Origin of the sequence: Bradyrhizobium sp. SZCCHNRI1029 (assembly GCF_032487555.1) — a bacterium.
GTDB lineage: Bacteria > Pseudomonadota > Alphaproteobacteria > Rhizobiales > Xanthobacteraceae > Bradyrhizobium.
Genome location: NZ_JAUEUK010000014.1, coordinates 80,001 through 180,176 on the forward strand (window position 1 = coordinate 80,001; position 100,176 = coordinate 180,176).

92 protein-coding genes, 3 tRNA genes, 3 pseudogenes and 1 riboswitch (1 of these 99 cut by a window edge) are annotated in these 100,176 nt (G+C 62.1%); of the genes and pseudogenes, 54 read left to right on the forward strand and 44 right to left on the reverse strand.

Annotated features, from left to right (window positions below; all coding sequences use genetic code 11):
- A protein-coding gene (locus QW861_RS30295) for an NAD(P)H-dependent oxidoreductase (protein WP_316193867.1) crosses the window boundary here: on the reverse strand, positions 1–1,036 show its 5' portion. Its footprint begins 272 nt before the window's first position; 1,036 of the gene's 1,308 nt are visible here — the first part of the coding sequence; it begins with the start codon at positions 1,034–1,036; its stop codon lies beyond the left edge, outside the window.
- A 96-nt stretch (positions 1,037–1,132) separates the two neighbouring features.
- On the reverse strand, positions 1,133–1,933 hold the full coding sequence (locus QW861_RS30300) for a phytanoyl-CoA dioxygenase family protein (protein ID WP_315753795.1): 801 nt from the start codon (positions 1,931–1,933) through the stop codon (positions 1,133–1,135).
- Between the two features lie 209 nt (positions 1,934–2,142).
- On the opposite strand from QW861_RS30300, the gene QW861_RS30305 reads away from it, so the two are divergent.
- Positions 2,143–2,685 carry a methylated-DNA--[protein]-cysteine S-methyltransferase gene (locus QW861_RS30305; protein ID WP_315753793.1) on the forward strand — a complete coding sequence of 181 codons (543 nt, stop codon included), beginning with the start codon at positions 2,143–2,145 and terminating at the stop codon, positions 2,683–2,685.
- Positions 2,686–2,716: 31 nt separating this feature from the next.
- Here QW861_RS30305 and QW861_RS30310 read toward each other — a convergent pair whose 3' ends face one another.
- From QW861_RS30310 to QW861_RS30325, 4 genes are all read right to left on the reverse strand, one after another.
- Positions 2,717–3,583: an MBL fold metallo-hydrolase gene (locus QW861_RS30310; RefSeq protein ID WP_316193868.1), complete on the reverse strand. Its 867-nt coding sequence runs from the start codon at positions 3,581–3,583 to the stop codon at positions 2,717–2,719.
- A 19-nt stretch (positions 3,584–3,602) separates the two neighbouring features.
- Positions 3,603–4,217, reverse strand: a complete 615-nt coding sequence (locus QW861_RS30315) for a glutathione S-transferase family protein (protein ID WP_316193869.1) — start codon at positions 4,215–4,217, stop codon at positions 3,603–3,605.
- A 119-nt stretch (positions 4,218–4,336) separates the two neighbouring features.
- On the reverse strand, positions 4,337–5,179 hold the full coding sequence (locus QW861_RS30320; RefSeq protein ID WP_315718081.1) for a fumarylacetoacetate hydrolase family protein: 843 nt from the start codon (positions 5,177–5,179) through the stop codon (positions 4,337–4,339).
- Positions 5,180–5,256: 77 nt separating this feature from the next.
- Complete coding sequence (locus QW861_RS30325; RefSeq protein WP_316193870.1) at positions 5,257–6,120, reverse strand: MBL fold metallo-hydrolase; 864 nt, start codon at positions 6,118–6,120, stop codon at positions 5,257–5,259.
- Between the two features lie 116 nt (positions 6,121–6,236).
- Here QW861_RS30325 and QW861_RS30330 point away from each other — a divergent pair, with 116 nt between their 5' ends.
- The gene (locus tag QW861_RS30330; protein ID WP_316171774.1) at positions 6,237–6,692 is read left to right on the forward strand and encodes a DUF3775 domain-containing protein; all 456 of its coding nucleotides are present in this window, start codon (positions 6,237–6,239) and stop codon (positions 6,690–6,692) included.
- Positions 6,693–6,985: 293 nt separating this feature from the next.
- Here QW861_RS30330 and QW861_RS30335 read toward each other — a convergent pair whose 3' ends face one another.
- Together QW861_RS30335 and QW861_RS30340 are read right to left on the reverse strand one after the other, a co-directional pair.
- On the reverse strand, positions 6,986–7,768 hold the full coding sequence (locus tag QW861_RS30335; RefSeq protein ID WP_316166778.1) for an SDR family oxidoreductase: 783 nt from the start codon (positions 7,766–7,768) through the stop codon (positions 6,986–6,988).
- A gap of 141 nt (positions 7,769–7,909) precedes the next feature.
- Positions 7,910–8,425, reverse strand: a complete 516-nt coding sequence (locus QW861_RS30340) for a CvpA family protein (protein ID WP_315718075.1) — start codon at positions 8,423–8,425, stop codon at positions 7,910–7,912.
- Between the two features lie 110 nt (positions 8,426–8,535).
- Between QW861_RS30340 and QW861_RS30345 the strand changes: the two genes are divergently transcribed.
- Positions 8,536–9,297: an SDR family NAD(P)-dependent oxidoreductase gene (locus QW861_RS30345; protein WP_315718074.1), complete on the forward strand. Its 762-nt coding sequence runs from the start codon at positions 8,536–8,538 to the stop codon at positions 9,295–9,297.
- Positions 9,298–9,342: 45 nt separating this feature from the next.
- On the opposite strand, the gene QW861_RS30350 is transcribed toward QW861_RS30345, so the two are convergent.
- Both QW861_RS30350 and QW861_RS30355 read right to left on the reverse strand, forming a co-directional pair.
- The gene (locus tag QW861_RS30350; RefSeq protein WP_316193871.1) at positions 9,343–10,944 is read right to left on the reverse strand and encodes a GMC family oxidoreductase; all 1,602 of its coding nucleotides are present in this window, start codon (positions 10,942–10,944) and stop codon (positions 9,343–9,345) included.
- A gap of 173 nt (positions 10,945–11,117) precedes the next feature.
- Entirely contained in the window at positions 11,118–12,551 is a 1,434-nt protein-coding gene (locus QW861_RS30355; protein ID WP_316193872.1) for a coniferyl aldehyde dehydrogenase, read from the reverse strand.
- Between the two features lie 487 nt (positions 12,552–13,038).
- On the opposite strand from QW861_RS30355, the gene QW861_RS30360 reads away from it, so the two are divergent.
- Both QW861_RS30360 and QW861_RS30365 read left to right on the forward strand, forming a co-directional pair.
- Positions 13,039–13,115 (forward strand) — tRNA-Met (locus QW861_RS30360).
- Positions 13,116–13,795: 680 nt separating this feature from the next.
- Positions 13,796–14,152 carry a group II intron maturase-specific domain-containing protein gene (locus QW861_RS30365; RefSeq protein ID WP_315718070.1) on the forward strand — a complete coding sequence of 119 codons (357 nt, stop codon included), beginning with the start codon at positions 13,796–13,798 and terminating at the stop codon, positions 14,150–14,152.
- Here the strand turns inward: QW861_RS30365 and QW861_RS30370 are convergent.
- From QW861_RS30370 to QW861_RS30420, 12 genes and pseudogenes are all read right to left on the reverse strand, one after another.
- On the reverse strand, positions 14,133–14,396 hold the full coding sequence (locus QW861_RS30370; protein WP_315769830.1) for a phage integrase N-terminal SAM-like domain-containing protein: 264 nt from the start codon (positions 14,394–14,396) through the stop codon (positions 14,133–14,135). The genes QW861_RS30365 and QW861_RS30370 overlap by 20 nt on opposite strands.
- Before the next feature lie 482 nt (positions 14,397–14,878).
- On the reverse strand, positions 14,879–15,178 hold the full coding sequence (locus QW861_RS30375) for a helix-turn-helix domain-containing protein (RefSeq protein WP_315718612.1): 300 nt from the start codon (positions 15,176–15,178) through the stop codon (positions 14,879–14,881).
- Between the two features lie 97 nt (positions 15,179–15,275).
- Positions 15,276–16,478, reverse strand: coding sequence for a Bcr/CflA family efflux MFS transporter (locus QW861_RS30380; RefSeq protein WP_315718613.1), 1,203 nt, complete (start codon positions 16,476–16,478; stop codon positions 15,276–15,278).
- 29 nt (positions 16,479–16,507) lie between these two features.
- The gene (gene ectB, locus QW861_RS30385; RefSeq protein ID WP_315718614.1) at positions 16,508–17,785 is read right to left on the reverse strand and encodes a diaminobutyrate--2-oxoglutarate transaminase; all 1,278 of its coding nucleotides are present in this window, start codon (positions 17,783–17,785) and stop codon (positions 16,508–16,510) included.
- 37 nt (positions 17,786–17,822) lie between these two features.
- Positions 17,823–18,548 carry a hypothetical protein gene (locus tag QW861_RS30390; RefSeq protein WP_315718615.1) on the reverse strand — a complete coding sequence of 242 codons (726 nt, stop codon included), beginning with the start codon at positions 18,546–18,548 and terminating at the stop codon, positions 17,823–17,825.
- Positions 18,549–18,576: 28 nt separating this feature from the next.
- Complete coding sequence (locus tag QW861_RS30395; protein ID WP_315718624.1) at positions 18,577–19,764, reverse strand: class I adenylate-forming enzyme family protein; 1,188 nt, start codon at positions 19,762–19,764, stop codon at positions 18,577–18,579.
- 28 nt (positions 19,765–19,792) lie between these two features.
- Entirely contained in the window at positions 19,793–20,077 is a 285-nt protein-coding gene (locus QW861_RS30400) for an acyl carrier protein (RefSeq protein WP_315718616.1), read from the reverse strand.
- Positions 20,055–20,474, reverse strand: coding sequence for a hypothetical protein (locus tag QW861_RS30405; RefSeq protein ID WP_315718617.1), 420 nt, complete (start codon positions 20,472–20,474; stop codon positions 20,055–20,057). The genes QW861_RS30400 and QW861_RS30405 overlap by 23 nt, the downstream gene beginning before the upstream one ends.
- 3 nt (positions 20,475–20,477) lie before the next feature.
- A complete protein-coding gene (locus tag QW861_RS30410) occupies positions 20,478–21,938 on the reverse strand; it encodes a prenyltransferase/squalene oxidase repeat-containing protein (protein WP_315718618.1) in 1,461 nt (486 codons plus the stop codon).
- Positions 21,939–21,983: 45 nt separating this feature from the next.
- Positions 21,984–22,250 (reverse strand): annotated as a pseudogene (locus QW861_RS34080) (hypothetical protein); the annotation flags it as partial.
- Positions 22,234–23,526: a phenylacetate--CoA ligase family protein gene (locus QW861_RS30415; RefSeq protein ID WP_315718619.1), complete on the reverse strand. Its 1,293-nt coding sequence runs from the start codon at positions 23,524–23,526 to the stop codon at positions 22,234–22,236. The gene QW861_RS30415 and the pseudogene QW861_RS34080, both read right to left, overlap by 17 nt.
- Positions 23,527–23,578: 52 nt before the next feature.
- Positions 23,579–24,616 carry an AMP-binding protein gene (locus QW861_RS30420; protein WP_315718620.1) on the reverse strand — a complete coding sequence of 346 codons (1,038 nt, stop codon included), beginning with the start codon at positions 24,614–24,616 and terminating at the stop codon, positions 23,579–23,581.
- A 257-nt stretch (positions 24,617–24,873) separates the two neighbouring features.
- Here QW861_RS30420 and QW861_RS30425 point away from each other — a divergent pair, with 257 nt between their 5' ends.
- From QW861_RS30425 to QW861_RS30440, 4 genes and pseudogenes are all read left to right on the forward strand, one after another.
- On the forward strand, positions 24,874–25,851 hold the full coding sequence (locus QW861_RS30425; RefSeq protein WP_315718621.1) for a LysR family transcriptional regulator: 978 nt from the start codon (positions 24,874–24,876) through the stop codon (positions 25,849–25,851).
- Between the two features lie 380 nt (positions 25,852–26,231).
- Positions 26,232–27,362 (forward strand): amidase, encoded by a 1,131-nt coding sequence (locus QW861_RS30430; protein ID WP_316172821.1) that lies wholly within the window; start codon positions 26,232–26,234, stop codon positions 27,360–27,362.
- Positions 27,363–27,415: 53 nt separating this feature from the next.
- The gene (locus QW861_RS30435; protein WP_315718623.1) at positions 27,416–28,180 is read left to right on the forward strand and encodes an SDR family oxidoreductase; all 765 of its coding nucleotides are present in this window, start codon (positions 27,416–27,418) and stop codon (positions 28,178–28,180) included.
- Positions 28,181–28,813: 633 nt separating this feature from the next.
- A pseudogene (locus QW861_RS30440) lies at positions 28,814–29,881 on the forward strand (IS91 family transposase); the annotation flags it as partial.
- A 655-nt stretch (positions 29,882–30,536) separates the two neighbouring features.
- Here QW861_RS30440 and QW861_RS30445 read toward each other — a convergent pair.
- Positions 30,537–30,803 carry a conjugal transfer protein TraD gene (locus QW861_RS30445; protein ID WP_315718659.1) on the reverse strand — a complete coding sequence of 89 codons (267 nt, stop codon included), beginning with the start codon at positions 30,801–30,803 and terminating at the stop codon, positions 30,537–30,539.
- 1 nt (position 30,804) lies between these two features.
- Entirely contained in the window at positions 30,805–31,131 is a 327-nt protein-coding gene (locus QW861_RS30450; RefSeq protein ID WP_315718660.1) for a conjugal transfer protein TraD, read from the reverse strand.
- Positions 31,132–31,302: 171 nt separating this feature from the next.
- Between QW861_RS30450 and traA the strand changes: the two genes are divergently transcribed.
- Both traA and QW861_RS30460 read left to right on the forward strand, forming a co-directional pair.
- A complete protein-coding gene (traA, locus tag QW861_RS30455; RefSeq protein WP_316193873.1) occupies positions 31,303–34,314 on the forward strand; it encodes a Ti-type conjugative transfer relaxase TraA in 3,012 nt (1,003 codons plus the stop codon).
- Between the two features lie 117 nt (positions 34,315–34,431).
- The gene (locus QW861_RS30460) at positions 34,432–34,677 is read left to right on the forward strand and encodes a helix-turn-helix transcriptional regulator (protein WP_316193874.1); all 246 of its coding nucleotides are present in this window, start codon (positions 34,432–34,434) and stop codon (positions 34,675–34,677) included.
- A 312-nt stretch (positions 34,678–34,989) separates the two neighbouring features.
- On the opposite strand, the gene QW861_RS30465 is transcribed toward QW861_RS30460, so the two are convergent.
- Complete coding sequence (locus QW861_RS30465; protein WP_316173177.1) at positions 34,990–36,246, reverse strand: 3-phosphoshikimate 1-carboxyvinyltransferase; 1,257 nt, start codon at positions 36,244–36,246, stop codon at positions 34,990–34,992.
- Positions 36,247–36,873: 627 nt separating this feature from the next.
- Here QW861_RS30465 and QW861_RS30470 point away from each other — a divergent pair.
- The gene (locus QW861_RS30470) at positions 36,874–38,265 is read left to right on the forward strand and encodes a serine hydrolase (RefSeq protein ID WP_316167925.1); all 1,392 of its coding nucleotides are present in this window, start codon (positions 36,874–36,876) and stop codon (positions 38,263–38,265) included.
- Between the two features lie 261 nt (positions 38,266–38,526).
- Here the strand turns inward: QW861_RS30470 and QW861_RS30475 are convergent, their stop codons facing one another.
- The 7 genes from QW861_RS30475 to QW861_RS30505 all read right to left on the reverse strand — a co-directional run bounded on the left by QW861_RS30475 (position 38,527) and on the right by QW861_RS30505 (position 46,532).
- On the reverse strand, positions 38,527–39,327 hold the full coding sequence (locus QW861_RS30475; RefSeq protein ID WP_316173176.1) for a dienelactone hydrolase family protein: 801 nt from the start codon (positions 39,325–39,327) through the stop codon (positions 38,527–38,529).
- Positions 39,328–39,614: 287 nt separating this feature from the next.
- A complete protein-coding gene (locus tag QW861_RS30480; protein ID WP_316173175.1) occupies positions 39,615–40,379 on the reverse strand; it encodes an alpha/beta hydrolase in 765 nt (254 codons plus the stop codon).
- A gap of 202 nt (positions 40,380–40,581) precedes the next feature.
- A complete protein-coding gene (locus QW861_RS30485; protein ID WP_316173174.1) occupies positions 40,582–41,088 on the reverse strand; it encodes a GNAT family N-acetyltransferase in 507 nt (168 codons plus the stop codon).
- A 54-nt stretch (positions 41,089–41,142) separates the two neighbouring features.
- Entirely contained in the window at positions 41,143–41,544 is a 402-nt protein-coding gene (gene folB / locus QW861_RS30490) for a dihydroneopterin aldolase (protein ID WP_316173173.1), read from the reverse strand.
- A gap of 38 nt (positions 41,545–41,582) precedes the next feature.
- Positions 41,583–41,662: riboswitch (ZMP/ZTP riboswitch) on the reverse strand.
- A 994-nt stretch (positions 41,663–42,656) separates the two neighbouring features.
- Complete coding sequence (locus QW861_RS30495) at positions 42,657–43,436, reverse strand: class I SAM-dependent methyltransferase (protein ID WP_316173172.1); 780 nt, start codon at positions 43,434–43,436, stop codon at positions 42,657–42,659.
- A 365-nt stretch (positions 43,437–43,801) separates the two neighbouring features.
- Entirely contained in the window at positions 43,802–44,194 is a 393-nt protein-coding gene (locus QW861_RS30500; RefSeq protein WP_316173171.1) for a SecDF P1 head subdomain-containing protein, read from the reverse strand.
- Between the two features lie 256 nt (positions 44,195–44,450).
- Positions 44,451–46,532 (reverse strand): tripartite tricarboxylate transporter substrate-binding protein, encoded by a 2,082-nt coding sequence (locus QW861_RS30505; RefSeq protein WP_316173170.1) that lies wholly within the window; start codon positions 46,530–46,532, stop codon positions 44,451–44,453.
- A 691-nt stretch (positions 46,533–47,223) separates the two neighbouring features.
- Between QW861_RS30505 and QW861_RS30510 the strand changes: the two genes are divergently transcribed.
- The 3 genes from QW861_RS30510 to QW861_RS30520 all read left to right on the forward strand — a co-directional run bounded on the left by QW861_RS30510 (position 47,224) and on the right by QW861_RS30520 (position 50,150).
- Positions 47,224–47,769, forward strand: a complete 546-nt coding sequence (locus tag QW861_RS30510; protein WP_316193875.1) for a hypothetical protein — start codon at positions 47,224–47,226, stop codon at positions 47,767–47,769.
- A gap of 474 nt (positions 47,770–48,243) precedes the next feature.
- Positions 48,244–48,486, forward strand: a complete 243-nt coding sequence (locus tag QW861_RS30515; RefSeq protein ID WP_315770016.1) for a hypothetical protein — start codon at positions 48,244–48,246, stop codon at positions 48,484–48,486.
- Positions 48,487–48,503: 17 nt separating this feature from the next.
- Positions 48,504–50,150: a recombinase family protein gene (locus QW861_RS30520; protein WP_316193876.1), complete on the forward strand. Its 1,647-nt coding sequence runs from the start codon at positions 48,504–48,506 to the stop codon at positions 50,148–50,150.
- Between the two features lie 297 nt (positions 50,151–50,447).
- Here QW861_RS30520 and QW861_RS30525 read toward each other — a convergent pair whose 3' ends face one another.
- The 3 genes from QW861_RS30525 to QW861_RS30535 all read right to left on the reverse strand — a co-directional run bounded on the left by QW861_RS30525 (position 50,448) and on the right by QW861_RS30535 (position 52,419).
- Entirely contained in the window at positions 50,448–51,533 is a 1,086-nt protein-coding gene (locus tag QW861_RS30525; RefSeq protein ID WP_315718316.1) for a YeeE/YedE family protein, read from the reverse strand.
- A 121-nt stretch (positions 51,534–51,654) separates the two neighbouring features.
- Complete coding sequence (locus QW861_RS30530; RefSeq protein WP_315718315.1) at positions 51,655–52,005, reverse strand: metalloregulator ArsR/SmtB family transcription factor; 351 nt, start codon at positions 52,003–52,005, stop codon at positions 51,655–51,657.
- Between the two features lie 24 nt (positions 52,006–52,029).
- Positions 52,030–52,419, reverse strand: a complete 390-nt coding sequence (locus QW861_RS30535; RefSeq protein ID WP_315754880.1) for a thioredoxin — start codon at positions 52,417–52,419, stop codon at positions 52,030–52,032.
- Positions 52,420–52,540: 121 nt separating this feature from the next.
- Between QW861_RS30535 and QW861_RS30540 the strand changes: the two genes are divergently transcribed.
- Complete coding sequence (locus QW861_RS30540) at positions 52,541–53,275, forward strand: cytochrome c biogenesis CcdA family protein (RefSeq protein WP_315778323.1); 735 nt, start codon at positions 52,541–52,543, stop codon at positions 53,273–53,275.
- Here the strand turns inward: QW861_RS30540 and QW861_RS30545 are convergent, their stop codons facing one another.
- A complete protein-coding gene (locus QW861_RS30545; RefSeq protein WP_315718313.1) occupies positions 53,276–53,992 on the reverse strand; it encodes a hypothetical protein in 717 nt (238 codons plus the stop codon).
- Positions 53,993–54,086: 94 nt separating this feature from the next.
- On the opposite strand from QW861_RS30545, the gene QW861_RS30550 reads away from it, so the two are divergent.
- The 17 genes from QW861_RS30550 to QW861_RS30630 all read left to right on the forward strand — a co-directional run bounded on the left by QW861_RS30550 (position 54,087) and on the right by QW861_RS30630 (position 69,910).
- Complete coding sequence (locus QW861_RS30550) at positions 54,087–54,677, forward strand: thioredoxin family protein (RefSeq protein WP_315754846.1); 591 nt, start codon at positions 54,087–54,089, stop codon at positions 54,675–54,677.
- Between the two features lie 129 nt (positions 54,678–54,806).
- Positions 54,807–55,250, forward strand: coding sequence for a sulfur oxidation c-type cytochrome SoxX (gene soxX / locus QW861_RS30555; RefSeq protein ID WP_315754844.1), 444 nt, complete (start codon positions 54,807–54,809; stop codon positions 55,248–55,250).
- 20 nt (positions 55,251–55,270) lie between these two features.
- The gene (gene soxY / locus QW861_RS30560; RefSeq protein WP_315718310.1) at positions 55,271–55,723 is read left to right on the forward strand and encodes a thiosulfate oxidation carrier protein SoxY; all 453 of its coding nucleotides are present in this window, start codon (positions 55,271–55,273) and stop codon (positions 55,721–55,723) included.
- 18 nt (positions 55,724–55,741) lie between these two features.
- The gene (gene soxZ, locus QW861_RS30565; protein ID WP_315718309.1) at positions 55,742–56,068 is read left to right on the forward strand and encodes a thiosulfate oxidation carrier complex protein SoxZ; all 327 of its coding nucleotides are present in this window, start codon (positions 55,742–55,744) and stop codon (positions 56,066–56,068) included.
- Positions 56,069–56,101: 33 nt separating this feature from the next.
- Positions 56,102–56,926: a sulfur oxidation c-type cytochrome SoxA gene (gene soxA, locus QW861_RS30570; RefSeq protein WP_315718308.1), complete on the forward strand. Its 825-nt coding sequence runs from the start codon at positions 56,102–56,104 to the stop codon at positions 56,924–56,926.
- Between the two features lie 24 nt (positions 56,927–56,950).
- Positions 56,951–58,645 (forward strand): thiosulfohydrolase SoxB, encoded by a 1,695-nt coding sequence (gene soxB, locus QW861_RS30575; protein WP_316176139.1) that lies wholly within the window; start codon positions 56,951–56,953, stop codon positions 58,643–58,645.
- 5 nt (positions 58,646–58,650) lie between these two features.
- Positions 58,651–59,934 (forward strand): sulfite dehydrogenase, encoded by a 1,284-nt coding sequence (gene soxC, locus QW861_RS30580; RefSeq protein ID WP_315826663.1) that lies wholly within the window; start codon positions 58,651–58,653, stop codon positions 59,932–59,934.
- The gene (locus tag QW861_RS30585; RefSeq protein ID WP_316193877.1) at positions 59,873–60,631 is read left to right on the forward strand and encodes a cytochrome c; all 759 of its coding nucleotides are present in this window, start codon (positions 59,873–59,875) and stop codon (positions 60,629–60,631) included. Before soxC ends, QW861_RS30585 begins: the two co-directional genes overlap by 62 nt.
- Before the next feature lie 26 nt (positions 60,632–60,657).
- The gene (locus QW861_RS30590; RefSeq protein ID WP_316193896.1) at positions 60,658–61,092 is read left to right on the forward strand and encodes a hypothetical protein; all 435 of its coding nucleotides are present in this window, start codon (positions 60,658–60,660) and stop codon (positions 61,090–61,092) included.
- A gap of 10 nt (positions 61,093–61,102) precedes the next feature.
- A complete protein-coding gene (locus tag QW861_RS30595; RefSeq protein WP_315718304.1) occupies positions 61,103–62,005 on the forward strand; it encodes an alpha/beta hydrolase in 903 nt (300 codons plus the stop codon).
- Positions 62,006–62,013: 8 nt separating this feature from the next.
- A complete protein-coding gene (locus QW861_RS30600) occupies positions 62,014–62,454 on the forward strand; it encodes a DsrE family protein (RefSeq protein ID WP_409978004.1) in 441 nt (146 codons plus the stop codon).
- 68 nt (positions 62,455–62,522) lie between these two features.
- Positions 62,523–63,623 (forward strand): YeeE/YedE family protein, encoded by a 1,101-nt coding sequence (locus tag QW861_RS30605; RefSeq protein ID WP_316193878.1) that lies wholly within the window; start codon positions 62,523–62,525, stop codon positions 63,621–63,623.
- Between the two features lie 418 nt (positions 63,624–64,041).
- Positions 64,042–65,730 carry a methyl-accepting chemotaxis protein gene (locus QW861_RS30610; RefSeq protein ID WP_316193879.1) on the forward strand — a complete coding sequence of 563 codons (1,689 nt, stop codon included), beginning with the start codon at positions 64,042–64,044 and terminating at the stop codon, positions 65,728–65,730.
- A gap of 452 nt (positions 65,731–66,182) precedes the next feature.
- The gene (locus QW861_RS30615; RefSeq protein WP_316193897.1) at positions 66,183–66,725 is read left to right on the forward strand and encodes a YeeE/YedE thiosulfate transporter family protein; all 543 of its coding nucleotides are present in this window, start codon (positions 66,183–66,185) and stop codon (positions 66,723–66,725) included.
- A gap of 10 nt (positions 66,726–66,735) precedes the next feature.
- Positions 66,736–67,293, forward strand: a complete 558-nt coding sequence (locus QW861_RS30620; protein ID WP_315718301.1) for a YeeE/YedE thiosulfate transporter family protein — start codon at positions 66,736–66,738, stop codon at positions 67,291–67,293.
- A 48-nt stretch (positions 67,294–67,341) separates the two neighbouring features.
- On the forward strand, positions 67,342–67,683 hold the full coding sequence (locus tag QW861_RS30625; RefSeq protein WP_315718300.1) for a rhodanese-like domain-containing protein: 342 nt from the start codon (positions 67,342–67,344) through the stop codon (positions 67,681–67,683).
- Positions 67,684–67,942: 259 nt separating this feature from the next.
- Positions 67,943–69,910: a methyl-accepting chemotaxis protein gene (locus tag QW861_RS30630; RefSeq protein ID WP_316193880.1), complete on the forward strand. Its 1,968-nt coding sequence runs from the start codon at positions 67,943–67,945 to the stop codon at positions 69,908–69,910.
- Positions 69,911–70,010: 100 nt separating this feature from the next.
- Here the strand turns inward: QW861_RS30630 and QW861_RS30635 are convergent, their stop codons facing one another.
- Entirely contained in the window at positions 70,011–70,850 is an 840-nt protein-coding gene (locus QW861_RS30635; RefSeq protein ID WP_316193881.1) for an SDR family NAD(P)-dependent oxidoreductase, read from the reverse strand.
- Positions 70,851–71,001: 151 nt separating this feature from the next.
- On the opposite strand from QW861_RS30635, the gene QW861_RS30640 reads away from it, so the two are divergent.
- A complete protein-coding gene (locus tag QW861_RS30640; RefSeq protein ID WP_315718298.1) occupies positions 71,002–71,391 on the forward strand; it encodes a response regulator in 390 nt (129 codons plus the stop codon).
- Positions 71,392–71,496: 105 nt separating this feature from the next.
- On the opposite strand, the gene QW861_RS30645 is transcribed toward QW861_RS30640, so the two are convergent.
- Positions 71,497–71,724 (reverse strand): hypothetical protein, encoded by a 228-nt coding sequence (locus QW861_RS30645; protein WP_315718297.1) that lies wholly within the window; start codon positions 71,722–71,724, stop codon positions 71,497–71,499.
- A 228-nt stretch (positions 71,725–71,952) separates the two neighbouring features.
- Here QW861_RS30645 and QW861_RS30650 point away from each other — a divergent pair, with 228 nt between their 5' ends.
- Both QW861_RS30650 and QW861_RS30655 read left to right on the forward strand, forming a co-directional pair.
- Positions 71,953–73,188: a GGDEF domain-containing protein gene (locus QW861_RS30650; RefSeq protein WP_316193882.1), complete on the forward strand. Its 1,236-nt coding sequence runs from the start codon at positions 71,953–71,955 to the stop codon at positions 73,186–73,188.
- A gap of 21 nt (positions 73,189–73,209) precedes the next feature.
- Positions 73,210–73,839 (forward strand): peptidoglycan recognition family protein, encoded by a 630-nt coding sequence (locus tag QW861_RS30655; RefSeq protein WP_315754873.1) that lies wholly within the window; start codon positions 73,210–73,212, stop codon positions 73,837–73,839.
- A gap of 75 nt (positions 73,840–73,914) precedes the next feature.
- On the opposite strand, the gene rpoH is transcribed toward QW861_RS30655, so the two are convergent.
- Complete coding sequence (gene rpoH / locus QW861_RS30660; RefSeq protein ID WP_315754871.1) at positions 73,915–74,814, reverse strand: RNA polymerase sigma factor RpoH; 900 nt, start codon at positions 74,812–74,814, stop codon at positions 73,915–73,917.
- Between the two features lie 219 nt (positions 74,815–75,033).
- Complete coding sequence (locus QW861_RS30665) at positions 75,034–76,014, reverse strand: RluA family pseudouridine synthase (RefSeq protein ID WP_316193898.1); 981 nt, start codon at positions 76,012–76,014, stop codon at positions 75,034–75,036.
- Between the two features lie 31 nt (positions 76,015–76,045).
- On the opposite strand from QW861_RS30665, the gene QW861_RS30670 reads away from it, so the two are divergent.
- From QW861_RS30670 to QW861_RS30740, 16 genes and pseudogenes are all read left to right on the forward strand, one after another.
- Positions 76,046–76,384, forward strand: coding sequence for a hypothetical protein (locus QW861_RS30670; protein WP_315718294.1), 339 nt, complete (start codon positions 76,046–76,048; stop codon positions 76,382–76,384).
- Between the two features lie 354 nt (positions 76,385–76,738).
- Positions 76,739–77,260 (forward strand): DUF2846 domain-containing protein, encoded by a 522-nt coding sequence (locus tag QW861_RS30675; RefSeq protein WP_315754824.1) that lies wholly within the window; start codon positions 76,739–76,741, stop codon positions 77,258–77,260.
- A 95-nt stretch (positions 77,261–77,355) separates the two neighbouring features.
- Positions 77,356–77,430, forward strand: a tRNA-Glu gene (locus tag QW861_RS30680).
- 582 nt (positions 77,431–78,012) lie between these two features.
- Positions 78,013–78,086: transfer RNA gene (locus tag QW861_RS30685), tRNA-Met, on the forward strand.
- A 127-nt stretch (positions 78,087–78,213) separates the two neighbouring features.
- Entirely contained in the window at positions 78,214–79,050 is an 837-nt protein-coding gene (locus tag QW861_RS30690) for a type IV toxin-antitoxin system AbiEi family antitoxin domain-containing protein (protein WP_316193899.1), read from the forward strand.
- Complete coding sequence (locus QW861_RS30695) at positions 79,037–79,945, forward strand: nucleotidyl transferase AbiEii/AbiGii toxin family protein (RefSeq protein WP_316193883.1); 909 nt, start codon at positions 79,037–79,039, stop codon at positions 79,943–79,945. Before QW861_RS30690 ends, QW861_RS30695 begins: the two co-directional genes overlap by 14 nt.
- A 116-nt stretch (positions 79,946–80,061) precedes the next feature.
- Positions 80,062–82,419, forward strand: coding sequence for an EcoAI/FtnUII family type I restriction enzme subunit R (gene hsdR, locus QW861_RS30700; protein ID WP_316193884.1), 2,358 nt, complete (start codon positions 80,062–80,064; stop codon positions 82,417–82,419).
- Complete coding sequence (locus tag QW861_RS30705; protein WP_316193885.1) at positions 82,409–84,004, forward strand: class I SAM-dependent DNA methyltransferase; 1,596 nt, start codon at positions 82,409–82,411, stop codon at positions 84,002–84,004. The genes hsdR and QW861_RS30705 overlap by 11 nt, the downstream gene beginning before the upstream one ends.
- Positions 84,001–85,152, forward strand: a complete 1,152-nt coding sequence (locus QW861_RS30710; RefSeq protein ID WP_316193886.1) for a restriction endonuclease subunit S — start codon at positions 84,001–84,003, stop codon at positions 85,150–85,152. Before QW861_RS30705 ends, QW861_RS30710 begins: the two co-directional genes overlap by 4 nt.
- 243 nt (positions 85,153–85,395) lie before the next feature.
- The gene (locus tag QW861_RS30715; protein ID WP_316193887.1) at positions 85,396–86,484 is read left to right on the forward strand and encodes an IS110 family transposase; all 1,089 of its coding nucleotides are present in this window, start codon (positions 85,396–85,398) and stop codon (positions 86,482–86,484) included.
- 516 nt (positions 86,485–87,000) lie between these two features.
- Positions 87,001–88,086: an IS110 family transposase gene (locus tag QW861_RS30720; protein ID WP_316159468.1), complete on the forward strand. Its 1,086-nt coding sequence runs from the start codon at positions 87,001–87,003 to the stop codon at positions 88,084–88,086.
- A 617-nt stretch (positions 88,087–88,703) separates the two neighbouring features.
- On the forward strand, positions 88,704–88,937 hold the full coding sequence (locus tag QW861_RS30725) for a hypothetical protein (RefSeq protein WP_316193888.1): 234 nt from the start codon (positions 88,704–88,706) through the stop codon (positions 88,935–88,937).
- Between the two features lie 8 nt (positions 88,938–88,945).
- On the forward strand, positions 88,946–91,357 hold the full coding sequence (locus QW861_RS30730; protein WP_316193889.1) for a PD-(D/E)XK nuclease family protein: 2,412 nt from the start codon (positions 88,946–88,948) through the stop codon (positions 91,355–91,357).
- Positions 91,354–91,755: pseudogene (locus tag QW861_RS34085) on the forward strand (UvrD-helicase domain-containing protein); the annotation flags it as partial. The gene QW861_RS30730 and the pseudogene QW861_RS34085, both read left to right, overlap by 4 nt.
- Before the next feature lie 414 nt (positions 91,756–92,169).
- Positions 92,170–92,622 (forward strand): UvrD-helicase domain-containing protein, encoded by a 453-nt coding sequence (locus QW861_RS34090; protein WP_410052342.1) that lies wholly within the window; start codon positions 92,170–92,172, stop codon positions 92,620–92,622.
- On the forward strand, positions 92,616–94,655 hold the full coding sequence (locus QW861_RS30740; RefSeq protein WP_316193890.1) for a UvrD-helicase domain-containing protein: 2,040 nt from the start codon (positions 92,616–92,618) through the stop codon (positions 94,653–94,655). The genes QW861_RS34090 and QW861_RS30740 overlap by 7 nt, the downstream gene beginning before the upstream one ends.
- A gap of 83 nt (positions 94,656–94,738) precedes the next feature.
- Here QW861_RS30740 and QW861_RS30745 read toward each other — a convergent pair whose 3' ends face one another.
- The gene (locus tag QW861_RS30745; RefSeq protein WP_316193891.1) at positions 94,739–95,212 is read right to left on the reverse strand and encodes a hypothetical protein; all 474 of its coding nucleotides are present in this window, start codon (positions 95,210–95,212) and stop codon (positions 94,739–94,741) included.
- Between the two features lie 103 nt (positions 95,213–95,315).
- On the opposite strand from QW861_RS30745, the gene QW861_RS30750 reads away from it, so the two are divergent.
- Positions 95,316–95,654 carry a helix-turn-helix transcriptional regulator gene (locus QW861_RS30750; protein ID WP_316193892.1) on the forward strand — a complete coding sequence of 113 codons (339 nt, stop codon included), beginning with the start codon at positions 95,316–95,318 and terminating at the stop codon, positions 95,652–95,654.
- A gap of 862 nt (positions 95,655–96,516) precedes the next feature.
- Entirely contained in the window at positions 96,517–98,166 is a 1,650-nt protein-coding gene (locus QW861_RS30755; protein ID WP_316193893.1) for a DUF262 domain-containing protein, read from the forward strand.
- A 676-nt stretch (positions 98,167–98,842) separates the two neighbouring features.
- On the opposite strand, the gene QW861_RS30760 is transcribed toward QW861_RS30755, so the two are convergent.
- From QW861_RS30760 to QW861_RS30765, 3 genes are all read right to left on the reverse strand, one after another.
- Positions 98,843–99,097: a hypothetical protein gene (locus tag QW861_RS30760; RefSeq protein ID WP_316193894.1), complete on the reverse strand. Its 255-nt coding sequence runs from the start codon at positions 99,095–99,097 to the stop codon at positions 98,843–98,845.
- Entirely contained in the window at positions 99,094–99,351 is a 258-nt protein-coding gene (locus tag QW861_RS34095; RefSeq protein ID WP_410052341.1) for a colicin E3/pyocin S6 family cytotoxin, read from the reverse strand. Before QW861_RS34095 ends, QW861_RS30760 begins: the two co-directional genes overlap by 4 nt.
- 564 nt (positions 99,352–99,915) lie before the next feature.
- A partial coding sequence (locus tag QW861_RS30765; RefSeq protein WP_316193895.1) for a hypothetical protein occupies positions 99,916–100,176 on the reverse strand: 261 nt, incomplete at its 5' end.

The window sequence follows — 100,176 nt, forward strand, 5'->3', positions numbered from 1 at the left end:
AACCGAGCGGCTGTCCGGTCGGCTCGCGCCGCAGCGCCGCCGACAGCACCGAGACGTTCAGCTCCAACCCGATCAGGTGATAGGGCTTGTACATCGCCGCATAGCGGCCGCTGGCGTCCGTCTTCAGGCCATATTGGCGGAAGCAGTCCGCGGCGTAGTCGCTCGGCGCCTCCAGCACGACATAGACGCCCCAGCGCAGATCGCGAAACACCGGCCGTCCGTCGCGCTCCAGCGATGACACCACCTCGACCATGCCCGATCGTTCCAGCACGCCGCCGCGGTCGCGCGGGCGCAGGACATGGGGCAGATCATCGACACCGCAGGGGGGAAACAGCAGTCCGTCCGTGGGCACGTCGAGCCCCGTCGCGTTGGCGATCGCGGCCATCTCGATGGCCGACTTGGTGCCGTCGAGGAAGGAATTGAACATCTGCGGATTCATGCCGGCGGACTGTGCTTCGCCCGCCGTCAGCCCATAATGCTGCCAGACGCCATCGGGCGTCACGTCGTGATAGGCCGGCAGATATTTCGTGCCCTTGCCGGCCGCAACCACGTGGAAGCCGGTCGCGCGCGCCCAGTCGACGAGCTCGGCCGTCAGCGCCGGCTGGTCGCCATAGGCCAGTGAATAGACAACGCCCGCCTTGCGCGCCTCTTCCGCGAGAAGCGGCCCGGCCAGCACGTCGGCCTCGACATTGACCATCACGATGTGCTTGCCAGCCTTGATCGCGGCGCGCGCGTGGCGGATGCCGGCAGCAGGGTTGCCGGTCGCTTCGACAACGACGTCAATGCCGTCACCCGTCGCCTTCGAACCGTCGGGGCTGAAATTCGTGCGCGCGATCAGCTCGGCGCTCCAGCCGACCGTCCGGCAAGCGTCGCGGGCGCGGTCGGGATCGAGGTCGATGATGACGGGGACCTCGAGGCCCGCGACGTGCGGCACCTGCGCCAGGAACATCGAGCCGAACTTGCCGGCGCCGATCAGTGCGACGCGCACAGGCTTGCCGGCGGCGGCGCGGGCTTGGAGGAGGGCGTGGAGGTTCATTGAAAGATCCAGTGTTTCTTCGACGCAGGTCGATGCGGCCAATACTCACGCGTCAAGCCCGGGCATGACGACCTGTTAGATGATGGAGTGCGAGCCTCACTCCGCCGCCTCGCGATGGGCGCGAGCGAGCTGCAGCAGCGCGTCATCCGGAAGCATCGCGATCGGCGTGAAGTCGCGATGCGCGATGTACTCCGGCCGCGTCGGGGTGCGGATATGGTTGGAGACGGCGTTGAGCGTGAGGTACACGATCTTGCGCGGGTAAGGCGTGATGTTGCCGGCGGAGCCGTGCACAAGATTGCCGTGGAACATCAGCATGCCGCCGGGCTTTCCGGTCGGCGCGACGATGCCGCCTTCCGCGACCAACCGCGTCACCGTCGCCTCGTCCAAGGTCCACAACGGATAGGACGTTGTCGCGAGATCATGCGACGCCTCGAGGTCGCCGGCATGCTGGCTGCGCGGCACCAGCATCAAGGGGCCGTTGATCGGCATCACCTCGTCGAGAAAGATCGCGATGTTCATCGCGCGCGGCTCCGGCATGCCGTCGTCGCGCTTCCAGGTGCCGTAGTCCTGGTGCCATTGCCAGACATCACCGGTGAAGGCCGATTTGGCGTTGATCTTGAACTGATGCATGTAGACCTTCTCGCCGAAGATCTGCTCGATCGGTTCGATCATGCGCGGATGCGCCGCGAGCACGCGGAAGGCGTCGTTGTAGAGGTGGGCGGCAAACGCCGTGCGCGGCGCGCCGCTCTTCTCGCGCCAGACCTCGGGACGGTTAGCCGCATAGATCGCCTCGGCCTCGCGGGCGAGAAAGGCGGTCTCCTCGGGGCTGAACAGCTCGGGCAGGAACAGCCAGCCCTCGCGGTTGAAGAATGCGATCTGCTCCGGCGTCAGCTTCATGGCCGTCTCCCTCGCCTTGGTTTCCTCGGATGAGGCGCCCGCTCTTTGCGCCGGGCTGCCCCTGCGCCGTGCTCCCATCCTTTCGGCCTGCCGATGGGCATCACGGTGCTTCCGCTGTCGACATTGGCAGAATCCGGGTGGATCGCAACATTCTCCAAGCCTAATTTGACTGGCAGATGATACGGGGCAGAGCGGCGATGGAGTCCGTCATGTCAGAGCAAAGCTTTGCAATTTTCGAGACCGCGATCGGCCCTTGCGCGATCGCATGGGGAGCGCGCGGCATCAATGCGGTGCAACTGCCGATGGGCGGCGTCGCGCAGATCCGCATCCGGATGCAGCAGCGTTACGAAGGCATCGGCGAAGCCGAGCCGCCGCCGCATGTGCGGCGCACCATCACGCGGATCACGGCGCTGCTTGCCGGAGAGCCGGATGATCTCAGCGATGTCGACCTCGATCTCGACGGCGTCAGCGCGTTCCAGCGCGGCGTCTACGAGATCGCGCGCCGGATCCCGCCGGGCCGGACCCTGACCTATGGCGACATCGCCAAGCAGCTCGGCGGCGTCGAGTTGTCGCGCGAGGTCGGCCAGGCGCTCGGGCGCAACCCGTGCCCGATCGTGGTACCCTGCCATCGCGTGCTGGCGGCGGGCAACAAGCCCGGCGGCTTCTCCGCCAATGGCGGTGTCGAGACCAAGCTGAAGATGCTGGCGATCGAAGGCGCCGCGGTGAACCATACGCCGAGCCTGTTCGATTGACGGGCGCGGTGACCGGCGCCGCGCCCGTGTCTCAGACCGCCTCGCAGGCGAAGCCGTTGCCCTTGCGGGTAATGCGGCCGACCGAGGGCGACGGGAAGTGCGCCGTGCAGCACAGCGTCGACGTGTCGCAATAGCGCTCGAGAAAGGCGCGGCGCGTCACCCCGGCCTGAGCCGGGTCGACGTCGAATCTCGGTGACAGCTCGGGAAAGCTGAGCTGCAGCGGCGTGTGGATCAGGTCGCCGGCGAACACCGCATCGTCTCTGCCCCTGCCGACGGCGACTGCGACATGGCCGGGCGTGTGGCCCGGCGTCGGCAGCAGCCGGACATGATCACCGATCGCGAATGCGTCGCCGACGATGTCGGCGCGCTTGGCCTCGACCACCGGCAGCACGCTGTCGGCGAATGGAGGCACCTCGGCCTTGGCATTCTGCGCCACCCAGTAGTCATATTCGCGCTGCGCGAACACGTAGCGCGCATTCGGGAAGGTCGGCACCCAGCGGCCGTTGTCGAGCCGCGTATTCCAGCCGACATGATCGGTGTGCAGATGCGTGCACATCACGACGTCGATGTCGTCGACCGATACGCCCGCGGCCGCAAGCGCAAGCATGTAGCTGTCGTCGGTCTTCATGTTCCAGACCGGCCGCGCGCGCGGCTTGTCGTTGCCGATGCAGCTGTCGATCAGGATGGTGTGGTGAGGCGTCCTCACCACGTAGGACTGAAAGCACAGGATCAGCGTGTCCTGCGCATCGAGGGCACCGGCCGCCTGCAGCGCGCTGCGCTCTGCCGCCAGCATCTCCGATGTCAGCTCGGGAAACATCTCACGCGCCGGCAGGAACGTGGTTTCCTGCTCGATGATGCGATGAATGGTCGTGTCTGCAACCGAGAACGTCAGCGTCACGGCAGCTCCTGTTCAGGGATCAAGCTGCCGGCGGCACCGAGATCTTCACCGATTCGCGTTCGAGCATCTTGTCGTGGAACGCGTCGAGTGCCGGAAATGCCTTGCGCCAGCCGCAATCGGCGAAGCGGAAATCGGCATAGCCGAGTACGCAGACGAGTCCAATAGCGACGATGTCGAACGGGCGCGTCATCAAGTCGGGCTGCGCATTGAAGCGCGCCATGCCCATCCAGGCCCTGTTCCAATGATCGTCGGACCAGGCCTGCCAGCGTAGGCCCTCGGGCCGCACCATCGCCTCGTAGCGGCATAGCAGCATGGAATCGAGCATGCCTTGCAGCATGGAATGCTCGCTCTTGACCTTCCAGCGCGACGGGCCGGAAGCGGGGATCAGCTCGTTGCCGCCGGCGAGCTCGTCGAGATATTCGACGATCACGTAGGAATCCAGGATCACGTCGCCATTGTCGAGGATCAGCACCGGCAGCTTCTTCAGCGGCGTGATCTTCGAATACTCCTCATTGGCCTGGCCCGGCACCACGGCTGCAGGCACGAATTCGAGCCGGTCGATCAGCCCGAGTTCGATGGCAGCGATGCGCACCTTGCGGGCGAATGGCGAGGCGGGCGAGAAGGTGAGTTTCATCGGAAGTGTCCTCTGGCTGGTCATTCCGGGGCGATGCGAAGCATCGAACCCGGAATCTCGAGATTCCGGGTCTGGCGCTACGCGCCATCCCGGAATGACTCACAAGTCGATATCGCGCCTTACGCCTCGATGATCTCCTGGCGCTGCTCGCCGAGGCGCTCGATGCCGAGCGTGACGACGTCTCCGACATTGAGGAAGGTCGGCGGCTTCATGCCCATGCCGACGCCGGGAGGCGTGCCGGTGGTGACGATGTCGCCGGGCAGGAGCGTCATGAACTGCGAGACGTAGGAGATGCACTTCGCCATCGAGAAGATCATCGTCGCGGTGGTGCCGGTCTGGCGGCGCTGGCCGTTGACGTCGAGCCACATCGACAGGTTCTGCACGTCTGGAATCTCGTCCTTGGTGACGAGCCACGGACCTACGGGACCGAACGTGTCGTGCGACTTGCCCTTGGTCCACTGGCCCAGGCGCTCGATCTGGAAGTTGCGCTCGGAGACGTCGTTGCAGATCGTGTAGCCCGCGATGTGGTTCAACGCCTCGGCCTCTGAGACGTATTTGGCGCGAGTGCCGATGATGGCGGCGATCTCGACTTCCCAGTCGAGCTTGGTCGAGCCGCGCGGCTTCTCGACCTGATCATAGGGACCGCACAGCGCGGTGTTGGCTTTCAGGAAGAAGATCGGCTCGGCCGGGATCGGGTTGCCGGTCTCCTTGGCATGGTCGGAGTAGTTGAGGCCGATCGCCACGAATTTCGAGATGCCGGTGACAGGGGCGCCGAGCCGCGGCTTGCCGGCAACGGCGGGCAGGGAGGCCGGATCGAGCGCGGCGAGCTTCTTCAGCGACTCCGGCGCATAGGCCGCGCCATCGAGGTCCTTCACATGCGCCGACAGGTCGCGCAACTGGCCGGATGCGTCGATCAGGCCCGGCTTTTCCGCGCCCTTCTCGCCGTAGCGAACAAGCTTCATTGGTTTCTCTCCCTCAATTCCCTGGTATTCCAGAGCCCTGTCATGGAGCATGGCGGGAGGAAATTCAACCTTGCGGGCTATGCGTCGCCGCTGCCCTGTAATGCCTCGAAGCGGAAGGCGGCGCCGTCCCGCCGGATATGGCCGGCACGGAAATGGCCGCCGATCACCAGCGTCTCGGTGTCGGCAAAACGCGAGAACAGCGCCCGCCGGGTCGCGATCGCCTGCGCCGGATCGGAATCGACCGTCGAGCTCCAATCGAGACGCGCCATCTGGCAGGGATGGTGGGCGACGTCCCCGGTGAGCACGGCCTGCGCGCCATCCGAGCGGATGTGCAGGCTGACATGACCCGGGCTGTGCCCCGGCGTCGGGATCAGGGTGATCTCGTCGGTGATCACCGCTTCGCTTCCGACGAACTCCGCGCGTCCGGCGGCGACGATCGGCTGCACGGAATCGGCGAAGGTCGCCGTCTCGTCGGCGGCCTCGCTGTGATCGCGCCAATGCTCATATTCGGTGCGGCCGAAAACGTAGCGCGCATTGGAGAAAGTCGGGACCCAGCGGCCGTCGACCAGCCGCGTATTCCATCCGACATGGTCGACATGGAGGTGGGTGCAGATCACCATGTCGATGCTTTCAGGCGGGAGGCCGGCAGCGCTCATCGTCTCCAGGAACGGTGTCGCGCGGTTGTTCCACATTGGCACGCTGCGGCCCTGCTTGTCGTTGCCGAGCCCGGTGTCGACCACGATCCGCATCGTCGGTGTTTCCAGCACCAGGGTGTGGATCGACATCTTCAGCCGACCTTCATCGGTCGCAAAATCGGGCGTGAGCCAGGACAGCTCGCGGATCGTCTCGGGTGTTGCCTGCGGCAGGATGAAGCGGGTGCCGCCGACGGTCTCCAGCTCGACGAATTTGGTGACCCTGACCCGGCCGATCGTCCAAGACATGCGCGCTTCCTCGTCCTATTCTTGATGCCGGTCACGATGCCGCGCGGCTTGTTCCGGCGCAATGGATCAACTGCCCGGAACAGGCGTTGCTGCAGTCCGTCCATGAGGAGAACGCCATGCCAGAGCTGACGATATCGCCCGAGAAGGTCGCCTTCCTGATCGAAAAGGCGCGCGAGTTCGACGTCAAGGAGCAGGCGACCGATGAGGAATCCGGCTCGAATGCCGTCGATGACGACATGGTCGACGTGCTCCAGGATAGCGGCGATGATCCCGTGGTGCGCGAGATCACCGGCTTCATCAACGCGATGACCGAGGACGAGCAGACCGATCTCGTCGCCTTGATGCGGCTCGGCCGCGGCGACGGCGATATCGACGAGTGGGACGATCTGCGCCGCGACGCCGCCGGCCAGCGCGACCGCCACACCGCGCGTTATCTGCTGGGCGAGCCGATGCTCGGCGACCTGCTGGCGGAGGGCCTCGATGCGTTCGGCATCGATTGGACCGAAGGCCGCACCACGGCGGATTCGTCGAGCCCAAGCCAGCGCGACGAGGACGAGACCACGAAGCGGTAGGTCGTTCGGAAAGGCAGAGTCGCTGTATTCATAGCGCGGATGGCAAACAGAACTCACAGCTTTATTAGTTGGATTCGAATTCCTATTGCGCCGGCGCTGCGCTCCCTCGCCCCGCTTGCGGGGAGAGGGTTGGGGTGAGAGGGACTCTCCACAGGCACCGCGTTCGCGGAGAGCCCCCCTCACCCCGATTGCATCTCGCGATGCAATCCGACCTCTCCCCGCAAGCGGGGCGAGGTGAAAGCCCGGGATCGGCGTAGCAGGTTTCCGCGCCAGACCGCCCAAGGAAGTCTGTCTTACAGCGTGCCCGGGAAGGCGCCGCCGTCGAGCAGGATGTTCTGGCCGGTGATGTAGCCGGCCTTGGCGCCGCACAGGAAGGCGCAGGCGAGTCCAAATTCCTCGGGATCGCCGAAGCGACCTGCAGGGTTCGTCTTGGCGCGGTCGGCGAGGATCTGCTCCGGCGTGACACCGCGCTTCTCGGCCTCGCCCTTTGCCGTCGAGAGCAGGCGGTCGGTCTCGAACGGCCCCGGCAGCAGCGCATTGATCGTGACGTTGTTGATCACGGTCTTGCGCGACAGGCCGGCGACGAAGCCGGTGAGGCCGGCGCGGGCGCCGTTGGAGAGGCCGAGAATGTCGATCGGCGCCTTCACCGCGGCCGAGGTGATGTTGACGATGCGGCCGAACTTGCGCGCCATCATGCCGTCGACGGTCGCCTTGATCAGCTCGATCGGCGTCAGCATGTTGGCGTCGAGCGCCTTGATCCAGTCGTCGCGGGTCCAGTTGCGGAAATCGCCGGGCGGCGGGCCGCCGGCGTTGTTGATCAGGATGTCCGGATCCGGGCAGGCCTTCAGCACGGCGGCGCGGCCCTCGGGCGTGGTGATGTCGCCCGCCACTTCCGTGACGGTGACGCCAGGATTGGCCGCGCGAATCTCGGCCGCGGTCTTCGCCAGCACGTCGGCGCCGCGCGCCGTGATCGTGACATGTACGCCTTCATTGGCCAGCGCGATGGCGCAGGCGCGGCCCAGGCCCTTGCTGGAGGCGCAGACGATGGCGCGGCGGCCCTTGATCCCGAGATCCACGATTGATCACTCCGATATGTCAGTGAGGCTGGAAGAAAGATGGGCGCATTCTAGCCAACCGAATTGCCGCTGATAAGAGCAGCCGGCCTGTGCCGAATTGCATGGCTCGCTATGACGGGAGAGGCGGCGCCGCCGTGTCCGTCAGATGCGCCGTTCCTGCTTCAGCCGGTCGATCAGGCTTGCGAGCTCCGGAGGCAGCGAGCGGAAGCCTTTTGCGCCTGCGAGCGAGAGCATCGGCCGCAGGCGTGATCCCTCGAGGAAGCGCGGCTGACGCTCGGGGGGAACGATCCTGTCGAACACCAGCACCAGCGTGGTCGCGACCATGCCGGTGCGCACGGCGCCCAGCAGAGCGCCGCCGAGCCGGTCGCCAAAACCGGCCTCGGAACCGATCGCTTCGTCGAGCAGGATGCGGCCGATCTTGCCCAGCGCCATGCCGATGACGACGAAGGCGGCGAAGAACTGCAGCCAGTTCTGTGCCAGCGGAGTGCCGTGCACGTCGCGCAGTTGCGGGCTCATCGCCGCAACCGCGCCCATCGCCAGCGGCATCGCGAGCAGGTAGGCCAGAATCGTGATGGCGCTGCGCAACAGCCCGGTCGAGAAGCCGCTGTAGACGGCAACCATCAGTGCGGCACAAGCGGCGAGGTCGAAAGCGTTCATGGTTGCTCCGCCGCGGTTGTAGGCCGGGCCCGGTAAACGATTCCGGTTTGCGCTACTTCAAATCGTCTGTATCAATGCGCCGCAACAAATGAGCAATCGTGGGAGGAACCATGTCCGAGCTGTTCGACGTCAGCCGCGAGGTGATCCTGATCACCGGCGCGAGCCAGGGGCTCGGCCGGCAGTTCGCCCGGGTTCTATCGGCACGTGGCGCCGCCGTCGCGCTCGCGGCACGCCAGACCGGCAAGCTCAAGGCGTTGGAGGCAGAGCTCAAGGCAAGGGGTGGTCGCGCCGCCGCGGTCGAGATGGACGTGACGAGCATGGCATCGATCGTCAGGGGCATGGATGCGGCCGAGGCCGCGCTCGGACCCGTGACGGTGCTGATCAACAATGCCGGCATTGCGGTAGAGAAGCTCGCGGTCGAGCAGAGCGAGGCGGATTGGGACGCCGTGATCGGCGCCAATCTGAAGGGCGCCTATTTTGCCGCAACCGAAGCAGCTCGGCGCATGGCCGCGCGCAAGACCGGCGGCAACATCATCAACATCGCCTCGGTGCTCGGCTTCAGCGTCGTCAAGTTCATCTCGCCCTATGCGATCTCCAAGGCCGGCGTGGTGCAGGCGACCAAGGCGCTGGCGCTGGAGCTCGCGGCGAGCGGCATCCGCGTCAACGCACTGGCGCCCGGCTACATCGACACCGACATCAATCACGAGGTCTGGGAGACGCCGGCAGGCGAGAAGCTGGTCAAGCGGATCCCGCAGCGGCGCGTCGGCCACGAGAGCGACCTCGACGGCGCGATCCTGCTGTTGGCGTCCAACGCCTCGCGCTACATGACCGGCAGCGTCGTCACGGTGGACGGCGGCTTCCTGCTGACGTGAGGCCCTGCTGATCGGCAGGTTGATTTCCCTCGATGGCGAGCGGTCTCAGCCTTTCAGCTCGCGCTTGATCATGTCGGCGGCCTTCTCGCCGATCATGATGGTCGGCGCATTGGTGTTGCCGCCGATCAGGGTCGGCATGATCGAGGCGTCGACCACGCGCAGGCCGGACATTCCGCGCACCTTCAATTCGGGATCGACCACGGCGAGCGGATCGTCGACGCCCATCTTGCAGGTGCCGACAGGATGGTAGACCGTATCGACGCGGGCGCGCAGGATGGCGCGGATGTCGTCGTCGGTCCTGACATCCGACGTGAACAGGTCGCGCTTGCCGAGGCTGCGCATCGCCGGCGTCTGCATCAGCCGCAGCGTGGTCTTGTAGCCGGCCACCATGGTTTCGAGATCGTCGGCCTCGCCCAGGAAGTTGGGATCGATCAGCGGCGCGGCGAGCGGATCGGCATTCTTCAAGCCGACCATGCCGCGGCTCTTCGGCCTGAGCAGGCAGAAATGGCAGGAGAAGCCATTGCCGTGGCGCTTGCGGCCGTGATCGTCGGTGACGGCCATGCCGAAATGCAACTGGATGTCGGGCACGTCGAGATCAGGCCGCGTCTTCAGGAAGCCGCCGCATTCGGCGAAGTTCGAGGTCAGGACGCCGCGGCGCTCGCGGCGATATTGGCCGATGCCCGCCAGCAGCCGGCGCAGGCCCTTCGGCGACAGCGAAGAAAAGTTGGGGTTGTCGGAGGTGTAGGCGAAGATGAAATCCGGATGGTCCTGCAGGTTCTGTCCGACACCTGGCAAATGGTGGACGCCGGCGATGCCGAGCCGCGCCAGGGCGCTCGCGTCGCCGATGCCCGACAGCATCAGCAATTGTGGGGTCTGGAACGCGCCGGAGGCGAGGATCACTTCGCGCCGGCAGCGGATCTCCTTGACCTCCTTGCCCTGGCGATACTTGACGCCGACCGCGCGCTTGCCCTCGAACAGGATCATCGACGCATGCGCCGAGGTCTCGACCCGCAGGTTGCTGCGGCTGCCGAGATGCGGCTGGATGTAGGCCCGTGCCGCGCTCCAGCGCTCGCCATTCTTCTGCGTGACCTGATAGAGCCCGAGCCCTTCCTGCGTGTCGGCATTGAAATCGTCGCGGACCGGAAACTGCGCTTCGCGCGCCGCCTGGAGAAAGATGTCGTGCACGGGATTGTCGGTGCGCAGCCGGCTGACCGGCAGTGGTCCCGATTGGCCGTGATACGCGCCGTTGAACTCGGCGTTGTTCTCGGCGCGCTTGAAGTAGGGCAGCACGTCGTCATACGACCATCCGGTGTTGCCGAGGGAAGCCCAATGATCGTAGTCGGCGCGGTGGCCGCGGATGTAGACCATGGCGTTGATCGCGGAGGAGCCGCCGAGCCCGCGGCCGCGCGGCTGATAGCCGCTGCGCCCGTCCAGGCCCTCTTGCGGCACGGTGGTGAAGGACCAGTTGTTGACGGGCCCCGCGACCATCAGGAACAGCATGTAGGGCGTGGTCACGATCCAGTTGTCGTTGCGTCCCCCGGCGTCGAGCAGCGCGACGGATGTCGCCGGATCTTCCGACAGGCGGCCGGCAACCGTTGCGCCGCCGCTGCCGCCGCCCACGACGATGAAATCGACCTCGTCCGTCACGCATCTCTCCCTGATGTTTGTTTTGCTTGTTGTTCGAATGTCGTTCCGGCGGCGCGCGGCAGGTGGCGAAGTCATTTGCGCTGAGCGTCGAACTCGGAATCGAGAGTTTGATCTGCACCCGATCGTCTCGGGATTCCTGGGGGCGCGCTCTGCGCCCCGGGAACGACGATTGGCTAGGACAGGAATCGCAGAAGCTTTTCGATCCGCGCGATGCTGGCACCGTAGGGTGGATAGAGATCCTTCATGCGGTTGAAGGGAGAGCGGTAGAACACCGGCTTCAACTTGCTGAAGCTGTTGAAGCCCCATTCGCCGTGATAATGGCCGATGCCGGAGGCGCCGACGCCGCCCATCGGCTGGTTCATCTGCGCAAAATGCAGAAGGCAGTCGTTGATGGTGACGCCGCCGGAGACGGTGCGCGCCAGCACCGTGTCACGGGCCGCAGCGTCAGTGCCGAACCAGTACAGCGCGAGCGGCCGGTCGTGGGCGTTGATGTGGCGGATGACGTCGTCGGATTGCCGATAGGTCATGATCGGCAGCAGGGGACCGAAGATCTCCTCCTGCATGATCGCCATGTCCGCGCTCGCACCGACCACGATCGTCGGCGGAAACTTCCGCAGCTTCTTCCAGGCCGGATCTTCCGGGCTGGTCGTGCTCAGCGTCCTGGCGCCGCGCGCGATCGCATCGCGCAGCAATCCTTCCAGCCGGGCATAGTGCCGCTCGGAGATGATCGACGTGTAGTCGCCATTGGCCGGGTTGGTGCCGAACATCTGCAGCATGTGCCGGTGCAGCTTGCTCGCGAATGCGTCCCCATGCTGTTCGGGCACGAACACGTAGTCCGGCGCGATGCAGGTCTGGCCGGCGTTGAGCAGCTTGGCATAGGCGATGCGCTCCGCGGCTTCGTCGATGTCGGCGGAGACGTCGACGATGGTCGGTGACTTGCCGCCGAGCTCGAGCGTCACCGGGGTCAGGTTGCGCCCGGCGGCCTCAGCGACGATGCGGCCGACGCGGGTCGAGCCGGTGAAGACCAGATGATCGAACGGCAGCGCGGCAAAGGTCTCCGCGACGCCGTCCTCGATGCCGGTGACGACGAGCTCAGTCGGGTCGAAATTCGCCGCGATGAGCTCCTTGAGCAGCGCGGAGAAGTGCGGCGTCAGCTCGCTCGGCTTGATCATGACCCGGTTGCCGGCGGCGAGCGCGCCGATTGCTGGCGCCAGCGTCAGCTGCAACGGGTAATTCCACGGCGCGATGATGCCGACCACGCCGAGCGGCTGCGGAATCAGGCGGTTGCGCGCCGGCCAGAACTGCAGCGCGGTGGCGATGCGCCGCGGCGCCATCCAGCGCGGCAGCACCTTGAGCGTGTGCCTGATCTCGGCCTGCAGGAACAGCGTTTCGGCGATCGTCGTCTCGACGGCGCAGCGGTGGCCGAAATCGGCCGAGATCGCCTGCTCCAGGCGCTTCTCGTTGTCCGACAGCATCGCTCGCAGCCGCTTCAGGCCGTCCAGCCGTGCCGCGAGAGCGGGCGGGGGCGCATTGCGGGAGACCTCGACCTGGGCGTGGAACGCGTCGTCGAGCGCCGACAGGGCTGGGCTCTTCAGGGACTGGTCCATGGACGTCTCCTCGCGTGTACCGCGGCCGCGTGCAGGGCCGTCATTCTGGTTGGCTTAAAGCTGCCGCGTTGCGGGACCCTTGGCAAGCACGGCGTCGGTTTTGCGCCGCCTGGGCGCGAGCGTGGAGCCAATCCATTTGGAGGTGTGTGTCGTCGGTCCCTGCCGCCGCCTCCCGAAGAACTTGTCCTTGTCCCCAGGCCGGCCCGTGCCGTGGTCCCGGCCGGCAAATAGGTCGCTCTCATATGTATTTGTAATGTTGAGGTAATTTCTGATGTGAGTCGTGAGAGAGGCGGTGTCACAATCCGGCAAAAAAACTTCCCGAAAGGCCTTTCCAAACCGGCCTCGCATTGGTACATACCGCCCGCACCCGACGGCCGGCTAGGCCAACGGGCTCAAGCCTTCTCAGGAAGCCTTTGGGATGGATCGGCAGCGCCTCGGTGTCTGCCAGGACCGCCCGGCGCGTCTCTGAAGGTGACGCACAAGTTAACGCGGGGTGGAGCAGCCCGGTAGCTCGTCAGGCTCATAACCTGAAGGTCATAGGTTCAAATCCTATCCCCGCAACCACTTCTGTCATAACTCACTCACCGTCCCGGTCTAACCGCTGGGACGGACTCCGGGAATGAGGGATCCCGACGGCCCAGGTTCGGCTGCGCGCAGCCGCTATCTTTGGGGTTCATCGAGAGTGAAGGACAGACGTCCTCTCGACAGAACCTTGCCTTTACTACGAATCGGAGGGGCGGACGTTCGAATCGTTCCCGGCGCGCCATCGACTGCCCTAGGGGAGCGCCAACACCGCTCACCCCCTCTAGAGCGTTGGCCGTCCGAAGTGCCTCCAAGCGGAGGCACAAAACTTGAAAATACAAAGAATTACAGAAAGCCAGCGGCACGCTCGCGGTAGAATTCGGCCGTATCACCCGGACCGATGCCGCCCCGTGCCAGCCAAAGCGTGCAACAAAACGTCCAACAGGACGTCCAACATTTCGTCCAACAGGGGAGGGAATCATTCCTGACTTCCTCACCCGTCGGAATGGTACCTGGCATTCGCTCGGCGCGTGCCGGTCGAGTTTGCGGCACTGGACCCGCGTGGCATCGTCAAGCATTCGACCAGGGTTCGCTGTCTTCTGACCGCACGGGCCGGAGGGCCACGCGCGTTGCCGATCAACTGAACCAGGAACTTGAGAACCATTGGCAGGAGCTTCTTGCCTGCCAGATGGGCATTGCACCGCAGGGATATAACGAGGCCCGTGTCGGGCCCGCTCGCTGGGCTTTTGCGCAAGCTCGATGAGTGGATCAGGCGGCGGTTGCGCGCCATCGTCTGGACCCAATGGAAGCACGGTCGCACTCGCTTCGATGAGCTGCAACGCCGCGGCGTTGGCCGGGAGCTGGCACTCAAGACCGCCGGCAACCCACGTGGCCCTTGGCGGCTCTCGAACAGTGCCGCGCTGACCATGGCTCTGCCGAACGTCTTCTTCGTATCACGCGGCTTGCCTTACGGCACGCTCGTGCAATCAAGTGCCAAGCGTTACAATTTTCCACATAGCACTTTGGCACAAGAACCAGCTGGCCATCGGCAGCCGACGATCACGGAAAACCAATCCTGAAAAAACGTATGACAGCAAAGATGCGCTTCACGAAAACCTTCGGCGCGTGGGCGCCGCTCGACGCCAGATGCAGCCGGAAACCACGCACATCCTCTGGCTCGGCCTGATCGGGAGAGCGGCCGAGCAACGCGGCGAAGTCCTTGACCCTTTGTACGTAGTCATGTTGGGTCTTCGGAGCGAACTTGCGGATCGCCATGTCTTCGATCATGCGCTGGCGCAACGGGCTGATGGCCTGCTTGGTCATTGGGGATGCTCCTGTCTTGAGTGAGGTGTCGAACCCCTCATCTCAAGACAGGACGCCCCGTTGCGCTATCGTCTTGCCTCCGCCGCCAGCCGCGGAGTCCGCGCGAGCGGTTTAGTCCAATGGACCGGGGGCGACGTTCGATCGGGCAAATACGAGGTTCGCTTTCCCGGACGAGCGGGCGCGGCATCGCCGCGCTGGCGGAGTCGCCTGGTGGCCCCATCTTGGACCCTCGGTCATAGCCGGCGATGTCGCTCTCAGGGGGCAACCGAACGTGAGTCGTCGCACAGCCGGAAGGTTGCTATTGACCTAAACGGCCTTCCTACAGATAGTCTACGGCCTGTCCCGGCAACACGTATCCATACACTCGGAAGCCATCGTCCGTTTCATCCGCGGGCAGATGGATCTTTTCGAGTGCACTCCGAATCTTTTGACGGTGAGATCGGTCTGTCGCGAAAGAACAGTTCACAGGTCACGAGGTCAGCTCACAGCTTGGGCAAATCAATAAAACCCAACCGGATCGCTTTCACAATGGCTACGAGCCGGCTCCCCGTCTCCAGCTTTTCCATCGCGTTTCTAAGATGAAAATTAACCGTGTTCGTGCTGATTTGCAAAACGATACTAATATCCCACGAGGATTTGCCCTGGGCTGCCCAATGGAGGCAGTCAATTTCCCGTTTCGATAGCTTCAGCGATCGATCACCTGCCATTGTTTGGATAACCCTTCTTTTGACGCTTGGACGAGGAGCCGCGTGTGCGCTCGGCACCTCCGGAACATTGTCCATCGCTCTCCGACTTCGTCATCGCATGTAGAGCGGTTGGTCAATGGCAGACCCTCGGCAAAACCGGACCTCCCATGACCGGCTTCAATGTCAAGCCTCATTATGAGTTGAGTGCATCGCGCGGTTCGCGTTTCGCTCGGTAGCGATCCGCGATCAGAGTTCCGAAGGCTCCAAGGAAGGTGAGCATCCACGGTCCGAGCGGCTTCCCATCGGAAAAATATCCGACAAGCATGCTGCCTGCCGCAGCAGCCAAAAGTTGCAGCGCGCTGAGCAATGCTGCGGCACTACCGGCGCTCGACGCGTGCTGGGCCAAAGCGCCGACGCTCGCGTTCGGGAATATCACCCCAGTGCATAGCATAACAATTCCGACAGCTAATACGGTAAGCGCGCCAGACTGGGGCTGCAAAAAAGCGACCAAGGGAAGTCCGATCGAGACCAACAGCATTGTAGCCGAAGCGACCCCAAGCACGGCATCTCCGCCGAACCGATGGAATAGATGGGCGTTAATCTGGGCAGAAAGAATATAGCAGACGGACCATATCGCGTACGCGACCGAATACAACCAGGACGAATATCCATAGAACTCGATAAGAATAGCGGGTGAACTCGTGATGTACGCGTATAGTGTGAACATAGCAAAACAACTCATGACGACATTCGTCACGAAGCCGGGCTCGCCTAAGATCCGCAAGTTCAACGCAAGAACGTGCGCCGGCATAACCGTCATGCGCATTTGTTGTGGCAGCGTCTCGGGAACAAACGCAGAGGCAACTGCGCAAGATATTAGTCCATACCCTGTGCAAAACCAAAAAATCGCCCTCCATCCAAATTCATTAAGCAGGAGCGAACCGCCGATTGGCGCTACAATGGGGCCGACGCCCATTACCAGTATCAGTTTGGCGAGCAGATGTCTTGCGACTTGACCGGTCGCGATGTCACGGACCATCGCACGCGGTATGACCGTAGGTGCCGAGCATCCAAGCGCAGCGAAAAAACGCAGCGCGGCCAGCGATTCGATATCGGTGGCCAAAGCACAACCGGCAGAGGCCGCAGTGTAGACGAGAATGCCGCAGATTAAAGGGGTGCGGCGCCCAAACCCATCGGATAGCACGCCTTGGATAGCTTGACCGAGGGCCAAGCCAATAAACCACGCGGCAAGGGTAATTTGAGCGCTGCCCTTCGGGGCGGCGAACGTGGTTTCGATCGCCGGAAAGGCGGGCAGATACATGACGGTTGACACTGAGCTGATCGAAATCAGAACGCCCAGGATAGTCGGTAGGAGAGGAGACGTTTTCACCGTCATGTTCTCGAAAGTTGGATTGGACTTTGAGGCTAGGCTGCGTCGACTTGCGCCGGTCGCCCTAACGTGCTCGCGACGACCTCACGCAGCGTATCGATCGCAAACGACAGATCCGTAGAGGAAATCGTTAAAGGCGGCAGCAGTTTCACGACATGGTCGTGGACGCCACAGGTCTCGGCGATTACGCCATTCTCAAACAAACGTTTAGAGATCTGATCGGCAAGAGCAACGGACCGGAATGACAAACCCGTGATAAGTCCTCGGCCAACCACGCTTGCCTCGCCGTCCGTAGAGTCAGCAATCGCGGTCAGTTCCCTTGTCAACACATTTGCGTGCTCCTGAACCGATCTCGCGAAGTCACCGTTCGTCCAGTAACATCGGATAGCAGCCGTTGCGCCGACAAACGCAAGATTATTTCCGCGGAAGGTTCCATTGTGCTCACCCGGCGACCAAATGTCGAGGTCAGGGCGGATCAATACTACGGATAGCGGCGCTCCGAGGCCGCTCAGCGATTTGGAAAGTACGACCATATCTGGCTGAACCGCGCTACCCTCGAAGCTAAAGAACGATCCGGTCCGCCCACAACCAGCTTGAATGTCGTCGACGATAAGCAACGCTCCGATCTCCCGGCAGAGCCCAGCGATTCTCTCGATCCAAGACATGCGTGCGGCAGCGAGACCACCTTCGCCCTGTACCAGTTCAACGATCACCGCTGCCGGTCGATCAATTCCAGAGCCTGGCGATGTGAGCATCGCTTCGATGTAATCGCAAACGTCGACTGACGGACCGAAATAACCGTCGTACGGAAGGAACGTAACATTTGTAAGTGCGACGCCGGCACCCGCCCTCTTGACGGGATTCGATGTCAAAGCGAGCGCGCCAAGACTCATCCCATGATAGCCGTTTGTGAACGCCACGACATTGGTACGACCAGTGATCTTGCGCGCCAATTTCAATGCCGCTTCAACAGCATTAGTTCCGGTCGGACCTGTAAACTGAATTTTGTACGTAAGTCCGCGTGGAGCGAGGATGCTATCTGAAAAAGCCTGCAAGAATTCGGCCTTCGCTACCGTATGAAGATCTAGCGATTGAACGATGCCGCTTCCATTGAGATACTCGATCACCGGCGCGACGATAAGAGGGTTGTTGTGCCCATAGTTCAAACTTCCAGCACCTGCAAGAAGGTCGAGGTACTTTCGGCCATCTGTATCCACCATCCAGGCGCCGCTTGCGGACGAAAAGGTAACCGGGAAATGTCTGCAATAGGATCGCACGTTAGATTCCGCGCAGTCGAATATTGTCGTATACATTGCTTAGTCCCTCTCGTTTAAGACGCACTAGGGCAACCTAGGAAGCTGGATGATTGCGCTCCTGGAGCAGCGAGGCCGACCCGAAGCCGCTATGAGTGCGCAGTCGCTCTAGCATTTCGTCGCGGCTTGACCACATCAGATAAAACGGTTCACCCGGAAATGAGGCTGGTGCAGGCGCGACGATGCAAGGAGCGATATGCGAGAAGGCGTTGCTGCCGAGCGGGAGCGTTGATCGCGCAACCCTCTCAAAGCATGTCGCGCAAAGCCATTCGACCCCGAAGTGCTTGATTGAGAGCAAGCGAGTCATCCGTCCGACGCACGCATTGATTCCCTCCTGTCGGAGTTCGGGCGCGACGAAGGCGGCCCCACAATACGCGACTTTGCCGGCCATGAAGGGGAACTCCGGCGTGAGCAATTCTTCCGCAAACGGCGCCAATCGCGGAGCGAGATCCCAAAAGACCTTTCCCACAGCCAGGTCGTAGCGAAAATCGTGGCTATCGATCAACTTGATGGCTGCTGTCGCAACGCAATGGCCCGATCTGCGCGCGATCGCCCAAAAACTATTTGCTGGCGTAAGGTAGCTGTGTTCTGGATCGTACGTGCTGAGAACTACCTCGCCGGAGAGCTCATAGTAGGCAGCCGCAAAAACGGCGAAATCGCTACCGACTTCGAATGTAAGGCCCAGGCCGGCGAGATAGGCGTGCCCTCGACGAACATAATCATTAATGAAGAGCAGCCAATCGGGAACTGGGTAAGAGCGCATGTGTGTGTACCTTATCGTCTCGCGGTGTTCATTGTGCCTCAACTGAGTTTTCGCTGACCAGGCGCCGAATGCGAACTTTTCCGGTATTGGTCGATGGCAGCGTATCGGCATAAACGTAGCGGGCTGGGTACACGTGAGCTCCAAATAGTCGTGTGACCGTCCGACCAATCGTACGCTCATGCTCTGCTCGCATGGCAGGGGAAACGCTACGTGCGAGCGTGATCAAGTAGAAGGTATGCCCACGGACGACGTCCGGCTCGATCACAATTGTCATTGGCCTGTCTGGAAACACCATTTCAAGCTCGGTCGCGAGGAGTCCGAGACGAACGTTAACGCCGTTGACTTTCACCAGATCGTCTCGACGGCCATTGAGCCGGATCTGTCGCCCCGGATGAATTTCTACGTCATCTTCGATGGTGATGCCGTCGAGATTGGGGCCAAGCTCTCCGCTTGGTGAAGCTGTTGCGCAGCGTGGGCTCAATACACGGAGCCGTCCCTCAAGGTCTGGACCGAGCAGAGTGGTGTCGGAACACAGCTGCCAAAAGCTCGCGTCGTCGCGCGCCGATTGTCGATATGCAATTGCGCCAGTTTCCGTCGATCCGAAGATTTCGCGGAGGGCGTAAGAGGACGGGCGGCCAAAGTTCGGCATGTCCCGAGCAACTCGCGGGACCGGGCCAGCAGAATGGAGGATTGTCGTCGATGGATCGTCCAGAACCCCGGTGCGCATCAACATCTGCCAAGTCGAGGGGAGGCTAAGAATAATTCGTCTCCCGGACGATGGAACGCGGAGGATTTCACCTCCCTGAAGCTGGGGGCAATAGGTCAGGCGAGCGCGCTTGTTGCGCGCGAGTGCGATCCCGCACAAGAAGCCGAAGGCGTGGTTTACAGGAGCGAATGAAACCACTTCATCGACTTGCTCGAGTGCGAAAGCCTGCACAATGCAGTTCGCTTCAAGTTCGACCTGCAGCATCGATCGCCACGCTACCTTTGCCGTCCCAGTCGTCCCTGAGGAGCGTAGACCGATACTTGCACAGAGGGGGATAGTCTGGCGAAGCTGGCTAGCCCGCCAAAAATCGATCGACCAGGGGGCGCATGTGAGCGAGCGATCGAGTTCGCTGCGCACCATGCATCGCTCGTCTGATTTAGAATCGAATAGCAGAGCCTGCAGCTCCGGCCAGGACAATTCCTTGGCCGCTGGTCGGGTGGTCGTATCCATCGCGTCCACGTTCGCGCCTCCTCGGCATTCACTCCGCAGCACCTGACACGTGCTTAACGCTCAACTTTCGTTCGACCAATTGGGCTGCCCGTCGAACGGTCGAAAGATTAAAGGAGAGATCGTCAACACCAAAATCGATCTCGATTCCGAATAGTTCTTCAAGGAGTGAGACCATTTCCATAGCTTTCAGGCTGTCGAAGTTCAGTCCAGGAATGCTTGGAAGGGGCGTGTCGATCTGAGCGAGTTTCAGCTCGAACGGAAATAGTTCGCGCGAAGCGGCTAAGATCTTGTCAACAGTCGTCTCGCCCGGCATTGCGCCCCTCCTTTACTGCGCGATCGCGCATTTCGGCCAATATGACATTCCAATGATCGAACGGATCAACCGGGATCAGTCGTATGAAGAGGCGGTCGTGCGGGAATACGTCTTTCGACGCACTGAGCACACCCTCAACAATCTTGTCACGCCAGGAGCGCTCACGTGTTTGGTCTACCTCGATAGCAATAAACGCGACGGAGGCCAGCGATTTCACATTCGAGCGGGCGAGCGGGGCGGGTCCAGAGAATACGGCACTCGGATCAATGACCAGCCAGCGAGTAAGTACGTGCCTGACATCGACTCCCAGCCGTCCGAAGGTGACCGTGACGCGTCGACAGAAGCGGCCCCGCATAGTGGGGTCTTTGAGGTCGGAGTGGATCGTTAAGGTGGGCATGGCTCAAGCGGTCAACGCGAGAACAGGAAGCGAGAACGCGGGATCATCAGCCTTACGCTTCAAAAGCGTAAATAGCGCTACCGCTAATGGATCCTGGCCGCTTTGCTGTAGCGGCGTCCATCCGATCTCACCGGTCTTGGAAACGAGTTTCGCAAGAAAACGGTCCAGCGAAGATGATGACATAGGGAGGCGATCGTTCTGGCCATAGGCAAGCAACGCTTGGTAGGTCGCATAAAGGCTTGGCAGAGAGGCTCTTGTTTCTCGGAAACCGGACATGATAGACAGTTCGCCGAGACAATTGGCGGTCTTCTCGGCCAAATCTCGTTGGCCAAGGCTGTGCAGTATATAGCTAGCCTGGGCAGTCGCACTTCCGCTTGATAAGCCGCGGGGTGTAGCGGCGGCGCCGTCCGGGCGCAAGCATCGCATAACAAAGCCGGTAAGAGAGCGATGATCGATTTCGTTGTTGGCGTCCCTTCCAAGCGAGGTAAGGATGGCAACCGCGGACATCGATGACGTCATATCAGATCCTCGCCCCACCCAATACCCGAAGCCGCCATCTGGGTTTTGCAACTCTCTAATCCATTCGACCAGCCTTCCTTCCTCGCGGAGCCGCCGGCCCGCCAGGCGGAGGGCCGACACGGCCCATAGTGAACAGCGCACCTCTGCGCCGCGCCCCGGCATATACATTACGCCGCCTTCCCATGGGGTATGTGCCGTTTGGAGCCATTCGCACAGCGTCTCGATAGAGGGATGTCGGGGGGAATTGATGCAGGCGATCATCACTGCCGATGCGGTCGTCAGTGCGTCGCTGGCAAGCGCGATTGGGCGATAGTTGAGCCCTCCCGACGGGACGCTTGTCCGTATAACACTTCGGCGTACGACATCCGCTTGGGCCGCCTCCAGCTTCGAGTCGAGCGCCGCGAGTGCTCCGACAGCCGAAAAGTTTGCCCATACATCGGACTGAGCGCTGCCCTCCCAACGAGTAAACCCCTCCGGCGTCAGTTGGCCGAGTATCCACTCGCGGCACGCTTCCGGCTCGGCTGGAGACCATCCCAGAGCTCGAAGAGCGCTTGTGGCCCGAAACGTCGCCCACATGCATGGCGCTGCGTTCGCATGAAAGCAAAACGCGCCGGTTTCCGCCTGTCTGCTCTGCATCCACTTTAGAAGTTCGTGCCCTTGCCAGGGCAGATCCGGACGCTGTTGGAGAGCTTTAAGAGCGTTAACGGCGTAGTAGACCGCCCTTACATCCGATTGTCGGTGGCCTGGACACCAAGTAAGGCCACCGTCTGGCAATTGAAGCGAGCGCAGCCAAGTTAAGAGCTCGGCCTGGGCGGGAATCTTCGCCCGCACGATTTCGTGGAAAAGACGCGCGGCGTAGTAAGTCGCCCATACGTCCGGCTCCTGCCCGGCGATCATTGCAAAGCCGCCGTTGCCGTGTTGGAGGCGAGCCAGCCAGTCGGCCATTCTTGGAATTTCGGGCACGGGCGCGCCCAAGTCCGTCAATGCTTGGCTGCAGTAGTATGTGGCCCACACGTCTGATATCAGTCCCCGTTGCCACGCGAAGCCTCCATCGCGATTTCGTCGTGACAAGAGGTAATGTATCGTTCCGCTGCGCTCGGGCTCGGGCAGCGTGTACTCCAACCACCTCAGGGTTCTCACACCAGCGTAGGTGGCCCAAAGGTCTGCCCCGCCAGTGCCCGCCCCGCCGTCCCGCAACAGATGCAACGAGCCTGACAGGCGCTCGATGGACGGGTCGAGGCTAAGCTGCGACGGCATTGGAGCGCTTCCAGCTCTTTAGCGACGCCCCACTCTTTGTCGTGATGGGAAGCTGAGCTACAATCTCGAGTTCAAAATTCAGTCCATGATCGCGAAATGATCTGGCCGCATTTTTCGAGAGCTCGTCTAGTCTGTCGCTATAGTCCGGGTCGTGTTCCAGAATGATGCCGACAACTTCGTTATTCCGAACCTTTAGTAGGTATCCAGTGACTCCTTTGGTATTGTAGACCATGCTATCGACCTCGGCTGTGAGGTAATTGCGGCTACCAATTCCGAGCGTCTCTTCTTCGCGCCCTAGAATCTCGAGGTATTTTCTCGAGCTGCTCGTGTCACCTAGTATCTTGACTCTGTCGCCTGTGTCGAAGCGCAGCAGTGGCCTTGCGAATGCATTCAACGTAGTGATGACCAGTTGACCGCAATCCCCTGGCTCGGCAGGCTTGATTCCTTCTGGTGTCGATATCTCACAGATATATGCATATTCCAGAAGCCGGAGAGAGTTGTCGCTGCCTGTTGCGGCAATCGTTCCTGTCTCGGTCGACCCGTAGCTCGCAACGTAGACGTCGGCGTCCCACTCGGACGCCAGCATCTGCCGCAATTCCCGGCAGACGACCTCGCCGGAAAGCATGATGGTGTTTACCGAGGCGGCGCAAGAGCGAAAGGTTCCTCGGATCTTGAATACACGCATCATCTGGATCAGCGTGCCGGGTGATGCAAATACTACCGTGGGCTGAAAGCGACTGCAGAGCGCTTCAATCCGATCCCAGGAAACAATGCCTTGGGTGAAGGGAAAGCATCTCGCGACGCAAGCACTTGCCATTTCGCATACGCCGACGATTAGATCGCCGATAGGTGCGATATCGGACGGCAGCAAGGTCAAGCAGCGGTCATTCGGCCGAATGACCTCTCCCCATTGTAGAAACACACTTCCGTAATTCCAGGCGATATCTTCTGCCGTTCTGCGTGTCGGCGTTGCCGTTCCTGTTGTTCCAGTCGATTCATAGTACTTGACTGCTTGTTCGATAAGGCTGCTCTCGAAATCATCGGGACGCGCCTTCAAGGCAGCTTTAGAAGTAACATCGAGTTGTTGAAAGGCGCCGACGCTAAAGCGGCCCAGATGTGAGTATGCCCGCGACGACTTCGCGATATCCCAAACCCGCGCGAGCTTTCTTTCCTGATACGCGCGGAGCAGTGGAGGACATTCGCTTTGCCAAACGCTTCGCATCTCGGCAAGTGCATTGTTGGCCTCCGACGAGGCGCTCGTCGCTTCAATATTCATCGGAAACTCCGTGGATAGGCCGACAGTGTGACGTCGAGCGGCGATGGAGAGGCTAGAAGTCGAGGAACACGTAGTCGGCGCACTTGCCGCTGCGGTCGTTGATGACGAACGGCTCGCTCGAATCCACCGACAATATCTCGCGAAGGACGTCGTTCTGGACGTCGTCCTCGATGAGCGCCTTCAGGACATCATCATGCGATGGCTCCGCCGCACCGAACTGAGGCCTTATCCGGATCTCGATTCGCTTCACAACGCCGTCGCGCTGACGGAGTATGACCTGGGAATCTTCGATGTTGCGAATACGGCGTACCGCCTGCGCGATCGCTCTAGGCGAGACGTTGTTTCCGTCGAAGAATATTCTGTTGTCGGCGCGGCCCAATACTTTAAACTCAAGAATACGTCCGTCAGCGGTCTGATCGACCGCCTCAATGAGATCGGGAACCTTGTATCTCAGCATTGGGTTGATGACGGCCTCATTCAATGACGTTACGACCAGTGAGCCGTCCACCAACTCGACGTATTGATAGTCAAGGGCCCGGAATTGGTTGCGCGGCATCTCTGGCGTTTGGAAGCCGATCACCCATGGTTCAGTCCCACCGTAAACGCTCCAGAGCTCAGCGTTGGGGAATGCGCGCGTTATAGCCCGTTCGTGAAAACCCTTTAGAGGCTCTCCGGTCCAGAGGACTGCTTGGACCGTCGGCATGTCCCGGCCAAGCTTGACCACATAAGAAGCGATGATCTCCAGCAATGTAGGGTTTCCGGAGATTACGCAGGCCTCGGATTGGAGGAGCACGCGGCCCCAGATTGCATCGAGATCGAGGTCGTTTGCGACATTGCCGAGGTGCAGGTATATCATCCCCTTCGAGAGACAAAGCTCTCGGAAGAAGTGGTTTGCTGACCAGGCCTTGCCGCCAGAAGAGAAATCGACGAAGCGCCGACCAGACGTCCGGGACGTCGGATTCCATGATTGCAGTATCTCTGGGATGTGCTGATGCCGTGGTTGTAACCCGATTTTGGGTTGACCGGTTGTCCCAGACGACATGAATAGATAGGCGCCGCTCCCTCGCCAAGCGTCGGAGATCTCGCGCATGGCGTGCAGGTATCCCTGCTCGGTCAGGAGAGGTACGGCGCGTAGGTCGGCAGGACTCCTGATAGGGTCGGCAGATGTGTACGCCTCAGCCAAGTTCGGAAGAGTGCGGAGGTAGCTCAACAGACGATTGGGAACGGTCCAACACACATCCATCACGCAACATCCTTTTGCATCTAACGGTAGTATGGTAGTATCAGTTGAACTTCAACGCGTCCAATACGAATGAAATATAGGGCGTCTTCTAAAACAGGTATGACATGCCTCAGTTGCGACGTTTCCGGCAATTCATCGTAGTTGCGGAAGAATTGAGCTTCAGTCGGGCGGCTAAGCGCCTCAATATTGCGCAGCCGCCTTTGACGGCGGCAATCAAGGCTTTAGAGGCCGAGCTGGGGCAGACATTGATTGATCGTGGTACCCGCGTTTTTGGTCTGACCACGGCCGGGAAAGTATTTCTCCGTGAAGCAAAATTGACTGTTGCACAAGCTGATCGAGCCATGTCGCGCGTACGAAGCGCAGAGCAGCCCATCGAGGGGCCTCTACGGATTTCGTTCGTTGGGATGGGCGGAGCATACAACCTTGTTCCTCGGTCGTTGCGGCAATTGCGTGCCGAGCATCCGAAGATGGAGCTCGTCCTTGTCAAGGCAACAACCGCACAACAGATGAAGATGCTGCATACGCGGCAGGTGGACATCGCGATCGTTGCTGGCCCCGTGCTCACAGCCGACCGGCTTTCCACGGAATTGCTATTTTCCAGCCAAATGGTTGCAATAGTTCCCGACAACCATCGCTTCGCGAGCCCTTCTGTGACAACGGTGTCGCTTGTCGACCTCGCGCACGAGAACTGGATTTTATTCCCACCGACCGAGGGGCCAGGGCTTTATGGCAGCATTGTTGCAGCTTGCGCTCAGACGGGCTTCCACCCTTACGTGAGTCATTGCGTACCTGACTTCCAGACCGCGATAGGCTTGGTCGCTGGCGGGCTTGGGATTTCGGTCATTCCTATGTCACTTCGATCGGAGATCCGGCCGGGCGTGGCCGTGCGTCAACTGACCGGATGTGGAACACCTATCAACTATGATCTCCTAATGACCTGGCGGTCCGAACCGGACGCGTCGCCGGCCACTGCGAGCTATATTTCTATCTTGCGGCGGGTCGCGCAACAGGGACCTCAAGAGCCTGATCTGGACGTTCCGGACTTATCGTTGCTGCCAAGTGCACATCCCGAGTTGCCCTAGAACCATCGACGAGCCATTTTCGAATTTTGCACCGCCACTCCCGCGACCCACTAAATCTGGTAGGTCACCCGGGTGAGTTGGTGTGCTTGAGTGGCCGTCGCTCCACGAAGGAGGAGGCGAGAGCAATGATAGCGGTTACAGACAAGGTCACATCGTTCTTCCGCGCATGCAAATTGGAGGACCAATCGGCTACGTCGCCCCTTCCGGAAACGCTCCGCATGTCGCTGGAGGCACGCGTCGAAGCGAGGCAGGATGGAAGCCTTGATGCTGACCGTTGGAGGTCTGAGTGCGGCATCTGGAGCACATGGGCAGATACTCGCTATCGAGCCTGCGCACATCGGAAAGAGTTAGGATCGAACGCACGGGCTATACGCATTGGAGTGAAGGACACGATCAACGTCGTTGGCTTTCCCACGCGTCTTGGTCTGCGGCATCATCGGCACTATCCGGACAGCAGTGCCGCTGCCGTTCGAGCGATAGATACAGAGTTCGCAGAGATAGTCGCCAAGGTTGTCACGACTGAGCTTAACCTCGGTGTTGGCTCCGGCTGTGTCAATCCCTACGTGCCGGACGTTGCTCCCGCCGGCTCGAGTACCGGATCGGCCGTGTCTGTGACAGCCAACATTTGCGACATATCCCTCGGGACGGATGTGCTTGGATCCATCCGCTGGCCAGCGGGAAATTGTGGCGCTGTCGGTCTACGCACGACCTGCGACAGAGCCGACCTTCATGGTATCTTCCCTCTGTCTCCTCAGATGGACGCACTGGGCTGGGTCACACGCAGCGCTGAGGATCTTTTCTTCTTATGGCAACTGTTGCGCCTCGGCGGTCAAGAGAGATCAGCGATTGCGCCTTTAGGCCGCTGCCAAGTCTCGGTTGTTGAGAACGCTTTTGATGGAGGTTGTTGTCATCCTGAAATGCGGGACGCGTTGCATCTTGCATGCCGTCTACTCGAGGACGCCGGGCACCACATTCGATCGGTGCGATTGGACGATCTCTGGGCGCAGCGCGAAGCGGCATGGCAACTCTGTGCTCGCGAGGCTTGGGATGGTTACCGCCTGTGGCAGAAATGGATGAAAACTGAATTGTCGGAATCGACGCAGGCTGCGCTGGAAATCGGAGCTCGCATCGATGATCAATCCTATGGCCGAATACTCGACAGACTTGCAGCGTGCCGCAAAGATATCGAGTCGCGGTTCGACGCGGAGTCTGCCGAGATTTGGTTGCTACCTCTTCACCCGACACCGCCTCGCAGCCTGAGGGACGCTGTGATGCCCAAATCGACCATCCCAGCCTCAGACCAACCCGACTACGAACAACGATTGGGCTACACGCCAATCGCGAGTTTCGCTGGACTTCCTGCAATCACCATGCCGATAAAACGAAGCGAAGTAAGTGGTGCTCCCCTGGCCATTCAAATGCTTGGCCGCCCACACCGAGAAACGCAGCTTATTGCTATAGCCGCCGACTTGGAACGGGTAAGAGGCGATCTCAGATGGAATCCATCTTGAACCGATCAGATCGACGAGAAACTACTTGAGTCCCAGGAGCGAAAGGAAGATCGATGACGGATGCAGTTGTCGTAAGCGGTGGTGCAAGCGGGATTGGCCTTGCGGTCGCCAAGCACTTCCATCAACAGAGCGCTCACGTAGTCGTTCTTGGGCGTCGCGCAGATCGGTTGGAGAAAGCGGCTGAACACCTGAATCGGAGCGGAGGCGTTCCGGTTCTCCCGATTGCCGTTGATCTCACCCAGGCAGACCAAGTACAGCGCGTCTGCGACGAAATCACACACAGGCATAAGGAAATACGCGTTCTGGTGGCGGCGGCCGGCGGGAATGTTGTGCTGACGTCACCGCCCGGTTCATACGGCCCAGACCTCTCGGGTATTGCGAGGCGCTGGACCGAAAACTTCGCATCTAATGTGTTGAGTGCCGTCCTCCTCATCGAAGGCTTACGCAGGCACCTCAGTGCGCCGGGCGGACGGATCATTCTTATCAGCTCTATTGCGGCATATCGAGGGTCGGGCAACGGCTGTTACGGCGCCGCCAAGGCGGCCTTGCACCCGTATTGTTATGATCTCGGCGCGGAACTCGGACCAAAGGGCATCACGGTGAATGTGGTCGCACCCGGCTATATTGCGGAGACTGAGTTCTTCGGCGATCGCTTATCGCCTGAGCGCCGAGAAATGCTGATCGGTCAGACGATGAATAGGCGAGCGGGTCTGCCCTCTGATATCGCCAGCACGATCGGATGGTTGGCCTCGCGCGAAGCCGGACATATCACGGGCCAGATCGTTCAGGTCAACGGGGGGGCTGAGCGAGGAAGATAAGAACTGCTGCGTGCGGCGGAGCGAAACCGCCTTTGGAGGCGCGCCGCAGTTGGCCCGCGTATCCACAACTGACGCTGACGCCATGCCCAGGCTCTTCTCGCTGATCCTGAAGGCCGCGGGCTATGATCCGGGGCCTGAGCCTCGCTCACGGCAGCGCTCGGCGAACGACCCACAGGTGAGATCCTGGCTGCAAAATTGCAGGGCGAGACGATCAGCTTCGGTCCCAAGCTCACGGATGGTCCGTTCACAATGCGATTCGAGCTCAACGGCCGGATGACCTATCCGCACTGGAAAGAGTCCCTTGGACCTGCAGCCGGGACATGACGGTCGCGGAGGATAAGATCTGTATCCTGAACTCGGGTGCCCGTCGTCGCTGTTACATCCCAGCTTGGCCTCCCGTTCATCTTGCAAGCCGCGTTGCCACGACTTTTCGCGATGCCAAAGCTTCAACCAGAAGAGAGCTTCGGAGGGGCGCATGTCGTGCATCTTATCAAACAAAACGCTTGTGGCTATCTGGTGAGTGCAAACCGGCCCACCATTGATACACAAACAAGGCGCCGTCGATCCGCGGGCATGGACGAGCACAGAATTCCGGTGCAGCGCTTCATGCGCTAAGCCGCTCCGTCCAGAACAGCCCTCGGCGGCCATGTCGCGCGCTGCGAGGACTGCGCCTACACGTCCATCGCCTACAACTCCTGCCGCAACCGGCACCGTCCGAAGTGCCAGGGCGCCGCGGCGAAGCAGTGGCTCGCCGACCCCGAGGCTGAGCTGCTGCCGGTGCCGTATTATCACGTCGTGTTTACGCTGCCGGCCCGGATCGCCGACATCGCCTACCACAACCGGGCCGCCGTCTACGATCTGCTGTTCAAGGCCTCGGCCGAGACCATGCTGACGATCGCCTCGGACCCGAAGCATCTCGGCGCCAGGATCGGCATCATGTCTGTGCTGCACACCTGGGGCTCGGCCATGACCCATCACCCGCATGTGCACATGATCGTGCCGGGCGGCGGGATCGCGCCCGATGGCCGGAGCTGGGTTTCCTGCCGGCCGGGGTTCTTCCTGCCGGTGCGCGTGCTCTCACGCCTGTTCCGGCGGCTGTTCCTGGAGCGTCTTGCCGCCCTCCACCAGGCCGGGCGCCTGAGCTTCTTCGGCAACGACGCTCATCTCGCCGGAGCACAATCGTTCGCCGCATGGCTTGCAGCGTCGCGCAAGACGGAATGGGTCGTCCATGTCAAGCGTCCGTTTGGCGGGCCACAGGCCGTGCTGGCCTATCTGTCGCGCTATACCCACCGCGTCGCCATCTCCAACAGCCGCCTGATCGCCTTCGACCGGCACGGCGTCACCTTCCGGTGGAAGGATTACCGGGTCGACGGCCGCGACCGTCAAAAGCGGATGACGCTCGCGACAGACGAGTTCATCCGCCGCTTCCTCATCCACGTGCTGCCGAAGGGCCTCCACCGCATCCGCCACTACGGCCTGCTGGCGCGGGGCGCCTGCGCCGACAACGTCGCACGCGCGCGCGAACTGCTCGCCGTCAGGGATCGTGAGGATAAGCCGGCCGAGACCATCGTCGACATGGCCAAGTCGCCCTGTCCATGCTGCGGCGGCCGCATGATCGTCATCAAGGTCTTTGAGCGAGGCGCAACGCCGCGTCACCAACCGACCGCACCAACCGGCGCCATCAGGATCGATACCTCATGACCGCGCACCCGCCATTGTGCAAAGTTGCTCGCAGTGCCTGCCGCTCATCGACCGGTCACGGCGGCGTCCGCCCCAACGTTCCTCTGTCCTCGTCAATCCGCAGACGACACGTCGAGACCGGCGCCGTGCACCACCCGTTCAGCGACTGCACCGCCGCCGCGTCGCGCGCTGCACCGGCTCAAACTCAATCGGCCAGCTCACCTGCAGCGCTCAAATCCCCATAGAGCCTGCCGCGCCAGTCCTGCCCATCATGCGCGGTTTCCTCCCTTGGAGGCTTTCGGACGCCGGCCGCCCGAATGTGCCGCGCCGTCAATCATGCGGCCGGCATCCGAAACCCTTCACATTTACAGACATCAACCGTGGCAGCTCTGCCTTTAAATCATCGCCGTTGGCACGAGGTTACTTAGAGCGGCAAGGAGCCGTCACATGATCGTTGACCGCGGAACTTTCATTGCCTGCGCCGTGGTTGCGGTGGTAGCGCTCATCCGGGATTTGCTGGCTCGGCCGTCGGTTCCCCCGCTGCTGGGACGCGCCCCGTTATCTTCCTTGTCGAAGGGTGGAGCGTTCAAAGCGACGAGGAGACCGCCGACCAGATGTGGTTCAGGACCGACCGCGGATGGCGAGCCATCTGGCGGTAGTTTGCAATTGTTGTGCATCAACGACGAACTGCTGAGACAGTTCGATCTATCCCCTTGTGTGTTGCAGTGTCCGCCTCGAGCGCCTGCTTCCCCTTCGCGGCCCACAGCGCTCGTGCCCGTTCGCCTTGATCGCTCTTGAGCTTGGCAGCCATCCAAAGCAACGCGCCAAGGATAGTGGCGCGATCATCGCCAGTTAGGTCCGCGATACCGGCTTTGACGATGAGCCCACCGAGTTCGATGAGATGCCGCGTGCGCTTGCGGCGCTCGACCTGCCACGTGCGCATGTCATGCCGCGCCCTTGCGGACTGATGCCGGTTGAGAGCCACCCGGTTGCGCCGGAGGGCCGTCCACGTCGCGGTCAGTTGCTGGCGCATTTCGCCGCGCTCGTCCTTGAAAGAACGCGGTCCCGCGCCTGGCCCATGCCTCCTTCTTTCCGGCCTCTTCTGTCTCGGCCAGCACGATCAGTGCTCCCGCTAATTCATCGGCACTTAGCGCGTCGGCTCCGGTAGCGATCACCAGTTCGCCGAGCTGTTGCACTTTGCGGCTCTTAAGGCCACGCGCCTTGTCCCCAAGTGCCTTCAGTTCAGCATCAAAGTCCCTAGGCTTGCGCATCGTCGTTTCCATCCGCGTTGATAGAGAAATGATAGCCGAGCGCCCGGCACAATGCTGTAAGGTCGCCGGGACTGGCCGGGACGGGCTGGTCCCTCCCGAGATTTTTTCGAGGGAGGGCGCGCTTATACGTCGTTCCGACGTACTCTTCGCTGTGCCAGTGATCTGATCGCGATGGCGATCTATCATCTTCATGTCAAGGTCATTGGCCGCAAGGCCGGGAGCAGCGCGGTAGCATCGGCGGCCTACCGCTCGGCCTCGCGGCTGCGGGACGAGCGGCTCGGCCGTGATCAGGATTTTGCCGGGAAGCGTGGTGTCGTCCATTCCGAGGTGATGCTGCCAGAGAATGCGCCGGAAGCCTGGCGCGATCGGGAGCGGCTTTGGAATTCTGTCGAAGCGTTCGAAGTCCGGAAAGATGCCCAGCTGGCCCGCGAAGTCGAATTCGCCCTTCCGCGCGAGCTGAGCGAGGCGCAGGGCATCGAGCTGGCTCGGGACTTCGTTCGCGGCGAGTTCGTCGGTGTGGGTATGGTTGCTGATCTCAACGTGCATTGGGACAAGGGTGAGGACGGGATGCCCAAGCCTCACGCCCATGTCATGCTGACGATGCGCGCTGTCGACGAGAACGGATTTGGCCAGAAGGTGCGAGAGTGGAATCGCACGGAGATGGTCGAGCGCTGGCGCAAACGTTGGGCGGAGCTCGCCAACGAGCGGCTGGCCGAGCTCGACACCGACGCGCGGATTGATCACCGCAGCCTGGAAGCCCAGGGCATTGCGCTCGAGCCGCAAAGCCAGATCGGCGCACCGGCCAAGCGCATTGAGGGTCGGGGCGTCGGAGGTGAGGGCGTTGAGGCTGACCGGGCCGAGATGCACCGCGAGATCGCACGAAACAACGGCAGGAGGATCATCGCCGATCCCTCCCTTGGACTGGACGCGATCACCCAGCAGCAATCGACCTTCACACGCCGTGACCTCGCAAAGTTCGCGCATCGGCACAGTGACGGGCTCGACCAGTTCAACCTGGTGGTGGGCGCGATTCAGGGCGCGCCCGATCTGGTCGAGCTGGGCAAGGATGCCCGCGGCGAGGATCGGTTCACAACCCGCGGAATGGTCGAGGCAGAACAGCGCCTGCATCGCGCTGCTGAGCTGCTAGCGGACCGTGAGCGCCATAACGTCCGCGACGCGGCTCGCCATGGCGCTTTGGCGCGTGCAGAAGCACGCGGCCTGGCGCTGTCATCCGAGCAGGTAGACGCCTTGGCGCACGTCACGGATGGAAGCGGTCTCAGCCTCGTGGTCGGCCATGCCGGGACGGGAAAGAGCGCGATGCTGGGCGTGGCTCGGGAGGCCTGGGAAGCAGCCGGCTACGAGGTCCGGGGCGCGGCACTGTCCGGCATCGCAGCGGAAAGCCTCGAAAGCGGATCGGGCATATCTTCTCGTACGATCGCCAGCCTGGAGCATGGCTGGGAACAGGGCCGTGATCTGCTCAAATCGAGCGATGTACTGGTCATCGATGAGGCGGGGATGGTGGGCACCCGGCAGCTCGAGCGCTTGCTATCGCATGCGGCCGCGGCTGGCGCCAAGGTCGTGCTGGTCGGCGATCCGCAACAGCTGCAGGCGATCGAAGCGGGTGCGGCCTTCCGATCCATCCATGAGCGTCACGGCGGGGCAGAGATCGGAACCGTGCGCCGCCAGCGCGAGGACTGGCAGCGCGACGCCACGCGCGATCTGGGAACCGGCGAAGTGGGCCATGCGCTGGAGGCCTACCGCTCCCGCGGCATGGTGCATGAGGCGCCGACCCGCGAGCATGCGCGCGGCGATCTGATCGAGCGCTGGGATCGGGACCGGCAGGCATGGCCGGATCGGAGCCGGATCATCCTGACCCACACCAATGATGAGGTCCGAGTTCTCAACGAGGCAGCTCGCGAGCGGATGCGGGCTGCGGGCGACCTCGGCAACGAGGTGCGTGTGACGGTCGAGCGCGGCGCGAGAAGCTTCGCCAGCGGGGATCGCGTCATGTTCCTGCAGAACGAGCGCGGCCTTGGCGTCAAGAACGGCACGCTCGGGACCATTGAGCTGGTCGGCGCGCAATCGATGACCGTGCGGACGGACGATGGCCGATCCGTACGCTTCGACCTGAAGGATTACAACCGGATCGACCATGGCTATGCCGCGACGATCCACAAGGCGCAGGGCATGACGGTGGACCGCGTCCATGTGCTGGCGACACCCGGCATGGACGTCCACAGCAGCTATGTCGCCATGTCGCGGCATCGCGATGGTGTGGACCTGCACTATGGCCGTGACGATTTTGCCAACCAGGATCGGCTCACCCGCGTCCTGTCGCGCGACCGTGCCAAGGATATGGCGTCGGATTACGAGGCTGCCGATCCGGTCCAGAGCTACGCCGAGCGGCGTGGGATCACGTTCCGCGAGCGCGTGGTCGAGTTCGTGCGCAAGGTCGTACCGGAGAAGCTGCGCGACATGCTCGACGGCCTTAGCGTTCCTGGAGAGGTGCCCGACCGGGATGGCGGACGACGGCCCGAGCGGGGATCACCCGAAAGAGAAAACATCGGCACGGCAGCCGACCGGCGCGAAGCCGAAGTGTCGGCAAGGACCGTGGCGCAAGATCCCGAAGCGGAAGCCCGTCGCGTGCGGACCCGAGCGCTGGTGCGCCATGCTCGCGCCGTGGATGCGATCTTCGCGGCGCTGGAGACGAGCGGCAGATCGAGCCCCGAACAGGTCAAAGAGTTGCAGACCGCCCGCCAGGCCTTCGAAAAGGTGCGTCTCTATGGCTCCCACGACGCTGAGGCCGCCTACAAGAAGAACCCGGAGCTCGCCCGGGAGGCCGCCGGCGGACGCCTCAACCGCGCCATCCGCGCGCTCCAGCTCGAGACCGAACTGCGCATCGATCCGAGCCGCCGCGCCGACCGCTTCGTGGAGCGCTGGCAGAAACTCGACCACACCAGCCAGCGCCAGTACCAGGCCGGCGACAGGTCCGGCTATAGGGCGACGCGCGCGGCGATGGGTGACATGGCCAAAGGCCTCGAACGCGATCCACAACTGGAGTCCGTCCTCGCCAGCCGCAGGAAAGACCTCGGCATCGCCTTCGAATCAGGTGGCCGGCTCGGCCAGCAATTGGCCCTCGCTCACGGCATCGGCTTTGGAAGAGACAGGGGCCTCGAACGTTGACCCGGTCTATTTGCCGCCGTCTCTACGCCACAGCACGACGCTGTGAAAACGCTCTTTCGCGCGCGCAACTGCTTGCTCTGTGTAGATCAGGAGCAGTCAGCGGGAGGCAGCGCAGCCATGCGCGAACCAGATCGGATCGTCCGCCTAAAAACCGTTCTTGCCCGTACCGGCCTGTCCCGATCCACCATCTACCGCAAGATCGGCGAAGGCACATTCCCAGCCCAACTCAGGATCAGCGTCAACGGCGCAGGCTGGCGGGAATCCGACATCAACCGATGGATCGCCGATCCCGCGGCGTGGCGTCCGACATGCTGTCCGTCGCCTGCACGGGCGATGTCCGCTCCGGGGGGCAACCGGAAGTAGTGCATGGCAGGACCGAAAGGCGACATCTGACCCGAAGCTGAATCTTCGATCAAGTCAGCAGCGTCCCCTTCCAGCCCATTACGGACATCCCAGGCGTAGACCGGAAGGTCGGAGATTGGCCAACAACGGACTCGTGCATCGCACAAAGTTCCGAAGACTCAACGACGGACGCCGGGGAGGTCAAAGCGTCCGGACCAGACGCTCATCGGCAGGATCGAACGCATCGATCGCTGCCTCTACGCGGCCAAGCACGCCGGCCGCAACCGCGTGCTCTCCGAGAGCGAGTCTGAAGGACGAGACGATCGTCGCGGCTTAGGCCGCCCGCATCTCCACGCCGAGCGAGCGCAGCGCATCCCAATAGCCGGGATAGGTCTTGCCCACGCACTCGGGGTCGAGGATGACGATCCCGCCGATCCTGAGCGCCGCGAGCGCAAAGCTCATCGCGATGCGGTGGTCTTCGTAGGTCTCGATGCGCGTCGGCAGCGTCTGGTCGGCGAGCTTGGGATCGGAGGCGACGATCAGGTCGTCGCCCTCTTCGCGGCCGAGGCCGGGGCGGATGCGCGATAGCTCGGTCGCGAGCGCGCTGATGCGGTCGCACTCCTTTACCCGCAGATTGGCGATACCGGTGAAGCGCACCGGCCTGTGGTTGAAGGCGGCCAGTACTGCGAGCGTTGGAACGGCGTCCTGCATCTGCGAGCCGTCGATCACGCCGGGAAGACGCGGGAACATCCTGATGAATTTCGCTGCCTGCGCATCGGGTTGCGTGAAGGCCTCCATCGGCACGCCGAGGTCGATGCGGCCATCGGTCAGCGCCTCCGCGGCCCAGAGATAGGTCGAGGCGGAGGCATCGGGCTCGATGACGAAGTCGGTAGCGGTGTAGCCGGTGGGCTCGATGCGCCATGAGGTGCGATCGACCGGCGCGACCTTCGCCCCAAACGCCGACATCGCGGCGACCGTGAGGTCGACATAGCCGCGCGCATCGAGGTCCTTGCCGGTAAGGGCGACATCGATCGGACCTTCGCCATACGGCGAGGCCATCAACAGCGCCGAGACGTATTGGCTCGACAGCGATCCGTCGATCTCGACGCGGCCCGAGCCGAAATGCCCGCGCCCTTCGACCATCACCGGCGGACAGCCGGTGGGAGCGCTGGCGGCGATACCGAGAGAATGCATTGCCGTCACCAGCGGCCGGATCGGGCGCTTGCGCATCGCCTCGTCGCCGTCGATCGTCACTATCCCGTTGCAGAGCGCCACCGCCGCCGTGAGAAAGCGCGTGGCGGTTCCGGCGTTGCCCAGGATCAGCGGCTCGTCCGGCGCCCTCAGGCACCCCGCGCTGGTGACGACGAAACTGGTTTCGTCCGGCTCGTCGACCAACACCCCCATCTGCCGGAGCGCCGCCGCCATCAGGGTCGTGTCCCTGGACTTGAGCGCGCCGGTGAGCCGGCTTCTGCCGCGGGCGAGGGCCGCCAGCAGCAATGCCCGATTCGTGATCGACTTGCTGCCGGGCGGCGTGACTCGCCCAATGAGCGGGTGCGTAGGCGGAGTGATGGCGAGCGGGGGCGAAGACATGGTGACGCCAGTGGCATACGCTTGTCGCCAGCGCAAGCAGTCGGTGGGGAGGGATCAAGGAAGGGGCACCGGAGACTTCAACGCCGACGGCTACAGCGGCATCGTTTGACGCAACGTCGGCGGCACGACGGTCGCCTGGGAGATGAACGGCGGCACCAAGCTCGCCGACGTCAAACTCAATTCCATCCCGGCGGACTGAACACTGCAGTTTCATCACTCCAACATCGTGTAATTTTGGGAGCACGAGGCGCCGTCGAGGCTTATTAGCAGCGGGATGACTGCTCCGGGTCAATTCGCGACTTGATCGGACGCCTCATCGTGTCCGGAATTCGCCCTGAACGGACGCCACCGAGGCAGGCAAATCACGTACGCTGTCAGCCCATTACGGACGTGGAGGGCTGCTGGTATTCACGATCGAACCGGGCTGGATCACTATGTCCGGGTTACCTCTGGTCGCGACCGTCAGCGCGGACATCGAAGGTCGGCAGCCATGGGCCAACAAGAGACGTCGCTATGAGGATGGTTGGCGGGTATCCAAAGAAAACACTTCAACAGGCGTTCTGCTTAATTCTGTTAATGATTAGTGTTTAGCAATCTAGTCAAGCTCGCAACGGGTGGGATCATCCTATGCATATTCGCCAGATTGTTTTCGCCGTCGTGCTGCTCGGCGCTTTGGTTCGGTTCGAGCATGCCCAAGCTGAAGATGGCTTCCCAGCAGCGGAGTGGGAGCGCGTCACGCCTGCAGAATTGGGTTGGTCAGAAACCGGATTGGCCCAAGCGCGATCCTTTTCGGATCAGATTCATTCGAGCGCAGTTGTGATCGTTCAGCACGGCAAGGTCGTGGCCGAGTGGGGCAGTACGACGAAGCCGATGGAAGTCGCTTCAATCCGCAAGAGCATGCTCAGCGCCCTGATCGGCATCGCAGTGTCGGATCACCAGATCAACCTTGACAGCACGCTTGGCGAACTTGGCATCGACGATAACCCGCCTGGCTTGACCGGGGTCGAGAAGGGCGCGACGGTGCGCGAACTCCTCGAAGCGCGTTCCGGGGTCTACCACGCGGCGCTCTATGAGACGCCGGACAATGCCAAGATGAGACCGCCGCGCGGCAGTCACCCGCCCGGCACCTTCTGGTATTACAACAATTGGGACTTCAACGCGCTTGGCACGATCTACGAGCACGCAACTGGCACCGGCCTCTTCGAGGCGCTCGACCAAAAGATCGCAAAGCCAATCGGCATGCAGGACTACCGGCCACAGGATGGCAGCTACGTCCGCGGCGAAGCGTCTATCCACCCCGCCTATGAGATCCGCATGAGCGCACGGGACTTGGCGCGTTTTGCACTTCTCTATCTTCACAAAGGCAATTGGGCCGGACACCAGATCGTGCCGCGGGAGTGGGTGGAAGAGAGCACGCGCAGCTATTCGAAAGCAGCGTTCGGGATGGGCTATGGCTATCTCTGGTGGATCGGTTTTCTGGGCGGTGACGTTGCGCCTACGGTGACTTTGCCCGAGGGCAGCTTTATGGCCCAAGGTGCCGGCGGCCAATACGCCTTAGTCGTACCCGCACTCGACCTTGTCGTGGTGCATCGTGTCGACCGCGATGCGCCGTACGTCGAACCTTCATTTCGCAACATGGCCAGGCTCTTCTGGCTCATCCTGAAGGCCGATGGCTATGATCCGGGGCCCGATGCCTCGCTCACCGCAGCAACCGGCGAAAGACCGACAGGTGAGACCCTGGCCGCAAAATTCAAGGGCAAGACGATCAGCTTCGGTCCGAAGCTCAAGAATGGTCCGTTATCCATGCGATTCGAGCCCGACGGCCGGATGACTTATCCGCACTGGGACGAGTCCTTTGGGCCCGCAACGGGGACATGGGCGGTCGCGGAGGATAAGCTCTGTATCTTGATCTCGGCTGCTAGACGTCGTTGCTACATTCCAGTGCTGAACGGTGAGCAGATTGAGTTGTTCGACCAGCTTGGCGTCATGCAAATCGCCGGGGTGGCGCTGCCTCAGTGATCTGCATGCAGCAATCGGCTCGCGACGTCCCGTTCAGGGTCAAAGACTGAAATTCTCATGCCGAGCAAATCTCTTCTGCACAACCTCGAATAACCGACACGGCATGGCCTTGACGGCCTTTCTCTGCCGGGCCATGGGCTGTCCTCCGAAATGGAGTGGCGCTATGGCCGGTGTACCCCAGATAACAGGCGACTTGCCGCAGCGCCGCAAGTCGGCAGCCATGGGCCAAAGGCAGACCAACCAAGCGCGACGTAGAGAGACTTACCCGGTTTGTAGGTCGGATCGAAAGAACCGAACCACTCGATCTATCGCGTCGGTTGTCGCGGGATCGTTATCCGAAAAGTCGAAGCCATGATCTTTCCCTGGATAAACGACCTGTTCGGCTTGTGCTCCCACCGATTTTGCGAGTTTGACCAACGCCTCGCCTTGCGCAAGAGGAACGTTGTGATCAGCGTCGCCGTGAAGTTCGAGCAGAGGCGGCAGACGCTTCACGCGAGATACCATTTTGTTTGGCATCCCGCCGTAGAGCACGGCCAAAGCTGAGACTCTGTCGTCTCGCGCCGCAGCTGCCGCAGCCACGTAACCGCCGAGTGAAAACCCAAGCAGGCCGACCCGTCCAGAGCTATCAGGCCTTTCTAGGATGCCAGTCAGAGCGGAAGATACGCGGTCGGCCCATATATCGAACCGGTCCGTTCGATATGCTTCCCGCTCCTCCTGTGTGCTTAGCTTGTCCAGCACTTGTTCGTCTGCGTGGCTGTAGTAGCGGATCAGGTAGGCATCAATGCCTGCCGCAGTCAAAGCATTAGCATAGCGCTCATAAGCACGCGGCTTAAGTTCAATGCCCCTCGCGCCATGCAGGACTACGACTCCTGGCCGCTTTCCGGTTGACTCTGGACTGTAGCGTTTCAAGGCGATGGAGCCCTCCACACTCATCGCTGTAAGCTCCTCAGGAGGTGCTGCGAACAGAGGGTGCGAGGTCGCCACGAGCGTTAGCCCGCCCATGAAGTATCTTCGGTTGATCACTGCGTAACCCCCGGCTTGAAAATGGCCCTTGACCAGCATCGGGATACCATATTGCCATGTCGTGGCAATGGTCCGCTTCGGGTCCAAAACTCGCCTTACGGTTCTGCCCTGGTAACTTCCGGTTGAGTCCTGTGACCGGCCATCGCCCGCGCCGACCGGCGGGCCCGAGAAGGGCCAGAAGCAAACTTCGCGCGAACCGGCCGGCACGTCCGTAGCGGGCCAAAAGCGCCCTACCGGCCGTCAGACCGCTTAATTCCGGTAAGCACCGAGAGCGGACATGCTCTCCAAGGTGGCCGAAAAGGGCCGCAACGGGCAAATAGCCGCTTTCAGCCGAGCGCTCGAACCAAAGCAGCTGCCAGCCCAGCTGGGTTTTGCAACGCCATTGAGTGTCCTGCAGCCGGAACTATGTCAACGCTGACGCCGTGCCGCGGCAGCCGGTCGAACTCGGTATCTAGTAGGGAATGTTCTCCGAAGAGAATGGTTCTCGGTATCTTCAGTCCATAAAGCAGCTCGCGCCATGTCGGCTCGCGTCCGGCGGTTAGCGAACTAGCCCCACGGTGAATTGCGAAAGCTGCGCTGATGGCCATCGAAGCCGCCCACACGACGTTGCCCTCCGCCGCCGCCGCTTTGACAATTCTGTCATGGCCGTATGCCACGTATTCAGCTTCCGGTATCGCAGCAATTTTCCTACTGAAGGGACCGCCGCCTGGATCCAGATTGGGTTCACTCAGCACGAGCTTTTCGACCCGCGGTCCGAGAATGGTGGCCAGCGCGATGGCGACGGCGCCACCCATGCTATTGCCAAAAATGCATATCGAACTAGGGCAAACATATTGAACAAGCTCAGCAACAGAATGTGCATGGGCATCAACGGAGCAGCTAAATTCAACAGGACGCTCACTGAAGCCTGAGCCTAATAAGTCCACCAAGATGGCACGCCGACCGGTGAAAACAGTTCCGAAGACCATACCTAAATAGTCGCAGGAAGAAGCGCAGCCCAGCCCGTGGATAAACACCACGGGCGATCCGCTGCCCGGAAGATCGTGATAGAGAATGTTCGCAGCGGCTGTGCTCGCCCAGAAAGCTTTCATAACTGCTCCAGTCAAACCGCTCGTCGATCATCTAGCTGTTAGGATAACTCAGCAACCGCTCAAAAGCGGCCTTGTCCTTCCACGGTTACCAGCGTCCTGCTGCACCCAAATAGCAGGCGTTGCGAGCGCCAAACCGCAGGCCCGTTCTGCGCCAGGAGCGGGCTTAGTTTGAGCCAGCTTAGTAGCCTATTTCAGACGCGAGCTAGACGTCGCAATAGTTGTGGCCTGATAGCCAGAGAACAAAGTGGCGCGAGTGCGCCTCGCTGCCTGGCTCCCAGGGCAATACAGGCTGAAAACCAAGCGTTTCGTACAGACGATGCGAGGCCACCAATGCGTTATTGGTCGACAGCCTGATAAGATCGTAGCCCGTCCTCCGTGCAAACCCGATCAACTCGCCCGCGATCGCGCGTCCAACCCCTCGACCTCGATAGCTCGGCGCGACGAACATGCGCGTCATTTCGCATGATTGATCGTCAACCCGCTTTATCGCACCGGTGCCGACTACAGCATCTCGGGCAATCGCACACACGAAGATCGCGCGATCCCCGTAAAACTTTTCCGCATGGTCGACATCCGATAGGCGCGAGTAGATGAAGTTTCGGACAAAAGGATCATCATGCTGGTCAAAATGTTCATGCCACACAGCTTCGATGAGCCGCCTAGCTCCCGAGGCGTCCGCTGCTCGGAACGGCCGAATGATCCAATCCAAGACCTTTCCTCCTTTCATCTCCGTTTTTGGCGGGTGAGGCGGACTGGGAGAGTGTCAGGCGCCAGCGATGTCGTTCAGTCCCTGCAGAAGCTCAGCACGGCTCAGGGTCACCTGAACGCCGACCTGTTCTATCGAGTGCGGAATCGGTGGACTCGATTTTGCGACCGCAACTGTCACGCTTTCCATCGCCATAAAGCGCCGCAGTAGATTCGTGGCGATCGTCTCGCCGAGAGCTTCAAGCGTCTGAAACTTGCCTGATGCTGCACTCCGAACCACCTCGTCCACGACGGCGTCATATCTGATAGACGAACCGAGATCATCGCTGAGGTGGGAGCGCACCTCCTGCAGCATCGCGAAAATGTCGAAGTTGAACTTTTGTCCGAGTGCTCGCTCTTCCTCGAAGAGGCCGTGGTAGCCGTAGGTCTGAAGACCGGAGATCTTAATCGATGTCAGCATGGGCAGCTCCGAAAGAAGCGTTTCGATTGGGGATAATTCCCAATTGCCCAGGCGAGCGGCTGTTCTTCCGCGCTTCCCGATGGTGCTCCATCCGATGTCGCCAGTCGCGCGAATGAGCAGTCCGTAGCAGCCAAAAATGCTAAAATCAATACTCTAATGCCGATGGAAAGTATGATGCCGGCGGTGAGCATATCTTCCGGCGACTGTCGAATAGGAAGAACCCGCTTCACTCTAACTGCCAATGTCAGCAACGGGTCAAAGACTGAGATTCTCATGCCGAGCAAATCTCTTCTGTACAACCTCGAATAACCGACATGGCACGGCCTTGACAGCTTTCTATGCCGGGCCATGGGCTGTCCTTCCGAAATGGGTTCGCGCCATGGCCGGTGTATCCCAGATAACTGCCGACTTGTCGCAGTGCCGCAAGTCGGCAGCCAAGGGCCATAAGCCGACCTTCGCATCCGCGAAACAGCCGTGCTACCGCTCGACATTCTGGTTAGAACAGACGGAATAGAGTCATGGCCGCAGCATCGAACTCTGCGAGAGAATGCGGAGATTGCACCCTCTGTTGCAAGGTGATGGCAATCGAGGAGCTGGAGAAGCCCGCAGGGTCTTGGTGCCAGCAGTGCAAAATTGGAAGTGGCTGTAAGCGTTATATAGAACGACCAGCGGAGTGTCAGAACTTCAATTGCCTGTGGCTAGTCGACGATAGATTGGGGCCGCAGTGGAAACCGGTCAAATCGAAGATCGTCCTCACAACTTCAGAGGATGGCTTAGAGGTTAGGTGCGACCCTGGGTTCCCAAACGCTTGGCGCAAGGAGCCCTATCGCACTCAGATTGGCCAATGGGCAGAGGCTGGGGAAGTGAACGATGTGGCAGTCTTGGTCATCGTCGGAAGCAAAATGACGCTCGTTACTTCAAATCGCGAGTTCAATCTCGGTGTCGTTCATACGGATGAACGGATCGTGCGCGAACTAGATGGAACGCATGTCGTGAGCGCGACAGTGGTCAAGGCGTCGAACATTCAAGAATCCTAACCTCGTTGCTGTCAGATAGTCTGGCATGGGTCAGAGTCGGTAGTACAAGCGAAAGCGGTCGAAACCAAAGATCTCCTATTTGTCACGATTCGCACGGCGGGCAATGTAAAGGTGGGTTTCATAGTCGATGTCGAAGTTGCCTCCTTGATGTTCGATTACTTTTTCGACTTCACCAAGCAGGTCTTCGCGCGTCGCTGGCGCGAGCATCCGAATATCTGACCGGGTTGCTAGAAAATTCGTATAGCTCGATGCCGTGTGCTGCCACTTCCATGGATAGCAATTATGCTCGACGGGTCCAAACAATCGTGACTCGTCAAACCAGCCCTTGAATGGACCATTCGGCAGGTACCAAGCTTCGGCCGGCGGCCCCCACCGACCCGTGAGACGCAGCGATATCTGTTTAAACTGTTCGAGTAAATGCGTGGGCAGCCGTACAGGAACATGCCCGAAGACGGCTAGTGATCCGTGAGCCGAAAGCAATTGTGCGGCCTTTACGAACCGAACCTCCGGGGATACCCAGTGCCACGACTGTGCGGCTATGATCAGCTGGAACACTGAGTTGTTAGCTGGCCACGCTTCAAATGTAGCCACGCCCAATTTCACGTTAGCAAAATTCGCCAAAGTCTCGCGTGCAGCGCGCACCATTTCTGGTCCAGGATCAATGGCAACGATAGGAAAGCCACGTGGCGCGAAGCCCTTTGTCGCCTGACCCGTTCCGCAGCCGACTTCGAGAATGTTATCGGTTGGCCTTAGCTCTGCGTACGACAGAACATCGTCAATAAGCGCCTCTGGATAGTCCGGGCGTGAGGCCCTGTATACGCTCGCTACCTGATCGAACGTAAAGCGCTGTTCCATCATTCGCTCCCCTTCCGATATTTGGGTCATATGCCTCAGGCGCGATCCATCTGTCCAACCGCCGATTTCTGCTTCGGGTCACGAGCTGCTTTCCCGAACGAGCTAGCGTCACGGCCGGTGTACCTGCGATAGTTGCCGACTTGATGCAGCGCCGCAAGTCGGCAGGCTCCAGGCCATTCACGGCACGGTTGGGCGGCTCGGTCACGTCCGTAATTCGCCCATAGCCGACCTTCCGGGTGGGGTGCATCGACGGCTGCCTCTTCCCCATCAGCGAAGTGGCGAGCCGCCGCGTTGAGGTCCGCTCTGGGGTGGTCAACGGACCAGAATTGCTCAGGTCGGATTTTCGCATTCTGACCCGAAGCGGACTACTTCCGTGGCTGCATCGTCCGGACTTCAAGTTCCCCTTTCGGGGCATTGTTGAGTTGTTTAGCCAGATCGATCACTTCTTGATCCGTCCAATCGCGATCACTGATCTGCCAGGTCCCGCCTCCCATGGGCTCTCGAATAACCGGGGTCAGAAGCGTCCGTCCCGCAAGACGAAGCTCAAGCGGCTGACCAAGATTGCTGTTGCCAAGAATACGCAGCGTTTCCTTGGACGTCTCCGCGAAGATCAAGTTCAGGATCGGCCTTCCTGTTCGCTCATCGTGACCTGCTTTTGCACTGCTGAGCACAACCACGAGTTCATCCGCCGCGCATCCCGAAATCAACACAAACGTGGTGACCGCAATCAGTAGTGATCGGCATCTCAGCGACTTCATTGCCCAGCTCCAAGGTCCACCAGATCGGACGCCTGCGTCATTGTAGACGAGAGCACTCACGTCGCCTACTGGCCCATCTCTGAACTTCCGGTTACCGCCGGCGATGTCCGCTCTCGGAGGGCAAACGAAAGTAAGCCGTCGCATGGCTGGAAGGCCGCTTTTGACCCAAAGCGGGCTCCTTATTCCGTCCGGAAGGCTCGGTGGCCTGCGCGCAATCGCGCCAGTGTCAGCGTGCTGAGGCCGCTGCCGCGATCGTCTATCGCTTCAAGAGTTTCACGATGTTCTCCGGACCTACATCGAACAGGTCGACGCCAAGTTCCCTGAACTTGACCGAGGTGGCCGGATCATGATCGACCGTCTTCATCATGTCGGCCAAGGCAAGAAACTCGTCGGCACCGACATTTTTCTTCGCGCCGACGGCGTACCAATCCCCATCGGAATAGTCGGGGAAGAACTCCGCCACGGCAGGGACGTTCGGAAGACGCGCATTGCGGCCGGCTCCGGTCACCGCGAGCGTTCGAACGAGTCCCGTGTTCGTGACTGCCGCCGCATGGAGAATGGTCGACATCATCAGGTCCGCCCGACCGGTGATCACGGCCGCGTAGGCGTCGTCGCCCGACGCCGGGATCCGCTCGCCCCGGATGTCGAAATGGTTCAGGAAGTTCTCCATGACCCTGGTCGCCGTCCCTCCGCTATCGACGTACCTGATGAGCGTCTTGTTCGATCGTGCGTATCGAACCAGATCCGCCACCGTCCGCGGCGGAAGCCTGGGGGCGGCGAGCAGCACGTAGGGCACCCGAGCGAAGCCACGAAGCGGTACGACGTTATCGGGAGGCAACGCATCGCTTCCGAACATCACGAAATGGTAGTCGAGCGAATTGTCCGGAGGCGGCGGCCATTTCCGATCGGTCGGAGCGCCGGTGATCCTGTGGAAGGCGAACTCCAGTTCGTACTGCAGAAATCCGCGCATCGACCGCATGTCGCGGTCTGGTTTCAAATATTCGATCCTGACATAGGCTTCCGGCCTCAACGGGATTTCGGTCGGGCGCAGCTCAGGCATCGGTATCGATGCTGAACATATGAAGCTTGGTCGGCAGGGCGGGGCTTTCGACAGGACTGACGCCGTCGGATCCTTGCCGGTCTCGGTGAGAATGTTGCGCACGCTACAGCCCCAATGACCCAGCGACGCGTCGATCAGATACCCGGTTCGGCCGTCGAAGACGCAGTAGTCGGACGCATTGACCGGAGGATCCATGCCGGCCGGCAGGATATAGATCGTGTATTGGCTCAAGGCCGGCAAGCGATGGATCGGCTTCAGAATCCGGTAGACCTTGTTGCCGCGCAACGCCGGCCGGCGCGACGCGTCCACGTCCTCCTCGATGGCCCTGTCCCCGGCGAGCGCATCGAGCCCGGCCTTGCCCGGCAGGATGTCGTATCGGTCCAGCAGCCCGACAGATACGATGCTGGTCTCGTCGAGACGGACCGGCTTCTCCACATCGTCCGGAACGAAACGCTCGAAAGACGGCATCCTGATCCCGGTCAGATCGTCGCTGTGAACGATCCGATTGGCGCGCCCGATTTCCTGCAGCAACATCGTCCTCAGCGCATCGTCTTCGAGTCCTCCCGTCGCCATGGGAAGGCACGTCGTGAACGAGACCTTCTCCGGCGGGATGCCCGAAACAGCGGATGTGTACATCGCGCCAAGACTCTTGTCCGACGCGACGACCACACGATCGATCAGGCCCACATTGCCATCGAGGCTCCATATCGTCGGTGCCCGGCTTCCGAGAACGAGATAGAGTGGACGGTCTCCCTCGATCCTGACGTTCGAAACAATGGTCGTCCTGTCGAGGCCGACTGTGGAGATCGGCGAAATTCCGCGCGAGCGGCTTCCCCCGAGGGCAAGCACGTCAGAGTCCGCCTGCGGCGCCGGCATCGGACACGACGGCGTCTCTGAAGTTAACCTTGATCGGTTGGGATAATTCCACAACGCCGCGATCACGTTGCTGCCGTCGGATTGTCTGGAAACGCGGCCGACCACCACGCCTTTGGATCCCGCTGGCGGGTATCCTCCGCAAGACGAGACCTCGACGACGAGTGACAACGGCCCGGAAGCGAGCTGCCCTCGCACCACTCGTGATACGCGAACGGCAATTGGACCGGATACTGACGTGGTTTCTATGACTTCGATGTCGACCGCCACGGTGCCTTCGATGACCGGGAGATGTCCTTCTTCGAAGAAGATGGATTGATTCGTCGCGACACGGCAGGCGAGGGCCTGATCCGCGAAGGCGAACATCGCGACGAGGGCGACCGAAGCCGCGAGCGGCCATTTCATCGGTGGAGCTTTCCGTAACTTCGGGAAGACAGGAAATAACAGAAGGTACCCCTGCGAGAAAGGCCTCCGATGAGTCGCATTTATTTCAAATAATCCATTTTCAGAGATGTGTGTCTGCGAAATCGGAGGGTGGTCCGCATCGAGCCCTGGTACGCCAGCTCCGGCCCTTCGGATCGGTCATCGTAAATACCAACTAAGGATCATCTGAATCAGATGTGCATCGTCTCCGTACGCCGACTCCCCGAGGGAAAACTACCCGTCATCAGTTGCTGCCGACGGCGGTCTTGGTACGGCGGCGGGGTCTGTGCCGAACGTGCAATAGCGCACGTTGTCGGGATGGCCGCTTTTGGCCCATCGCGACGAAATCCGCCTACGGCCTGCATGGAGGCTCTGAGGGAGTAGACCGGACCTGCCAGAGATCGGGCAAAGCCGTCGCGATCGACCCATCGCGACATATTGCGCTTCTGCACGAAGTCGGTCGCTATAGGGACAAAGCAGACATTGCTTTAGTCGCATCACGCCGCAGGGTTTATGGGTACAAGGCCTGGCCGTGAGTGAAAACCGGATATCCATTGACGTAACGAATCGGCCGTGATTCGATTCGCGGCACTGGCCGCTACAGGCCAGGCAAGCGGCCCGCACAGGTGCTAGGAACACCTGCACGAGCCTAACCCTCAACATGGAGCTACCCATGTCTCAGGCTGATTCTGCCTATACCACGAGTCGTTTAATCTTTCCTGCCGGCCCTGCCGTTCGGCGCCGGCAGTTCGTCACTGGTAGCGCCGCCATCCTGGCCGGGGTCATCACGCCCTCGCGGGCTGAAAGCGTTGGCGTTTCGACCGCGCCCGACCCGGTCCTTGATGCCATCGAGGGCCACCGCCGAGCCTTTAAGGAACTAGGGCGCCTGCTCGCTGAGCAGGATGCTGCCGAGCGCGAGCTGCGCCGTGCGCCCTGCAGCAGGCGGGCCGAGCTGGAGGCCAAGTTAAGTGGCCTCTGCGAGGCTGAAGGCGCACTCGGCCGGGCTGAGATGAAGGCCTCGCGTCAGCTCGCCGGCATCGTGCCGGGAAGCCTCAAAGGCGCGGCCGCGGCGTTAAAGTATGTGCGCGAGTGTTACGAAGCTCGCCAGTACCCTCTTTACGAGGAGGATGGCTACCGGTTGCTGCTGCTCTCAACTGAACGCGCGATTTGCGCGGCCGTTGGTCTCGCTATTCCGAATCGTGGTGTTGATCCTCGATAGCGATTGCGCGCCTTCCCACGAGCGGGATGTGGAAACAAAGGCCTGGTCGAACCGCTATGGCGCCGCCAGACGAAAGCGGTGCGAACGGATATCTCCGACCTACGACCATCGTGCCACATCTCAGCTCCACAAAAGGCCGAAGAATCGACGTGAAGGCGATCCGAGTGCGCTTAGACGTGACTCAGGAAGAGTTTGCAGCTCGCTTCGGATTCAGCGCTCAATACGCTATGCCATTCGGAGCAAGGTCGCGACAGCCGGAGGGGCCGACACGCGTGTATCTTCTCGCGATCGAGCGCGCCCCGAAGGCAGTGCAGAAGGCTTTGCAGGCTGTGTGATGCGTTCGAAATCTACGCCAAAACGGCCGTTCGTAAGTATCTGCGCGCTCCCGTACGATGGCAGGATTTTTGGTCTTCTCTTCCTGAATTCGTCGCCGCTTGATGCTCGTTTGACTTCACCAATCGGGCGAGCGACGGCATGGCAGATGACACAGAACTGGAGCTGGACGACATCAGACCGGCCAACGACAATCAAGGTCCGGAGGATGGAACGAGCAAGGCGGATAACAAGACGCGGCGACAGTTGGAGCAGGTGACGTTGACCATTGCCCGGCTGATCGGACGCCGGATTGCACGGAAACAGTTCGCGGCGCTCAGCGCCGCCAATGATAACAGGCCTCAAGCCACGAACGATGCGGAGGACGAGGCCGGCAAGGATTAGACAGAACGGAGACCGTCATGCCCCGCGTTGCGCTTTACGCCCGCTACTCGTCCGACAATCAGAGCGAAAGCTCGATCGAGGATCAGTTCCGCCTCTGCCGAGAGCACGCCAAGCGCGAGCGATGGAAGGTCACGAGCACCTATCACGACGCCGCCATTTCGGGCGCGAGCATGATCCTGCGGCCCGGTATCCAGTTGTTGTTGCAGGATGCGCAACGCGGTCTGTTCGATGTCGTGTTGGGCGAGGCGCTGGACCGGATTTCTCGTGACCAGGCGGATGTCGCCACGCTGTTCAAGCATCTGCGCTTCGCGGGCGTCTCCATCGTCACCCTGGCCGAAGGCGAGATCAGCGAGCTTCACGTTGGCCTCAAGGGCACTATGAATGCCCTGTTCCTCAAGGACCTCGCCCTGAAGACTCATCGTGGTTTGCGCGGCCGAGTGGAGAAGGGCAAGGCCGGCGGTGGCCTCTGCTACGGCTACAACGTCATGAAGGGGCTCGACGCCAACGGTGAGCCGATCCGGGGCGATCGCGAGATCATCGTGGAGGAAGCGAGGATTGTCCGACGCATCTTCCGCGCCTTTGCCGCCGGCAAGAGCCCGAAGGCCATCGCCGTCGAACTGAACAAGGACGGCATTCCCGGCCCGCTCGGCCGGGCCTGGGGCGACACCAGCATCCGAGGCCACGTCTCGCGCGGCACCGGCATCCTCAACAACGAACTCTATGGCGGAGTCCTGGTCTGGAACAGGCAGCGTTTCGTCAAGGATCCAGCGACTGGCAAGCGCGTGTCACGGCCGAATCCGGAAAGCCAGTGGATCAGGATCGAGGTGCCGCATCTCAAGATCGTGGACGATGAACTGTGGCAGGCCGCGCGGGCGCGGCAGCAGCAAATCTCGGCACTCTTTGGCCCCAACCCGGCCAATACGCGGGAGGGCAGGGCCAAGCGGCTGCACCTCGCCAACCGGCCCGTCTCCCTCCTTTCCGGCCTTCTCACCTGTGGCTGCTGCCGCGGCAAGATCGGCATCCTGACGCCGAATCGTTATGGCTGCCTCAACCATCATCGTCGCGGAACTTGCGCCAACAACCGCACCATCATGCGCGAGAAGATCGAGGCGCGGGTGTTGGCGGGACTGAAGGATCGCCTCGTCTCCTCCGAGGCGGTCGCAGAAGCGGTGCGTGCCTATGCCGAGGAGATGAACCGCCTCAGCCACGACCGGCGGGCACGGGCGGAAACAGACCACCGTGCGCTTCAGAAGATCGAGCGGGCCGTTGCCGGCATCATCGCAGCGATCGAGGACGGCCTCTACCAGCCGTCGATGAAGGCGCGGATCGACGAGCTTGAACGGCAGAAGGCGGAGATCACACAGCGCCTGTCAGAGGCTCCCGCCGACATTCCCGACATGCATCCCAACATCGCCAACGTCTATCGCAAGAACGTCGGCCGGTTCACCGAGGCGCTCGCCGATCCGGATGGCGGACGCGAGGCCGCCGAGGCGCTCCGCTCGCTCATCGGCGAGATCGTACTCACTCCCGGCAAGAAACGTGGCGAGGTCCATGCCGAGCTACGCGGCGAGTTGATGGGTATCCTTGAATTCTCTAATACCCAGGAAAATCAAAGAAGTAGTCTTGTTATGCCAGCAGTGGCTGCACCTCCCCGCAACCACTGAGACCGACACTCCCGTAGCCGACGAGGCTGCGGGAGTTTTGGTTTGTGCCGCTGCCTCCCTGTGAGCTGCTGTGCAGCTGAGGACAGTGCCGTCTCCCCATGAAGCGCGGCGCCGGAAGATCCGGGAATTATCACCAGGACGGCGCGCACACGACCATGTGAGCCGGCAGACAATCTGCGAAGCGCGTTGAACTGAAGTATTGAGGCAACGGCGAAATCCACAATCCGTCTGCCTGCGGTACAACCCCATTGCCCTGGCGTGGGAGCGAGCTTGCCCATTGCGCGAGCGCAGCCGCCGTCACGATGTCAGACGCAGCAGGTTGCGCACGGCAGGGCGCCATTCGCCGGTCATGGTGTATTCGAGGCCGAGACGTGCGCCGCAGGTGATCGCCAGCATCGTCAGCGGCGCCGAGATCGCCAGCGTCGAGAATGCCGACAGGCCCTGTCCGATCGTGCAGCCCATCGACATGATGCCGCCGGTGCCCATCAGCAGCGCGCCGGTCATGTGACGCTTCAACTCACGCGCGTCATCGCAGGCTTCCCAGCGGAAGACGCGCGAAAACATTGCCGCGACGAACGAGCCCAGGATCACGCCGGCGACGGAGCCGATCGCAAAGTCGGCCCGGCTGCCCGAAAGCGTGGCGATGTAGAGCACGGTATTGCCGAGCGGGGCAACGAAGGTCAGGGATGCCACGCGCGCCGGATCGAAATCGTCATTGCCGAGCCAGCTGGTGGCGAACCAGCCGAACGCCACCGCGCAGCCGACGGCGAGGCCGGAGAGCAGCAGGCGCGGCGATCTCACGAGGCGCCCGTCGGCCAATGCCCAGGCCGCGAGCGCGACCGCTGCGACGGAAACGGTTGCCGGCCGCGCATATGAGCCAAGTGCGGGCGACAGCAGCATATCCATGCCCTGGGTCATCGTTTCGGGCAGGCGTATGGAGAGCGGCTCGATCAGCGAGATGCGCAGGAATCCCGTGAGCCCGCGCATCGCGGCCAGGGCTGACACGCCCAGCACCAGAAACACGACGATGGCGCGCAGATCACCGCCGCCGATACGGACCAGTGTCCCGAAGCCGCAGGTGCCGACCAGGGCCATCCCGATTCCGAACGACAAGCCGCCGAGGATGGCGCCGCCGAGCGGAATGGACGACGTCAAGTAGATCGAGCGCGACAGGTCGATCAGGCCGAAGCTGGCGAGCAGCTGGGTTGCGACCAGCGCGACCGCGGCCGCCAGAGCGAAGGATTTGAGTCGCCGGGTATCGGCGCCGAAGAACGCGTCCTCCAGCATCGCGAGCGTACAGAAGCGGCCGGCGCGACCGGCGACGCCGAGAACGGCGCCCGCGAGGAGCCCACACATGAACGTCAGTGCTGATGGGCTGAGCATTCCTCTCCGACATCCTCGTTGGTTTCCTGGCATTGTGCGCCAGGAGCGGCGGGGACGCCAGACCTCTTGCGCCGCTACGGGGCGCGCCGATGCGAAGCCCGAGACCGCGAGGGCCAACCGGTCAGCGGCGGCGCTTGCGGACCGGCTCGCAATAGACGTCGTAGATCGCCGTCAGGATCTTGCGGACATCTTCGCTCGCAAGGCTGTAGTAGATCGTCTTGCCCTCGCGCCGCGTCGTGACCAGCCGGTCGAGCCTGAGACGGGCGAGCTGCTGCGAGACGGTCGACTGCCGCTCGCCCAGGAACTGCTCGAGCTCGGTGACGGATTTTTCGCCTTCGGCGAGGATGCAGAGCAGCAAAAGCCGGGACTCGTGGGACAGTGCCTTCAGCATCTCGCTGGCTTCCCGCGCCTTCTCGATCATCTGCTCGAGCTCGGCAGAGGTTTCGATGTCCTTCAACTTCGGCAGCGGCATGAATTCTGAATCCCTCGGTTGGCGTCAGGAGCGGGCCGGAGCCCCGCTTGTAGCATTCATTATGCGGCCGAGCAGCCCAAAGAAGAACGCATCGCCGGGATAACCGCGGATGCGTCCGATCTCGCGGCCCTGATCGACCACCACGAAGGTCGGGGTGAACGCTCCCGGATCGATACCGGAAAGGTCCGTCGGCAGCGGCTTGGCAAGGTCGACCCGTCGCAGCGGCAGCGCGCGCCCCTCGTCGGTCTTGTCATAGATCGGACCGATTTCCGCGTTGAAGCGGGCGCACCAGCCGCAGCCCGGACGTTCGAACATCACGAGCTCGGAGGCGAACGCCGGGGACGAGAGGCAAATGCCGGTCACTACGGCTCCTGCGAGCGTTGCGAATCCGCGCGATGCACGTCTGCTGGTCATGCCGAGATCCTCTCTGGACTTGGCGGCCAATCTATCATTAAATTCGAATATGTACTAGTGCGCGATTTCCGAATCCTGCCCGGCAGGCCGGGCACGTAGCGCTGGCCGACCGGGGGGAAAGATGGATCTCGACGTTACGCTGGGCGCCGCGCTGGCCGCGGGTCTGTTGTCGTTTCTGTCACCGTGCATTCTGCCGCTGGTCCCGCCGTTCCTGTGCTACATGGCCGGCGTCTCGGCGGCCGACGCGATCGGCGAAACCAGCATGGCCCAGCGGCGGCGGACGGTGCTGACGGCGCTGTGCTTCGTCGGCGGTTTTTCGCTGGTGTTCGTCGGTCTCGGCGCCACCGCCTCGGTGTTCGGAAGGTTCATTGCCGGCCATCTCAGCCAGCTCGGCATCCTCGCTGGCCTCGTCATCATCACGATGGGGCTGCATTTCCTCGGGGTGCTCCGGATTCCGCTGCTGTACCGGAGCGCCACGATCGACGTCGGAAGCAAGCCGGCCGGCCTGCTCGGTGCGTTCGTGATGGGACTTGCCTTCGCCTTCGGCTGGACGCCGTGTGCGGGGCCGGTCCTTGCCGCCGTCCTGATGATGGCCGGCGCGGAGGCGACGGTGGGGAAGGGCGCGCTGCTGCTCGCCGCCTATTCGGTCGGGACCGGCATCCCGTTCCTGATCGCCGCTGCCTTCACGGGACAGTTCATGACCATGCTCAAGGGCATCAAGCCGCATCTCCCCCTGGTCGAGAAGACGATGGGCGGCTTTCTCGTCCTGACCGGCGCGGCCTTTCTCGCCGGCGTGATCCCGCGGATGTCGGAATGGATCTTCGAGCGCTTTCCGTCGCTCGCCACCATCGGCTGATCAGCCGAAGCGGAAGTCCAATAGATTGACGAAGGACTGCAGTTCGATCTCATAGCGATGCACCAGGCCGGCGTCGCTCTCGCGCGCCGCGCGGCCGATCTCGCCGGCACTCGTCGTGGCGCCGTCGATCAGGCGGCGGAACTCGGCCTGGCTCGCCACGTCGGGCGCGGCGAGGCCGTTGCAGCGTTGCAGCCGGTCGCGCAGCGCTGTGCCGGCCTGGACGACCTCGCCAGGCTCGGCCTTGCCCGCAGCGAACCGCGCAGCTGCGTTGCGCAACGCGTCCATGACGGGTGACAGGTCGAACACGCAATCGCTGAGTTCGACCACGCCGGCGTCCTGCCTCAGGGCGTGAAGCGACCGGCGCAACGCGGCAATGGCCGCCGCAGCGCGTGCCCCGTCACCTGCGGTCAGCGCTTCGTCCGCCTGCTTCAGGCGATCGTTTCCGGTGGCGATCAGCTCTGCAAAGGATTTGGCCGAATAGGGCGCATTGGAGCGTTCGGCGAGCCGGCTGAGCCTGCCCCAGGCGATCCGGGCGTCGTCGAGCTCGATCTGCGCCAGGCCCACATTGCCGGTGCGGCCATAGCTCGCGGCGGTGCGCAGGCTGGCCATCGCCGAGCGCATGAAGGCAGCAACGTCCGCGTTCTCTTCGGCGTGCCCACGGACGCCATGCGTGAGGCATGACAGCACGAGCGACAGCATGATGACGCGGCGCAGCATCGAATGTCCTTTTCACATTCTGTTATTCGAATATCATGTATCGAAATTCCGTGGACTTGGCAAAGTGGACTTGGCAAAGCGCGTGAGCGGGCTGATGACGACGAACCGGACGATGACACGGCGCGATCTGGTTGCGCTGCTGCCTGCCGCGGCGGCCGTCGGCCTGGCGTCAGCGCCGGCGCAGGCCGACGCGGCGCTCGGCGACGACGGGCTCTATCACCAGTCCTGGTTTCTCAACAGCTTCCTGGACCTGCGCGAGGATCTCGAAAGCGCGGCGTCGGAAGGCAAGCGGCTTGCGATCATGTGGGAGCTGCGCGGCTGCCCGTATTGCCGCGAGACGCATCTGGTGAACTTTGCCGATCAAGAGATCACGGACTACATCCGCGCCAATTTCGAAGTGCTGCAGCTCAACCTGCTCGGCGCGCGCAAGGTGATCGACTTCGATGGCAAGGAGCTTGCCGAGAAGGAGCTCGCCGAGCGCTACGCGATCCGCTTCACGCCGACGTTCCAGTTCTTTCCGCCATCGGCCGAGGGGGTCTCTGCGAAGGAGCCGCTCGCGCGCGAGGTGGCGCGCGCGCCGGGCTATCTCAAGCCGCCGCATTTCCTCGCAATGTTCCGCTTCGTGCGCGAGAGGGCCTATGAGCGCGGCACATTCCGCGACTATCTCGCTTCGACCAAGGGTTGAGTGCAGTGCGGCATCGAAATACGCTTGACACCAATCACATTATCAAATCATAATTATTGAATATGATGGATCGTAAGTCCGTCGTGTCATCGTAAGGCGAGGGGACGCCTCGCCGGTCAGGGTGGAAACATGCGCCGTTTGATTCCGGCCGCCTTGCTCTGCGTGTTGCTGTCGGCAGCCGCGCGGGGTGACGAGCCGATCAGGCTCGATGTCGTCGACTATGCCATTCCGAAATCGCTGACGGGCGCGCCCGGCAATGCCGATGCCGGCAAGAAGGTGTTCTTGACGCGGACGCTGGGCAATTGTCTCGCCTGCCATCAGGTGTCGTCGCTGAAGTCGGAAGAGTTTCACGGCGAGTTCGGTCCGTCGCTCGACGGCGTCGCGACCCGCTACAACGCGGCGCAATTGCGCCTGATCGTCGCCGATCCCAAGCGCATCTTCACCGATACGGTGATGCCCGCCTTCTACAAGAACGACGGACTCAATCGCGTCAGGCCGGAGTTCGTCGGCAAACCCGTCCTCACCGCCGCGCAGGTCGAGGACGTCGTCGCCTTTCTCGAAACATTGAAGTAACCGCCTCTGGAGGATGATGCATGGGCGCAATCAACAGACGACAGGCGTTCCTTCTCGGCGGCGGTTTCGTCGCCCTGACGGTGCTGCCGATGGCCGCCAACGCCGAGCCGAGCAACGACGCGGCCGAGATGATCAAGAAGTTCACCGGCGGCAAGGAAGCGGCCAAGGGCAAGATCACGCTCGATCTGCCTGAGATCGCCGAGAACGGCAACACCGTGCCGCTCGCGCTCTCGGTCGAAAGCCCGATGACCGCCGAGAACTACGTCAAGGAAGTGCTGTTCGTGGCCGACGGCAATCCGAATGCCGGCGTCGCCACGCTGATGTTCACGCCGATGTCCGGCAAGGCCGAGGCATCGATCCGCATCCGTCTGGCGCAGACCCAGAACGTGATCGCGGTCGCGAAGATGAGTGACGGCTCGCTCTTCACGGAGCGCAAGACCGTCAAGGTCACCATCGGCGGCTGCGGCGGCTGAGACAGGGGAGAGACGAACATGGCAGACAAGCCGCGCATCAAGCTTCCGAAGGAAGCCAAGAAAGGCGAGATCATCCAGATCAAGACGCTGGTCTCGCATCTGATGGAATCGGGTCAGCGCAAGGATGCGCAGGGCAAGCCGATCCCGCGCAAGATCATCAACAAGTTCACCTGCGAGTTCAACGGCAAGCCGGTGTTCTCCTGCGCGCTGGAGCCGGCGATCTCCGCCAACCCGTACATCCAGTTCGACGCAAGGATCGACGAGGAAGGCACGTTCAAGTTCGCATGGACGGATGATGATGGCTCCGTGGTGACGGCCGAAGAGAAGATCGCGTTGAAGGCCTGATCGGCAGCGTGTGATCGCTAGGAGGAGTGACGGATGTCCATTCGCTACGGTTCTCTCGCCGTCCTGGCTTCGGCCGCGCTGGCACTGTCCGCAGTCGCGACGTTCGGCCAGGAGGCCGAACGGAAGGGCATTCCGGCGCCTCCCGGTCACGTCTTCAAGACCATCATCTCGGGCTATCAGTTCCGCACCAAGGAAACGCGCGCGCTCCAGGATGACGACCTGGAGAATCCCGGCTTCCTCGCGGTGGAGCGGGCCGCCGACGTCTGGAAGACGGTCGACGGCAGCGAAGGCAAGTCGTGCATGAGCTGCCACGGCGAGGCGGAAAAGACCATGAAGGGCGTCGGCGCCGCCATGCCCAAATGGAGCGATAAGCTCAACAAGCCGGTCAATCTCGAGCAGCAGATCAACATCTGTCGCACCGAGCACATGAAGGCGCAGCCCTGGGCCTTCAAGTCGAAGGAACTGACGGACATGACGGCGTTCGTCCGCTACCAGTCGCGCGGCATGCCGGTGGCGGTGAAGACCGACGGTCCGATGTCGCCATGGTTCGAGAAGGGCAAGGAGATCTACTATACGCGGGTCGGGCAGCTCGATCTCGCCTGCGCGTCCTGCCACGAGAAGAACAACGGCAAGTTCATGCGCGCCGATTTTCTGAGCCAAGGCCAGATCAACGGCTTTCCGACCTACCGGCTGCGCGATCAGCGCCTGATCCCGCTGCACGAACGGTTCGAGGGCTGCATGTTCGACGTTCGCGGCGTGCCCTACAAGCCGCTGTCGGACGAGTTCCTCGCGCTCGAAGTCTACGTCGCCTGGCGCGGCATCGGGCTGCCCGTCGAGACACCGTCGGTCCGCAACTAGCCGCGGACACAAGGAAGATACATCATGATATCGCGTCGCGAATTCGTTCAGGTCGCATTGGCGGCGGCTGCCCTGGCGGGTGGCTCCGGTCTTGCGGGTGCGACCCGCGCCTTTGCTCAGCAGAAGCTGACCGAGAAGGAGTTGCTGGCGTTCGATCCGGTCGGCAACGTCACCTTGGTGCATGTCACCGACATCCACGGCCAGCTGATGCCGCTGTATTTCCGCGAGCCGTCGACCAATCTCGGCGTCGGTGACGCCAAGGGCCAGCCGCCGCATGTCACCGGCAAGGATTTCCTCACCCGCTTCGGCATCGCGCCGGGCTCGTCGTCGGCCTATGCGCTGACCTCGGAGGATTTCGAGGCGCTCGCCAAGACCTACGGGCGGATCGGCGGGCTCGACCGCGCCGCCACCGTCATCAAGGCCATCCGCGCCGAGCGCGGCGACAAGGTCGTGCTGCTCGATGGCGGTGACACCTGGCAGGGCTCATGGTCGTCGCTGAAGACCCGCGGCCAGGACATGATCGACTGCATGGCGCTGCTGAAGCCGGATGCGATGACGGGGCATTGGGAGTTCACCTACGGCACCGAGCGCGTCAAGCAGGCGGTCGATGGTCTGGGCTTCCCTTTCCTCGGCCTCAACATCCGCGACACCGAATGGAACGAGCCGGCGTTCGAAGCCTCGACGATGATCGAGCGCGGCGGCGTCAAGATCGCGGTGCTCGGCCAGGCCTTCCCGTATACGCCGGTCGCCAATCCCCGCTGGATGATTCCGAACTGGTCGTTCGGCGTGCGCGAGGAGGATGTTCAGACCCAGGTCGACAAGGCGCGCAAGGACGGCGCCGGCCTCGTGGTGCTGCTGTCACACAATGGCTTCGACGTCGACCGCAAGCTGGCCAGCCGCGTCAAGGGTCTCGACGTCATTCTCACGGGTCATACCCATGATGCATTGCCTGAAGCGGTCAAGGTCGGCAAGACGCTGCTGATCGCGTCGGGCTCCTCCGGCAAGTTCGTCTCGCGGCTCGATCTCGACGTCAAGGACGGCGAGGTGAAGGGCTATCGTTACAAGCTGATTCCGCTGTTCTCCGACGTGATCACGCCGGATCCGGCGATGGCGGCCAAGATCGCCGAGGTGCGCAAGCCGTTTGCCGCCGATCTCGCCCGCCCGCTGGGACGGACCGAGACGCTGCTGTATCGCCGCGGCAATTTCAACGGCACGTTCGATGACCTCATCTGCCAGGCGCTGCTGCAGGAGCGCGATGCGGAGATCGCGCTGTCGCCGGGCTTCCGCTGGGGCACCAGCGTGATGCCGGGCCAGGAAATCACCTTCGAGGACGTCACCAACGCCACCGCGATCACCTATCCGGCCGTCTATCGCATGGGCATGACCGGCATGCGGCTGAAGGAGATCATCGAGGACGTCGCCGACAACCTGTTCAACGTCGATCCTTACTACCAGCAGGGCGGCGACATGGTCCGCATCGGCGGCATGTCCTACGCCATCGACGTCAACAAGCCGCAGGGGCAGCGCATCTCCGACATGCGCCTGATCAAGACCGGGGCCGCGATCGATCCGACGCGGGAGTATCAGGTCGCGGGCTGGGCCAGCGTCAACGAAGGCACGCAGGGGCCGCCGATCTGGGAGGTCGTGTCGAGCTATCTGCAGCGCCAGAAAACCGTTCGTCTCGAGCCCAACCGGGCCGTCAAAGTCTCCGGAGTGTGACGACGATGTCCAAGGACAAACTACTTCCCTCAGCCCCACGCGCGTCGCGCCGTGGTTTCCTGACTGCAGCCGGCGGTCTTGCCGCCACGGCGCTGGCCTCGCAGGCGCGTGCCGGCGTCGGCAATCCCGCCAACCAGCCGCCGAACGTGCCGGAATGGACGCGGACCCTCGGCGAGGGCGTCGCTGTGCGCCCCTATGGCAAGCCGTCGAAGTTCGAGAAGGACGTCGTCCGCCGCGACGTCGAATGGCTGACGGCTTCGCGCGAATCCTCGGTCAGTTTTACGCCGCTGCATGAGCTCGAAGGCATCATCACGCCGAACGGGCTGTGCTTCGAGCGCCATCACGGCGGCGTAGCCGACGTCGATCCGGCCGATCACCGGCTGATGATCCATGGGCTGGTCGAGCGGCCGCTGCTGCTGACGCTCGACGAGCTCAAGCGCTACCCGCGCGTCAACCGCATCCACTTCATGGAATGCGCGGCCAACTCCGGCATGGAGTGGCGCGGCGCCCAGCTCAATGGCTGCCAGTTCACGCATGGCATGATCCACTGCGTGCAATATACCGGCGTCTCGCTGCGCACCCTGCTCGAAGAGGCCGGCGTCAAGACCAACGGCAAATGGCTGCTGGTCGAGGGCGCCGACTCCGCGTCGATGGATCGCAGCCTGCCGATCGAGAAGGCGCTCGACGACTGCATCATCGCCTACAAGATGAACGGCGAGGCGCTGTATCCCGAGCAGGGCTATCCGATGCGCCTGGTCGTGCCGGGCTGGCAGGGCAATCTCTGGGTCAAGTGGCTGCGCCGTATCAAGGTCGGCGACCAGCCTTGGCACACCCGCGAGGAAACCTCGAAATACACCGATCTCTTGCCGAACGGAAAGGCGCGGCGCTTCACCTGGGCGATGGATGCCAAGTCGGTGATCACGAGCCCGAGCCCGCAGGCGCCGATCAAGCACGGCAAGGGCTTCACGATCGTCTCAGGGCTGGCGTGGTCGGGCAACGGCAAGGTCAAGCGCGTCGACGTGTCGCTCGATGGTGGCCGGAACTGGTGGCCGGCGCGGATCGACGGCCCGGTGCTCGACAAGGCGCTGACCCGGTTCTACTACGAGTTCGACTGGAACGGCGAGCCGCTGCTGCTGCAGTCGCGCGTCCAGGACGAGACCGGCTACGTCCAGCCGTCCAAGGCCGAGCTGCGCAAGGTCCGCGGCTACAACTCCATCTATCACAACAATGGCATCCAGACCTGGCATGTGCAGGCAAACGGTGAGGTCGAGAATGTCGAGGTCGCCTAAGCTGATCATTGCAGTCGCAGCGCTGGCAACGCTCGCGGGCTCGGTGGCGTTCGCCGGCGGTCCGAGCGAGAAGACCGAGGCCAAGTCCGATGCCAAGCCGGCGCAGCGCTTCAACATCGGCCGCGCGCCGAGCGCCGAGGAGATCCGCGGCTGGGACATCGACGTCCGTCCGGACGGGCAGGGGCTGCCAGTCGGCAAGGGCACCGTCGCCCAGGGCGAGAAGCTGTTCATGGACAATTGCGCCAGTTGCCATGGCGAATTCGGCGAGGGTGCCGGCCGCTGGCCGGTGCTCGCCGGCGGCAAGGGATCGCTGACATCAGACAATCCGGTCAAGACGGTCGGTTCCTACTGGCCCTACGCCTCGACGCTGTTCGACTACGTCCGCCACGCGATGCCGTTCGGCAGCCCGCAGTCGCTGAAGGTCGACGAGTACTACGCGCTGGTCGCCTATGTGCTGTATCTGAACGACGTGATCACCGATCAGAACTTCGAGCTGAGCAACAGCAATCTCGCCACGATCAAGATGCCGAACGAGGGCGGGTTCATCATGGATGATCGGAGCACGAGCGAGAAGGCGTTCTGGCAGAAGGATCCTTGCATGAAGAACTGCATCGCGCCGGTCAAGATCACCGGACGCGCGACAGCGGTCGACGTCACGCCGGAAGACAAGGACGGCAAGCCGCGAGGCGTCGAGTGAGGATTGCCGGATGCAGCCGCCGCCAGATGCTGTTGGCGGCCGCATCCGTCGCCCTGGCCGGAAGCGGGGGTGCGTCCATCGCCACTGCAGCCGAGCCACATAGGCTCGCGTTGCAGATCAGCGACGAGGATCCGGCCAAGATGCGCGCGGTGCTCGACGTGGCCGCGAATGTCTCCCGCCACTATTCGGGCGAGGGCGCGGAGGTCGAGATCGTGATCGTCGCGTTCAATGGCGGCCTCGACATGCTGCTGGCCGACCGCTCGCCGGTGAAGGAGCGGGTGCTCGGCTTCGCCAAGTCGATGCCCAATGTGAGCTTCATCGCCTGCGGCAATACCTTGGAGACGCTCGCGAGCAAGGAGGGACGGCAGCCGCCTCTGCTCGACGGTGTCACGGTCGTCAAGACCGGGGTCGCGACCCTGCTGGAGCTGTCCGAGAAGAACTGGACGATCGTGCGTCCCTGAGGAATTTGCGATGCGGTGGTGGCTCGCTCTTGTCGTCTCGTTCATTGCGTCGATCGCCTTCGCGGCCGAGGAGCCGCGCGAGCTCACGATCGGCGGGCGTACGGCGCTCGGCACGCTCCGACTGCCGGCGCAGTCTGGACCGGATGTGCCGCTGGTGCTGATGACGCACGGCACGCTCGCGCACAAGGACATGGAGACCATCCAGGGCCTGTCCAAGGCGTTGGCCGAGCGGGGGATCGCCTCGCTCGCGCACAATCTCGTGCTCGGTCTCGATCGCCGCACTGGCATGTACGATTGTGCCAAACCCCATGACTATGTGACGGACGATGCCGTCGTGGAGATCGCCGCCTGGCTGAGTGAAGCGCGCAAGACGTCGTCGCACGTCTTCGTCCTCGGTCATTCGCGCGGCGCCAATCAGGTCGCGCGCTATCTGGCCGCCAATCCCAAAGCGGCGGTCGACGGTGCGATCCTGCTGGCGCCCGCGACGGCGAGCATCGAGGCCGGTTTGAGAGACGCCTATGCGGAGAGCTACGGCCAGCGATTGGCGCCGCTGCTCGACAAGGCTGAGGCAGCGATCGCCGCCGGGCGCGGCGGTGATTGGATGTCGGTGCCGGGCTTCATCTATTGCCGCGATGCCAAGGTGACGGCGCGCGCATTCGCAGCATTCTATCGCGCCGACCGGCGTCAGGATACGGCGGCGCTGGTCGCCGATGTGAGCCTGCCGGTTCTGGTGCTTGCGGCAGCGCAAGACAAGACGGTACCGGACGTGGCAGCGTCGTTCGCGCCGCTGGCGTCACGCGCCGGCAGCCGTGTCCGACTGGAGACGATTGACGACGCAGATCACTTCTTTCGCGATCTCGCCGCCGAGGATGCCGCTGATCGCATCGCAGGATTCATTGCAGCCGCGCGTTAGGAGCCACCATGGAACGTCGATCTTTGATGCAAGCCGGTCTTGCCGGCCTGTTTGGAATCTTCGGTGTCAGCAGCGCACGCGCGGCGACGGAATCTCCGCGCCAGCGCGTCGCCTATCATCTCGCCGATCAGGACCGCGCCCTGTTCGTTCTCGGCAACCTCCAGAACCACGTCGATGGCACCGGAGGACCTGGACGCGCAGACATTCGCCTGGTGATCCACGGTCCGGGCTTGCGGGCCTTTCATGCGATTTCGGCCGACCAGACCATCTCGGCTCTGGCCGAGCGCCTCATGAAAGCCGGCGTCGGCTTCGAGGCCTGTGCGAACACCATGAAGGCGCAAGGCGTGAAACTCGACGATCTCTTGCCAGGGTTCGCGGTGGCGGAGAAGGGCGGCGTCGTGCGCCTCACGGAGCTGCAGCAGAGTGGATACGCCTACCTGCGCCCGTGACGGGCGCATGCGTCCTTGCCGATGCCGCCCGGCATGTTGAGCGGCAGGCCTGAACGACGGGAGCGCCTGTGCTCACCGCATTGATCGACCTTCTGGGTGAGGAGCTGGTGTCGCTGCTGTGCGGGCTCGCGGCCGGCGGCGCGTTCGGCTTCTTCGCCCAGCGCAGCCGCTTCTGCCTCCGGGCGGCCACGGTCGAGTTCGCGCGCGGGCAGGGCGGTCCGCGGCTGGCGGTGTGGCTCCTCACCTTCGCGTCGGCGCTGCTGGGCACCCAGACGCTGGTGGCGATGGGCCTGCTCGACGTCTCCGAAGCGCGCCAGCTGGCGCAGCAGGGCAGCATTTCCGGCGCGATGATCGGCGGCACGCTGTTCGGCTGCGGCATGATCCTGGCGAGAGGCTGTGCCAGCCGTCTGCTGGTGCTCTCGGCCAACGGCAATCTGCGGGCGCTGCTGTCCGGCCTCGTCTTCGCGGTGACGGCGCAGTCGGCCTATCGCGGCCTGCTCGCGCCGGCACGCGAGTGGCTCACCAATCTTTGGCTCGTCGACGGCGGACCGTCGCGCGACATCATGAGCCTGTTCGGCGGGGGTACGCCCGAGAAGCTCGGCTTCGGCATGCTGTGGTTCCTGGCCGGGCTCGCCGCCGTGTCGAAGTTTCAGGTTGGCCCGAAGATCCTGCGCTCGGCGGTGGCCGCGGGCGCGGCGGTCGCCGGGGGCTGGCTCCTCACTTATCAGCTCGGCCAGGCCTCGTTCTCGCCGGTGCCGCTGAAGAGCCTGACATTCAGCGGTCCTTCGGCGGAGCTGCTGATGCAGGTGCTCGCCAGCCCGCAACTGAAGCCGGGCTTCGATCTCGGCATCATTCCGGGTGTGTTCATCGGCTCGTTCGTTGCGGCCGCGCTGGCGCGTGAACTCAATCTCGAAGGCTTCTCGGATGGGCGCGGCATGCGCCGTTACATGATCGGCGCCGTCCTGATGGGATTCGGTGCGATGCTGGCGGGCGGCTGCGCCGTTGGCGCCGGCGTAACCGGGGCATCGGTGTTTGCGCTCACAGCGTGGATCGTGCTCGGTGGCATGTGGTTGGGTGCGGCCGTCACCGATTTTGTCGTCGACCGCTGGCTGTTCGCCACCAAGCCGGCGCAGAGCCCGGTTCAGTCCCCCTCCGTCATGCCTTCTTGAGGCATCCTGCGGAAGCGAGCCTGCTTCTGCTGAGCGGCATTGGACATGCAGCGTCAAGGCGCAGCATCCATGAATCTCCGGGACCTGTCTGTCACAGGCTCGTCGACGCGTGGCGTGTCGGCGCACTTCAAGCCTCCGACGAAGAACATTGTCCGATCAGATCGGATCGAGCCCGAAGACACGCGTCTTTGCGTCGTCACGCCGGAGCGCAGATCGCGTAGTCCGCGGATCGGCCACAGGAGATGCGTGCCGACCACGGCATTCGGACCATCGTGCCCGATCATGACGTTGGTAGATTCCAGTCCGGAGATCCCGCCCGTTAACCAATTTGCGAAGGTCGGGTGATACCGTCGCGAGGGGACGACGCAATCATGCGGCGGACCGATACGAATCGCCGGGACTACGAAAGGCACGCGTGATGTCGCAACTCTCCATTCGAGCAAAAATGGCGGCCGTCATTGCGCTGCTGCTGGTGGCGATGACCATCGTCGGGTTGCTGGCCGTCCGCGGCATGCAGACAATCAATACGCATACCGAACAGATCGCCAAGAACTGGCTGCCGAGCGTGCGCGTGCTCGGCGAGTTGCGTTCGGCGATCAATCTCAATCGGGCGCAGCTGCGAGCCTACATGACGGCTGATACGACTGAGGAGAAGGACAATCTCGACCGCAATATGAAGGCAACGCTCGCCGTCATCGCGACGGCGCGCCGCTCCTATGAGGCGATGATCTCGTCGGCCGAGGAGCGCAGCCTGTTCGAGAGCTGGTCGCGGGGCTGGGAGCAATATGTCAGGGCTGCCGATGGTGTGCTCGAGGTGCTGCGCGCAGGGAACGGCAACGCGACCAAGCAGGCGAGCGATCTGTTCAACAAGACGGTCCGGAGCGTCGCCAATCAGTCGGACGAATTTCTTCGAAAGCTGATTGACCTCAACAATCGTGGCGCCGACGCCGAAACCAAGATCGCCGCGGATGGCTATGCCGAGGCATTTGCATTGATGTCGACGGTCATCGTCCTTGCCGTTCTCACCGGCATCGGCGTCGGAAGCTGGTTCGTTCGCGACATTTCCCGGTGCATCGCTTCCATCATCAGGCCGATGCAGGCGCTCGGTGAGGGTAACCTGGCGATTGAGATCCCCTATCGCGGTCAGAAGACCGAAGTAGGCATGATGGCCGACGCCCTGGAGGTCTTCAAGACCGCCTTGATTGCGAAGAAGCAGGCCGACGATATCGCTTCGAGAGAGGCAGAGGTGAAACTGGAACGCGGCCGGCGCCTCGACGAGATCACTGGCCGCTTCGAGGCCGTGGTCGGCGAGATCGTCGATACCGTGTCCACGGCATCGAGCACTTTGGAAGGTCACGCCGGCGGGCTCAGCAACACGGCGAGCCGCGCACAGAACCTGGCCACATCCGTCACCGCGGCTTCCGAGGAAGCCTGCACCAATGTGCAGTCGGTGGCATCTGCGACCGAGGAGCTCTCCGCGTCCGTCAACGAGATCAGCAGGCAAGTCCAGGATTCGGCCCGGATGGCCAATGAGGCGGTGGCACAGGCACGCAGGACCAATGAACAGGTCGGCGAGCTCTCGAAGTCCGCTGCCCGCATCGGCGACGTCGTCGAGCTGATCAATACGATTGCCGGACAGACCAATCTGCTCGCGCTGAATGCAACGATCGAGGCCGCACGCGCCGGCGAGGCCGGCCGTGGATTTGCGGTGGTCGCATCCGAGGTCAAGGCGCTGGCCGAGCAGACGGCGAAGGCCACGGGCGAGATCGGCCAGCAGATCTCCGGCATCCAGTCCGCCACCCAGCAATCGGTCGGTGCCATCCGCGACATCAGCATCACCATCGAGAAATTGCAGGAGATTTCGTCGACGATCGCATCGGCCGTGGAGCAGCAGGGCGCTGCCACGCAGGAGATCTCGCGCAACGTCCAGCATGCGGCGGCGGGAACGCAGCAGGTCTCAGCCAACGTTGCGGATGTGCAGCGCGGTGCCGTCGATACCGGAACCGCCGCATCCCAGGTGCTGTCCGCCGCGAAATCGCTGGCCGACGACAGTGCCAGACTGAGCATGGAAGTGAAGAAGTTCATCGCCGGCGTGAGAGCCGCCTAGGAACTCGCGGCGACTGAGAGCCGCGCAGATCCGATCTCGCCGCCATTCGCCGGCCCGCGTCGGAGTGCTGGACAGGTGCGCAGGCCCGGCCACCACGCGCCGGGCATCGCTTCTGCGTTGGCCTGCGAGCCTCATCTCGAGGACTTCTCCCGCGGCCGCGGCAAGCGGCGCGACCGAGTCGCGTGGTGACGATGGACCTGCGAGAGGCCGCGCCGACATGAACAGAGCGTGGGGCTGCGGCGGATCATGCGCCGCTGCGGTTTGCTCGGGGCTGCCATCCCCGAGGTCGTCCGTGCCGCTGATTCCTCGCCGTCACGCTGCCGCAGGATCTCGCCTTTCACCTATCGGCACCGGCCGATTTATAATTGCATAAATTCGAATATATGCATATAGTAGCGCGCGTCGGTCGCGGCGCTGGGCCGCGTCAGCGGGGAGGGCCCGTCGTGGCAATGATGAACGACGTCATGGTCAAGGATCTGGGCGAGTCCGGGCACATCGACTGGTCGCCTTATCTGGTCGGCGCCGGCATCGGCATCCTCAGCTGGGTGGCCTTTGCCGGGTTCGGCGACCCACTCGGCGTGACGACGGCGTTCTCGCGCATCGCGTCGCTGTTCGCCGTGCCGGTGATCGGATCCGACGCCGTCGCCGCCAACAGTTATTGGAAGTCGATGCCGCTGAAATGGGATTATGGCGTCTGGTTTCTGGTCGGCATTCCGCTCGGCGCATTCTTGTCGGCGGTCATCTCCGGCACGTGGCGGCTCGAACTGGTGCCGGAGGTCTGGCGGGAGCGCTTTGGTCCGTCGGTGTTCAAGCGCTTCGTCGCTGCGTTTCTCGGCGGCATCGTCATCATGTATGGCGCGCGTCTGGCCGGCGGCTGCACCAGCGGCCACGGCATTTCAGGCGGTCTGCAACTGGCGCTGTCGAGCTGGCTGTTCCTCGCCGTGATGTTCGCGACCGGCCTGGTTGTGTCGCGCGTCATGTTCCGCAAAGCATAGGAGGAGGGCCATGACGTCATTGATGAGCATCGCCGGTCCGCTGTTGATGGGCGCCGTGTTCGGCTATCTCCTGCAGCAGGGCAAGGTCACGAGCTGCAACGTGATCGAGAACCAGTTCCGGCTGCGCGACTTCACCGTGCTGAAGGTGATGGGCACGGCGATCGTGGTCGGCGGCATCGGCGTTCTGCTGCTGGTCGATACCGGCAACACCAAGTATTACGTCAAGGACGCCAACATGCTTGCGGTCGCGCTCGGCGCGGCGCTGTTCGGCGTCGGCATGGTGGTTTACGGCTACTGCCCGGGCACTGCGCTCGGCGCCATTGCCAGCGGCAGCGTTCATGCTGCAGTGGGCGCTTTCGGCATGATCGTCGGGGCGATCCTCTATGCGCTGAGCTTCGACTGGGTGAAGGCCCATGTCCTGAATGTTTGGGCGCTCGGCAAGGTGCGGCTGCCCGACATCACCGGCGTGCCGGATGGCGTCTGGTTCGCCGCGCTCGCGATCGGTGCAGGTGCGTTCTTCTTCTGGGTCGAAGCGTCCGCGGCCAAGGCGAAGCGGACACAGGGCTAGGCTGAGTCGCCCGAGTGCCCCTATGTCAAACAGTGAGAGGTTCCTCCCATGCTATCAGGACTGTTCAGCAGGTTGACCGGGTCGACCAGCGTGCCGGCGATCGAGCATGATGAGCTGGTGCGGGCGCATCAGCAGCGGAGCTGCGTCATCGTCGACGTGCGCGAGCCGCATGAGTTCAAGGGCGGCCACATCCCCGGCGCCGTCAATCACCCGCTGTCGCGTTTCGACCCGGGCAGCCTCGTGCACGACAAGCCGGTGGTTCTGATCTGCCAGGCCGGCGGCCGCTCGGCCACCGCCCTGCGGCGGGCGCTGTCGGCCGGGCGGCAGGATATCCGCCACTATGCCGGCGGCATGAGCGGCTGGCGGGCGCGCGGCGGTCCTGTCGCCTGAACGCGCCCTGCCGGACAGGTCGGACGCTCTGCTCTGTCAGCATGTTCCGACGGGACTTGTGAAGGGTTGAGGTGAAGTGATCTGCAACCAGCATGGATTGCGGCAGGTTAAGAGCAGAGTGTGCGGCGGAAGGCTCCGATAGCCGTTCCCGCCCCGCAGCAGCTAATTTGTTGTTGGTCCAGTCCATTGGTTGACTCGTTCAGGAATAATTAGTTGCAACGCTGCAATACTCGAACACCGGTCGACGTTCGAGGATCGCATGTTGAAGTTTGTTGGCTTGAGAACCCGGCTCACCCTTTCTCTGGTGATCGGTGCGGCAGCGACGGCCCTCTTCGTGCTGCTGGTCGCCATGTGGATCATCGGCGGCATCATCGACCGCGCCAATGAGCGCGAGCTCCACGCCCAATATGACGCCTTCAATTCGCGCCTGCAGCTGGAGGCGACCCGCGCGGAAGCGATGAGTGCGGTGGTCGCCAAGATCCCCGCTGTCCAGGACGCCGTGGCGCAGAACGACCGCGACGCCTTGATGCGGCTGTTCGGCGCGGGCATGGCCAGCCTGAAATCCGATTACGGCGTCGACCAGTTTCAGTTTCACACGCCGCCGGCGATGTCCTTCCTGCGGGTGCACCAGCCGGCCAAGTTCGGCGACGATCTGTCGGGATTCCGCAAGACGGTGGTGGCCGCCAACACCGACCGCAAGCCGATCGTCGGGCTGGAGGGCGGCGTTGCCGGCCTCGGCCTCCGCGGCGTCGTACCGATCGTTTCCGCCGGCAAACATCTGGGCTCGGTCGAGTTCGGCCTGACCTTTGGCCAAAACTTCTTCGACGAGTTCAAGCGCAGCCGGAATGTCGAGGTTGCGTTCCGCCTGGCTGGCGACACCGGCTTCAAGCTGTTCGCGACGACGATCGGGGAGACCTCCTTCTTCGCAAGCGGCGACTATCGGGAGGCATCGGCCGGCAGCTTCCTGTCGCGCCAAGGACAGCTCGAGGGTGTTCCGGTCGTCGCGCTGCTGGGCCCGATCAAGGATTTCTCCGGCAAGCCGATCGGGGCCGTCGAGATCATCATGGACAACAGCGAGTTCATCCAGGCTCGCAATCGCGCCGGGGCGTTGGCGATCGGGATGACGCTGGCCGGCCTCGTGCTGATCGCGCTCGCCGGGCTGCTGATCGCGCGCAGCATCTCCCGCCCGATCGTCCAGATGACGAGCGCCATGCGCGAGCTCGCCGACGGCAACCTGGACGTTCGCGTCCCGGCCGACTGGCGCAAGGACGAGGTCGGACAGATGGCACGCGCCGTTTCGATCTTCAGGGACAACGCCGTCCGGATGAGGGATCTGCAGGCGGAGCAGGAGAAGGCCCAGGCTCGTGCCGAGGAGGACCGGCGCCGCATGCTGATGGAGGTGGCCGATGGCTTCGAGGCCAGCGTCCGCGGCGTCGTCGACGCCGTGTCGGCTGCGGCCATCGAAATGGAGGCGACCGCCCGTTCGATGTCGGTGACGATCGATCAGTCGAAGCAGCAGGCCCTGACGGTATCGCAGGCGTGCGGCTCCGCGTCGGACAATGTCAACACCGTTGCCTCGGCGGCCGAAGAGCTGTCATCCTCGATGAACGAGATCAGCAAGACGCTCGAGCGTGCGTCGTCCGTGGTTCGCAAGGCCGCGGACGAAGGGCAGCAATCCAACGACAAGGTGCAGCGGCTCAACATTGCGGCCAGCAAGATCGGCGAGGTCGTCGCACTCATCACCCAGATCGCCAGCCAGACCAATCTGCTGGCGCTGAATGCGACGATCGAGGCCGCGCGCGCCGGCGAGTCGGGCAGGGGATTCGCCGTCGTCGCCAGCGAGGTGAAGACGCTGGCGACCCAAACGGCCAAGGCGACCGAAGAGATTGGTGCTCAGATCGCCGCGGTTCAGGCCGAAACCGCCGCCGCGGTCCAGAGCATCGGTATGATCTGCACCACGATCCAGGAGGTCGACGAGATCTCGACCATCATCGCCTCATCGATCGCGCAACAGGACGCCGCGACCCGCGAGATCGCCGGCAATGTGAACGTCGTCGCCGGCAAGACCCAGGACGTCACGCGCAACATCGCGGGCGTCACGTCCGGGGTCGTGCAGACCGGCCACGCCGCCAACGAGGTGCTGTCGGCGGCCGGCGAGCTCGCGCAGCAGTCGACCCGGCTGCGTAGCGAGGTCAACCAGTTCCTAGCCCATATCAGGGCGGCCTGACCGGTCGTTGGGTGGCTGAAGTACAAGCTCGCCGACACGCCGATCGCTCCGGCGTATCCGCCACGGGCGCGAGCCGGGGCGGGGGCTCCTGTCCCGTGGCTCATCCCTGCTTCGCGGCCGCCTTCTCGAGCCGCTTCGCCATCACGCGCCAATAGGTGGCCGGCATGAAGCGCTGCAGGAGATCCATGAAGCGCGCATCGCCGCCGATCAGGATGCGGGGCTCATTGCGCTCGATGCCCTCGATGATCCGCGACGCGGCGTCGCGCGGGCTGGTCCTGGCAAGCCGCTCGAACCGCTCGATGGCCTGCACGCGGCGCGCATTGTCGGTCATGCCCTGGCCGGCGCGGGCATTGCGCGCAATCGCCGTGGCGATGCCGCCGGGATGCACGACGGACAGCCGCACGGGACTGCCGGCGGCTGTGAGTTCGTGACGCAGGCTCTCGGAAAATCCCCTTACTGCGAACTTTGCCGCGGCGTAGGCCGATTGGCCGGGCGGAGCGATGATGCCGAAGATCGAGGACAGGTTGACGACGTGCGCTTCGCGCTGGCGCGAAAGATGCGGCAGGAACGCGCGCGTGCCGTGCACGACGCCCCAGAAATTGATGTTGAACAGCCACTCCATCTCCGCCTGATCGATCTCGGCGAAGCTGCCGAACAGTGCCACGCCAGCATTGTTGACGACGATGTTGAGGCCGGGATGCGCGCGGGTTGCGTCTACTGCGAACTGGGTGACTGCAGCCACATCGCTGACGTCCAGCCGGTGCGTGGTCACCTTGCGGCCGCTTGCGGTGAGCTCGGCGGCGAGGCTTGCGAGGCCCGCCTCGTCGCGGTCGGCGAGCGCGAGATCGCAACCGCGGGCCGCCAGCTCCTGCGCCAGCGCACGGCCAATGCCGCTGGCTGCGCCTGTCACGGCGGCAGATGCGCCTCGAATGATCGTCATTGTCGCTTCACTCCCCTGATCGACCGGTTCTGCGTGCCTGTTCCAATTGCAGCTGGGTTTTCTGCCACTTTTTCTGATTGGAACCGAACCATCCGGCCGTTCAGCTTTTAACTCACATTACTTTGCGAGCACACATTCGTGGAGGACCTGCATGGGACAGTCGCAACCTTTTCGCGCCACCGCACTGATCGTGGAAGACGATCTGGCGCAGCGCGAGATGATCACGCTGCTGCTCGAAGAGAGCGAGTACGACGTGATCGCGTGTGAGAGCGCGGAGGCCGCCGAACTCGTCCTGAACAAGCCGGGTCATCGCATCGTGCTGCTGATGACCGACGTCAATCTGGCGGGCCGCATGAACGGGGTCGAGCTTGCCCATCTCGCCAAGGCGCGTCACCCCCACATCAATGTGGTCGTCACTTCTGGCCGGCCGTTGTCGCAGCCGCTGCCGGGCGGCACGAAGTTCTGGAGCAAGCCGTGGGCGCCGCTGGACGTGCTGCGCGAAGCCGAGGTGACGCTCGAGCGCACGCCCGATATCAGGTGAGGCGTGTTGCGTGGCAACCGCCGACCGGTGGAGACGTAGGATCGGCTAGCGGGTCGAGCTGACTGAGAGCCGGGTGGAAGCCGCGCTCCCACCCGGGAAGTGCAACTACTTCTTCTTGGCAGCCTTCTTGGTCTTCTTCGCAGCTTTCTTGGTGGCCTTTGCGGCCTTCTTCGCCTTCTTCGCCATGGAATCCTCGTCAGGAGTTGATGGATTGCAACGCGACTTTGAGGCTTCGCTGGCGCACGCCAGCCATGCATCAGCCTCGGGTGTCGATCCCAGCAGATTCGCGAAGCTCTGCCTCACGCTGTCACCAGCGCGGTTGCGCTTATCCACAGCTCGATGCATTCGCCGGCCAGTTGCGCCGCTGGCGCTCGGGGGCGTGACAAGGTTAGCGGATCGTAAAAGGTGTCTTCATTGATTCAAAACCAAGGCGCAACCTTGGTTGGGCCCTTGAGGAACCGTTAACTGCGCCGCGCCCATGTTGCCTCGAGCAACAGGGTAGCTCATGAGCGCGGCGTTATTGAACATCGAGGACAGGACCTGCGGCGTCCTGCTGTCGGGATGCTGAACGTTCCGACGCTGTGGACCGCCTTCGTGGTCAATTTCCTCGCGTTGGGCCTGATCTGGGCCTACGTGATGCGCAGCTATCCCAATCTGGATTCGGCGCGGTACTGGACGGCATCTGCGTTCATGTGCGCGCCGGCGGCGGCGTTCGCGCTGACGCGGTTCTATTTCGGCTCGTTCGTTCCGCTGCTGGTCGGCGGCTCGCTGATGACCTTCGCGATCTGCCTCGCGGCGATGGGCGTCGAGCGCTTCTATGGCTCCAGGGCGTCGTGGCGGCTGAGCTTGACCGTCGTCGCGATGACCTGCTCGTCGATCGCATTTTTCCAATACGGATACGACCACGGCCCGCTGAGGATCCTGTGCTACTCGATCGGGCAGGCGGTCCCCATGGCGATCATCGCGCGGCTGGTGCTGGATGCGAGGCGCGGGCCCGTCAATCCGGGAGCGCGGCTGGCCGGCCTGCTGTCCGTTCTGATCATCGCGGTGTTTGCCGCGCGCTCGATCGGGGCGTTCATCGGCGCCGATTTCAATTTCAGCCGCTCCACCAGCGGTCAGGCCGCCGCGGTGCTGCTGCTGATCTTCCTGTCGATGTCGCTCAATTTCGGCTTCCTGCTGATGGCGGTGGACCGGCTGCGCAACGAGGTCGCCGACCTCGCGCTGCTCGACGATCTCACCGGCGTCGCCAACCGCCGTCACCTGATGCAGCGCCTGAGCGAGGAATGCGCGCGCGCCGAGCGCTCGCGGCGGCCGTTCGCGCTATTGGTGATCGATCTCGACGGCTTCAAGATCATCAACGACACCCATGGCCATGCTGCCGGCGATGCCTGCCTGCAGCACTTCACGCTGATGGCCCAGACCCGGCTGCGCCCCGGCGACATGCTGGCGCGCACCGGTGGCGACGAATTCTGCATCGTGCTGCCGGCGTCCGCCTTGCGCGAAGGCGCGATGATCGCGCGGCGCATCCTGCAGGTCTGCCGCGACGATGCGGAGGCCTGTGCCGGCGCCGAGGTGCCGATCGAGGTCTCGATCGGCATCGCCGAATGGACCGAGGATGTCGGCGCCTTCCCCGACCGGCTGATGGCGCGGGCGGACCAGGCGCTCTATGCCGCCAAGAAGGAGGGCAAGAACCGCTATGCCGTCTTCGCCGCCGACCACGAGACGCCGACACTGGCGCCGGACCAGATCGAGCCGATGATGGCGCCGCCGCGCCGGCAGGATGCCGCCGCCGGGTAGCCGGTGCTATCGTTGCCGACCATGAGGCCGGTCCTGTTCTCCCACCGCGCAGCGCTCGCGCTGCTTCTCGTCGCGCTGCCTCTGCCTGTTGCGGCTGAGGATCTCACGTCGCTCGCCCGTTCGTCCGGCACGCCGGACATCCCGGGACTGAAGATGGTCTGGCTGGCGCCGTGGGGCGATCCGCACCTCGCCCATCCTTGGACCAACATCATCGTCCACCAGACCGAGGGCCCGGCGGGGTCGGCGCGGGCGGGGGCGCTGGCGCAAGCCAAGAACCCGAAACGGCGCGGCGTCACCATCTGGGTGGAAACCGACGGCACGGTGTATTGGGCGGTGCCGGAAACCCTGGTGACCTTGCATGGCGACGGCGCCAACCGCAACGACAACCGCTATATCGACAACGGCCCCACCTATCGCAAGGTCGTGCGCGACAATTCCATTGGTGTGGAGTTCGCCGGCAACTATCCCGACGTCACCACGCCTCCGACGGACGCCCAGGTCGCCGCCTGGCGCGTGCTCTCGAAGCTGCTTCGGCTGCGCTATGGAATAGTCCGGGAGCGGATCTATGCGCACAACTGGATCGACTACAAGGACGCGCGCTATTGCGAGGGCTGTGCGCTCGCCGAGCTCGCCCGCGCCGCGCCCGACTAACTGCACCTAACAAGAAGCCGGCGTCTCCGCCGGCTCCGATCGCATCCAAAAACCACCTTCAAGCAAGCCGCGCGTCTAGTGCGCGGCCTCCAGGGCCGCCGCCTCCTGCCTGGCGATGGCGCCCTTGACGGCGGACTGCACCTTCTCGAACGCGCGCACCTCGATCTGGCGCACCCGCTCGCGCGACACGCCGAACTCGGCCGCCAGGTCCTCGAGCGTCATCGGCTCGTCGGCCAGGCGCCGCGCCTCGAAGATGCGGCGCTCGCGCGCGTTGAGCACGCCGATCGCGCCGTTCAGCGCCTGCCGCCGGTGGTCGTATTCCTCGTGCTCGGCCATGATGGCTTCCTGGTTGGGCGTATTGTCGACCAGCCAGTCCTGCCATTCGCCCGCTTCGCCGTCGTCGCGGATCGGCGCGTTCAGCGAGGCGTCGCCGCCGAGGCGGCGGTTCATGTCGACCACGTCCTGATCGGTCACGCCGAGGCGCTTCGCGATCAGCTTGACCTGATCCGGATGCAGATCGCCTTCATCCAGCGCGTTGATGCGGCTCTTGGCCTTGCGCAGGTTGAAGAACAGCTTCTTCTGGTTCGCGGTGGTGCCCATCTTCACGAGCGACCACGATCTCAGAATGTACTCTTGTATCGACGCCTTGATCCACCACATGGCGTAGGTGGCGAGGCGAAAGCCCTTCTCGGGCTCAAACCTTTTCACCGCCTGCATCAGGCCGACATTGCCTTCCGAAACGACTTCGGATATCGGCAGGCCGTAGCCGCGATAGCCCATGGCGATCTTGGCCACGAGCCTGAGGTGGCTGGTCACGAGTTTATGCGCTGCGTCGCTGTCGTCATGCTCGCGCCAACGCTTGGCGAGCATGTACTCCTCCTGCGGTTCCAGCATCGGGAACTTGCGGATCTCGGCGAGGTAGCGTGAAAGTCCCGATTCTCCGTTGAGAACCGGCAGTGTAGCTGTACGGGCCATTGAGCGCCCTCCAGTTGGTTCAGGCCCCCGATAGCGGCGGGCCAGGCAAAGCGGTCGCTTGGTTAAAGCCAACCGGTTTGCGACGTTCCATGCGTCGACCATTCGACGCAGGCGCAACATACACCATTTTCGCCCCCCGGTGGAAGGATTCCGGGGGTCACGACCCCGTGTGGCTCCATTAAGTTTTTGACATGCTTGCGTTTTTCTGAAGGTCCTGCGTCATAGCGCCGCTCGCAAGGCGCGCCCCAAAAGAGAAAGATCCTCCGGAAGCTCCGATTCCCAGCGCATTATTTCTCCCGTCCGGGGGTGCTCGATCACCAGCAGATAGGCGTGCAGCGCCTGCCGCCCGAGCGCCTCGAGCGCCGCCCGCGCGCCCGGCGCGAGCTGGTTGGCCTTGGTCTTGAAATGCGGGCCATAGACGGAATCACCGAGCAGCGGGTGCCCGAGATGGGCGAGATGCACCCGGATCTGGTGGGTGCGCCCGGTCTCGAGATGGCAGGCGATCAGCGACGCCACCGGCTTGCCGTCGCGGCCGGTAAAACTCGCCTGCACCTCGTAATGGGTGATGGCCTCGCGGCCTTTTGCGCGCACCGCCATCTTGTCGCGGGCATGCGGATGGCGGTCGATGGCCGCATTGATGGTGCCGTGCGGCCGGTGCGGCACGCCCCAGGCAAAGGCGAGATAGCCGCGCTCCATCGCGCCGGTGCGGCCGTGATCGGCGAACTGCGCGCTCAGCGAGGCGTGGGCGTGGTCGTTCTTCGCCACGACCATCAGCCCGGTGGTGTCCTTGTCCAGCCGGTGCACGATGCCCGGCCGCTTGACCCCGCCGATCCCGGAAAGACTGGCGCCGCAATGCGCGATCAGCGCGTTCACCAGCGTGCCGGTCTCGTGCCCGGCCGCGGGGTGCACGACGAGGCCGGCCGGCTTGTCGATGACGATGATGTCGTCGTCCTCGTAGATGATTTTCAGCGGGATCGCCTCGGCGGCGGGCTCGGCCGGGACGGCCTCCGGCACGTCGATTGTGATCGTGTCGCCGGCCGTGACGTGATAAGCGGGGTCCCGCACCGCCACCGCGCGGAGCGACACCTGTCCGGCCAGGATCAGCGCCTTCAGCCGGGACCGCGACAGCTCCGGCAGCCTGGCCGCCAGCACGCGATCGAGCCGCGGCGAGCCTTCGTCGCCGGCGACCGTGACCGTCATCAGACCGTGGGATTGTGAAGTCGAGATGTCCATGAATTCTACCGTTGCGCCCGAGCCGTCCTCGCCCGAGCAGGCCCAGCTGATGGCGCGGCTGCGGCGCATGATGATGATCGCGGGCGTGACCACCTCGATCGCGATCGCCGTGCTTCTGGTCGCCATCGGCTACCGCCTTTTCCGCGGCGATGGAAGCACGGCTTCGGGCCCGGACCTCACCGCCATGCTCCCGAAGGGCGCCCGCATCGTCGCCACCGGCACCGCCGGCGACCGCCTGGCGGTGACGCTGGATGTCGGCGGCACCACCGAGATCCGCACCTTCGACGCCAAGACCCTCAAACCCACCGGCCGCCTCCGCTTCGCGGTGGAGCCGTAAGGGCAGGGCGGTTTCGCCTGATCATTCTGGCCCATCTTTCTTTTAGCCCCGGCTTTCACACCGCGGGCGGTCAGCGCCTCCCCCGCCTGCGGGGGAGGTCGCATCGCATCGAAAGATGCGATGCGGGTGGGGGAACTCTCTCGACTGGCACCGGTGCCCGCGGCCGCCCCCACCCCCACCCCTCCCCCGCAAGCGGGAGAGGGGGCGCACCGTCGGTGCGGCTGACAGCTCGGCTTCGTCCCGGGAACCATCGCCAAACCCGCGAAAGCCGGCCCATCTGCCACTCCCGGTATCGTTGTCCGCCGGTTCCATGTCTGCTCTAAAGACCCCCGGGGAACTTTGGAGTGGGGAGTCATGACCGGACATCTTTCGCGCGCGCTGAGCCTGCTGGCGGCGGCGCTGCTGCTGACCGCCTGTGCCGCCACGACGGCGCTGGAATCGCAAACCAAGCAGCGCGACGGCCGGATGGCGCGGATTTATTTCCTGCGCGAGAAGGGCCTCGTCGGCGCCATGGGCACCACGGCGGGCACCGCCGACGTCAAGGTCGCCGGCAAGACCGTCGGCGCGCTGCGCAACGGCTATTATCTGTTCGTTGATCGTCCGGCTGGCACCTACGAGCTGTCGGTCAATTCCGGCATTTCGCTGCCCTATGAGACCGAGATCCAGGTCGAGGCCGGGCAGGTCTACTATCTGTGCCTCGGCGCGACGCCCTATGGCCCGCCCGGCCAGGTGCTGCTGAACCAGTCCTATGCCGGCGGCAGCGGCACCTTGATGCCCCCGAGGTCGGGCCTGTCCGGCGCGATGTCCGGCACCGTGCTGTATCGCATGGACCCCGGCCCGGGCGCCGCGCTGATGGCCCAGCTCCAGGCGCCGTGAGGCCGGCGGCGAAAACCCGTCCGCAACATCATCCGCGAAATTTGCCTCTTCCGTCTTGCGGCGCGGCGATTTCGAGGCTATGCGGTTCACCTCACGCTCCCTTCGTCTAGCGGTTAGGACGCGGCCCTCTCAAGGCTGAAACAGGGGTTCGATTCCCCTAGGGAGCGCCAATAAGATCAACAGCTTGCCTCGATCGCGCGAAAGTCGTCGAATATTCGTCGAATAAGCTTCCGCGGACGGCGGCGAAAATTTGCAGAATGTCTGTCATCTCAGATAGGCGCGCGCTGGATGTCGACAGTTGCTGCCGAGCGGCGGATCGCCTTCATTCGGCACAGGGGTCTGATGGCGTGCAAAGCACATGGCGTGCTTAGGTGGTCGTCAGGCTCATAACCTGAAGGTCATAGGTTCAAATCCTATCCCCGCAACCAACTTTTCCTTTGTTGGATCAATGAATTAGCCCGTCATTGGCTGGCTTTTTCATGGCTTACAAGCCGTTCCCGGGCAGTACCAAGGGAAACCATTATTTTCCAACTAGTTACGTCAATTCCGGCCGCGATTACCAATCGCTCCCAAAAACTCCACGGCACAAAACTGGCACAAAGCGGCACAAAACCGAGAGCCTTGTTCGTGGAAAATCCACGGTCGGAGCCAAGGCCGTGAGGACTTGGGTAAGTCAATCTTATCCCTTTAAGTTGTAATATAATTGTCATACAACTTTAGAAGGATGCGAGCATATCAATCCTCCCTTCGGCCGCGGGATGGAGCAGTCTGGTAGCTCGCAAGGCTCATAACCTTGAGGTCGCTGGTTCAAATCCGGCTCCCGCAACCCACTCCGAAGATCCAAATACCCAAAGCAGCCGGTTTAGAAAGTGGGCATCTTGTCCAGTTATGTTTAACTTTTCTGGCACTTTTCAAACTAGAACTTAGTTTGGAAATATGCTATAATGTCAAACATGGTTGGACAAAGTCAGAGACTTTTGAACCGCCTCGAACGAGAACTTCCCGAAGGAGTTCTGGTCGATACCGCATGGCTGAAAACCCGCGGCTACTCGCGACAATTGCTCAGCCACTACGTAAGTGCGGGCTGGCTTAAGCAGCCGACGCGCGGGGTCTACTGTCGGCCACGTGGGGCTCTTTCCTGGCAGCAGGTCGTCATCTCACTCCAGGCTCTACTTTCTTATCCCCTGCTCGTCGGCGGACGTACGGCGCTCGAAGGACAAGGATACGCGCATTATCTGGTTCAGAACCTCAAAGAAGTCCATCTGTACGGCCCCAAGAGACCGCCGCACTGGCTGAACAAGCTCGGCCTCGACGCCCAATTTCGCTACCACAATGACCGCGCACTCTTTCGTCGCGGTTTGCCGCTCGAGCGTCTTACGAATCTCGACCAGGCCAAAAACCAACCCGCGAGCAGCCCGAACGAAAACTGGATAGTCCAACAATGGGGGCAGTGGGATTGGCCCCTCGCGGTCTCCACGCCGGAGCGGGCCATCCTGGAATTACTCGACGAACTCCCCAAGCATGAGAGCTTCCATCAAGCCGATATGCTGATGGAGAGCCTCGCCAATCTCAGCCCGCGACGTTTGCAGAAGCTGCTTACCGAATGCCGCAGCGTGAAGGTCAAGCGGCTATTCTTCTTCTTTGCCGACCGCCATCAACATGCCTGGCTCAAGCGGCTCGACCGCAAGGCCTTTGATCTCGGCAATGGCAAACGCATGCTGGTTAAGGGCGGCAAACTCGATAAGACTTATCGCATCACCGTGCCTGAGGATCTCGATGGCATTCGCTGAAAGCTACCGCCGGCAGGTCGCTCTGCTCCTCCGCGTCTTGCCAATTGTCGCAGAAGAAAAATGCTTTGCCCTCAAGGGCGGCACGGCGATAAACCTTTTCGTGCGCAATATGCCGCGCCTGTCGGTTGATGTCGACCTCACCTATCTTCCGATACAACCTTACCCGGAATCCCTTGCCGCAATCGATGCTGCGATGGGCCGCATCGCGGAACGCGTTAAGAGCACGATCGCAGGCTCGACCATTGCGGAAGGCCAAAAGGGCTCACGAACGCATCTCCTGGTTCGCGCCGACGGCGCGACAACCAAAATCGACGTGACGCCCGTCTTGCGCGGCAGCATCCACAATCCCGAGACCAAGGGCGTGACCGAAAAAGTGGAGGAAACGTTCGGCTTTGCGGAAATCCCAGTCCTTTCTTTCGCTGATCTCTACGCGGGCAAGATAGTTGCAGCACTCGACCGCCAGCATCCCCGTGACTTCTTTGACACACGGGACCTTTACGAAAATGAAGGGGTGGATGACACCTTGCGGCGTGCGTTCATTGTTTACCTCGAATGCCATACGCGACCGGTGCATGAAGTTCTCACAGCGCGGCGCAAAGATATGACCATGGACTATAACCGTGGTTTTGTTGGCATGACGGATGAAGCGGTGACGCTCAAGGAGCTCATTCAGGAGCGGGAAATCCTGATCACCGATATCGTTGGCAGCATGCCCGACCCGCACAAGCAGTTTCTCCTGTCTTTCGAACGTGGCGAGCCCGACTGGAAACTGATCGATGTCCCGGGTGCTGCCGACCTGCCCGCAATCAAATGGCGGCTTGAGAATCTCGACAAGCTTACAAAGGAGCGGCGCGCCGAGCTCGTGGCCGCTCTGGAAAAGGTGCTGTCAGGCTGAAGGGTTAAGATTAAACTGCTACCATTAGGGGATTGATTTCGTTGCGCTTCATTTGGATAAGATAGCCTTAAGTTGCTCTTCTTTCCTTCCTCAACCCAATTTGGTCTTGTGAATTGATGGCGACAGAAGCGGATACCTGCCGAAAATTCGTTGTACCCAAACTTCAAAGTGTGGGCTGGGATACCGATCCTCATTCGATCGCCGAGCAGCGCACCATCACCGACGGGCGGATTGTCCCGGTCGGCAAGGGCTTCATTCGCAAGCCGCCGAAGCGCGTCGATTACCTTCTGCGGTACATGCGGGATTTCCCGCTTGCGGTGGTTGAGGCCAAGGCGGGGTACAAGACCGCCGCCGACGCTGTACAGCAGGCCCGCACTTACGCGGAAATGCTCAGCCTCAAATTCGCCTATGCCACCAACGGGCATGACATCATCGAGATTGACTATTTCACCGGCAAGGAAGTCCACATCTCGGACTATCCAACGCCGCAGGATCTCTGGGCACGATATCAGGCGGGACAAGGCCTTGCGAAGCCCGATCTCGGCGAGCGATTGCTAACGCCCTTCAATCATACCGGGGGCAAGGACGAACGCTACTATCAGCAGATTGCCGTTAACCGGACCGTTGAGGACATCCTCAAGGGCCGTGAGCGCCTTCTGCTCACCATGGCCACCGGCACCGGCAAAACTTTTGTCGCTTTTCAGATTTGCTGGAAGCTATGGTCCTCACGCTGGAATCGGACCGGCGAACATCGCCGACCGCGCATTCTCTACCTGGCGGACCGCAACATCTTGGTCGATCAACCGAAAGACGGGCTCTTCGCTGCGTTCGGTGATGCGCGCTACAAAATCGAATCCGGTGAAGTCGTGCAGAGCCGGGAAATGTATTTCGCGATCTACCAAGCGCTCGCCGAGGACGAGCGGCGCCTGGGTCTCTTTAAGTCCTTTGCACCGGATTTCTTCGATCTGATCATCATCGACGAATGCCATCGTGGCAGCGCCCGCGATGATAGCTCGTGGCGCGTCATACTTGACTACTTCAAACCGGCTTACAAGCTGGGTATGACGGCCACGCCGCTTCGCGAAGATAACCGCGACACCTACCTCTACTTCGGTGCGCCAATTTACGAGTACAGCCTCCGTCAAGGGATCGACGATGGCTTCCTTGCGCCGTATCGCGTTCATCGTGTGGTCACTCAATGGGATGCTGCCGGATGGCGGCCCAGCAAGGACGAGGTCGATCGCTTTGGCCGAGCCATACCCGATGATGAATACCAGACCAAGGACTTCGAGCGGGTCATCGCACTGCGGGCGCGTACGAACGCGATCGCTCATCACTTGACGGAGTTTCTCAAGAAAACCGACCGGTTCGCCAAAACTATTGTGTTTTGTGTCGATCAGGAGCACGCCAGTGAGATGCGTGAGGCGCTCGTCAATCTAAATGCTGACATCAACAGTCAAAGCCCTGACTACATCTGCCGTGTTACGGCCGATGAAGGACAAATCGGACGCGGCCACCTTAGCCGCTTTCAAGATGTCGAAACGCGGACGCCTGCCATTCTAACCACCTCGCAATTACTCACGACGGGCGTTGACGCGCCTACATGCAAGAATGTGGTGCTAGCGCGCGTTGTCGGTTCGATGAGCGAATTCAAACAGATCATCGGCCGTGGAACGCGGTTGCGAGACGATTATGGGAAGCTCTGGTTCAACATCATCGACTACACAGGATCAGCAACTCGAATGTTCGCCGATCCCGCCTTCGACGATGATCCAACGCAAATAACCGAAGAACAGGTGGACGACAAGGGCGACATCGTCGTTACGACCGAAACCACGCCGGATGGAGAAAGAGTATCTCCAGAAGCAGATCCTTCCATTGTCGAGCCGCCCGAAGCTGAGCATCGCAAGTTCTATTTTGACGGTGGCCAGGTTTCGATCGTTGCGCATCTCGTCCACGAGCTCGATCCCAATGGGAACCAACTACGTGTCGTTCGGTATACCGACTACGCTGCTGAAACCATCCGGACGCTCTGTCCGACGACGCAGGAGTTGCGCAAGCGGTGGGCGGACGCTACCCAGCGGGACGAGATCATTCAGGCTTTGGCCGAACGAGGCGTCGGCTTTGAGGAACTAGCCGAGCAGACTGAGCAGCCGGATGCCGACCCTTTCGATCTTCTCTGTCATTTGGCCTTTAACGCGCCCCTGCGCACCCGGCGGGAAAGAGCGCAGCGCCTGAAACAGGAACGCAAAGACTTTTTCGAGAAGTACGGTCCCGAAGCACGGCAGGTTCTCGACGAACTGCTCGAAAAATACGCGGAACACGGGGACGCACAATTCATGCTGCCGGATGTTCTGCATGTACCGCCCATCTCGAATCATGGCAATCCGGGAGAGATCATCAAGTTGTTCGGAGGTCCCGAGCAGCTCCGCGCCGCGGTAACCGATCTGCAAGGTATCCTCTATGGTTCGTAGTCCTAAGGTCAAGAAAACGAAGGCCAAGAAAACAAAGGCCGAGAAGGCAAACGGCGCTGAGAAACCGATGACGACCGCGCAAGCTCTGGGCGGTTTGCTCAAAACCGCTCGCGCGATTATGCGCAAGGACAAGGGCCTCAATGGGGATCTTGACCGGCTGCCCCTGCTCACCTGGATCATGTTTCTCAAGTTCCTGGACGACCTGGAGCAACAGCGTGAGGAGGAGGCCAAGCTCGGTGGTAAGAAATTCCGGGCCGCCATCGATGCTCCGTACCGGTGGCGCGACTGGGCGGCCGATCCCAAGGGCATTACTGGCGATGAGCTGTTGTCCTTTATCAATCAGGACGAAACGCGACTTCCGACTGGCAAGAAAGGACCAGGCCTTTTTGCTTATTTGCGCGCTCTATCCAGCTCTAACGGAGATGACCGGCGCGATGTGATCAGCACGGTATTTCGGGGCGTTGATAACCGCATGAAGAGCGGCTACCTGCTCCGCGATGTGATTAACAAGGTCGCCGACATTCATTTCACCTCGTCGGAGGAGCTTCACACGCTCGGCGCGCTCTACGAATCAATGCTGCGTGAGATGCGTGATGCCGCAGGTGATTCCGGCGAATTCTATACACCGCGTCCCGTTGTCCGCTTCATGGTCGAAGTAGCGGACCCGCGATTGGGTGAAACCGTGCTCGATCCTGCAAGTGGCACAGGGGGATTTCTCGTTGAAGCCTTTAATCATCTGTCCAAACAGGTGAAGACCGTAGCCGATCGAAAACAGCTGCAAACCGAAAGTATTTTTGGTTATGAGCCCAAGTCGCTTCCCTATCTACTTGGCCAAATGAACCTATTGTTGCATGGGCTCGATGCCCCACAAATCGATCCGGGCAACGCACTGCGGTTCAAGCTCTCCGAAGTTGGAGAGAAGGAGCGGGTTGATGTCATCCTAACCAACCCTCCTTTCGGAGGCGAGGAAGAGAAAGGAATTCAGGGGAACTTCCCCGAGGATCGGCAGACTTCCGAAACGGCTCTCTTGTTCCTTCAACTCATTATGCGCAAGCTGCATCGTCGGCCGAGCAATGTTGGCCGGCCCGCCCGGGCTGCTGTCGTTGTGCCGAATGGCACATTATTCGGCGACGGTGTTTGCGCACGCATCAAGGAAGAGCTCTTAAAGGAGTTCAATCTACATACAATCGTGCGCCTACCTAACGGGGTATTTTCGCCGTATACAATCATTCCAACCAATATTCTCTTCTTCGATCGCTCTGGGCGAACGGAAGACGTGTGGTACTATGAACTGCCATTGCCGGAGGGGCGTAAGAACTACACCAAGACGCAGCCCTTGCAGTTTGATGAGTTTAAGAACTGCATTGCTTGGTGGACAAAGCGTGAGGAGAACGACGAAGCCTGGAAAGTGCCCGTACAGGAGCTGCTAGGCACAAACTGCAATCTGGATCGAAAGAATCCAAAGGGAGCCGTCGACCTTGAGCACCTGCCACCACAGCAGCTAGTCGACGACGTTCTTGAAAAGGAGCTCCGGATTGCCGACCTTCTTCGGGAGATCAAAGGTGCGCTTGAGGACCGCGCATGAGCGCCGCGTGGCCGCAGGTCAGCCTTGGTGAACTTCTCCGGCTCGAACGCCGTCCCGTTGATGTCATCGCCGACCACGAATATCAAGAAATTGGTATTTTTAGCTACGGTCGCGGCATCTTTCATAAGCGTCCACGTTCTGGACTTGAGGTTGGAGATAAAGCTCTCTTTCTGATGAAGGAGGGGGATGTGATCCTGCAGATCACTTTTGCTTGGGAAGGTGCGATCGCGCTCTGCTCGAAAGCAGAGGACGGCCTGTATGGTTCGGTTCGTTATCCAACATTTCGCGTGGACGAGACGCAATGCTTTCCGCCATTTCTCGTCCGATACCTCTGCACCAAAGAGGGGTTGGAACAGATCGGCCGGATCTGCCCTGGCTCGGCGGGCCGTAATCGGGTCCTTGCCTTAAAGCGGCTTCCAGAAGTCATGATCCCTCTTCCGGCACTAGAAGAGCAACGCCGAATTGTGGCTAAGATAGAAGAATTGGTCGCTCGATTGCGACTTGTTCAGGCACTTCGACGCGAAACGGCGCATGGTGTGCTGGCTATTCCTCGGTCAATCCTGAGTTCCGACAGTTCGGGGCATTTCGTTCGCCTTCGCGATCTGGTTAGGCTGCGCGCTCCGGATGTCGTGGTTCAACCAGATCAACAGTACCAATTTGCTGGCGTCTATTCGTTCGGCCGAGGGATATTCCGCAGCGTCAACAAGATGGGGAATGAATTTTCCTATCGGAAGCTCACTCGGGTTCACCAAGGAAATTTTGTATATCCTAAGCTCATGGCGTGGGAGGGGGCTCTTGGTGTCGTGCCGCCGGATTGTGATGGAATGGTTGTATCTACTGAGTTTCCTGTCTTCGAGATCGATGAGACAGCCATAGCGCCCGAGGTTCTTGATATTCATTTCCGTTCACCCGAGGTGTGGCCTTCACTCTCGGGTCAAAGTGGCGGGACGAACGTCCGCCGTCGGCGTCTGAATCCTCAGGATTTTTTGAACCTGCAAATGAAGCTACCCAGTAAAGCGACGCAAAGCCACCTAGTCGGTGTTGTTCGGGGGCTTACAAAGGTAAGCAAGTTACAAGTTAAGACCACGGCGGAGGTCGAAGCTTTGGGCCGCGCCATTCTCGATAGGGCCTTCAAAGGAGAGCTCTGATGGACGCAGCCTGTTTCATGGCTCTCCTCAGGGCATCGAATCCTGTCTGGCATCAAAGCGACGGGGATGTGCCACGGTGGATTTTCTGCGGCCACAGAAACGCGGCCTGGCGTTTGAAGCCTTAGGCGTGGCGATCTGCTTTGGAAGGAAGCTGCCGTCCGTAATCGGCCTGACCGTCCGTCAGCTGACGCGGCAGCGGCGGCCATGCAGAATGCGCGCTCTCACCAACACAGGAGGCGCGCCATGGAGTTCTTCTGCGGACTGGATGTCGGCATGGATCAGACCGCGATTTGTGTGGTCGACGACAAGGGCGAAGTGCTGCTGGAGGTCGCGGTGATGACCGACCCGGACGCGATCAAGGGAGCACTGTCGCCGTATCTCGGCCGGCTGCGGCGGGTCGGCCATGAGGCCGGCGCGCTGTCGCCGTGGCTGCATGGCGAATTGCTCCGTCTCGGCCTGCCGGCGATCTGTCTGGAGACCCAGCACGTGCGCGCCGCGCTGCATGCGCAGCGCAACAAGACCGACCGTGCGGACGCGCTCGGTATCGCGCACATCATGCGCACTGGCTGGTTCCGGCGCGCGCACATCAAGACCGCGCCGTGCTATCGGCTGCGACTGCTGCTGACGCATCGCCGCAATCTCAAACGCAAATTCCTCGATCTCGAGAACGCGATCCGGCACTCCTTGAAGGCGTTCGGCATCCGGCTCAACCGCATCGGCCGCGGCGCCTTTGCGCAGGCCGTGCGCGACGCGGTGGCCGGCGACGCGCTGATCAGCGAGCTGATCGATGCCATGCTGAACGCACGCGCGGCGCTGTGGAAGGAGTACTGTCGGCTGCACGGCCTGGTCGTCAAGCTGGTCGCCGGACACGAGCTGTGCCGGCGCTTCATGCAGATTCCAGGCGTCGGGCCGATCGCCGCGCTGAGCTTCATGACGGCGATCGACGATCCGTCGCGCTTTCGGCGGTCACGCGATGTCGCGGCGTATTTTGGCCTGACGTCGCGGCGCTGGCAGTCGGGCACCTCGATCGATGTGCAGGGGCCGATCAGCAAGGCGGGCGACGCCGATGTGCGGCGCGCGCTCTACGAGGCGGCGAGCGCGCTGCTGACGCGCTTCAAGCGTCGCGACAAGGTGAAGACCTGGGGACTGGCGGTTGCCAAGCGGTCTGGACACCGCAAGGCGGTGGTCGCGGTGGCGCGCAAACTGGCGGTGATCATGCACGCGATGTGGTGCGACGGCACGGCGTATTGCGGCGATCAGGCCGTCAGCACCGCCGACGCGGCCGCCCATGCCAAGCGCAAGGACCGCAGGCTGCTGGGACCGCTGGCATGAACCATAGCAACAGCCCGGCAGCAACGAATAAGCGTCGCGGACGACGCGCGAATTGATGGAGCTCCGCTGTCAGCGGATGAGGACCGGTGCAGATCAGAGATGACGGAACGCACGCTATCTTGCCTGCGACGCGGTACCCGAAAGGGCGGCGCGATCGCGCGAAATTGCCTGTGACGTGGCTCCGTCAGACCGATGGAAAATTGCGCCGCAACGGCTATGCTGCTGCCATCGTGCAGCCGCGCCACGCCGTCGCTGAGCGCGGAAAGCTGCACGGCGCACTGGGACTCCTCGCTGTCGAAGAGCTGCAGATCAGACCGCGCTGCAGGCGTGTTTTTGACGATGAAGATGGAGAGCACCGATGGCGAAAACGACGAAGACGATCGCGGCTGAGAGGCAGAACATCCGGCCGATTAAAGTGTCGGCGTAATCGGGCGCGCGCAAGACGAGACAGTGTTGGCGGCAAAGGCGCAGCATTGCGGTGAATCAACATTGATTCGCCGAAGAGGACGTCCGCCGATGAAACTCTCAGCAGCACTCGACACCTCGAGCACCAAGACCGCGATCTGCGTGATGAACAGCCGCGACGGCACCATCGTGTTCGAATCCAGCGTTTTGACAGATCCGGCGATCATCTTTGAAGCGCTTGCGCCGTATGTGCCGCGGCTCGACAAGGTCGGCCATGAAGCAGGCAGTGTAGCACCTTGGCTGCACCGTGAGCTCGTGTCCCTGGGCCTTCCCATGGTGCTGTTGGAAGCACGGCAGGCAGCGGCTGCGCTGCAGGCCCAGCGCAACAAGACCGACAAGAATGACGCGCGCGGTCTGGCGCATCTGGTGAGGGCGGGATGGTATCGGCCGGTCCACGTCAAGAGCCCGGAGAGCCATAAACTACGGCTGCTCCTCGCTCACCGCCGGACGCTCAAGCGCAAGCTGCTCGACATCGAAAACGAGATCAGACAGTCGCTGAAGGTGTTCGGTCTGTTGGTTGGACCGCGGGTTCAGCGGGCCTCGTTTACGGCGCGGGTGCGAGACCTGGTGGCTCATGACAGTCTGATTGGGGGCATAACGGAATGCATGTTACGGGCCTGGGAAGCACTATGGGCCGAGTACAAGAGGCTGCACGACTTGCTGGTTCAAATGGTCGGCCGGGACGAGCTCTGCCGGCGCTTCTGCGCCATTCCAGGCGTTGGTCCCGTGACCGCTTTGACCTTCAAGGCAGCGATCGACGATCCGCACCGGTTCAGCAAGTCCAAGACCGTGGGGGCGCATTTTGGGCTGACCTCCCGCCGCATACAGACGGGCACATCGATCGACATCGAAGGGCACATCTCGAAGTGCGGCGATGGGGAGGTTCGTACCGTGCTCTACGAGGCTGCGAGCGCGATGCTGGTGCGCTCCAAGAAATGGTGCGGCATCAAGGCCTGGGGTGTTCGGATCGCAGCCAAACGTGGCCACAAACGCGCGGTGGTGGCCGTTGCGCGTAAGCTGGCGGTGGTCATGCATCGCATGTGGATCGATGGATCTGTGTTCCGGTTCGCAGCCGAAGATGAAAGTGCAGCCGAACCGAGTTTTAGCAACCCGACGGCGCTCGCCGCCGCTATGTGAGAGCTCTGGCGAGCGCCGTCTGACAGACAGTGCGACGACAGAAGATTGGCTGAGCTTCCGCCGGTCGGCGGAGAGGCGTTTGGTGGATCGAAGCGGATGCGGAGAGCACGTTATCTTGCCGGCGACGACAGCTCGATTGAGACGTCGAGCGCGCTACTGTGTCTGTGTTGCCCCGCGATCCTGACGACGACATGTGCGCCCGCATGGCTGGCGGGGCTGAGCACGAACTCCTGGATGGACCACCAGATGTCATCACCCCCAGATCATGACGAAAGCCGGACCAATGCCACGTTGTCGACCGCTCGTGTGCAGCCGTATAATATCAAGCAGAGGAGACGATCATGTCGGAGCAGAACGCGGAGAAGCGCCCGATTACTCCCGGCAAGATAAAAGCGCCTCTCCGCGGCGTAGAATCGGCGGTCGTATCTAATTGTTATTTTTAGAACCAGCTTGGCACCGCCTTCAGCTCTACAGTGCCGATCGATTTCAAAACTGATTAGAGTTCAATAGTCGGAGTGGCACCAATCGTATCCTAGCGGGCTTCTGCGCAAACTTGCGATCAATTCTGCAAGGTTTGCATTATTGGCCAGGAGCTGAAGACGTGATTGAGGGGGACTGTGAAACGTCGAACCATCATTGTTGAGGGGCCGCTCGCCTTCCGCATGAGGCGGATCGCCGCCGCGCGAGAGGCGGAAGCCGGCGTGCAGATTATGACCTTGCCGCAGCTTGCCGCGCGGCTCGCCGGCGGCTTTACGCGCCCGACCCGAACCCAGGACCTTGACCCGGCGATCCGGTCGGCGGTTGGGGCAGGCGGTTTCGCCGAACTCGAATGCATCCTCTGCCCGGGATGACGCGGTCGGTGGCTTGGACGCTGACTCGGCTGTGGAACGACGACTTCGCATTGGCTGACCAGGTCCATGCGAGCGCGCGGCTCCAGGATCTCATGACGATCGAGGCGCGCGTGCGCGCGAGTCTGCCCGCGGGCGTCCTGTCGCCGCCAGATCTACGCGATGCCGCCTTGAAGCGCGTGACGCACGCGCCAGCGGTCCTGGGCGCGGTCGAGCTTGATCGGCTCGTGCGCGTCGCCCCGGTTTGGCGCCCGCTGCTCTTTGCGCTCGCGCAGCAAGTGCGGCTCGCCTGGCGCAATCCCGGCGATCCCGATGCCGCGTGGTTCAGCGGCGAGCTTGGCTCCGATGCGCGATCCACACCGGCCTCGCCCGAGATCGTCTCCTGCGCCTCGCCGCGGGCCGAGGTCGTCGAGGCCCTGCGGTGGGTGCGTGAGCTCATCTCGTCGGGGCGCGCCCGGCCGCACGAGATTGCCGTCTGCGCCACGGCGACCGAGGATTGGGACGACCACATGTTGGTGCTGGCGGCCGACGCCGGTCTGCCGTTGCATTTCTCGCATGGCGTGCCGGCGCTGGCGTCGCGTGAGGGCCAAGTCTGCGCCGCCTTGGCCGACGTCCTGCTCAATGGCCTGAGCCAGGATCGCGTCCGCCGGCTCTTCGGCTACGCCGCCGGACGCAGCCGCGGCCTCGATGCTCTGCCTGCAAGCTGGGCGCAGGGCCTGCAGCCTGGCGCTGCGCTCTTCGAGCTCGAACAGTGGCGCCTTGCGCTCGACGAAGCCCATGCTTGCCGCGCCGATGGTGTCGACGTGCGGCCGCTGGTCAACCCAGTCCTGGAGGTGCTTGCCAGACGAGCCGGCGCCGCAGATGAGGCCGGCGGCTCGCTGCTTGGGCGGGCCGCACGGGCGCTCTGGGTCGAGGCGCTGCGCCGCGCGCCGCCGGAAGCGCTCGAATTCTCCCTCCAGGAGCTTCGCCTTCCCGATGGCCACGATCCGGGCGCCTGTGCGGTCTGGTGTCCGGCGAGTCACCTCGCAGCAGCCCCGCGTCGCTTCGTCCGCCTGCTCGGCCTCACGACGCGATCGTGGCCGCGGCGATCCGGCGAAGATCCGTTGATTCCGAGCCACATCCTGTCGCGCGAGGCCCTCGATTCCGAGTCGCTCACCAAACAGGACCGGCGGGCCTATGCGATCATCACTGCGGAGGCCGGCGGCGCTTTGGTGCTCTCGCGGAGTCGTCGCAACGCTCAAGGCGGCCTGCAGACGCCCAGTCCGCTCGTGCCGCACGACCCGCGCGCCACAGCGTTGAAACGCTCACGCATCCCGAGCCATGCCTTCAGCGAAGCTGATCGCCTGCTTGCGCGGCCCGAAGAGGCGGCGAGCTCGCCCATGCTGCGAGCGGCTGGCGCCTGCTGGCGCAATCACCGAAGCCCTGCGGTCACCGCTCATGACGGCCGCGTGCGCGAGGATCATCCTGTCATCGCGCGCGCCATCGCTCAGGTGCAGTCCGCAACATCGCTTCGCCTCATGCTGCGCGACCCGCTCGCCTTCGTCTGGCGCTATGCCTTGGGCTGGCGCCAGCTGGTCGAAGACGAACAGCCCTTGTCGCTCGACGCACGCGTCTTTGGCGAGCTCGTGCACGAGATGCTGAAACGTACGGTCGACGCGCTCGAACCCGATCCGGGCTACGTGCGAGCCGCTCGGCATGAGATCGAGAACGCCCTCGATGCGGCGTCCGCCGCCATCGAGGCACAGTGGCCGCTCGAGCGTTCGACTCCCCCAGTCCTCTTGTGGCGCCACACGCTCACGGCCGCACGCGATCTCGCGCTGAAGGCGCTGACGCTCGACGAGGCGTTTCAGCCGGTCACGCGCAGCTGGACCGAACTGGCCTTCGGCCGCGAGGATGATGGGACGACCCCTGCCGGGGGTCTGCTTTGGCCGCCAACAGGCCAGGTAATCATCCCCGGCGCCGGGTTGCGCATTCGCGGAAGCATCGATCGGGTGGATTTCAATAGTGCGCACAACGGCGTCCGCGTCTCCGACTACAAGACCGGGGCCGAACCCGCGAAAGCGAACGAGATCGTTCTCGGGCGCGGCACCGAGCTGCAGCGCGTTCTTTATGCCCTGGCCGCGCGCCAGCTTGTGGCGGACAATCCGCGGGTCATTGCGCGCCTGGTCTTCCTCGGGACCGATCGGCCAAGGCCCTACAATCTTCCCGATATCGATCAGGCGATCGCTGATATCGGCGCGCATCTCAGCGCGGCCGTCGATCTCTTGCGCCGCGGCGTGGCTTTGCCCGGCCCAGACGCACGCGAGGACTGGAATGATTTCGCCTTGGCGCTGCCGGCCGCGCCGGCGGTCTATTTCCAGATCAAACAAGCAGCCTTGGGCCGCGCCTTCGGCGACCTCGCCAGAATATGGAGCGTGCGATGACGAAGCTCGCCGATGAAGCCGCGCGCCTGCGGGCGCTCACAGAACTCCATCGGACGCTGCTGGTGGAGGCGGCGGCGGGCACCGGCAAGACCGCGCTCATGGCCGGTCGCCTGACGATGCTGTTGATGAGCGGCGCCTAACCGAGCTCCATCGCCGCCATCACCTTCACGGAGCTTGCGGCAAGTGCGCTCAGCGCGCGCGTCCACCGCTATGTCGACGATCTGCTCGCCGGCCGTATCCCAAAACCGCTGCGGGAGGCTCTGCCGGACGGGCCGACCGAAGGGCAGCGGGGCGCCCTTTCCAAGGCGGCTGGCAAGCTGGATGAATTGACCGCCACGACGATCCACGCGTTCTGCCAGACCATCATCTGCAGCTATGCGGTCGAAGCCGATATCGATCCCGGAGCGCGCATCCTCGATGCGACGCAGGCCGAAGCCGCGTTCGAGGCCGTGTTCGAGCAATGGTTCAGAAGGCGGCTGAACGGACCGGCGCGGGCCGACGATCCGATCGCCTCCCTTTCCCAGTACGATCCACATCACGTTGCCGCCACCTTGCGAAACCTTGCGCGGTTTCGCTTGGAACATCGCGGCGCGCGGGCGCCCGGGGTGGATCTCACCGGCCGGCCGGACATCGACCTCGTCGAGGCCGTCGCTGATTTCCGCCGCTGGCTTTCGGCGCAGCCTGTCGAACCCAAGACGCTCGACGTGGTTGGACAGCTTGAGACGCTGGCCAATCACTTCGCCGGCAGCTTCGCGACGGCGCTTGTCTTCGACACGCTCTGGCGGCTCGCTCACCCGGCGCGCCTGCCTTGCATGCGGCGCTACACGTTCGATCTGCTGACCCCAAGGGCCAAAACAGCATGGGACAAGGCCGCCGGCAAGGATCGCGGCGCCGAGCTCAACGCCGAGGCTGGCCGCCACTTTGCGCGGGTGGATCACTGCTACCGCGTCATCCTCGGCCGTGTCGCGACCGCGCTGGTCGCCAAATTGTCCGATGAGCTCGATGAGGTGCTTGCCGGCTATGCCGCCTTCAAACGCGCAGCCGCCGTTCTCGACTTCGAAGATCTCCTGGAGCGGGCGCGCGCGCTCGTGCGCAGACACGATGCGGTCCGTCGCGCGCTGGGGCAGCGCTATCGCCACGTCTTCGTCGACGAATTCCAGGATACCGACCCGGTCCAGGCGGAGATCCTGTTTCGCATCGCCGCTGACGACAGCCCGCCGCGGTGGCAGGACAGCCTCCTGCGCGCTGGCGCTCTTTCATGGTAGGCGATCCCAAACAGGCGATCTACCGCTTCCGGGGCGCCGACGTCGGCTCCTACGCGGAGGCGCGGGGTGCGATCGCCCGGCGCTGGCCGAACAACATCGTCCAGATCACGGCGAACTTCCGCTCACGGCCGGGAATCCTGAGCCACATCAACCGCTGTTTCGCTACACCGCTCTCCGCCCAAAATCAGCCGGGCTACGTGGAGCTCGCGCCAACGCTTGATCCGCCCGATCGCGATCTGCCATGCGCCGCCAAAATAACGATCGATCTGCCGCCGGATTCGCGGGCGGCGTGGATCCGCGACGCCGAAGCCGAAGCAGTCGCCGATCTCTGTGTGCGGCTGATCGGCAACGTGACGGTCCAAGACGAAGATGGCGCGCTTGCGCCGCTCACGCCGGGCGGCATCGCGCTGCTCGCCCCGACGGGCTCGGAGCTGTGGCGGTACGAGCGCGCGTTTGAAGCCCGGGGACTCCCGATCGCCTCCCAAGCCGGAAAAGGCCTGTTCCGCCGCCAGGAGGTGCAGGACCTGGTCGCGCTCCTACGCGTGCTGGCCGATGGCGGCGACACTTTGGGGTTCGGCGCCTTGATGCGCGGTCCGCTCGTGGGCCTCAGCGAAGAGGAGTTGCTCGACATCACCGCAGGATTGCCGCCGCTTGCAGATCGGCCCGACGCCATCCCACGGTTCTCGCTCGCGACGGATCCCGATCACGTCGCTCATCCCGTGGCGCGGCGGGTCCTCACGATCCTCCAGGACCTGCGCCGTCGGGCGCGGGCCACGACCCCCGCGCTTCTCCTCGCCGAAGCCGTCGAGCGGCTGGCTGTGCGGTCGATCCTGAGCGCGCGCGAAGGCGACCGCAGCGCGCGAGCCGCCGCCAACGTCGAGGCGCTGCTCGAACGGGCGCGGCCCTACGGCATCAAAGGCATGAAGCGCTTCGCCCGCGACGTGAGCCGCGATTGGCGCGATGGGGCCGCCTACAGCGAAGGCCGCGTCGATGCCGACGGAGACGCCATCGAGATCATCACCATCCACAGCGCCAAGGGCCTCGAATGGCCGGTAGTGATCCCGATCAACACCGCGACCTTGCTGCGCTCCCGCGAGCCGTTTGTGCACCGGGCTGATGACGACACGCTGCATTGGGTGATCGGCGACGTGGTACCGCCTGAGCTGCGCGCGGCGCTCGAGACCGATGACGAAAGCCAGATGCGCGAACGCGAACGGCTTTGGTACGTGGCCTGTACGCGAGCCCGTGAACTGCTGATCGTTCCGGAATTGGCGCAGGCCGAGCAGAAGTCCTGGGCTCGCGTCGTCAATTTAGGCCATCACGCATTGCCCGAGCTGGACGTCTCCCGCCTGACGCCGGCGCCGATGCCGACGATCGCCGACCCGCCGAATATGCAGACCGCTGAGCTGTTCGCCACCGAGCGCGCGATCGTCGAAGAAGCGGCCATTCCGCTGATCTGGGTCCGGCCGAGCGATCTTGATCCGGATCGCCTAGAAGCGGTCGAGGCCATCACGCTCGATGCCGGCGATGCGCCCGAGGTCGATCTGCCTGTCGGCGCGGGACGTGTGCGCGGTCTTCTCCTGCACAAGATGATGGAAGAAGTGCTGACCCATGAAGTCGTCGAAGATGTTGAGCGCTTGGCCGGGCGAGCCCGCGAGCTGATTGCGGAACTGGTCATGGATCCAGAGGGCGGCGACGGACTGCCGGACGCGGACGAGATCGCGGTCACCGTTTGGCGGACCTTGCAGCTTCCGGAAGTCGTGGCGCTTCGGGACCGATTGATTCCGGAATGGCCGGTATATGCATTGTTCAAGAGTGGCTCGCAGTGCAACGCGCTCGCCGGCCGCATCGACGCCATCGCATTCGACGGTGATCGCGCTGAGGTCGTTCTCGATTGGAAGAGCGACGTCAATCCGTCCGAGGAGATTGTGCGGATTCATTGCGGCCAACTCAAAGACTACCTTCGCGCAACGAAGGCACGACGCGGGGCGTTGGTCTACATGACACCAGGATTGGTTCACTGGGTTAAGTAAAGGGAAGCCGATTCCGTAGTCGTCTGAGCTGGACGAGCGTCCCTCGGTAGAAAAACCGACGATCGACGCTTTATCTCGTGACCTCAGCGGCCTGAATTGCCAGGGAAAGGCAAGCCTATTCCGGCGACTTTGCAAACCGCTTCAATCAAGAGCCTAACGGCCTGAGCGTCGCGGTCAATTTGCTCGATCGGCGCATCCCAATGCTCTGACACCACGTAGGCTGCGTGGCGAGCCTTAATGCCAAGACCTACGATCGTCCGCGCTGGTATGGCCATAATTGCCCGCTCGACGGGGTCCAGGCGAGCAAGGACCTTTTCGATTCTGCGGGTTTGGCGGACCTCCTCCAAAGCGCTCCGCCGGTTTGGCCGCGCCTGAAGGTCAATTCTCCCATCTTGCCGGGGCTCAAAGCCGGAAATCTGCGAAATCAGCGTAATAAACGTAGTGTCAAGCTGGATGAGCTCGAAATCATCGCTCTGATTCTCGGACAGTTCTCTTTGAAGTGCTGAATGTTTAATTTCAACCTTCAGTGCTCGGGCTTCAGGTGAGATGGCGCTCATGGCTACTCCTAATGAAGGTATCGTTCGCTTCGGTACATAATGTACGTTACACCGTACATTAGTTACATGGACCGTGCAAGGCGCGTCAGAACAGATTGTTCTGATGCAGGTACTCGGGCAGAAGCTGCGATCGCGCGCTAAGGAACTCGGACTTTCAAACGCCGAGGTCGCACGTCGCGCGGGGTTGAGTGAACGAAGGTACGGATTTTATGTTACTGGCGACCGTGAGCCGGACCTGTCGACGCTTCTACGCATCAGCAAGGTATTGGCCACTACGCCGAACGTCCTATTGGGTGTTCCCGAAGATGGCAAAGAGGGTTCGAATCGGGCTGCGCTTCTCGAAAGACTTCGTACGGCGAGCCGCGGCCTCTCCGAACATGATTTACAAAGTCTAGCGATACAGGCTGAGGCGCTTGCCGCGCACCGCGGCCGCTCAAAATAGCACTCCGGTCAATTGTTGCACTAGCACTCGCAAACCGCAACGTATTTGTTGCGCGCGGAAGAGGTTCCTAATCCATGGGCGATCGTTGTTCACCTCGCGTCCACGGTCGGCAGCGGAATAGAGCGCATTGCTACTCGTCCATCTTATCGCGTAGGTTCAGAACGTATGAGGGGCCGCAACGCAAGCTTGCGGCCGAACAACTCCTCGATGTTCTATTCCGGTACGCCAGCAGGCTCAGGGTTCTATGTCAGTTGGCTGAGCCGTAGCCGCGATCGATAGCCTCTCGTGTGATAACGCCGATCCTCGGACCTTGACGGCCGGCAGAGCGGCACGGCTCCGCTCGGATATCGCCTGAGCCTAGTTCTCTGCCAGGGCGGCTAAAATATGGATCGATAAGCGCTTAGTTCGGGGAAATCGACTGCTTCGAACTCGGTCCCGGGCTCCCATTAGGTTCGAGACGAAGGCAACGTTTCGAGCCAACGGATCAAGCTCGGCGATGATAAGGATGGCTCGGTGCAGCCGGCATGCTGCAAGTTCCTCCGCGAGTCTTGGCCGGTCTATACGTCGCCGCTTTCGATCTGGGTGTATTCGGAGACCTGTTTGTCCCCCCCCCCGGCCGCATAGGCGCTCAATTACGACGTGCCGTTGGGCCTCTAGTCCGAGGCCGCTCCGCCCCTGCCGCTGCGTGGGGACGCGAGAGTAGGCGATGTAGCGATTGAATTTCGCGAGCTGGCCCTTTGAACATATCGAGCAACGGTCGTTGTCGATATGTTTCAGAAGGCCACTTCCAAGTTAAATCAAGAAATGTAACAACTTCCGATATTTTCGAATCGCCTTAGGGGGCAGGGCTATGGATCTTTTCGTGAGTGATTTGGTTCAGCGGTTTGACAGCGGCGAGATTCAGCTGCCGATAATGCAGCGAGACTATGTTTGGAGATCAAAAAAGGTGGTGGAATTGCTGGATTCGCTGTACCGCGGCTGGCCGATCGGTTCGTTCTATGTTTGGCAAACAACCAGCGATCATCCAGTGAAGGCAAAGGGCGGCACTTCCCTACCAGCTCGTAAGATGGACGGTTTCTACGGCTTTCTCTTGGACGGGCAGCAGCGCTTGACTTCGCTGTCCTTAGCAATTCGAAGTTCGGCAAATGGATCGCTTTCGGAGCGGGCGTTCTTCGACCTCGAAAACGAGCGCTTTTATTTAGGTGCGATGAAGAAGACCTTGGCGAAGCGCATTGAGGCTGATGATCCATTGATCATTCCTCTTTCGGAGATAATCCCGACCTCCCGCGAAGAGCACGCTGCCACTTTAAAGCGAATTGAACAAGTTATCGCTGGCGTCCGCAGTCAACAGAAGTTGGGAAAGAACAATCGAAACGAAGCCATCTACCGAGAGAGACTCCATAAGCTCGCTAATCTTTTCCAGAGAAGGGCTCTCTGCGAAGAATTTCCGGACGAAGACGAAGAGAACGCATTTCAGTTGTTCCGGCGGCTGAACAAGGGGGGCACGTCTCTTTCGGCTGGTGACGTTGAGGCGGCTCGCTTGGCGTCCGCGGCTACCAAGAAGATCGTAGGTCCGATGCGCGCAGTCGCGAGCGAGCGCGAGATGCGTAGTCTGGGGATCAATTTCATCTTCCTCGTACGTTGTCTGGTAACTGTCCATAGGGGTAACTGCAGCTTTTCGAAGCTGCCAAAGAACTGGGCTGAAGACACCGGCGAGGTGGAGGCTTCCTGGCGTTCGACGGAGCGTGCCATCCGTGCGACAGTCGATTTTGTTAGGTCCGAGATCGGATGGACGACTCGTCGATGGCTTCCTTCTACCAACGCACTTATCCCCGTCGTCTACCTGCTTGCGAAGAGTGGGAAATCATCGCTGAAAGCCAAAGATGCCGAATACGTTCGGCGGTATTTGCTGATCTCCGGCTTGCGAAGCCTTTTCCGGGGGGCATCCGAAACAACGGTCAACGGTTTCGTAAACGCAATTGCAAAGGCAAACGGCGATCAAGCAAAATCATGTCGCATGCTGTTCGAGCGCATTCCGAACAATCGACTGTTTAAAATCCGAAAAGAGGACGTGCGGAGCGCGGCTGGCTTGTATTCGCCTCTTATGCAGGTCTACCTTGCTTTCCTCTGCGCAAATGATGCCAAAAGCTGGCCGTCCGGACGTTTGTTGCGGCATGTTCTGTATGAGAACTTGCAGGCAGACCCGTTGGCCGTGCACCACATTTTTCCGAAGCAGTATATGCAGCAACTCGACGTTCCTGTCGACCGGTTGAACACGGCCGCAAACTACGCCATACTCTCTCAAGCGGATAACGCTGAGCTTGGCGACCGCGATCCCTTCGACGTGTGGCGCTCCTTAAAGCAGAATCAGCGCGAATGCGCTTCGCAGCAGTTATTCTTTGTAGGTAGAGAGGATCTCCTCCGAAAGGAGGCTTTCGAAGAATTTATCGACTACAGGGCCGAGAAGATGGCTGAAAAGCTAAATTCATATCTCGGATTGGGAGCCGGTTAGCGGAGATGCGTTGCTCACGGTCGAGCGCGCGCGCCGAAGGTCTCGATTGCAGGGTCCTGCAAGGAAACCGAATAGGGCGCGAGCCCCTTCAATTAGAATAGCACTACTTAATGGTCCGGCAGGAGAAGATCGGCTGAATTCCTATCCGGGCCCACTCTCGATAGGCTTACATGTTATTCCCTGTGAATGACATGGCGACGGCGCGATAGTCTTTGTCTGCTTGGCTGCGGCAACCAGCTTTCAGTGTTGTATCCCCGGTTCTGAGTAACATCTTTGCTCTAAACCGCAAGATGCGATCAACCGCGCGCTGCGAGACCGGCAGACACAAGCTTTATGAGTATGATGTCGCCGATGTGCTCGCCGGCAGCGCGGCTAGGACGGGCGGCAAGGGGGCGGCGGCGCGGAAGAAGGGGATAGAAGCCACTGAGACGATCGAGAGGTTCGGTACATATATGGCCGGTTACTCGGAACTAGGACTTCGCGCCTCCCAGCGCTGGCTATCACGACCGGATGATGCAAACTCTTACTGAGTGAGGCGTCTCAACTTACATCGGTAGATCGCAGCTTGCTGTGACCGCCAACTATCAGAAGCAGCCCGTCGAGATGCGGCAGCAGCGCCACAGCAAAAAGCCTGGCTCTTTCGTGAGGCTAGGGCGTCCGCACTATAAAAAGATTGTCAGTAATCCAAATTAGCGGCGTAGGCCTCAAAGAAAAAATCCAGCCCGTTTGGCAGGCGATCTCTGTGCACCATGCCGGCGATTCGCCGGGCCTGTTCGCTGGTCAACTGGTAGCAGCCGGTGGCCTTTGGATCGTCTCTGTCGAACCGGACCACGTTGCGGATTTCTCCGAGGAAGCGCTGCGGAATAGCGACCTCGAATTTTTCCAACTCGGTCTGACGATCGTAGCCGACTAGTCGATGTGCCGCGTTCATGGTTCTACGTTCCGAGGTTTGGCAGGGCCTATCTTAGTCCCGTCGTCAGGGCGAAACTCGCCCTGATGGTCTCCGTTGCTATTGTATCTTTCTACCGTTCCGTGCTGGTAATCCCATTCATAAATCGTGCCATCCGAATCCTTCCATCGCTTCCGCAGTTTGCGTCCATCTTTACCGAACGGTGTCTTGGGTTTGATGGGCACGGCTTCAGGGAAGCCGGGCAGAAGCTTCGGCGGCGGCTTGTAAGCGCACAAGTATCCCCCCCAATTGCGTCTTTCAGTCTGTTGAGCATCTCACGAATCCGTGGGAACACAACCGCAAACAGTCACAGTCCATCTTACTAAACCGCCGAGGTGGGCAAATTTTCCCTACCGGCTGTGACATTTTCTCCCGCGTTCAGGGTCCGGCTCCGGATACCCTTCGGCCGCGTTGACTCTTTTGCGGTGCATTCAGACAACATATGCCTCGGTCGTCCCCCAGTGTCCGTAGCGGCGAAGTCAATTGCGGCGCTAACATTAGGCACCTCCGATGTCTCATCATGCCTGCTGCTAAGGTCAGCTCGCAAGACGCCGAATCGCAGCATTGCTCCACCAGGCTGGCCGCGATCACCCTCTACAGCGCTCCGAATTACGTTTTGTCCGAATGCGCCTTGAAAGTATTCAGTCGCCGGCACCGTTCCATCCTGACGGAAGCCTCTGTAAGAATTCGCTGCGAGTTAGTGTTCCTCAATCGCGGAAATCCTCCACCATTGCTCAAACGCTCCGGGGTAGCTCCGCCGCCCGAATCTGCCTATCCCTCCGCCCGATCGTAGATCCTATTCACGGTTGCTTCGGCGGCGTCTCCGAGAAATTTAAGCTGATCAGATCACCATATCCATGACGCCTTTTGAAGAAGGTTGCTTCGATGAACTTCAATCGCCCATTCTTCAAGTCAACCTGCAACGCCCAGTACGCGGCCTCGGGCAAGTAAGCGGACAACAATCCTCCGTCCTTACCTAGCCGGTGACCTTGCCCCCAAGTTTTATCCAGATCTGAGTTCGTTCGGGCGGTTTGATGTGCCCATCCGGGCGGTCGTAGCGG

Coding starts and splice junctions, on each gene's coding strand:
- QW861_RS30300 (WP_315753795.1), bottom strand. CDS start 1,933: ATGAAGCTGACGCCGGAGCAGATCGCATTCTTCAACCGCGAGGGCTGG.
- QW861_RS30305 (WP_315753793.1), top strand. CDS start 2,143: ATGTCAGAGCAAAGCTTTGCAATTTTCGAGACCGCGATCGGCCCTTGC.
- QW861_RS30315 (WP_316193869.1), bottom strand. CDS start 4,217: ATGAAACTCACCTTCTCGCCCGCCTCGCCATTCGCCCGCAAGGTGCGC.
- QW861_RS30320 (WP_315718081.1), bottom strand. CDS start 5,179: ATGAAGCTTGTTCGCTACGGCGAGAAGGGCGCGGAAAAGCCGGGCCTG.
- QW861_RS30325 (WP_316193870.1), bottom strand. CDS start 6,120: ATGTCTTGGACGATCGGCCGGGTCAGGGTCACCAAATTCGTCGAGCTG.
- QW861_RS30330 (WP_316171774.1), top strand. CDS start 6,237: ATGCCAGAGCTGACGATATCGCCCGAGAAGGTCGCCTTCCTGATCGAA.
- QW861_RS30340 (WP_315718075.1), bottom strand. CDS start 8,425: ATGAACGCTTTCGACCTCGCCGCTTGTGCCGCACTGATGGTTGCCGTC.
- QW861_RS30345 (WP_315718074.1), top strand. CDS start 8,536: ATGTCCGAGCTGTTCGACGTCAGCCGCGAGGTGATCCTGATCACCGGC.
- QW861_RS30355 (WP_316193872.1), bottom strand. CDS start 12,551: ATGGACCAGTCCCTGAAGAGCCCAGCCCTGTCGGCGCTCGACGACGCG.
- QW861_RS30370 (WP_315769830.1), bottom strand. CDS start 14,396: ATGACCAAGCAGGCCATCAGCCCGTTGCGCCAGCGCATGATCGAAGAC.
- QW861_RS30375 (WP_315718612.1), bottom strand. CDS start 15,178: ATGGACAATGTTCCGGAGGTGCCGAGCGCACACGCGGCTCCTCGTCCA.
- QW861_RS30380 (WP_315718613.1), bottom strand. CDS start 16,478: ATGACGGTGAAAACGTCTCCTCTCCTACCGACTATCCTGGGCGTTCTG.
- ectB (WP_315718614.1), bottom strand. CDS start 17,785: ATGTATACGACAATATTCGACTGCGCGGAATCTAACGTGCGATCCTAT.
- QW861_RS30390 (WP_315718615.1), bottom strand. CDS start 18,548: ATGCGCTCTTACCCAGTTCCCGATTGGCTGCTCTTCATTAATGATTAT.
- QW861_RS30395 (WP_315718624.1), bottom strand. CDS start 19,764: ATGGATACGACCACCCGACCAGCGGCCAAGGAATTGTCCTGGCCGGAG.
- QW861_RS30400 (WP_315718616.1), bottom strand. CDS start 20,077: ATGCCGGGCGAGACGACTGTTGACAAGATCTTAGCCGCTTCGCGCGAA.
- QW861_RS30405 (WP_315718617.1), bottom strand. CDS start 20,474: ATGCCCACCTTAACGATCCACTCCGACCTCAAAGACCCCACTATGCGG.
- QW861_RS30410 (WP_315718618.1), bottom strand. CDS start 21,938: ATGGCCGACTGGCTGGCTCGCCTCCAACACGGCAACGGCGGCTTTGCA.
- QW861_RS30415 (WP_315718619.1), bottom strand. CDS start 23,526: ATGAATATTGAAGCGACGAGCGCCTCGTCGGAGGCCAACAATGCACTT.
- QW861_RS30420 (WP_315718620.1), bottom strand. CDS start 24,616: ATGCGCGAGATCTCCGACGCTTGGCGAGGGAGCGGCGCCTATCTATTC.
- QW861_RS30425 (WP_315718621.1), top strand. CDS start 24,874: ATGCCTCAGTTGCGACGTTTCCGGCAATTCATCGTAGTTGCGGAAGAA.
- QW861_RS30435 (WP_315718623.1), top strand. CDS start 27,416: ATGACGGATGCAGTTGTCGTAAGCGGTGGTGCAAGCGGGATTGGCCTT.
- QW861_RS30445 (WP_315718659.1), bottom strand. CDS start 30,803: ATGCGCACGTGGCAGGTCGAGCGCCGCAAGCGCACGCGGCATCTCATC.
- QW861_RS30450 (WP_315718660.1), bottom strand. CDS start 31,131: ATGCGCAAGCCTAGGGACTTTGATGCTGAACTGAAGGCACTTGGGGAC.
- traA (WP_316193873.1), top strand. CDS start 31,303: ATGGCGATCTATCATCTTCATGTCAAGGTCATTGGCCGCAAGGCCGGG.
- QW861_RS30460 (WP_316193874.1), top strand. CDS start 34,432: ATGCGCGAACCAGATCGGATCGTCCGCCTAAAAACCGTTCTTGCCCGT.
- QW861_RS30465 (WP_316173177.1), bottom strand. CDS start 36,246: ATGTCTTCGCCCCCGCTCGCCATCACTCCGCCTACGCACCCGCTCATT.
- QW861_RS30470 (WP_316167925.1), top strand. CDS start 36,874: ATGCATATTCGCCAGATTGTTTTCGCCGTCGTGCTGCTCGGCGCTTTG.
- QW861_RS30475 (WP_316173176.1), bottom strand. CDS start 39,327: ATGCTGGTCAAGGGCCATTTTCAAGCCGGGGGTTACGCAGTGATCAAC.
- QW861_RS30480 (WP_316173175.1), bottom strand. CDS start 40,379: ATGAAAGCTTTCTGGGCGAGCACAGCCGCTGCGAACATTCTCTATCAC.
- folB (WP_316173173.1), bottom strand. CDS start 41,544: ATGCTGACATCGATTAAGATCTCCGGTCTTCAGACCTACGGCTACCAC.
- QW861_RS30495 (WP_316173172.1), bottom strand. CDS start 43,436: ATGGAACAGCGCTTTACGTTCGATCAGGTAGCGAGCGTATACAGGGCC.
- QW861_RS30500 (WP_316173171.1), bottom strand. CDS start 44,194: ATGAAGTCGCTGAGATGCCGATCACTACTGATTGCGGTCACCACGTTT.
- QW861_RS30505 (WP_316173170.1), bottom strand. CDS start 46,532: ATGAAATGGCCGCTCGCGGCTTCGGTCGCCCTCGTCGCGATGTTCGCC.
- QW861_RS30510 (WP_316193875.1), top strand. CDS start 47,224: ATGTCTCAGGCTGATTCTGCCTATACCACGAGTCGTTTAATCTTTCCT.
- QW861_RS30515 (WP_315770016.1), top strand. CDS start 48,244: ATGGCAGATGACACAGAACTGGAGCTGGACGACATCAGACCGGCCAAC.
- QW861_RS30520 (WP_316193876.1), top strand. CDS start 48,504: ATGCCCCGCGTTGCGCTTTACGCCCGCTACTCGTCCGACAATCAGAGC.
- QW861_RS30525 (WP_315718316.1), bottom strand. CDS start 51,533: ATGCTCAGCCCATCAGCACTGACGTTCATGTGTGGGCTCCTCGCGGGC.
- QW861_RS30530 (WP_315718315.1), bottom strand. CDS start 52,005: ATGCCGCTGCCGAAGTTGAAGGACATCGAAACCTCTGCCGAGCTCGAG.
- QW861_RS30535 (WP_315754880.1), bottom strand. CDS start 52,419: ATGACCAGCAGACGTGCATCGCGCGGATTCGCAACGCTCGCAGGAGCC.
- QW861_RS30540 (WP_315778323.1), top strand. CDS start 52,541: ATGGATCTCGACGTTACGCTGGGCGCCGCGCTGGCCGCGGGTCTGTTG.
- QW861_RS30545 (WP_315718313.1), bottom strand. CDS start 53,992: ATGCTGCGCCGCGTCATCATGCTGTCGCTCGTGCTGTCATGCCTCACG.
- QW861_RS30550 (WP_315754846.1), top strand. CDS start 54,087: ATGACGACGAACCGGACGATGACACGGCGCGATCTGGTTGCGCTGCTG.
- soxX (WP_315754844.1), top strand. CDS start 54,807: ATGCGCCGTTTGATTCCGGCCGCCTTGCTCTGCGTGTTGCTGTCGGCA.
- soxY (WP_315718310.1), top strand. CDS start 55,271: ATGGGCGCAATCAACAGACGACAGGCGTTCCTTCTCGGCGGCGGTTTC.
- soxZ (WP_315718309.1), top strand. CDS start 55,742: ATGGCAGACAAGCCGCGCATCAAGCTTCCGAAGGAAGCCAAGAAAGGC.
- soxA (WP_315718308.1), top strand. CDS start 56,102: ATGTCCATTCGCTACGGTTCTCTCGCCGTCCTGGCTTCGGCCGCGCTG.
- soxB (WP_316176139.1), top strand. CDS start 56,951: ATGATATCGCGTCGCGAATTCGTTCAGGTCGCATTGGCGGCGGCTGCC.
- soxC (WP_315826663.1), top strand. CDS start 58,651: ATGTCCAAGGACAAACTACTTCCCTCAGCCCCACGCGCGTCGCGCCGT.
- QW861_RS30585 (WP_316193877.1), top strand. CDS start 59,873: ATGGCATCCAGACCTGGCATGTGCAGGCAAACGGTGAGGTCGAGAATG.
- QW861_RS30590 (WP_316193896.1), top strand. CDS start 60,658: ATGCTGTTGGCGGCCGCATCCGTCGCCCTGGCCGGAAGCGGGGGTGCG.
- QW861_RS30595 (WP_315718304.1), top strand. CDS start 61,103: ATGCGGTGGTGGCTCGCTCTTGTCGTCTCGTTCATTGCGTCGATCGCC.
- QW861_RS30600 (WP_409978004.1), top strand. CDS start 62,014: ATGGAACGTCGATCTTTGATGCAAGCCGGTCTTGCCGGCCTGTTTGGA.
- QW861_RS30610 (WP_316193879.1), top strand. CDS start 64,042: ATGTCGCAACTCTCCATTCGAGCAAAAATGGCGGCCGTCATTGCGCTG.
- QW861_RS30615 (WP_316193897.1), top strand. CDS start 66,183: ATGAACGACGTCATGGTCAAGGATCTGGGCGAGTCCGGGCACATCGAC.
- QW861_RS30620 (WP_315718301.1), top strand. CDS start 66,736: ATGACGTCATTGATGAGCATCGCCGGTCCGCTGTTGATGGGCGCCGTG.
- QW861_RS30625 (WP_315718300.1), top strand. CDS start 67,342: ATGCTATCAGGACTGTTCAGCAGGTTGACCGGGTCGACCAGCGTGCCG.
- QW861_RS30630 (WP_316193880.1), top strand. CDS start 67,943: ATGTTGAAGTTTGTTGGCTTGAGAACCCGGCTCACCCTTTCTCTGGTG.
- QW861_RS30635 (WP_316193881.1), bottom strand. CDS start 70,850: ATGACGATCATTCGAGGCGCATCTGCCGCCGTGACAGGCGCAGCCAGC.
- QW861_RS30640 (WP_315718298.1), top strand. CDS start 71,002: ATGGGACAGTCGCAACCTTTTCGCGCCACCGCACTGATCGTGGAAGAC.
- QW861_RS30650 (WP_316193882.1), top strand. CDS start 71,953: ATGCTGAACGTTCCGACGCTGTGGACCGCCTTCGTGGTCAATTTCCTC.
- QW861_RS30655 (WP_315754873.1), top strand. CDS start 73,210: ATGAGGCCGGTCCTGTTCTCCCACCGCGCAGCGCTCGCGCTGCTTCTC.
- rpoH (WP_315754871.1), bottom strand. CDS start 74,814: ATGGCCCGTACAGCTACACTGCCGGTTCTCAACGGAGAATCGGGACTT.
- QW861_RS30665 (WP_316193898.1), bottom strand. CDS start 76,014: ATGACGGTCACGGTCGCCGGCGACGAAGGCTCGCCGCGGCTCGATCGC.
- QW861_RS30670 (WP_315718294.1), top strand. CDS start 76,046: ATGAATTCTACCGTTGCGCCCGAGCCGTCCTCGCCCGAGCAGGCCCAG.
- QW861_RS30675 (WP_315754824.1), top strand. CDS start 76,739: ATGACCGGACATCTTTCGCGCGCGCTGAGCCTGCTGGCGGCGGCGCTG.
- QW861_RS30690 (WP_316193899.1), top strand. CDS start 78,214: ATGGTTGGACAAAGTCAGAGACTTTTGAACCGCCTCGAACGAGAACTT.
- QW861_RS30695 (WP_316193883.1), top strand. CDS start 79,037: ATGGCATTCGCTGAAAGCTACCGCCGGCAGGTCGCTCTGCTCCTCCGC.
- hsdR (WP_316193884.1), top strand. CDS start 80,062: ATGGCGACAGAAGCGGATACCTGCCGAAAATTCGTTGTACCCAAACTT.
- QW861_RS30705 (WP_316193885.1), top strand. CDS start 82,409: ATGGTTCGTAGTCCTAAGGTCAAGAAAACGAAGGCCAAGAAAACAAAG.
- QW861_RS30710 (WP_316193886.1), top strand. CDS start 84,001: ATGAGCGCCGCGTGGCCGCAGGTCAGCCTTGGTGAACTTCTCCGGCTC.
- QW861_RS30715 (WP_316193887.1), top strand. CDS start 85,396: ATGGAGTTCTTCTGCGGACTGGATGTCGGCATGGATCAGACCGCGATT.
- QW861_RS30720 (WP_316159468.1), top strand. CDS start 87,001: ATGAAACTCTCAGCAGCACTCGACACCTCGAGCACCAAGACCGCGATC.
- QW861_RS34090 (WP_410052342.1), top strand. CDS start 92,170: ATGCGGCGCTACACGTTCGATCTGCTGACCCCAAGGGCCAAAACAGCA.
- QW861_RS30740 (WP_316193890.1), top strand. CDS start 92,616: ATGGTAGGCGATCCCAAACAGGCGATCTACCGCTTCCGGGGCGCCGAC.
- QW861_RS30745 (WP_316193891.1), bottom strand. CDS start 95,212: ATGAGCGCCATCTCACCTGAAGCCCGAGCACTGAAGGTTGAAATTAAA.
- QW861_RS30750 (WP_316193892.1), top strand. CDS start 95,316: ATGCAGGTACTCGGGCAGAAGCTGCGATCGCGCGCTAAGGAACTCGGA.
- QW861_RS30760 (WP_316193894.1), bottom strand. CDS start 99,097: ATGAACGCGGCACATCGACTAGTCGGCTACGATCGTCAGACCGAGTTG.